Source organism: Vibrio sp. YT-16 (assembly GCF_033337405.1).
Lineage (GTDB): Bacteria > Pseudomonadota > Gammaproteobacteria > Enterobacterales > Vibrionaceae > Vibrio > Vibrio alginolyticus.
This window is the reverse complement of the sequence record NZ_JAWOQQ010000010.1, coordinates 1-115343: the sequence shown is the minus strand read 5'-3', so window position 1 is coordinate 115343 and position 115343 is coordinate 1. Positions and strand designations below refer to the sequence as shown.

Below are 115343 nucleotides of genomic sequence, written 5' to 3'. Positions count from 1 at the left end.
GCTTACAAGTTAATACAAAAGGCAGCGAGAGGCTCATTCGCTGCCTTTTTTCGTGAATATAGGTCAATACGCAAGCGCGAGAATGATCCCCGCCACGATAGAAGTAACGCCAAGCCCTCGGGTGAGATACCATTTCTCAGACAGAAACCAAATCCCCATAAACAATCCAAACACAATGCTGATTTGCCTTAGTGCTACGACCAAACTCACGTTGTCGGTCATGGTCATCGCAAACAGCACCAAGCCGTAGGTGGATGCCATCATTACCCCTGCCATGCTGGCTGTTTTGCGGATCTGCCACGCTGTCTTAATCTCATCTGGCTTGTCCGTAACTAAGCACCACACAAGGGCAGGAATACCAATTGCCCAAAACTGCACGCCCAAATAGAAGATTGCACTGTACTGATCATTCAAGATCTCTGATGCTTGTCCTGTGAGTAAACTCAGCGCTTCTTTATCAACCACGGAGTAACCCGTTGTGCCTATTGCGGCAATTAATGCCCAGAACACACCGACATTCAAATAAGAGCTCAGCGTCATCTGACGAAAGTTCGTCAGTGGTACCAGCATACAACCAAGGGTTATCAGCAAGAATCCAAGCCACTGCTGACTGGATAATTCATGCCCTAATGCCACACTGATTGCGCCGACCATCATCACAGGCAACGCCCGAGCAATTGGATAAACCACCCCCACGTCTGCGTGCTTATAAGCGACAATCAAACCGACTAGATAGACCATTTGTGAAATGCCGCTAATGAACAGCAATCCCCAAAACTCGCTCGGTAATGATGTCCAGCCAATGGTCGCCACATACCAAATCAAATAAGGGGTAAGAATGAAACATGCAGAGAAGCTGGCTGCTATAGTAAACGCGAGTCCAGAGCCTGAATTGCTTTTACCAAGGATATTCCAGCCCGCATGGAGAACAGCAGAAAAAACGACGAGACCAATCGCCAACAAATCCATTTCAATGTTCCTGTCTGAATAAAATAAAGGCCCCGAGATGGAGCCTTAGATGATGAGAAAATCCACTTAACGATTGAGTTCCGCCAGAGATTCAATGCTGATGGCATCGTGTCGCCAATACTCGATATCGCAATCAATCAACTCACCGTGCTGGTTATAGTTGATGCGCTCCACCACCATCGCGGGAGTGCCAGCTGTCGCGCGCAGTGCCTGAGCCATTTCACCCAACAAAGTGCTGGTTGAAATGCGGTAGCGAATCTTTTGATACGTCACGCCATAATGATCGCGGTAAATGTCCGTCAGTGAATTTGATAAATCGTAATCCAGCAGGTTCGGAAACAGCTCTGGACGAATGTAGTTTGTTACGAATACCACAGGTCTGTCTTCAAGGTATCGCACACGGTCGACTCGATACACATCCGAGAAAGGCTGCAAGTCCAGCAAGCGCGCGGCTTGTTTGTTTGCCAACGTTCCTTTTGCTGCAACCAACTCCGTTTTGGGCACACGATTTTGCGCTTTCGCCATGTTCGGGAAGTTTAGCGTTTGGGTTGGGTCGTAACGCAATGGCTCAGGTGAGATAAACCAGCCTCGACGATCTTCGCGATAGATTCGACCTTCCGCTTCTAGCAGTGATAAAGCTTCACGCAGAGTGACGCGTGTAGTATCGAACGACTCCGCCAACTTACGCTCTGCTGGCAGTTTTTGACGCGGCGATAGCATGCCCGCTTCAATCTGTTCAACAATCGAATCTTTAATTTTTACGTATTGCACGAAGTGTCCTTATCTTTTGCGCCAAGCTTGTGTGCGATTTTCTAACAATTTACCCAAAGTCATCTGAACAATCTTCGCAATCGCGGCAGCCATCATGATCATCACAGCCATCGCTGCTGCAGCGCCAGTTTGACCTGCATCGTCCATATTCAGAATCGAGACCGAAGCCGGAATCGTATCAGTTGAGTAAAGGAATACTACCGCAGAAGTGGTGGTCAATGCATTAACAAACAAGTAAGTCGCAATGTCCAAAATCGCAGGTAAACATACAGGTAATGTCACTTTAAAGAACAACTTGTATTGAGGAAGCTTCACCGATGCTGCTGTGGCTTCAATCTCCGATGGCAACTGCTTTAGCGCTGTCAGGGCGGTCATGTGACCCACTGTGTAGTAATGCACTACCGTGTTAATCACCAAGAACGCCATGGTGCCATAAAGCACATTCAGAGGATTATTCGCATCATTGAAGTAAAAGATGTAACCCAAGCCAAGCACCATACCCGGAACCGCCATTGGCACCACGCTAAGCATTTGCATCACCTGACGAATTGGACCAAACGCACGCCCTTTCTCAATGCAGTAAGCACCGACAAAGATAATGGCTGTACCAATAACCGCCGTCCAACCTGCAAGTGTTAGCGAGTTGAAGAATGGGCTCCAACCGTAGGTGCTCATTTCAGCAAAATTGTAGTTGTTTAGCGTCAGCGCTTTGTTCCAAGGCCAGAACGTAACTAACGAGCCATACACCGCCATGCCAAGCACAGCCAGCACTGCGATAGAAATGATGCTGCAGTAAACCAAACAGATGCTGTCGCGCGCTTTATTAGGTTCTGGCTGATAAGGCACCGAGCGAGTGTCGAATAAGCTCTTTTGTTTTTTCTGTACCCAGCGGTCTGCGCCAAACGCCATTACCGCAGGGAATAACAACATAATGCTAGTCACCGCACCCATGGCAAAGTTTTGCTGTCCCACGACTTGCTTGAAGATATCAGTCGCCAGAACGTTGTAGCTACCACCAATCACTTTCGGCACACCAAAGTCCGTGATAACTAGCGTAAAGACGACAATGAGCGTGCTGATCAAACCGTATTTCGCCGCAGGTAACGTCACCATAAAGAAAGTTTTGATGGGAGAGGTTTTAAGTGCACGAGCTGCTTCATACAAACGGGCATCTGAAGTACGCAGCGAAGTGGTCAAAATCATCAATGCATGAGGAAAGGTCCAGAAGATCAAACCCATCGAGATACCAATCACGCCATAAATCGAGTTTCCTAACAGCATCTCTTTAGCAATGCCTTGATTGCCGAAAAGGAAGATCAAACTGATCGCCGGCAACAACGAAGGCGCAAGGATCGGCGCAGTACCTAGAATTTGAAACAAACCTTTAAACGGCATGCATGAACGAGTCAGCGCGTAGGCATAACCAAACGCAAGCACACCGACTACCGAGGTCACAATCACGCCCAAAGTGAAGGTATTACCCACCGACACCCACAAGCTTGAAGAAGAAAAGTACGTCGCAAAGTTTGCCAGACCGACAAATTCGCCATTGGCATTTTGCACACTCTTGGTCAACATTGCCCAAAGCGGCATTAAGATGAACAGCACCATCATGGTCGACAAACCAGCGAGCAAACCGAACAACACAAGGTTGTCGCGGCTAACACGTCCGAGTAAGGATTTTGCTTTGTCTTGTGTGGTCAGGCTATTCATCGTCATTGTCTTCGCATTCATGTTTACACCTACGCCGCTAGCGCTTTATCAACCGAGGGCACGGCGTAACCATGCAGCCCTTCTTCAGCAAACTGGATGTAACGTACATCGCCCGCCTTGATATTGAGTTTTTGAACCGTTTCCACAGGCACATCCACGACGATGGTTTTCGTTGAGCTGTCGTTTTGCAATACGCAATCAATGCGGAAAAACGCCCCCAAAAACTCAGTTGCCGTAACTCGCACTGGTAAAGAGTTGGTGTAGTTTTCAACGAACTTGATGCTTTCAGGACGCACCGCAAGGTCGAAGCGGTCACCACGTTGGATCTTACGATTGGTCAAGCTTGGCGCTGGCATTAGGGTTTCCGCAATGCGCACTTGGGAGTCCGTAGCTACTGAGGTTTCAATAAAGTTCATGCTGCCGACAAACTCAGCGACAAAGCGCGTTGCTGGTTGTTGGTAGATCTCTTGAGGTGTGCCGACTTGCTCAATCACGCCATGGTTCATTACCACGATGCGATCCGCCATCGACAGCGCTTCGTCCTGATCGTGCGTAACCATGATGGTGGTGATGCCCAGCTTGCGTTGCAGCTTACAAATCTCGTCACGTAAGTGAACACGTACTTTTGCATCCAGCGCTGACAGCGGCTCATCAAGTAGCAGTAGACCCGGAGACAACGCTAATGCGCGAGCGAGTGCTACACGCTGCTGTTGACCACCAGAAAGTTGGTTAGGGAATTTCTCGCCAGAGGTTGGAAGACCAATGGTTTCTAACCAGTAATCTACTTTCTCTAGCGCTTCTTTGGTCGACATACCTTGGTTCTTCAAACCCACTGCAATATTCTCTTGCACAGTTAGGTTCGGAAACAAAGCATAAGATTGGAATACGATGCCGAAATCGCGCTTCTCTGGTGGTAGGAATGTGGTCTCTTGACCGTTTTGAAAAATCGCACCAGACGTTGGCAAGTCTAAACCTGCAATGGCACGTAGCAGAGTGGTTTTACCGCAGCCAGAAGGACCAAGAAAACAAACGAACTCGCCCTTTTCAATCGCTAGCGAGATTTTCTTTAATGCAGTGAACTGTCCGAATTGCTTCACTACATTTTCGATATTTAGGTAATGTTGGTTAGTTGACATAACACACGCTCCAAATGGTATATACCAACTTTAGTTTTGGAGTGTTACGTTCCAATGACAAATTTATAGCCAGAAGATGACAAATAGATGAAGGGCGATGAGGTTTGTTCAAGTGGTAATTAGAGATTCCCGACTCGCTCCTTCGTCACTCTCGAGAATGACGTGGTAAGTGTGGATCAAAAATTCTGAATCACACTCATTGCCTAGAATTACGAACTTTGACTTTCGCGCCATAAGCTTAAGATCGTCATTCCGGACGAGCTTAAGCGAGCCATCCGGAATCTCTTACAAGCACTATATTCTGAGATTTCCGACTCGCTCCTTCGTCGTTCTCGAGAATGACGTGGTGAGTGCGGATAGAAAATCCCAACTTTCTTAAGTCCGTCATTCCAGCGAACCTAAGTGAGACTAGGAATCTACTTGCAGCAAACCCTGAAATAATAGGGAAAACAAAAAATCCACCTCAACCGAGGTGGATTTCAATATTCAACTCAAAGCAATTTCAATTAAGACTTTGGTTCTGATTTCGCATCGAACTTCTCAGACCATGCCGTTAGAATCTCTGCACGCTTGCTGCCCATTTGCGCAAAGTCCATCTTCGCCATGTTCTCTTGAACATTAGGGAAGTTAGACACAGTAGCTTTCACTTCTTTATGTGCAACCACTGGGTACATTTCTACGTAAAGCTCGTTTGCTGCTTTAGAGATTGACCAGTCGACAACACGTTTCGCTGCATCCGACTCTTTTACTAGACCAACGGCTTCTGATTCCCAGCCGATGCCTTTTGGTGTGATAACCGCTAGTGGCGCACCTTGTGTTTTCAGCTTCGCGCCGCGGCTCGCCATAGAAATACCGATAGCCACTTCACCCATACCCGCTTGAACACATGGCTTAGAACCAGAGTGCGTGTAGTGTGCAATGTTCTTATCTAGGTCACGCATGTAGTTCCATGCCTGATCTTCACCCATGTTTTGTAGCCACGCAGAAACCTGCATGTAGCCAGTGCCTGAAGACGCTGGGTTAGGCATTGCAATGTGACCTTTGTAAACCGGCTTTGTTAGGTCTTCCCAGGACGTTGGTTTCGGTAGGTTAAGTTGTTTCGCAACCGCTTCGTTGAAACAAACTGCGTTAAAGAACGCATCGTTACCGAACCAAGCTTGGTTTGATTGAGGGTCGTTTAGGTTCGCATGCAGCTCTTCCAAACCTTTTGGTGTGTAAGGCTTAAGAAGACCTTCATCTTTAAGCAGTGCCATTGACGAGCCAGCCAGACCCCAAACCACTTCTGCTTGAGGGTTATTCTTTTCTGCCAGCAATTTCGCCGTCATGATACCTGTTGAATCACGAACCCACTTAATCTTGATATCTGGGTTATCTTTCTCAAACGCAGACTTGTATTTAGCAAGAATGTCAGTTTCGAAAGCGGTGTAAACCGTGACTTCCTGTGCTGCCATTGCATTCGTAGCTAGCAGAGAGACAAGTGCAGCCAGCGATCCTTTCATCAAACGGTTTTTCATCATTTTCTCCAGTTAATTTGGCAAAGTTTTCATTTGGTCTGTACCAGTTGACGATATACACCCTACTGAGCCTTTGTGACGAAATCATGACCATTAAATGGCAGTTTTACGAAAATTTGCGATGAATAATCGTTCAATTGATCCGCCATTTTCTGGATATTAAAGTTTTATGAAATTGGACATTCGCCTATTTACTGCCCTTTTCTTCCTCGCTAGAGTTAACTCGAAACTTGGTGTAGACCAATTAGCCTATTCTAATGGAAATCGAGATGAAAAACGAATACCTACTACTGACTCCAGGTCCTCTATCTACTTCTGAAACAGTACGTGAAGCCATGCTAAAAGACTGGTGTACTTGGGATGATGAATACAACAAAGACATTGTAGAAGTGATCCGCACTAAGCTTGTAAAACTGGCGACGGAGCAAGACGGCTACACCAGCGTACTAATGCAAGGTAGCGGCACCGCATCAGTAGAAGCAACGATTGGCAGTGCCATTGGCAAAGATGGAAAATTGTTGGTTGTCGACAACGGCGCTTACGGTGCGCGTATCGCTCAGATCGCTGATTACCTAAATATTCCATGCCATGTAGTTTCCCCAGGCGAAACATCACAGCCACACTTGAACGAGGTGGAAACTGCATTGGCATCGGATCCAGCTATTACCCACGTTGCAATTGTTCACTGTGAGACAACCACTGGCATGCTTAACCCAATTGAGGCGTTTGCTTCTGCTGCAAAAGCGCACGGTAAAGTGGTGATTCTCGATGCCATGTCGAGCTTTGGTGGCATTCCTATCGATATCGCTGAGCTAGGCATCGATTTTATGATCAGCTCTGCAAACAAATGTATTCAAGGCGTGCCGGGCTTTGGCTTTGTGATTGCGAAACAAACTGAGCTAGAAAAGTGCCAAGGTCAGGCACGTTCTTTGAGCCTTGATCTTTACGACCAGTGGCACTGCATGGAAGTGAACCACGGTAAATGGCGTTTCACGTCTCCAACGCACACGGTTCGCGCTTTCTACCAAGCCTTGTTAGAGCTGGAACAAGAAGGCGGCATTGAAGCTCGTCATAACCGTTACCAAACTAACCAGAAAACACTGGTTGCAGGTATGCGTTCTTTGGGGTTTGAGCCACTACTGAGTGATGACCTTCACTCGCCAATCATCACTTCTTTCTACTCTCCGACGCACAGTGATTACCAGTTCAAAGCGTTCTACACGCGTTTGAAAGAGCAAGGCTTCGTAATTTATCCGGGTAAAGTATCGAACGCAGATTGCTTCCGCATCGGCAACATTGGCGAAGTTTACCCAGCAGATATCGAGCGCTTAATCGGTGCAATTGAAAAAGCAATGTACTGGCAAGTTGCGTAAAGCAGCCTTCTGATTGAGAGAGCGTTATGACTCAGAATATCAAACCGACCCATTTCCGTAGCGAAGGCGATGTCAACACGACACCAGCGCGCCAAGCTTGGAACGCATCGATGGACGACGAGCGCACGCAAGCATTACTGAAGCGTGATTCGGAGGTCTTTCTTCATCAAGCCATGTCAACGCCTTGCTTAGATACCTTGGAAGCGGCAGAAGGCATCTACATCCAAGATGCTACCGGCAAAAAGTACATGGACTTCCATGGCAATAACGTCCATCAGCTGGGCTATGGTCATCCGCATGTGATTAAACGCGTGCAAGAGCAAATTGCCAAACTGCCGTTTTCACCACGTCGTTTTACCAACGAGACCGCAATTGAATGTGCCGAAAAGCTCACCCAAATCTGTGGCGGCGAATTGAACCGCGTGCTGTTTGCTCCAGGTGGCACATCTGCGGTTGGCATGGCACTTAAACTAGCGCGCCACATCACGGGCAACTACAAGGTGGTGTCTCTGTGGGATTCCTTCCACGGCGCATCGTTGGATGCCATCTCAGTAGGTGGCGAAGCGTGTTTCCGACAAGGCATGGGGCCATTAATGGCAGGTGTTGAACGCATTCCACCAGCCGTATCTTACCGTGGCGCTTTCCCAGTTGCGGACAGCAGCGATGTGCATTACGCCGATTACCTTGAATACGTGATTGAGAAAGAAGGCGGCGTGGGCGCGTTTATCGCAGAAGCGGTTCGCAACACAGATGTTCAAGTGCCAAGTAAAGCCTACTGGAAACGCATCCGTGAAATCTGTGACAAACACAATGTCATGCTGATCATCGACGACATCCCTAACGGTATGGGTCGCAGCGGTGAATGGTTTACCTACCAAACCTACGACATCGAGCCAGATATACTCTGCATCGGAAAAGGTTTGGGCGGAGGCTTAGTGCCTATCGCAGCCATGGTAACCAAAGACAAATACAACACCGCCGAGCAAATCTCCATGGGTCATTACACTCATGAGAAAAGTCCTATCGGTTGTGCTGCAGCACTGGCAACCATGGAAGCCATTGAGCAAGACGGCTTGCTAGATAAAGCCAAAGCCGACAGCCAGTTCATGCGTGAAAAGCTGCTAGAGATGAAAGCCAAATACCCAGTGATTGGTGATGTGCGTGGCATCGGCATGTTGTGGGGCATTGAGTTGGTCACTGACCACGAAAGCAAAGCACGCGCGTATGACGAAGCGGAAGCTGTGCTGTACCAATGCCTCAACAACGGAGTGAGTTTCAAGGTATCGCAAGGTAACGTGATTCAACTCAGCCCACCGCTGATCATCACTCGCGAACAACTGACAGAAGCGTTGGCGATCTTCGAAGAAGCCATCGCCAAAGTGTATAAAGACTTTAACTACATTTAGGGTCAATAGACCTCAACAAAAACCAATTTATCCAGAGCGCGGTTCCAATGTGTAGGCAGCGCTCTGGCAAGCAAGAAAAAGGATTGAACATGAGCAACTCACCAATTCAAGCAGTGATCTTTGACTGGGCTGGCACTATCGTCGATTTCGGCTCTTTTGCGCCAACCAGCATCTTTGTGGAAGCGTTCAAACAAGGCTTTGATTTTGAAATCGACCTTGAAGAAGCGCGCGAACCAATGGGGCTTGGTAAGTGGGATCACATCCAAGCGGTGGGTCGCATCCCTGCGGTTGATAAGCGTTGGAATGAGAAGTTTGGTCGCTCAATGACCAGCGAAGACATCGACGCTATCTACGCAGCATTCATGCCGCTGCAAAAAGCAAAAGTGGCTGACCACGCAGAGCCAATCCTTAATGCGATTGAAGTTGTGAACGGTCTGAAAGGCAAAGGCATCAAGATCGGTTCTTGTTCTGGTTACCCTCGTGAAGTGATGGATGTGCTGATTCCTGTGGCTGCGGATTACGGCTACAAACCAGATTACGTAGTAGCAACGGATGACCTGCCGCAAGGTGGTCGCCCAGCACCATTTATGGCACTGAAAAACGTGATTGAGCTGAATGTTACCGACGTTAATGCGTGTATCAAAGTGGATGACGCCGCACCGGGCATCGATGAAGGTCACAACGCCGGTATGTGGACCGTTGGTTTGCTGCTTTCTGGTAACGAAGCAGGTCTAACGTTTGAAGAATACCAAGCCGCGGACGAAGCAACGCTTGATGCCGCTCGTGAAAAAGCGCGTGCAAAACTGCTCAAGAGCTCGCCGCACTACCTTATCGATACGATCGCTGACTTCCCAGAAGTGGTTGCAGATATCGAACGTCGCTTAGCAGCAGGTGAGCGTCCGTAGTAGAGAATCATTATTCTCACACATAAAAAACCTCTCAGCATCGAGAGGTTTTTTGTATCACGTATTAGTTTCTAACCAAATGAGGTTAGTTGATCGCAGTACTCGCTCGGCGTTTTAGCTTAAAGCCCATGTCCGTTGCATGTTCTACAGGCTCACCTTTAATGGCTTGCAGTAACTTGTCTGCGGCTTTCGTCCCCATACGTTCGTAATCGAATTCCGCACAGGTCAAACTTGGGTAGGCGTGCTCACCCATAGAAGAGCCTTCCAAACAGATAATCGCAATGTCAGTCGGGACTTTCAGCACTCGGCGATGACACTCAAACAACGCGCCAATCGCAATCTCTTCATGGCTACATACCAGAGCATTCAAACTTGAATCGCGCAGCAATAACTTTGCCAACCCTTCCGCACCTAATTGTGAAGATGGCGCTTCGTGGGTGGTTAAGAAATGGTCCGGTGCAAGGTAGTTCTCAATCATCGCGCTTTGCCAGCCGTGTAGCTTACGTTGCAAAGTGGAGTGATCCCCACGCGCACCAATGAAGCCCACGTTCTTGAAGCCTTGCTCAATCACATGCTTGGTACAGGCTTTACCCACCTCAAAATGGTCAACACCGATATTGAGGTAACTGGCTTTCGAACTTAACTCAGCAATTTCCAATACTGGCGTGTTCGAGGCTTCCAAAAGCTGATTAGTACGTTGGCTGTGTTCATTACCAAACAGCACGACTCCGGCTGGGCGGCTCTCAAGAAATGTCGAAAGCAGTTTCTCTTCTTGCTCTACCGAGTAGTCGCTGTAGCCAAGCAGTAACTGATAACCCGCTTTGTTCAACGCTTGTTGAAAGCTCGGTAAGAAAAGCGCGCACGCTTTTTCAAACAGGGAAGGAATGATAAGAGCGATGGAGTAACTTTCAGCAGACGCCAAAGCCCCTGCCGCTTTATTCGGGATATAGCCGAGCTCATCAACCACTTGTTGAATCTTTTCTCTCAGCTTGTCAGATACTAGCTCGGGCGTTCGTAATGCTCGCGACACCGTCATGGTGCCTACGCCGGCTTTTTTAGCGACGTCCGCCAAGGTGACATTGCCAGTACTTCTTCGTTTGCGAGGTTCGCTCATTGTTCTTATTTAGTGTTCTCTATTTTCTGCCGCGACATCTTACCACAGCGTTTTAGTGGTTTTGATATTAGCGCATTAGAAGTCGATCACAAGCATATGAAACTCGGATGACTGATAAAAATGGTAGCGCTATCACAATTTATGATAGCGCTATCAGATAGCGCTACCATTTGTGATCATTCTCAGGTTTTTCTGACAAATTGATCGATAAAGTACCCATCAACAAAACAACAAACCGGAAAGATCCAATGCTACGTGAACTGATTACCTCTGATGTGATTCGCATCCATTCTGATGCTACTGACTGGAAAGATGCGGTGAGCAAATCCTGTGAAGCACTGATTGAAAATGGCGCGATTGAGCCAAGCTACGTGGACGCTATTTACCGCTCACACGAAGAGCTCGGTCCTTACTACGTGGTAGGTCCTGGTATGGCAATGCCACACGCTCGCCCTGAAGATGGCGTTAACCGTTTGTCTCTTGCCATCACAGTGATTCAAAACGGCGTGAACTTCGATTCTGAAGGTAACGACCCAGTAAAAATGCTGGTTACGCTAGCCGCGACAGACAGTAACTCGCACGTGGATGCGATTTCTAAACTGGCTGAGTTGTTTATGAATGAAGAGCATGTAGAAGCCATCTGCACCGCTCAAAACACACAAGATGTTCTCGCGATCATCGAAAAATACTAACTCCTGATGTGCCCTTAAAAAATGGGCATACACCCCTATAAAAAGAAAAGGTCTGAATTATGAAAATTATGGTTGTTTGCGGTCACGGTCTTGGTACTAGCCTAATGATGGAAATGAGCATCAAAGGCATCGTGAAAGAATTGAATGTAAACGCAGAAGTGGATCATATCGATCTAGGCTCTGCAAAAGGTACGGATTGTGACATCTTCATCGGTACTAACGACATCGTTGAACAGTTGAACGCGCTTGGCGTTGAACCACGAATCGTTGCGCTTGATAACATGGTCGACAAAGTGGCAATGAAAGAGCGTCTATCTGCAGCACTTCAAGAGCTTGGCGCTCTATAAGGTGGCGTTATGGAATTTTTCAGTTTCTTAATGAACGACGTCCTATCAGAGCCGGCGGTTCTGGTAGGTCTTATCGCCCTAATCGGCTTAATTGCCCAGAAAAAACCAGTCACTGAGTGTATTAAAGGCACGGTAAAAACTATTCTTGGTTTCATCGTGCTTGGTGCGGGTGCGGGTCTGGTTGTAACTTCTCTGGGTGACTTCGCGACGATTTTCCAACACGCGTTCGGCATCACTGGCGTGGTTCCAAACAACGAAGCTATCGTCTCTATCGCACAAGAAGCGTTTGGTAAAGAGATGGCGATGATCATGTTCTTCGGTATGTTAGTGAACATTCTGATCGCTCGCTTCACGCCATGGAAATTCATCTTCCTAACGGGTCACCACACGTTATTTATGTCAATGATGGTAGCGGCGATCCTTGCTTCTAGCGGCATGAAAGGTGTTCCACTGATCGCGCTTGGCTCTCTAGTTGTGGGCTCTGTGATGGTGTTCTTCCCTGCGATTGCTCACAAGTACATGAAGCAAGTAACAGGTTCTGACGACGTTGCGATTGGTCACTTCTCTACCCTTTCTTACGTACTAGCGGGCTTTATTGGCAGCAAGTTCGGTAATAAAGAACACTCTACTGAAGAGATGAACGTACCTAAGAGCTTGTTGTTCCTACGTGATACGCCTGTAGCAATCTCGTTCACCATGGGCATCATCTTTATGGTGACGTGTATCTTCGCTGGCGGTGACTTTGTACGCGAAGTTAGCGGTGGTAAGCACTGGTTCATGTTCGCACTGATGCAATCCATCACATTCGCCGGTGGTGTGTACGTTATCCTTCAAGGTGTACGTATGGTTATCGCAGAAATCGTTCCGGCGTTTAAAGGCATCTCAGACAAACTAGTACCAAACGCGAAACCTGCGCTTGATTGTCCGGTTGTATTCCCATACGCACCAAACGCGGTATTGGTGGGCTTCCTATCGAGCTTTGCGGCGGGTCTTTTGGGTATGTTCCTACTTTACGTGATGGGGCTTACTGTGATTATCCCTGGTGTCGTTCCACACTTCTTTGTAGGTGCAGCGGCAGGTGTATTTGGTAACGCTACAGGTGGTCGTCGCGGTGCAATCTTGGGTGCTTTTGCACAAGGTCTACTGATTACCTTCCTACCAGTATTCCTAATGCCAGTACTGGGTGACCTAGGCTTTGCTAACACGACCTTTAGTGACGCAGACTTCGGCGCTGTTGGTATCCTACTGGGTCTGATTGTTCGCTAAGTAGTTAGTCTGAATATAACTAGCTGATAACTGACTTGATTGATGCGCGAATAGGCTCATCGGCATCAATCTTCAAGAATATCTCGTCATAGCAAACGACGAACTTTAGAAGAAAGCAATCGTAGAAAGAAAACAAACGCCCCTCACGTGAGGGGCGTTTTTCTTTTTGGCACTATCTTAAGAAAGCTTGGCTTATTGAAGCGTAGTTCCGTTAGATAGCAGCTTTCTTGTCGGCTCTTGCTCGGTGTATTCGACCGCATCGTGATCCGCGAGCTTCTCGACTTCCGCCTGTTCACCCACCACAACCAACACGTGTTGTTTCACCAGAGCGTCGACCACTTCAATGTTGTGCTGACGAAGAAGCGCTCTCACTTCGCTCTCTTTTCCTTCATGATACTTAACAAAGTAACGCGCAGGTTGCTGCTCGGCTTGATCTTGGCGTTCATCCACGAGAGGAAATCCTTGATTGTTTGCCAAGCTGCTTGAGCTCAGTCCGATTGCCAATAGTGCGGTAGCGCCTACCACAGACAAAGAAAGTAAGGTCAACTTCTTCATAGTCACTCCTTATTGAAAGGTCAGAGTCCAACTGTTGATGGTGCCTGTGTCTCTTCTGGCACTGTCCACCGCTTTTAGTTCCCATGTACCTTGCGATTCAAAACCAGAAAAATCCGCTTGGAACGTGTTTTTTATATCGTTAGCGCTGCCGCCAGTATTATTGTGAAGTACAACTTCTCCACCAGTCGGTGACGTTAAAGTCACTCGTAAATCACCGATGTAAGTGTGGCTAATATCAAGATCAATACTTACTGTGCCTGAATCACCAGAGCGATCGACTTCTACTGCACTGATTGCGCCAGAAGATTTATTATCTGGAATCGCAACAGGGCTGGTATTTGAGAAGCTAGAGTCCGAAGAGCTACCACCATCAGGTCCATTACAGCCGGCGTCCAAGAACAGCTTCGCCGCTTCAGCATTAACTAGGCCGTGGCCAGTACGGTTGTCTCGACCAGCAACATCAATATCTGTTGCAGTTTTCACTAGGGCATTACGCACTTGCGCTGCTGTACAGGTTGGGTGGTAACTCCACACCAAGCCAGCTACGCCCGTTACGTGCGGTGTCGCCATTGATGTACCATTGTAGTACTCGTAATCTTCACCAGAGGTTGTTGCAACAGTAATTTCCTGACCAACATACCCCAACAGCTCTTGACCAAATGCACGATCAACCGTTACCGAAACCATACGATAAGCGTTGTTTGTGTCTACCAAGAATGGGTTTTGTAAACCAGGTAGTTCAGAGTTGCTGTATACGATTGCAGCTCGCGCACCCGCATTGTAACAAGCCTGAACCGCATCCACTTCTGGGTAGTTACCTGAAGACTGGTTACCAATACGCTCAGTCAAACAAATTTTGCCCGACATATCACCACAGTTAACGTTACCGCCAGATACATCACAGCTATCTAGCGTTGCCGTTACTGAACCCGCGATTGGATCCGGAACATACGAAGAACCGTTATTGATCAAACGATTGTGAGGAACAATCCCACGATCAAACTGACTGACACCATTCAAGGTAATATCAGAAAGTTTACCTTCACCTACCGTAACCGTTGATAAGATCGCCACACCCGGGCCTGAGATCTCAACTTGATTAGTAGATTGTGAGAACGCTGCATGATCATTTTGATTATCAACAGCCGCAACAGACATCACTGAGTCATAAGAAGCTGGATAGCTGTGCGCTGTATTGCCATCATTACCCGCAGCGGCGATCAATAGAACGCCTTGATCGTAAATATTTTGCAGTGCATTTTGCTCAGTTCGGCTTGATTGACTACCACCAAGGCTCATGTTCACAACGTTAGCACCATTATCGGCACAGGTCTGGATTGCTTTAACAAGCCCAGATGAGTAACCCCAACCCGATTCGTTAAATACTTTCACGATGTGCAAATTCACATTCTGGTTTGGCATCACACCCTTTACACCTTCGGTGTTGGCAATCGCAGCAATCGTACCCGCGACGTGAGTACCGTGGGCATTGTTGTTACCCGGATCACTCCATGATCCCGTACCACCATCGTTAGTACCAGCAACGCGGTTACCGCTTAGGTCGTTGTGCGAAATGTCGTACCCTGAATCGATAATACATACAGTGCGATTACCCGCATTGAAGTCAGCTAACAGTTGAGCATTAACCGCTTCATATCCCCATGGGGTCGTTTCGCTGAGCAAATAGCGAGGTGGATCGACTTCCACGTATTCCACATCACTACGATTGCGAAGCGGCTCTAAGTCATCGCCATCCAGTTCAACGCTGTAAATGGCGCGATTGCCCAGTTTTTCCACCTTACGTGCCTTCACCTGTTCTAGAACAGACTCCTGCGCGATTCGTGGCCCCCAGAATGAGTTACCACCCATTGAAGAACGGCTGACTGCATCTTCTTTGAATTTGACGATGTACTTCGTCGGTAACTTAGATTCATCAAATCCCATTGGTGGAGCCGCAAACGCTGACATCGAAGTGGTCAGTGCTATTGCTACGGCAGACAACGAAAATAAGCCTTGTTTTTTACTTGTTGTGTAGTGCATTTGCCCTATTCCTTATTTGAGCTAATTTTTATTCACTATATTCTCATGAAAAGTCATCATCATGATGTTTGCATGAGAGCTTCAGCTATAGTTTACAGAGCAAAAATGCCAAACAATTTGTTTCATGAATATACAAATTTGTACAAGAGATCATTCAATAAACACTTTAAGTTAACATTAAAAATCACCAACAAAACCTTATAAAGCAATTACTTAATTAACAAAAAGTGAATGTTAAATTAATGTTAGTGAGTAATTATTCTAAATACCACCCATTTAATCGATTGCTATGCTGAATGGATTTTTTGACCGTGGTGCCAAAACTGAAATATTGAATATTTAGTTGTTGACTGTCTTGAGCATTTACTCAGAATTAGAAGGTTTAGTGAGAAAAATTCTCATCTAAATACTGTTATAGCCGAGCGTATTCACGCATTCGGAACAATAACCATTACAAGAAGAGTGAATGATGAAAAAAACAATCACACTATTAACTGCATTACTTCCGCTTGCCTCCGCCATTGCAGAGGAGCCAACTTTATCACCAGCAATGGTTTCTGCGGCTGAAGTGGTTAGCGCGCAAGAAAATCAAACTTATACGTACGTTCGATGCTGGTATCGTACGAGCCACTCTAAGGACGATGCGGCTACCGATTGGAAATGGGCAAAAAACCAAGATGGTAGTGACTTCACTATCGATGGTTATTGGTGGAGCTCTGTTTCATTTAAAAACATGTTCTACACCAATACCTCACAAAACGTAATTCGCCAGCGATGTGAAGAAACACTAGATCTAGCGAACGAGAACGCAGACATTACATTTTTTGCTGCCGACAATCGTTATTCTTATAACCACACGATCTGGAGCAATGATGCTGCAATGCAACCAGATCAAATCAACAAGGTAGTGGCTTTGGGCGATAGCTTGTCTGATACAGGCAACATCTTTAACGCGTCCCAATGGCGCTTCCCTAACCCTAATAGCTGGTTCTTGGGTCACTTCTCAAACGGTTTTGTTTGGACGGAATACGTTGCTAAAGCCAAAAACTTACCGCTATACAACTGGGCAGTTGGTGGCGCAGCAGGTGAAAACCAATACATCGCGCTAACTGGTGTCGGCGAACAAGTTTCTTCTTACTTAACCTACACAAAGCTGGCGAAGAACTACAACCCTGCTAACACATTGTTTACGTTAGAGTTTGGTTTAAATGATTTCATGAACTACAACCGTAGCGTGCCGGAAGTAAAAGCGGATTACGCTGAAGCTCTGATTCGTTTAACAGACGCTGGCGCGAAGAACTTCATGTTGATGACACTGCCAGATGCAACCAAAGCACCACAGTTCAAATACTCAACACAGGAAGAAATTGAAACGATTCGTGCGAAAGTATTGAAAATGAACGAGTTCATCAAAGCACAAGCGATGTACTACAAAGCCCAAGGCTACAACATCGCATTGTTTGATACACACGCACTGTTTGAGAAGTTAACCTCGGCACCAGAAGAACACGGTTTCGTAAATGCAAGCGACCCTTGCTTAGACATCAACCGTTCATCCTCTGTTGACTACATGTACACTCACTCATTACGTTCTGAATGTGCAGCATCTGGCGCAGATAAGTTCGTGTTCTGGGATGTGACTCACCCAACCACAGCAACGCATCGTTATGTGGCTGAAAAAATGTTAGAAAGCAGCAATAACTTAGAAGAGTTTCGCTTTTAATAAGCCGTTGTTGTTCATTGCAAGTTAATCTGCATAAAAATGACCACGATGCTTCGTGGTCATTTTTTATCGATATCGAACCCCGATAACGGGTTTATTTGAGCTCGCTTACTTCAAGCCGTTGATTTAGAGACGTTGACTTTGAGCAGTCTCATTCAGCGTTCTGTTTTGGTACGTTACCGCGGAAGCTGTTCACCATAATAGAGATCAACGTCTTTAAGGTTTCATCATCACTGCGGTATGAGTAGGCTCGTATACCCGTAAACTGAACCTGGAACAACTGAGCAAGAAGCAATGTATCCTGGGCTTCAATTTCGCCATTCTCGATTGCTCGCTCAAACAGCTTTGCAAGAAAAGATTCAAATTGGTTTGCTAAGCTGTTTGTTTGATTGCGCAGCGCATTAAAATCCTCAGCAAATTCACTTGCTGATTTGACTAACATGCACACTTCACTGGGATTGGAGTCTCGCTGATTGATAACCACATCAATCGCGAAAGCTTCTATTGCATCTAGAACCGTTGTGTTCTGAGTTAAATGCAACTCAAACAGGGCTTGTAAGTTCGCAACGTACATTTTTAGCGCTTCACAATATAGCCCCTCTTTTGACCCAAACGTCGCATAAATACTTCCAGGACGCAGATTAACGCTATCTTGTAAATCACGTGTAGATGTTGCATGAAAACCTTTCTTCCAGAATAGATCCGAGGCGGCTTTCACCACTTCATCACGTTGGAATTTCTTTGTATTCGCCATGAGCAATTATCAATTTTGAACATATGCTCAATTTTATATTGAGCGACCGCTCAAAATCAACTATCCTGTTCTTGCCTAATCCGCTCATATCCAATTACAGGAGATTTAAACATGGCAGAATTTAAACTGTATACCGCAGAAAACGCACCCGAAGGATCAAAGCACCTGATTGAAAATTCAGTCAAAGCGTTTGGCATGCTACCAAATCTTCATGCTGTTATGGCTGAAGCGCCAACCTTGCTTGAGGGTTATCAAGTTGTGCATGAGCTATTTCAACAAACATCATTTAACGCAGAAGAATTGACCGTCGTATGGCAAACCATCAACGTTGAACATGGTTGTCACTACTGCGTTCCTGCTCATAGTGCGATCGCGGCGTCAATGAAAGTGGATCAGGAGATTGTTGATGCTCTCGTCAACCAAACACCATTGGCAGACGAAAAACTTGAAACACTACGAGAGACAACGCTTCAAATGGTGCGCCAACGTGGTGTAGTGGAAGAGTCTCAGATAGAGAAGTTCTTTGCGGCGGGTTACGGACAGCAGCAACTGCTTGAAATTGTACTTGGTCTAGCGCAAAAAGTGATGAGTAACTACACCAATCACCTAGCTGACACCCCGGTTGATGCACCTTTCAAGAAGTTCGCCAAGTAACTTAAGCTTTTATTACTGGTCCCATTGATGGGACCAGTAATACCTTCAAAAAAGGCTTTGTTGCATGGCGCTTCGCTAGTGTGAGCTGACCCCTAATTACAACGGCGCGACGTCGGTTCCCCCTAAAGACTGGTAAAGCGTAACCTGAGTGAGAAACTGGTTGTAGCGGTTTTCCAACAAAGAAGCTTGCGCGTTTCTGGTATCTTCTTGTGCATTCAAATAGTCCATGATCGATGTCGAGCCATACTGATACCGCGCAGCATAAATGAACTCAGCGGCACTCGCGGCATCATACTGTTCTTGTAAACGCGCCGCCTGATACTTCAATTTCTCGCGTGCCGACAAGGCATTTTCGACATCTTGGAATGCGGCGTACAACACTTGGCGATAACTCACAATAGCCGATTGATAGTCTAAATCGGCAATGGCTTGGCTATTTTTCATCTCATTCCACTGCAAAAACGGTAGCGTCATATCCGCACCTAAGCTGCCAATCGGGTTGGAAAGCAGGTCTTTGAGCGCTTGTGACGATCCACCCAGAGCCCCAGTAAGCGTCAGCTTGGGCAAATAGTCCAAATCTGCTGCGTCTTTATTTGCTAGCGCGGCTTTGACTTCATAAATCGCTGCTTTAATGTCGGGTCTGCGGATCAATAAATCAGACGGAGCACCAACACTCAACGATGGCATATCGCCTTCAGGCAGCATTTGGATGTTTGCACTGATGCTCTTCGGCGGTTGATTGAACAAAATCGCAAAGGCGTTGTTTGCCTCAAGTAAACTCTGTTCAAACTCACTTTGCTGCGCTTGTAAGCTTGCCAACGTACGTTTGGCTTCAAGCACATCTAACTGATCCACAGCGCCAAGTTGGTACTGTTTTTCAATCAATTGTAGCGTTTGAGCTGCGTCTTCCACATTACGCTGACTGAGGTTTAAACGCTGTTTCAGATAGCCGATTTGCCAATATAACGATGCCGTCGTTGCCACCAAACTTTGTGCGGTCGCCTCGCGATCTTGTTGACTTGCCATAGCCGTCCACTTGGCTTGGTCAACGTCCGCCGAGATTTTTCCCCACAAATCCAACTCGTAATTGACGGACAAGTTAGTGCTGTAGCTATCTGCCGATTCCCCGCTATCAAGAGATTTTTGAACTTGTCCTGATGTGGAAGAACTCAACGTAGGGAAAAGGTCATCTTGCGCTAAACCCAGCTGTAAACGCGCTTTCTTTAGCGTTAGCGTTGCCAGCGTCAAATCGTTGTTTTGAGCCAACACCTGAGTAATGTATTGATTAAGCGTTGGGTCGTTAAACGCCAACCACCAAGGATCCATACTGACATCACCCGCAACATGCATCTGTTGCCAATTTGCAGGCACTTGCACCTCAGGAGCTTGATAGTCGCTACGCATAAGCGAACCACAACCTGACAACCACACTGCGCTTAAGGCAGCCGCGACCAATCGAGTTTTGAATTTCATTGTGTTACTCATTTTTAGTCTCTCGCTAGCGCTTCTATCGGATCGAGTTTGGCGGCATTGCGAGCGGGTAAAAAGCCGAAAGCGATGCCAATCAACGTTGAGCAAATAAACGCCCAGATGATCGAGTTCATTGAGTAAATCATTTGGAAGCCGCTACCAGATGTACTGAATGCAAAACCAATCAAAAACGCCAAGCCAATACCAGCAATGCCACCACACAAACACACTAATACCGCTTCAATCAAAAACTGACGCAAAATATCCGCTTGCCGCGCACCCACAGCCATTCGCACACCGATCTCTTTCGTGCGCTCTGTCACCGACACCAACATGATGTTCATTACGCCAATTCCGCCGACAATTAGGGAGATCACCGCAATCGCTGAGATCAGTAACGCCATGGTGGCGGTGGTTTTCTCGATGCTCTGACGAATGGTGTCAGTGTTAATCGTGAAGAAATCTTCTGTACCGTGACGCATTTTTAACAAGTTGATGATGCTCTGTTCTACCGCTGCGCTTGGGGCGTTCTCATCAATCCGTACAGTAATGCCGTTGAGGTAGCGTTGTCCCATCATTCGTCCCGACATGGTGGTGTATGGCACCCAAATTTTCAGCGCGTCGCTGTTGCCAAACGCGTCTTCTTTTTTCTGCGTGACACCCACAATACGCACTGGCAATGAAACAAGAAAAATCACTTCACCAATCGGATTTCTATCCGCAAACATTTCCTTTCTGGTGTTGTCATCAATCACTGCTTCTTGGGCGAGTGAGTTCACGCTCTCTTCATCCCAAAACTGACCTTTGGCAATCTCATAACCGCGCACACGGAAATAATCTTCCCCAACCCCTTCCACAGACGCGGTTGCATCCTGATTGGCGTAACGCACGGTTAAGCTGTTGGATAAAGACGGCGTGACACTGTCGACAAAAGGTAGACTCTCCAACGATTTAGCATCGTCGGCGGTTAGCGTTTTCACTCGTCCGGAGCGGCGGTCACCAAACCCTTTGCCCGGCCTGACATCAATGGTGTTTGTTCCCATGGATGAAATATTCGACAAAATTTGCTGTTGTGAACCATTACCTAGTGCCACCACGGAAACCACCGAGGCTATACCAATAATGATGCCGAGCATGGTCAAAAACGTGCGCATTCTGTGGCTAGACATCGCCAGCAGCGCCATTTTTAGCGCGTCAATAAAACTGTCCCACTTCCACCACTTACTGGCGGCTTGCGCTGGGCGATGAAAAGATGCGCTCGGTGTCTTTGCTGCTTGCTCATTGATTACAACTTGTGCATTTGGCGTATCTGCAATGATTTCACCATCTTTGATTTCAATGATGCGATCCGCAAAGTTCGCCACGTTCATATCATGAGTCACTAAGATGATAGTATGCCCAAGTTGATGCAACTCTTTAAGCAGTGCCATCATCTCTTGCCCACTGTGACTGTCTAATGCGCCAGTGGGCTCATCAGCGAGAATCACCTCACCACCGTTCATCAGTGCACGAGCAACACTCACGCGCTGTTGCTGGCCACCACTCAGTTGGCTGGGCTTGTGAGTCAAACGATCTTCCAGCCCCAAGCGAGCCAATAGTGACTGCGCTCGCTCCGTTCTTTGACGATGAGGAACTCCCGCGTAAACCGCTGGTACTTCCACATTTGCCACCGCGGTTAAATCCCCCAGCAGATGGTAACGCTGAAATATAAAGCCAAAATACTCGCGGCGCAGTTCCGCCAGTTGGTCGGATTCCAACGTCGAGACATCTTGCCCATTAATGAAGTATCGACCGCTGGACGGTTTATCCAAGCAGCCAAGCACATTCATCAGCGTCGATTTACCTGAACCTGATGCACCCACGATCGCGACCATTTCACCGCGTTTTATCTCTAAATTAATGTGGTTCAACACGGTAAGCGACTCGTCGCCAGAGACAAATCGTCGAGTTAAATCCTCAACTTTTAAAAGCACGTCACTCATCTTAGAACCTCATTGGAGGGCGACGACGATCACCTCGGCTTGATGATTCCCCATCCATAGCATTGCCAAGAACAACTTGGTCGCCCTCCTTCAAACCTGAGAGAATTTGTGCGTTCACTTTGTTGTTGATACCCACTGTCACAGGCTTTTTCACCACTTGGCCCTGTTCAAGCACTGGCACGGTATAGTTGCCTTTGCCGCCAGATTTTTGCAGCACTTGTGAAGGGACAATCAAGGTATTTTCCGATTGCTCAAGGACAATCGAAACTTGCGCAGTCATGCCGATACGCAAAATACCTTGCGGGTTCTTCACATCAAATACAGCGTTGTAGTAAATGGCGTCGCTATCTGAAATGCTCAAATCGCTGTCATCGCCATCCATGATGGTTGGCCCCGGCTCAATGGCGCGCAATGTACCTTTAAACTGCTGATTCGGTTTGCCTAAAATGGTGAACAGCGCCGTTTGGCCTGGGTGAACAAAAATCACATCGGCTTCCGAAATTTCGGCTTTCACCGTCATCGTATCTAACTTGGCTAACTCGATAATCGTTGGCGTGGTTTGATTGGCGTTTACGGTTTGGCCTTCTTCCACCGCGGTGTAGACCACCGTGCCATCCATCGGTGCGTTGATGGTGGTGTAACCGAGATCTAACTGCGCATTGTCGACGTTGATTTTGGCTTTCTCGATTTCGGCATCCAGTTGCGCTAACTCGGCTTTGTAGATGGCGAGCGTCGCTTCGGCATTCTCGTAATCAGCTCGTGAGCTCGCTTTCGCTGCCAACATGCCTTTTTGGCGCACGTATTCATAGTTTGCTTGTTTAATCTGCGCTTGCTTAGCCTGGTACTGAGCGTTGAGACTATTAAGAGACGCTTGAGCTTCTTTGAGGCTGTTTTGCTGAGTCAGGCTGTCAATCTGTGCAATCAAATCTCCCTGTTTGATCTCATCCCCTAAGTTCACAGCGAGGCGTTGAATTTGCCCAGATACTTGCGCACCTACATTCACCAATTTGGACGCTTGCAGCATGCCGTTGGCTAATACCGCCTTTTCGATATTGCCTTTGCGAACGACTTCTGTCGCGTAAGGAGAAATGGGTTCTGGACGTTGCAGATAATGATAACCACCAGCACCAATAGCAAGTAGGCCACACAAAACGAGCCATTTTTTATTGAGTTTCATAGCAGGAGTGAAGTAAATAATCGTTTTGATTTTATACTGTTATTTGTCTTAGCCGTACAGGGTACGAGACGTAAAGATAGGTAAATTAACGTCAAGATACTGAAGGAATAACTTCACTAACGTGAAAAATCCGAGATATTATAGTCACTTCAAAACTATATTATTCAATACGTATAGCAAAGATCATTTTTAATATAGAAATTCAAGTTATAAGTATTATAAACAAAATTTTTAAATACCAACAAACCAGTAAAATCTAAACTTATTCAATATGTCATCCATTTAGATTTCATTATGGCCATTTTTTAATTGTTGAATTTCAAGAGGAGTTAAGTGACAAGTTAAATAAAAAATACCCACATAACACAGGTAAGACCGAGAGGAGTGTGTCATGTGGGTTTAAACGATAGTTCTCTTGCTGATTCGAACTACCAACGTTGGGATGCAATGGAAATACAAATGACTCAGAGTTTCCATCACGGACACTTTATCGCTGGATTTCCCTCTATTTGTTAGGGAACAGTCAGTACAATAAAAATAGAGAAGTAATACCGCAAAAATAAAAATAGAAGTTCAGGATTTAATTTACACGTAAAATAACCACTATATTCACGCCATGAAGCATTAATAAATTCAACAATAAATATTTATTAAGTTAAATTTACTTATTGTCAGCACACTGTTAGTTTTACTCTTAAATGCACTGGTCAGATTTGTTTATTTTACTGATTTTCGTTGCAATACAACTTCTAATTAATTCATGAGAAAAACATGCAGCGACAATTAACTCTTTCACCGATTTATTTATTAATCGGGTTAGCCTCCTCGACGGCGTATGCCGGTGGTTTTCAAATTAACGAACATTCTGCGACGGGTCTTGGTCGTGCTTTTGCTGGTGATGCCGTCATTGGTGATAATGCATCTGTAGTCAGCCGCAACGCCGCAGCGATGACGCTGTTTAAACAAAATGCCTTATCGTTCGGTGTCACTTACGTCAAACCTGACGTTACCGTTAAAAATGCGCAATATCATCGAGCTAACATTAATGCAGATGTCAATGTTGGTATGGGCGGTTTTCCTCCGTCCCCTCAAGTTGACATTACCCCGTCCTTCTCTCAAACCGTGACCGACATTGATGACGTCGATGGCGTTGGTCAACCAGCCGTTGTACCCAATTTTTACTTTATTCATCCTATCAACGACGACTGGTATCTAGGCTTATCGGCATATTCCAACTTCGGAACCGACATGGAGTTTAAACCAAACTATGGCGCACCTGTTTTTGGCGGTGTCACCAGCGTAGCGAGTGTCAACCTTGGCGCAAGCTTGGCATACAAGGTGAACGATCGTTTTAGTATCGGTGGTGGTATTGATGTGATTTACGGCTCTGGTGAGCTGTACCGCGATATGGACGTGGGTGTTTGCGTTGGTGGGAACATACTTGGAAACGAACTAGAACAACGCTGTGGATCCGTAAAAGGCAACGCACTTGATGTGGAAGCTGGCGGCATTGGGCTTGGCGCGAACATTGGCATGATGTACGAGTTTAACGAACGTCATCGCTTAGGTTTAAGCTACAAGCACAGCCCTAACATAGATGCCAAGGGCGACATCCACTTTGCTGGCGAATCGTACGACTCGCTTGCTATGCCGCTACCGGATATTGCGGAGTTTTCCGGTTATCACCGCGTCTTACCTAAATTTGCCCTGCACTATTCTGTGCAGTGGATTGGTTGGTCAGCATTTGACAGCTTGAAAGCTGATGATCAGTTGCTAAAAGATTTTCAGTGGCAAGACTCCGCGCACTACTCCATCGGTGCGACTTGGTACGCCAATGAACGTTGGACACTTCGCACGGGTTACATGTTCGACAAAACACCTGTCGATGAGCTGACTTCGCTTTCTATTCCAGATTCGAACCGTCACTGGTTATCTGCGGGGGCCTCTTACCAATGGTCATCAGATACCACGGTTGACATCGGCATGACGTACTTGATTGGTGAAGATGTCAACGTAGAAGAGTACGCGTATGAAGGTGTTCCTGCACCGATGGTGACGGGCGTGACCCATTCAAATGCGTTCCTAATTGGTGCCCAGCTCAGCCACCGTTTCTAATTTGTCAGGCAGTGATCAAACCTCTAGGTCATTGCCTTGTAACAACGCTTATCAAGGCGACCGAACAGAGACATTATTATGAACAAAACACTACTTGCTTTTTCACTCTCACTTCTCACTCTAGGCGCGGCTCAGGCTTCGGAATGGGGCTATGGCAATGACAAACACGGGCCAGAACACTGGGGAGAAATCGCCAAAGACTGCGCAACCACGAAAAACCAAAGCCCAATCAACATCGACAACCCAGCCGACGCAAAACTGGAAGCACTGAACCTTTCGTACACTGGTCAGGTCATTGGTTTAACCAACAATGGTCATACGCTGCAAGCGCAAGTGAACGGACGTAACAGCTTCACCATCGATGGCGAGACGTTCGAGCTGCAACAGTTCCATTTCCACACACCTTCAGAAAACCAAATCAAAGGCCGCCAATATCCACTTGAAGCGCACTTTGTGCACGCCAACGCAGACGGCGAGTTGGCGGTAATTTCGGTGATGTTTGATGCTGGCGATCAAAACGCAGCACTGTCTAAACTGATCAACGCAATCCCACAAGAGAATCAAACCACGTTCTTCAAAGATACGTTTGAGATTAACGACTTACTGCCAAAAACTGCAAACCACTATCGATTTAACGGCTCTTTAACCACACCGCCATGTTCAGAAGGTGTGCGCTGGTTTGTGCTTAAAGACACTCAAACCTTATCCAAAGATCAAGCCGCGAAACTGATGGAAGTCATGGGACAAAACAATCGTCCGCTGCAACAGCTAAATGCGCGCGTTGTACTTTCTAACTAATCGCCACATCCGATAAGGGGCATCGTATTTGCCCCTTATTTTGATTCGCTCTAACCTCACTTCGTTACAGGCCCCCCCAATGAAAACTCCATCTGTTCTGTCACTCTTACTCGCACTCGCCCCGACATTCGCCTTCTCTCATAACCTTTCTGTCGGTCAAACCACCCCTTCCGTCAGCATTGATACCTATGGCGAAATGACGCTGCAAGGAGACGATGTGGCTTATCAACCTTGGGAAACTCAGCAGATGTTAGGCAAAGTCCATGTGATACAAGCCATTGCAGGTCGTAGTAAAGCCAAAGAGATGAACGCGCCGCTGATGTCAGCAATCACTGCCGCTCACTTTCCTGAAGATCAGTATCAGACCACAACCGTGATCAACCAAGAAGACGCCATTTGGGGAACCGGTACATTTGTTAAATCGTCGGCAGAGGACAGCAAAAAGACATTCTCTTGGTCTTCCATGGTGTTAGACAAAAATGGCGTATTAGCAACAACTTGGGATCTGCAGCAAGAAAGTTCTGCGATTATCGTACAAAATAAACAAGGTGAAATTTTATTCGTGAAAGAAGGGGCTTTAACTCAAGACGAAGTCACACACGTCATCGAACTGATTAAACAGAATATCTAAACCTAAGGTAAGGAAAAGTTATGAAACTGTTCAACACCATCGCGCTCTGTCTTTTAGCGGCTGTAGCCTCTTTCCAATCGATTGCTGGAGACAACGATTGGGACAAGATTGCAGATAAAACCGTCAGTTTTAAATCGGAAACCGACACAGTCAATCCACTGTCACCATTTGCTAACGCTCGTTTTAGCCACATCAAAATCAAATGTACGCAAGGTACGGTCGATCTGAAAAGCGTTAAAGTAATCATGAAAGATGCTCAGGAAAAGACGTTCGACAGTTTAGGTGTTCTGACTAAAGGCATGTCATCAAGAAGCTTAAGCCTACCAACAAAAGATAACGCGAAGTTAGACAAAATCGAGTTGAACTATGAATCGGTTGGCAGCACTGCGCTGCAAGTCGCGGGGGTGACCAAAAAAGCGCAAGTGGAAATCTTAGGTAAGAAAATCGACGAGTAAGCGATGGCTCAACGAACTCACCCAAACTAAAAACAGCGGCACTAGGCCGCTGTTTTCATTAAAAAATCGTCATGGATAACTAAATGAATTTCTTCAGCTTCGCCAAACCATAAGCGGCGATGGTGACACAATCTTTGATCGTGCCGTCGATCATCATCTGTTCGAACTCCTCAACAGAAAAAGCGCGAGTGATCAAATCCTCTTCTTCACTGTCGAGTTGATTGCCCACGTCCGTTAAATCACTGGCGAAGTAGACGTGACATGTCTGATTCAAAAAGCCGTATGCGATAAACTGCGCGCCGACATACGCCATAGCGCTCGCCTGCATACCCGTTTCTTCACGCAGTTCGCCTTTGGCAAGCTCAAGATGATCCGCATCTGGGTTTGATTCCCACGCCCCTTGTGGGATCTCCCAACAACGTTGACCTACGGTGTAACGGTACTGCTGAACCAAGTGAATCATCCCGTTATCGATAGCCAGAATCGCAGCACAATCAGGTTTGTCGACCACACCATAGATGCCCTCTGCGCCGCTCGGACGTAAAATTTTGTCCTCACGCACCGTCATCCACTTATTCTGGTAAACGACTTTGCTGTCTAGCTGTTTGATATCTGACATGATTATTCCTTGATTTTTCTGAGGGTTACTACGGAATAATACCCGATTCGGTTACGCCACCAAAATGTTCTTTAGTTCACTCAAAGACTCAACGGTGTAATTTGGTGCGATACGCTCATCGACGCTTGCGCCTGTGGTATTTAACCAGCAAGTTTCAATACCAAAATTATTACCACCCAGAATATCGGAATGCAGGTTGTCACCCACCATCAGTACGCGCGTTTTGCATGGGTTGCCCATTTGCTGCATCGCGTATTCAAAAATACCTAAGTCCGGTTTTGCTACGCCCACTTGTTCAGAGATCACCACTTTATCGAAGTACTCAGTCATCCCTGTGCGCTCAAGGCGAATTGCTTGCAACTCTGTAAAACCGTTGGTGATGATGCCCATTTTGGCTTTGCCTTGCAGCGCTTCCATCAGCTCTTTTGCACCTGGCAACAAGCTGCAAATATCGGCCATTGCTTCTAAAAATGCGCTATTGAGATCTGCTGTTGTGGTATTCAGCTTCTCAGCCCACTCGGTAAAACGCTTTTGTTTTAGCTCATCTGCCGTTACTTTGCCGTCTTGGTAATCCACCCAAAGCGGTTTGTTTACGGTTTGGTAATGAGCAAAATCTTGTTCAGTAAAATCTACGCCTTTGCGAGAAAACATAAGCTGCAAACCTTTGAAAGCATCAAAGTGGAATAAGGTTTCGTCAGCGTCAAACAGGATCCAATCGTACTTCATTTTCTTCTTCCCAAAATCAAGGTCGTAATACTGGTGCATAGTCTAGATTGTTTTCTTCTTGAAGATAATCTCTATAATTGGAAATTAATTGTATCCTTGTGCTCAACAATAAATGCTTCACGATAATAGGAGATTGATGTGAACGCGATTGCCTCCCTGCCCGTTTTTGTTGCTGTTGTCGAATGCGGCAGCTTTTCCCTTGCGGCCAAACAGCTGAATCTGACGAAATCGGCGATCAGCAAACGCATCAACCAACTAGAAGACGATTTGGGCATTCGTCTCCTTAACCGAACTACGCGTAAGCTGAGCCTGACCGAAGCGGGAGAACGCTATTTTGAGTACGCTTCTCAAGCGCTCAATCTGGCCCAGCAAGGCGTAGACGCGGTATCTGAGCTGCAAGGCTCTCCACAAGGTCGGCTCAAAATTACCGTGCCGATGTCTTTCGGTGTGCTGCATATCGCGCCTTTGATCAGCGAGTTTCTCGCTCGTTACCCGAAAATTGAAGTGGATTTAAACCTCGAAGACAAAATGGTCGATTTGGTTAAAGACGGTTTTGATTTGGGGATCCGTATTGGTGAACTCACCTCTTCCAATCTAATCGCAAAACGCCTCGCCCCTTGTAAAAGTGTGCTTTGTGCCTCGCCAGATTACTTAGCGGAGTTTGGAACACCACAAAAACCAAGTGATTTAGTCAGTCACAACTGCCTGCGCTACTCCTATTTCCGTGGCGGCGTCGAATGGATGTTCATCAACAACGGCAGCGAATACAAGGTGCTTCCAAAAGGAAACTTTATCGTCAATAACAGCGAAGCCATTCGCCAGTTGCTGTTAAGAGGTTCGGGCATTGCGCAACTGCCAACATTTATTGCAGGAAGAGACTTTGCCGCAGGAAATCTAAAACCGGTGATGGAAGAGTATTCTCTACCAGAACACGCCATTTATGCGGTTTTTCCTGAGCGCAAGCACATGCCGTTGAAAGTAAGAGCCTTTATCGATTTTATCAGCGAAAAACTCGGCACAGATTTACCTTACTGGGATCGTTACAACAGCCCAGAAAAATAACCATATTGATGATAAGTGAGTGAGATTTCACTACTGACATGTTCTGACATTCCATCCGCGTAACCTTATTTGGAACTCAACAGGCAATCCGCCAAAACCAATAAGGAATCACAATATGGAAACCGTTATCGAAACTGTGCAATTTCGTCTAACCGCAGGCACAACAGAGCAAGACGTGATCGCCGCTGCCAAACAGTCACAAACGTTTGTGAAGAATCTGCCGGGCTTTTTGTATCGCTCACTCAGTCACGAAGCGACGGACGATGTGTGGACAGACATCATTTACTGGCGTTCAATGGACGATGCAAAACAGGCGGGAAAACAGCTCAAGCAAGCCGCTGAATTTCAGCCTCTGTTATCAATGATTGACTGCGAAAGCTTCGAGCTTATACATCACAACTTAAAAATGTGCAGTGAGCTAGAGAAGTAATCAGCCACACTACTACTAACAACCAGTAGGTCTAGATAAGGAACATCATGAGCAAATCAGAACGACTGTTTGAGCTACTGACGCTTTTGCGCGCAAAGCGTTACGCCGTGACAGCGAAAGAGCTCGCAGAAAGAATGGAAGTCAGCGAACGTACGATTTATCGCGATATTCAGTCGTTGCTCAGTTCTGGTGTTCCGATTCAAGGTGAAGCAGGTGTCGGCTACCTGTTGCAAGCAGGCTCTCATCTGCCACCTTTGATGTTCTCAGAAAAGGAGATGATGGCGCTTGAACTGGGTATGCGGATGGTTCGAGCCTGGTCGGACGCCGAACTCGCCGAAGCGTCTCACTCTGCGTCCACCAAAATACTTTCGGTATTGCCAGATAAGCTCAAACAACAAGTGGAAGATTGTCCGCTGATTGTGCCCGATTATCACACCCAATCCGAGACTGCCAAACGAGGGCAGCTTCTGCGCCACGCGATTGATCATCAGTTTAAGGTCAGTTTGGATTACCAAGATGAAAGCGGACAGGTGACCGAGAGAAAAATCCAACCGTTAGGCCAGTTCTTTTGGGGCAAAGTCTGGACGCTGGTCGCCTGGTGCGAATTGCGCGATGACTATCGCCAGTTCCGCCTCGACCGTATCCAAGCACTGCGTATGCACGATGAAGAGTTTCAGAGTGCGGAAACCAAATCTCTCAAACATTATATTGCGCAGTATGAATCGAAAGATTGAGTATTTTTCATCCCTCCATCACAAGGATTCCAAATTGCTCTGCTCAATGCGCGATATTTGGAAAGGCACATTTGGTTAAACTAATGTTTCATTTTTAACGGATGCGCAACCAACCTAAGATCGTTAACTTAAGTAGCACGTCAACCACACCGGAGCGTGAAGCTATGAAAGTACTGATTCAATACACCCAAGCAGGGAAATATCGAGATCAAGCGTGGGAGTCTTTAACTCTTCGATCTAAAGGTGATATGCAGGCAGTTACCCCTTCTTATGCTGCCCAACTTATCGAACAAAGCAAAGCGACACTTGTGATGACAGAAGACGGACAGATCATCTTTCACTCCTAAATTCCATCAATCCTATGACGAAAAAGGCCTGCATTGCTGCAGGCCTTTGTATGAGTGAATTAAGAGTTATTTACTGGAAACTCACTGCAGTTGGTAGGCGATCAAGCATCTTGTAGTAATCGCCAGCCACAGCGCCGATATCACCACGCAAATACGCTTGAATCATATTGAGATCTTTCAGCCAAAGTTCTTTGTCAGCATCTGAAGACGCCATGTACCCTGCGTACACATTGTCGACCGCGAACATCATGTCTTCGGTGTGATCGTTGTAAATCAAAAGCATCGCATCAGTGTAAGCTTCGAACGCTTTCAGCTCATCGTGCGCTTTACCACCTTTGTAGCTCAATGTGCCCGAAGTTGCATCGATGACCAAATCACCCGAAGTCACATTCGCTGTCGTAAAGTTGATGAAAGACTGGCTGAACGACAGCACACCTGCCGCGATATCCGCATCAATGGTTCGCTTCATTGCGTTGACCATTGGTGCATCCAGCAGCAATACAGGATCGTGAAACGCTGGGACAATCGCTGTTCGGAATGGCCCCCAAGCGCTATCGATGCTCTCTGCGACCTTGTTTAGTGTTGCAGGCTCATAGCTATCTAGGTACGTTTTTAGATCGTAACCTTTGGACGTCACCAGTTGATTTGCGTAGTCGTAAGCCAGCTTGTTTGCTTTTGTTGCCACAAACTTCTCGCCGTCGATAACAAACTCAACCTTGTCACCCGCAATAATACCGTAGCGGTCTTGCTGCTTCGTAAACGTATCAAACTGAGATTGACCACGAGTCTTCACTGTGTAGTCGTAAGACTTCATTTGGCGCACACCCATTCTCAAGATGACATCGCCAACACGTCCGCGGCCTTCTGCACCAATATCAAGGAATCTTGCAATACCACGAGGCATTGGTGGTAGGGACTCCATTTGCTCAGTGATGTGTAGGTTCACGGTAACACCTTTTAGATTGGTGTATTCCTTACCGTCTTTACCCACCAATTTAACTGGCGTATTTAACGCATCATTTGCCACGATGTTGCCCATGATGTCTTCGTATTCAGCTTGCACCCCAGGAATATCAAGCAGCGATGCAAAGCTCACCTCATCGGTAAAACGGTTCGAGAATCGACGTGCTAAGAAGTGGCTCGCAAGCGCTTTGTCTGGCCAGTTACCCAACACAGACACCGCATTTGACCAAGGGTAATCCGGGTCAAAGCTACCAATTGAGTTTAGGAAGCGTCCATTCGCAGTTTCCGCAACAGCTATATAGCCCTCATCTGAATCTTCGATAAAGCGTGCTGCCAAATCATCAAAACAGCTGGCTGTTGAAAGATCGTAATCAGCCGGAATTTGGTGTGAGTTGTTGTCTAACAGTTGACCAAAAGAAATCACTTTTTGGTTGCCTGCCGCATTTTCTATCACACATTGATGCTCTGGTGTGCGCAAGATATCAAGGAAGAACGCCGCGGATTTTTTCGCCCCATTCGCGTAATCACAGAACCATGAGTTATCGGCTTTGCCTTCGCTACAGTATTGAGGGTTTGAAGCAATGCGCAATAAGAAATCACCCGGCTTATCCGTTGACGAAGTGTAACCAAGATTGGTGTACAGGTTATCGATGCGCTCAAGATCTTCCATCTTGTCACGGATAGCGCTCATTTCCATATAACGGCGCACTAAGTAACCAGGATAATCGGACGAGAATAATCCCGTCGTCCCATATAACTCCAAGTTGCGTCGATCATAGCTATCGAGATAGTTCTGCCACTCGTAAGAAACAATTTCTTCTAGGTTTGTACCTTCGTCAAAACGGTTACAGTCGCTGTTTAGAGAAACGTTCCCATCGGTACAGAAATCGTAAGACTTACGCTCAATTTCATTCACTTTATCTAGGTAGTAAAGTGCGCCATAACGAGTTTTCGCATTCAGTTCTGGATCATCAGACAACGCGGCGGTATCGAATCGGCTGAAGTCACAGTTGTAGAGTGATTTGCCTTTCTCGTTCCCCGTTAGTGCCTTCACTTCAGAACACACCATCAGCGATGTGTTGTCTGGATTGTTGCCAAACTTGTATGCAAAGCTTTGTTGGTAGGCTTGCTGATCAGCGAGGTAACGAGCGTATGCCGCTTTGTCTTCATCGCTCGCACTGTCTGCCGGTTTCGCAACAGGCGCAGGAGCTGAACCTGAAGAATCTTGAATCGTCTCGACTTTACGACCGTAACCAAACTTAAACGCCGCAATATCGTACAGACCCCAAGTTGGCGTTTCATCCAACATACTTGGTGCGTAGTCCATTGTCGAACTGTAAGCAGGAATGTTGTTCAAACCAAGTTGATGCGCTTGCTCGAGCGTGTAGTAGTTCGCTTTGTCATTTGAGCCTTTAAAGTTATGGCGCAGACCCATGTTATGACCAAGCTCGTGAACAAGCGTATTGCTGTAAGTCGCAACCGTAATCGCATCTGCGGCTTTCACTTGCAACTCTTTTGGTAGGTATTTCCAACGCTTAAGCTGACGCGATACTTCGTGACCGGCGTCATCGAGTTTGATCTCAAAGTAACGCTCGTCATCCAACTTCAAGTTGTCCAACATGGCCTTATTGGTTGAAGAAACCCACGACGCTTCGATTGGATAGACGTTGTTCTCTGCCCAGAAAGACAAACGGTTCTCTTCAGCTTCAACCACCTTTTCAAACTCCATGTCATCATTGAAGTTTTTCATTAGCTGAGTTGGGCTCTTCGTCGCTGCTTTTCCAGAAACGATGTCTTCTTTTGAAACGAGCGGCGCATGAATGTTTTCATCCGATTTCAGGCTCGCCATCGCCGCCATTGTAGAAAGCGCTTCAATTCTATCCGCAACTTCTGTTTTCACAGATTCGCTGCTGGTTGGCAATGGTTCTAAGCCATCTAAGTCCAGTTGATTACGATTATAGAAACGCGCCAAGTTATCCCAATAGAAAGGTACACCCGTTCTTGCAACGCCTGCGTATTGGTTCACGTGGCCTTTGATGATTTCCCCCGTCATCGGGTTAGAAACTGACGGGCCGTAGCCAAGCAGACCGTTCGCTAGAGGCTCGTCAATCAGGTTAATCACGTTGTAACGCAGATCACCTGGGTGAATACCAGCCGCTTTGGTTTTGTTCACAATCTCGATTTCAGGCTTGCCTGCATCCGCCCCAAATACATTCAGCGCTTGGTTCATCTTGTCGATCGATTGCAGCGTTGCATCCAAGAACAACTTGTTCTTCTCTTCAAAGAAATTGTCGCTCAAGTAATATTTGATAGAGCCTTGATCTGGGTTGAAACGATTGAGGTAAACCACATCACGGTCGTATTTATTCGTGACTGGGTTAAGCTTTTTCGTCGACGTGGTGAAGAAACCAATGTCGTTCTCATCACCCACTGGGTACAAGATAGGCTGGTAACCTTCGGTTGCCACTTCACTTTCGTGCACTAACGAGTAGTAGAAGCGAGATTTAAACGCGCCATCCACAAGCGCTTCATCCAAGCTCGCTTTCGTTGCAAAGTTGATGTAGTCAGAAATATTATCTAAATCGATACGGAACGTGCGCTCTAGCTCGAAATTGAGAAGACCGTTTTTAGGGTCAAAGTCCCACGAGATCAATCGTGGTGCGCCAATTTCATCAATGCCCTCGGTAATGCCATACAGATCTTCCATATTGAATTCTGCAATTTCGAGATCTTCAGGACGAGGAGTGAAGTGGGTTTTCTTCTTGTAGTTTAGGCTTGCGTCTTCGTTGGTTTCTTCTTTGTTGGTGCAATCACCATGCGCGTCTTCTTGACAGCGATACGCCGCAAAGTCACCCGGAATCGTCAGCACTTGCGCGAAGTTAACGCCGTCGTCGTCTGCGACAAATTTCTCTTCACCGCAGTAGTTATTAGCATCTTTGCTTAGATGCGCGTCTGGGTAGTTTTTATCGTAACTGCGAACTTCCAGACCTTCTTTGGTAAAACAAAGCTCAACGTAACGAGGTGAACCTTGTAAGAATGGGAATTGGTTAAGAGCAAAGCGTGGAGCGGCACCAGTCGTCGGAACGTAAAACCAACGACCGTCTTTAAGATCTTTTACTGCGACTTCTTTTGCATCTCTTTCGACATAGTCATACGCCTGATCATCTGCGCCACAGCCTGCAAGTGCGGCCGTTATTGCTGACACCAGAGTCAATTTTTTAAACATTATTTGGATATCCTTAATTGTTGTTATTTTCCTAGAAGGAGTAAGTCACTGTCACGATGTAAGACGCTTTCTCTTGGTCCAACAAATCGATGTTGCCCAAGGTGCCTCGCTCTGCATCTTGATAGAAACCCGTTGATGATGCCGCGAGTAGCAATGACCAGCTTTCATCAAACTCGTATGTGCCGTACAACGCCCCCTCATACTGCCAACTGCTTCTGCGCGTACCTTGATAACTGATGCTGTTACCACCTAACGCCGTAATCCCCACTGCGAACGATTCCCACGACTTTTCCGCAACAGCAAACAACGAGTAAGTCCACTCAGTCAGCGAGCGTCCACCCATGGTTTTGTATTCGTGGAAATTTTTTCTCAGTCTTGGCGAAACCGAAAAATCGACGCTCCAAGCTGAAAAAGAGATCGGCACATCTAAACGAACCGCGGTGTGCAGTTCATCTTTACGAGATGTTTCTGAAGTTGGAATGGTGAGCTGACCCGCAACGCCGATTTTCCCTGTATCTCCAAAGCGATATAGGTTCGTGTATTGCAAGCCCAACACCGAATCTGTCGCGTAGGTGCCGACTTCATCTTCTAGGGCACGATAGCCCCCCGTAGAAAAATAGGCTTTTGTGTCGCTCGAAAAGGAATAAACGAGATCGCCTCCCCACGAGAAATTGCGGACAGAACGGTAGTCGTCTTTATCGTAAATGTTTGTATCGTAAGATAGGTAAACGGCCCCACTAAACTTACAAACAATACAGGACGTATCTCCTTCATTTTGTGTAGATTCAGGCGTGCTAGTGCTATCAATTACACTCGTTTCCACCGCGAATGATGGCGCTGAAAACAGCGTACCCAACAACATTGCAAGCGGCGTCATCATCCACTTTGTTGTGTGCTGCATGTATTGAAACTTCCATGAGAATTAAGTTTATTAGAATAAACTTAAAGACAAACAGATTATTGGGATGAAATTCCATAAAAATTCAGATAATCAACCCCAATAAACCTATCAACCATAAAATTACTCTTATGGTTAAATCCTTATTTAATTTTTTAATACTATTTATCTGAGTATTGTCGCGTTCTATTTTGCTTAAAAACGCACTTTAAAATGACTTTTTATAAACAAAGCCACTCACCACAACATTAAAGAAGCAGCAAAGCAACGCCATTAAAACAAAAGTTAAAAGACAATTACTATCAACAACTTAAAATCAACAAAAACAGTTAAAATGAATGAATCAAAATGTATAAGTTAAAATACAATAAAAATATAAGAACATCATTCCGTTTAATTTTAGTCGTTATTTTATTGAGAAAGTTTAATTTTCAATTTCTAAAATTGGTGGGATACACACAAGAGAAATCATCAAAATCATCCGCTGTTAATAATGAATTTCGCATTTAAAACAAAAGATAGAAACAAGATCAAATTCATGTTTTCTAATATATCGATTCAACCTTTCACAAGTTTGAATAGAAAATCAAACCTTTAGTCAATCTAAAAACAACAAAACATTCACCAAGTGAATAATTAAAAGATAAGTCAAAACTAAATAGCACATACGGTCAGCATATTTGTGAATTACTATTCATTAATTATTTTTTTATAAATTAAACATTAATGTGATCAATTTCACACAATTACGCTACATACAACATAAAGCAAACGAAATTTAAGTGTTTACTGACCCAAAACGTGTCGATAGAACAGAGGTTAAACATCGAGCTGAAACACGTATTTCCCACCAAAATTTATTATACATAGCAGTGAGTTACCCGTATCCAAGCGGTTAAAATGCGTACTGATGTGACTCATTTTTGAGAGAGGAACATAAGAAGAGCAAAAGCACTAAAAGAGGATAATGCGATTTGAATAACCAGTGCTTCAAACCGCACTTATGAACTTATGCAGAGAAAGAAAGACTATCCGTTACTGTTGAATGGTTTTATGACCACAGTTTTCGCAGATCAAGTGACGTTCAAATTCATCCATAGAAGCAAGGAAGGCGCCGAACACTACACTTTTGAGAAAGCCAGCGATGAACTCTTTCTTGTTGCGATTTTTATCGCCTTCAAAGCCACTTTTTTTTCTAACTAACACCACGACATGATGCGTTTCTACCCCACATGTAGGGCACATGAGGACTTCTGTCTTGTTCGACATCTTAGACTCCTTGACGAATTATCCCTTTCTGATGGCATGATTCTCATACGCCTGTAAAGCGAGTCATCATGCCATCACTATCGATTCTTACTCTTCTTCGTTGAGACGACGAATCAACTTCGCTGGTGTGCCTCCGTATAGACAATCTGGCGGCACATCATAGTTAACGACTGAATTCGCCGCAATTACTGAGCGAGCGCCAACTGTTACACCTTGGTTGATGACGGAATTTCCGCCAATCCACACATCATCTTCAATCGTGATAGGTTTACAAAACGTTTCCCAACGTCGACGACTTAGGTAATCAACAGAATGAGAAGCGGTATAGAATTGCACGCTCGGTCCAATGAGCACGTGGTTCCCGATGGTAATTTTGGCGCCATCGAGCATGACCACGTTCATGTTGATAAAGGTTTCTTCACCTATTTCGATGGTCTTACCAAATTCACAATGAAAAGGGGACTGGACAATACAACGGCCTACCTTGCCAAATAGCTGCTTTTGCAATTCGTCGCGCTGACTTTCGTCGGTGTTATTATTAAGTGCTCTAAGTGCTTGAAGAGCATGGCTTCTAATGGCGTCAATTTCTTTGTCCATGCCATCAAAGACCTGGCCAGACATCATTTTTTCTAGTTCTGTCACTGGAAGACTCCTACAACCTGCAATTACTGCTTTCAGATTCTTCACAAGGTACGTGAACTGCGAAATAAAAAAAGAGAAAAGCCCGGACTTTTCTCTTTCCTGTTTTTATATTTTGTGGAGTCTGTCAACTTACACAATTTCCCAACTGTGGGTCATCTCAAGACCTTCGCCTAGCATTAAGCAAACCGAGCAGTATTTTTCTAGCGAGTCAGCCGCCACTTTTGCTACGACTTCTGGGTCAAGCTCGTCACCTGACACTTCAAAGTGGATATTCACTTGCGTAAAGATACGCGGTGCGGTTTCACGACGCTCTGTGGTTAGCTTGGCATTAACTGACGAAACCTTTTGGCCTGCTGTTTTCAAACCATCAACAACATCGACAGAGCTACAGCCACCAGCAGCCATTAGTACCATTTCCATTGGGCTTGGTGCGGTTGCACCGCCATTGCCATCCATCACTACGGAGTGGCCCGACTGAGATTGCCCAAGGAATTTAAAATCTTCTATCCATTTAACTTCAGCTTGCATGATTTACCTCATTTAGCATCGCTTATTCAAGGCATCGTTGCCCTTACTAGCGGTGTGTTTCTTGTCGATACTTTAGCTCTATCGCATAAAAGGGCAACGGAATTTTCAACATTACTGTAATTTTTTCGCTCGGTTACCTTTCTCTATACGTAACACTTTTTATTCAAGTAACACTTTCTACAAAAATAACGATGAGGTAGCTATGAAGAATATGTCTAAGTTATTGGCCGGTTTCTCCTTCGCACTTCCAGTCTTGTTTCTACTATTGAGTAAAACAGGTACCGCCGATACGATGGATAAGCTGAAGGCTTCAGAGAATACAAGAATCGCAACGCTAGCTGGCGGTTGTTTCTGGTGTACAGAATCGGATTTAGAGCAACTGCCCGGCGTAATCGATGTTGTGTCAGGTTATTCTGGTGGTCATATTGAAAACCCGACTTACCGCCAAGTCTCTTCTGGTAAATCTGGTCATATTGAAGTGATTGAGGTGAAGTACGATCCTGCTGTCGTGAACTACGAGCAAGTGCTGGACTACTTCTTCCGTCATATCGACCCTACCGACGATAAAGGTTCATTTGTTGACCGTGGCCCTCAATACCGTCCAGCGATCTTCTACCATAATGCGGAGCAAAAGCAGATTGCTAAGCAGTTTATGATGGAAATCGACAAGGCGATGATCTATCCAAAGCCGTTGAAAACAGAGCTGATCGAGTTTGAAAAGTTTTACCCTGCGGAGTCGTACCATCAGGATTACTACAAGAAGAGTAGTCTGAAATACAAATACTACCGCTACGCATCAGGTCGCGATAAATACCTCGACGAAGTGTTTGGTGAAGATCGAAAAGAAAGTCCTAAAACACTTCGACAGTTGATTGGAGAAAAAAAGCTGCTTTCGAAAGTGAAAGCGTACAGTAAGCCTGCTCAGTCTGAAATCAAATCAAACTTAACAGAGCTACAGTATTACGTGACGCAAGAAGAAGGCACGGAGCGTCCGTTTGATAATGAATACTGGGACAACAAAGAAGCGGGAATTTATGTGGATATTGTGACCGGTGAACCGCTATTTTCTTCTACTGATAAATACAAATCTGGCACAGGTTGGCCAAGCTTTACTCGACCAATTAACCCGGGTTACATCGTGGAGAAAACCGATTATAAACTGCTCTACCCTAGAACGGAGATCCGCAGTAAGTTTGGTGATTCACACCTAGGTCATGTGTTTAAAGATGGTCCGAAGCCGACGGGATTACGCTATTGTATGAACTCTGCTGCGATGAAATTTGTACCTGTGAACAAGATGGCGAGTTTAGGCTACGGCGATTACCTGTACCTATTTGATAAGTAGTTTTAACCAAATTAGGAGTGAACATTCAGCGCGATGAAAGGTTTTAAATCCAACCTTCCCATGAAAGTCTGTCCGGTCTGTCAGCGCCCATTTTCTTGGAGAAAGAAGTGGGCGCGAAATTGGGAGGAAATCGTTTATTGTTCTGAGCGTTGCCGAAGAAATAAATCAACGAAAACGTAGGTCACTCCGACCCTCTCTGGAGTATGTTATTTCATTTGTATTAACGTTTGTACGCGTTCTCTTACCAAGGTAATAACGTCCCATCATAAGCCCAAAACGCCCCGCTATCTTGCGGGGTTGCTTTTTCTATCAAGCCTAATAAATCCTTTGCGACTCGCTCTGGTGTGAACAGCTTTCCCTCTGGCACATTGGTTTGAAAAGGTGCCGACAAAGCGGTGTCTGTAGTACCTGGGTGAAGTGACAGCACCGTGCCATGTTTGACCATTCTTTGCCATTCGATCGACATGGTTTTGAGGAACATGTTTAATGCGGCTTTCGATGCTCGATAGCTGTACCAACCACCTAACTGATTATCGCTAATGCTGCCAACTTTGGCTGAAATGGTCGCAAACTTAGGTGCAGTACTGCATTTTAGCTTGGGCGTGAAGTATTTTGCCAACAGTAAACTTGGCAAAGTATTGACCGTGATGGTTTGCTGAAAGAAGTCTGCGTCGAGCGAGCTAAGATTCTTCTCAGGACCTTTCTCTTGGGTGTGCAACATACCAACACAGTTCACCAACCAATCGACGTGTTCAATCTGCTCACTGAACGCTTTTACCTGCTCGTCTTGCGATACATCCACTTGATGCCAAACGACATTTGGGTGTTGCCAATCTGGTTGCTGCTTACGATAAGTGGCATGCACGCGCGCTTGAGGGAACCGAGCTGCGGCTTCTTGAACCATCGCCAAACCAATTCCACCATTGCCACCGACGATGAGTATTTCCATCACAAGTTCTCCACGTTTTCTATGTAGTGCTCTGCGGTATCAAGAATCGCTTGGCGTTGCTGTTCTTCCATGTTGTCCCAAGAGCGGAAAATCATCCCGATTCGTGGATTGGCTGCGAGGCGCTTGTCGTGTTTGTTCATAAAGCGCCAATAAAGGCTGTTAAACGGACACGATCCTTCCCCACTCCTCGCCTTATTGTCGTAATGGCAACCCTTACAGTAGTCGCTCATTTTGTTGATGTAAGAACCACTCGCCGCGTAAGGTTTGGTGCCAACAATGCCGCCATCCGCAAACAATGCCATGCCACGTGTGTTCGGTATTTCAACCCATTCAATTGCATCCACATAGATACCGAGATACCACTCATCCACTTGGTCTGGGTCGATCTCGGTTAGCAAACAAAAGTTACCTGTGACCATCAAACGTTGAATGTGGTGTGCGTAGGCATAATCGAGGGACTGACCAATCGCATTGCGCATACAGGCCATTTTGGTTTCGCCACTCCAAAAGAAGTTTGGCAGCTTTCTTTCTGCGCCCAGCTCGTTCTTTTTCGGGTAATGAGGCATGTTCGCCCAGTAGACGCCTCTGATGTATTCTCGCCATCCCAAGATTTGGCGAATAAACCCTTCGACTTGAGAAATGTCGATATCTGCGTTGGAGTGAAATGCCTTGAGTGATGCATCAATGACTTCTCTCGGGTGCAGCAATTTGCTGTTGAGCGAGAATGAAATTCGGCTGTGATACAAGCTCCACTTAGCATCGTGCTGGCCTGTCATGGCGTCTTGAAAACGGCCGAACAACGGCAAGCAGACTTGGCAGAAATGCGCGAGTAAAGACAAGCTCTGCGCGCGATTGATCGGCCACAACAAGTCTCCTTCAAGATTTCCGATGGTTTCGATGTCATGTTTTGCCAACCGCTCAACGATGCCACGTACGTCGGTACTGAACATCAAAGGTTGTGGCAGTTGTTCAATGTCTTTGGCTTTGAGCTTGTTACGATTATTGGCATCGTAATTCCATTTTCCGCCGACGGGCTTTCCGTCTTGCATCAAGATGTCGAAGCGCTTGCGCATACGGCGGTAAAAGTGCTCCATCATGATGTGTTTACCTTGAGGAAACTGCGATTCTATTTCCTCAAACGGCAACAAAAAATGTTCCGAGTCGACACAACGCGTCACGACCCCATCAAGCTTTAGTTTGGCTAACTGCTCCAGAAGACGGTATTCATCCGGGCGTTGATATTCAAACTTACTTGCACCAACTTCACTCGCGTAGTGTTGCAAGACTTGCTCAAGATCGTCGAAGGATTGTGTGTCATCCAACGTGAGGTGCAGAACTTGGTGACCTTCACTCTGACGCTCTTTCGCAAACTGTTCCATTGCAGAAAAGAACGCACACACTTTCTGAATATGATGCGTGACGTAAGTATTCTCTTGCTTGAGCTCCGCAATCAGGTAAAGCACTTGCTCATCAGGTTGCTGAAACCAAGAGTGCTCACTGTTAAGTTGATCGCCCAAGATCAATCGTACGGTTTCAAATTGCATTACGGTTTCTCCGATGACGAAGCTTTGTCACTGCTGCCCATCACAATCGGCCAATCGACCATGTCTACACTATCCAAATGCGCGCCAGGACAACGACCTTGCCACCTATCGATGAACTCCATGTGCGGATCGTACATTTCGGTTTGCTTTTCGAGGTTGAATTGTCGTGAACCACGCGGATCTGCACCAACGCCCGCTAGGTATTGCCAATTTCCCCAGTTTGATGCCACATCGTAATCAACCAGTTGTGACTCAAAGTACGCCGCGCCATAACGCCAATCGAGGCCAAGTTCATGCACCAAACAACTGGCGACTAACTGTCTGCCACGATTCGACATATAACCGGTTTCATTAAGTTGGTGCATACACGCATTGACGATAGGAAATGGCGTTTCACCTTTCTTCCATTGTTGGAAACGGCGCGCGTAAAAGCTGGTGAGTGGTGCTCGATTTTGGATGCCACCGAATCGGAAGAGCTGTCGCTTGTGTCGACGGGCATACCAATAAAAGTATTCACGCCAAAGCAGCTCGAAATAAATCCAATAGGTTGAATCATTTGCACCATTCGCGGCTTCATAGCGTTTCAACATGGCATAAATGGTTTTCGGAGAAACGCACCCATGAGCTAACCAAGGAGAGAACTTGGTGGAGTAATCCATGCCATCTAAACCGTTGCGTGTTTGTTTGTATTCACTGGCTAGTGTGGAAGCAAAATACTGGCGACAATGTTCAAGCCCGCGGCTTTCTCCACCATGAAACGTAGCTTTTGTGTCAAAGTAATATGCAGTAACGGAAGGCAGATTCACACCTAAAGGAATTGGAGGTAACGAACGGATACTCTCGTGGGGCCGAGAGATGTCTAAATTTTCAACTTGCTTTCTAAACTGCGTGAAAGTCGTAGGCAGTTTGCTCAAGTCAAATGGCAGTTGTTCTTCCCTTAACAGGGTCCGGATTGTTTGCTGTTTTATTTTTACATGAGAAGCGCCTTCAGCTACGCGACCTAACGCTTGTTGCTCATCCGAACCGGGAAAAGCGTCAGCATATATATGTGTGACGCCGAAGCGATTAACAGCATACTTGATTGCTTGATCGGGCGTCAGTTCAACTGCCCATAATCGCTGACCAAGGTGATTCAAAGATTGATTGAGTTCACTAAGCGATGAATCGAGAAACTGCAATTTCGCACGCCCGAAAGAGGCTTCCTGCGCAAAGTGATGCAAGTAAGGCGTCATTGAAGGGTAGCAATACAAGCAAATTAACTCGTCCATTTCTACACTGGCGCTTTTCAACAGTGGGTTGTCGTGCAATCGCAAGTCGTTCGTGAACCAATAAAGTCCTATTTTCTTTTTCAATTCGCACCCTCAGATGTTAATTCTTCGTCTACGAGTTCTTTTCACGGAGACCCTGACGCTAAGCCTTTTGATTTTCTTGCTTTTATACGAAAACGAGAGTTTGACGATCATTAGGTTACTGGCGTTTACACGGAATCCATTTGCTGGATATCTCAAAACACGCAATACCACCAAATGCCTGTACATGTTTCATACTGATATTTTATAAAATTTGAATCCAACGGTATTGATCACGATCTTAATCACTCATTTTCTATATAAACCATGCAAAAGTGATAAAAATTAAAGCGACATTAGTTAATATCCGTTAATCTAAGCCCAATCCCATTTTGCTAGTACCATCGCAGAAATGACCGACGAGTTTAAGAAATCAACCGCTAATTTAAAAAAAGCGGTCCCACTGATGATCAAAAACCATGTTGCTGCCACGCCAGCCAACTACGCGCTTTGGTATACCTACGTTGACAAGACCATTCCAGAACTCAACTTTGAGTTAGACACGGTGTTAGAAAACTACGGTATTTGCCCGCCAGCAACCAATAAACAGCTTTACAACAACTATGTGGCCAGCAAAGCAGAAACCAGCCTTGAAGATCTTAGAACCAATGTAGAAGTTCTGCTACATGAAGTATCCAGTTCAATGAGCGATACAATTTCAGATACTTCCTCCTTTTCTGAGATGGTAGACAAAAGCTTTAATAAACTGGAAAAAGTTGAGGACAATAGCCTAAGCATTGAAGAAGTGATGGTAGTGATTCGTCAACTTGTCGCAGAGTCACACGAAATTCGTCACTCAACAAAGTTTTTGAATAGCCAATTGACTAACGCGAGTGAAGAAATTTCTCGCCTCAAAAACCAACTGGCTGAAGTACAGCAAGATGCGTTGTTCGATGGTTTGTCAAACCTATACAACCGCCGAGCATTTGACAAAGATCTCTCTTCACTTATTGCATCAAATCAGGCAATGACCTTGATCATGCTTGATATCGATCATTTCAAATCATTTAACGACAATTACGGGCACCTTTTTGGCGATACAGTATTAAAAGCCATTGCCCGCCGGCTACAACAAAGTTGTCGAGATGGGATATGTGCGTACCGTTTTGGTGGTGAAGAATTCGCGTTAATTGTACCTAACAAATCTCTGCGAATTGCTCGCCAATATGCAGACACACTACGCCGGATGATAGAAAAACTGCGTATCAGAGATAAGCGCTCAGGCACACAAGTTCACAGCATTACCGCTTCTTTTGGGGTAGCAGAATTTGAGCCGGGTGATACGCCTGAAGCCTTAATCAATAAAGCTGATAAACAGCTTTATGAAGCAAAACAACTCGGTCGTAACCGCGTGATGCCAATTTAAATAAACTGACTAAGCGAAAACGACTTTTACGATGAAAAAGAAAACCCCGCGACGTAAAGTGCGGGGTTTTTATATCCAATCATGAGTATCTTAATCGACGCTGTAGCAGTAACTTAGAATGTAGTCGTCACCATTTTTTGCGGTATATTCTTTATCTTCACTGCATGCCATCGGCTTACCTTTTTTGTCGCCTTTGATTAGACTTATCCAATGGCGCATCGCGGTTGGTGCATTGCCAGTTAGTTCAGGATGAAACGTCGTGCGAGTTTCCAATTGAATATCGTCAATGTCCACTAACTCCACGCAACCAGTGCCTTTGTGACAGCCAAACAGCACTTCTACATGATTGCCCGAATCATCTTTAAACAAAATCGACTTTGGATCTTCCTTTTCACCAGTGTACGCCACAAAATGTTTCGGGCTTTTCAGGCCGCTATGCGTACCGTCTTTGAAGTAAGCCAATACATGGCGATAATCAATTACGTAACTTGATACGTCTTGGTGCGACCCGTTCTCCAATGGGAACATGCGGTCAAGCAGTTGCTTCGCTTTTACTTGTTTCTCACTCTGCTGCTCGGCACTTACCGCTTCGACGGCAAATACGGCTTCAGCGATAAATGGGCGTTGTTGTTGTTGCATCTCTTTTTTATCGAAGTTCAGCATATTCATCGTCATATCCTCGCACTTAAAAACTCGTCCTAGAGTAAAAACTTAAATCCTTTATTTAAGTTTCAGGCAATTCTGTGAAGTGGATGGTTAATTTCCTTGCCTGCTCATTATGTAGACTAGCGAAATATTGACTACAATTTCACAACAAAAATTTTACAATGTGAATTTTACAAAATGTCTGTGTCAAAAAGCCTTATTCGTCAGTCTCATTTTCTTGGTACGAAAATTCGTAATCTAAGAAAAAACAACCATTTAACGATGGAGGATTTATCTGCCCGTTGTGTAAGAATTAATCCAGAGTACGCTCCTTCGGTTTCTTACCTTTCGATGATTGAGCGCGGAAAACGCGTACCGAGTATCGATATGCTCGAAGTGATCGCGGAAGTTTTTCAAAAAGATCCTGCGTGGTTTTTAGATGATGAACCCGAATTAGAAGCCATCACACCCAACAAAGGGAATCGTGGTGGGATTAGTGGCATGGCGCTGGAGCCGAGCTTCCTGTTCTCCAATGATATTCTTCAAATCGCGATACCAGAAATGCTCTCCCAAACAGGTATCACAGGGCGTCAATTCGCCCACTTACTGATCCGCGCACACCAAGAGAACCACCAAAACCATTTCCCAGACTTAGAACGGGCAGCGGAAGAAGTGGGCTTAAAGCGACTTAATCTGTCAGTGGAAGATCTGATCGACATTGCAAAGAGTATGGGGTTGGATATTCGCTGGGTAGACCGAGCGCCACAAGATGTGATTGATGAACTGGGCGTCAGCGCCAAACAGTTGATTACGTCTTTCATGGAGCCACCTGGGACTATTTATCTCAATAAACGAATGCGTGACTATCCAACCCGATTGAAGTATGACTTGGCGGTATATATCGGCCATCGAGTGCTCCATAGCAGCGATGCAATGAATAACGTTTTATCTATCGGGCATCAAAACAATTGGGAGCAAATGGACAGCCCTGTGTCGAACTCTGAACTCAATTCGCAAGATATCCTGCAAGCTTGGCGTGATTTTGAGTCCAGCTTCTTTGCCGGTGCCCTACTCTGCCCCAAAGTACCCTTTCGTCAGTTGCTTGACCGTTCTGGTTACGAGATTGATGTTCACAAAAAGGCGGGGGTTTCTCCTTCCGTTGCAATGCGTCGCATGACGGTGGTCTCGCCTTACCCTCATTGGCACTATTTTGATGCCTATGGCCCTGGCAAGTTAAAAGCCGTGTATCGCGGAAATGGTATTCCATTGCCTTGGGGCAACATGCGCAAAGTGAACGACCCTTGCCAGCACTGGGCCGTATTCCGACGCCTTTCCCAGCCTTTGGATACCAGTTCAGCGCAAATTTCGATTTTAAATGTTGGCGACGAGCCACGTATCTACTGCTGCGAATCGGTCAACGTATTTGATCCTGCGGGGAATAATCGCGTGCTATGTGCCGGTATTGATCTTAACCCTGCCATTTCTGCACAAGGTGGCGATGCCGTTTCCATAGCGGAAGAACTTAAGTCCCTTTGTGTCGCTTCCGGCGGAAGTAGTGTTATTCCTCCCCACATCAAAAAAGACTTAACGACTATCGCTAAGATATTAAACATCAACTGGATAGAGCGCGGGATTCAAACCCAAGCAAGGTTGATCTGCTCCAGAGGGGCGGTTTGTCCAAGACAACCTAGTTGTTACAGCAAGTGCGGAGAAGCTGATGAGACGGGCAACGACGTGAATATCATCGGTCTTTAGAAAGAAAAAACGCCAATCACAATATACGTGATTGGCGGTATATACTTGTGAACAATTTGTATTCACTAACAACGTCAGTTGGCTAGGTGACCCTCGGCTTAATAAGGGTCACTCTAAGTAAAGCACGATGCGTGCCAACTTTAAAAAAGCCGTTTTTTAGTAGATCCAGATGCATATCGTTGCTTTATTAACCATTAATTTCGCAAACTGCATTTGCAAAATGCAACATTATGCAAATATGCCACTTAATGCACTGCTAATAACGACTCTCTCAGCAAAGTGTCTGTGAACATATGAAGTCACATATTCTTGTACCCAAATGATGATGAGATTTCGGGCTCCCAACTTTACCATTCTTCTAACCCCTTATTGAAACTGGGTTCAGGCTCATCCGCCATGCTTTTGTTGATACATTCTCTCATCGGCTAGTTTCATCATTTGCTCAGAAGATGACATTTTCGGGTCAAATATCGCGTACCCAATACTGGCTTTCAAATAGATAAGCGTTTCATCGTAAATGACGGGCGTCGAGCATAGCGCTAATCGAAGTTTTTGTAGAAGGGACTGAACATTTTCTTCCGTTCCTGGGTGATGAACTACAACTAAGAACTCATCACCGCCCATTCTGGCCACGATGTCTGATTTACGCAGAGAGCTTTTTACCCTTTCAGCCGTAGCGATTAAAACTTTGTCACCTGCGTCGTGACCATAGGTGTCGTTAATGTGTTTAAACCTATCTAGGTCAATATTAATTAAGGCGAAGCTATAACGCTTTTTATAACGTTTCGCTATTTCAAACTGCTGCTTGTAAAACTTCATAAAATAGCGACGGTTTGGTAAACGCGTGAGTTCATCGTGTAAAGCTCTGTCATCTGCAATGGTATACAGTCGATAAATGGCGAACAGCGCGAGGCTAAGTGCGAATATAATGGGATAGCCGATTACTCTAGCTAAATGCAACTGATGCCAAGAGATTTGGCGATCAGCTTTGCCTCCAGAGAAAACCACCATACTCCACCCACCATAAGGAAAATGAACCATCTCTTTTGCATATGCCATGCTATTTACACTTTGCGCGCCAAAGAAAGCATCACCAAATGAGCCACCGCTATCGTAACCACGGATCATTAAAGGGTAACGATACGAGAAATCAATTACGCCGGTTTCTCTCATCAGAGCATCGAAATCAATCACCGCACTGATCACTCCCCAGTAGTCCTGATTCATTGGAGGATCAAGAAAAACAGGCACACGCACGATCAAACCTCGGCCACCTTGAATCAAAGTCACTGGCCCTGCGATGAAAATTTCTTGTACATCCTTGGCTTTTTGCACCTGTACCCACTGCTGTGGCACTGCGCGGTAATCAAGGCCGATTAGGCGCTCATTACCTTGGCGTGGAAATACATGACTAATTACATCATTTTTCGCGATACCGATGATTGTAATATGTTTACTTTTATTTAGGATTCGGTGAGCGGCGATACTCAATTCTTCTTCTTGGTTTTTAGGAAGTAACGTAATGAGTGTCGCTAAAGTACTGGCTTTGTAGATATCCGCCATAAGTACCGCTTCCAAATTGGAACGGAGAATGGAAAGTTGTTCTTTGGCCTCAACTTGAACTCGCTCTTTGTGAAGCTCTTGCTGGTTTCGATTTAACAGCTCGATAACCCCAATACACAAAGCGAAAAAGGTGAGGAAGAACAATGCAAAATAGCATCGTTTTCTGGGTAAATAACGCATTTTCTCCCCACAACTCGTATACAACTACGAGATTTTTTATTTATTGTTAAAATTCTTATTATCACAAGAATAACCAATCATAATCAGAAAGGTAACAGTGATTGACAACTTTTATGTTTTAGGTGTGAGATGATGCATCAACAAGGCGATTTATTTGGCGGCGATCTATGGCAAGAAGTAGAAAGAGGAAAACTTTATTATGATCCTCAATTTCTTAACCATCTTGAGGCGGATAATTACTTTGATCAACTTCGAAAGACACTGCCATGGCACCAAGAACACATTACTATGTTCGGCAAGTCAGTACTTCAACCTCGCTTACAAGCGTGGCACGGTGATGCAGCATATACTTACTCAGGCTTAACCATGCAGCCTCACCCTTGGACTCCTGAGTTAACTCAGCTCAAAGTGCGTTGTGAATCAGTTGCTGATGTCACTTTTAATTCTGTTCTCGCTAACTTATATCGACACGGCCAAGACTCAATGGGCTGGCACCAAGATAATGAACCAGAGTTAGGTAGAAACCCTGTTATCGCATCTTTGAACTTAGGTGAAACACGTCGATTTTTGCTTAGAAATTTACATTGTAAAACTGAGATTGAATATGAGCTTTCTCACGGCTCCTTACTGATTATGGCTGGCGAGCTACAGCATCACTGGAAGCACTGCGTACCAAAAACCGCGAAAACCAAAGATGAACGTATCAACCTGACTTTTAGGCAAATTTTTAACTATTGACTCAGCTTTTACATTCTCAATTAATATTGATGGTAGGTTTAGGTTCAGGACTTCATAGGGAATGGATTTATGCGTATTAAACCTCTTAGCTTAGCGGTCTTACTCTCTTGCTCACTTACCTTTGCAGCTCAGGCATCACAGGAAGAGGTACCGCTTCTCGATAATACTCAATCAGCGCAGTTGATTCGTAGTACCTACGAACAGGAACTGTTCACTTTCCCGGCGTTTAAAGAGGGCCATTTTGGCTTACGCATGTACCGCCAAACATTAGATGAGAAATATCACGCTGCCATTTGGACCGACATGGCACAAGTAGCCAGCCGGTTAAACCAATTTGCTAATGAAGTTGTTGAACCAGAAGACATCATTCTCTATTCATCTCAAAGGCTGACCACGTATCAAGAGAAAGAAACCGAACGAGGGCAGCGACGCTATACCGTGACTAAACACCATCCTGAGTACCTTTATCTTGGTGTGGATTTGCTTGGCGCAATGGCAAGAGCAAACGAATACGGCCTAAAGCATAAACAAGACAAAACGCTGAGAAAAATTATTAGGCGCTACGATTTCTCGCGTTACGTTACGGACAAAGAGATGATAGAAGCATGGGCAGCTCAGCTTGCAAACCAAGTCTACTGGCTTCGTCAGTTAGGAGAGCAAGATGTGGTCGAGGAATTCACTCAAACCTTCCGTGACACCTACCCCGACGATAAAGATAAGATGCTTTCAGCTCAGCAGTATTGGAACAAACTCTATGGGATGACGCACATCATCTTTGCCGATTCACAGTATTATCAGGAGCGAGTAAGCGAGAAGAAACACCAGTGGATTTATGATTACTTTCGCAACAATATCGACACTATCCTACTGCGCGCCAAAGAAGACGTGATTGCGGAAGTCGGCATTTCGTTTTTGTTAGCAGGCTTGGACCATGATCCGGTCGTAAAGAAAACCCGCCAAGCCATTCGTCACGCAATCAACGCAGAAAAAGGGATGATTCCGTCGGTCGACGGTAACTTTGATCTCAAGTACGGCGAACACCGTAACGTGCTAGCCATCATGCTGCTCGATTGGAAAGGGGTACATAAAGCGCCAACTTATCAAGAGCACCCAGAGGCTTTTAAATCGATACCTTACGGCTTAATGCCCAAGCCTTAGAAATAACAAAACCCGCCATTTAGGCGGGTTTTTAGTGTGTATCTTCAATCTAAATTAGAGAGAGATAAAAATGCCCGCTAAGCACGCACTCATCAGGTTAGCGAGTGTACCAGCAGCAACCGCTTTTAGGCCTAGACTTGCAACATCTTTGCGGCGCTCAGGTGCCATCACGCCGATAGAACCCAACTGAATCGCAATTGAGCCAATGTTCGCAAAACCACACAACGCAAAAGTGATAATAATTTGAGTATGCTCAGACAGTGTCGCTTTGTGCTGCACAAAATCGATAAACGCAACAAACTCATTCATCACCACTTTCTGACCAATGTATGAACCCGCAGCTAGGATTTCGTGGCTTGGCACACCAATCAACCATGCGAGAGGTGCAAACAAATAACCAAAAATCGCTTGTAGCGTTACGCCAGAGAAACCAAGTATCTCACCCAAGTTTTCTAGCCCCGTGTTCACCATCGCGATAACACTCACGAAAGCGATAAGCATGGTACCAACAGCAACAGCAACTTTCATACCGCCCATAGCACCGCTTGCTAGCGCATCAATTACGTTGCTTTCTTCTGATTTATCTAGCTCAATATTGTTGTAATCGCTTGGCGTTTGACGCTCAGGAACGATAATTTTTGCCATCATCAAACTACCTGGCGCTGCCATAAAGCTTGCCGCGATCAAGTATTTGAGGTCGACACCCAAACCAGCATAACCACCAAGCACACTGCCCGCCACTGAAGCCATACCACCAGCCATCACGGCAAACAGTTCAGAGCGAGTCATGTTAGAAAGAAATGGACGAATAAGAAGTGGTGACTCGCCTTGAGATAAGAAAATGTTCCCTGTTGCAACCAAAGACTCTGCTTTACTCGTACCTAAGAACTTCTGGATAGCGCCGCCAATAAATTGAATCACTTTTTGCATAATGCCCAAATAGTAAAGGGCGGAGATAAGAGCACTGAAGAAGATGATGATAGGAAGGACACGGATAGCGAAGATAAAGCCAGAAGAAGCGAGGTCACCAAAGAGGAATTTAATCCCTTCATCAGCAAAGCTGAGTAGCCCCGCGACACCATTACTTAAACTCGCCAGCGCTGCTTGACCCAACGGGAAATAGAGCACCAAAGCAGCAAACCCCATTTGTAGCATCAAGGCGCGAGATACAGTTTTCCAATTAATGGAAGAACGACCCTCAGAAAGTAGGAAAGCACAACCTAGCAGTGCAACAATACCAAATAGACTAAATAGAACACTCATGAGCTGGACCTACTAAACGTTGAAAAAGAAAAAAGAGCCAAAGGAATTGGCAGAAGAAAGGGACAACGCAGCGAGTGATAACTCACTTTTAGATCCAGAATGTAGACAGAACGAATAGTTCGACATCTTATTTTTACCTTATACAAGCAATTGAACGTAGCTGGTCCGGTCCGTGGGGTCATTCACTGCTGGCGAGCATGTTGCTTGGCCTGCTCCATGTGACGGCTTGTATGGGTAAGGGTCCTGAACAACTAAACCCTAATTCCCGCTTAAACGGGACGCAAGTATAGCCAACAAAAAGAGATATTCATCACATTTATTTACGCAAACGTTCAAGCGTTCAAAATTTAGGCAAAAGTACTCTTTTGTCGTCATACTATTAATAAAAGTAAGGGCATAAGGATAGGCGTTGATGGTAAAAAACATAAAAGTGACCAATAAATATGCAATCAAACTCGAAAGAGCCAAAATTCGTCATTTTGCTCTCGCCAACAGGTGGATTTTGGTTATACAATTCGCGTTGCTTCTTTCGAGGCCTCTGAGTATTCAGAGCATCATGATGCCGAGATGGTGAAATTGGTAGACACGCTAGCATGAGGTGCTAGTGCCTTTGGTGTGAGGGTTCGAGTCCCTCTCTCGGCACCATTATCCTTCTTCCCTAATTTTGTTCGAGTGTAATGCAAAGTTCTAAGCAGGCAAGACAGTCTACAGATGCTAATCAACTTCTGAGTGAGCTTGCGGTTCACGCTTTATTACACCTGCACTTTAAAATTCACGCGTCCTCGCATGGCCTCTCCCTTAAAGAACGTAATGACTTACTTCAGAAATGGCTGAAACCAAAACTGAAGAGTAATCGCTATAAGCTGATTAAAAAGCCGTTAAAATCTTTGACTCAGCAGGCAAAAGGTGAGAACGGAAATCTGGAAGCATTACTCGAGCGCTGCGTCGGTGCAGACAAACCCAGCAACCCTCAACCCGATCTAGATAGCTACTTGCTGCTGATCAACGAGATTGAGAAGAAACTGGGGACTACCGTGTTATTATCTCGACCGGAAGACGTCGACTTATCTCACGACCAACACGGCTGTTTGCTGTGTGTGCTTTCTGAGAACTTAAATCAGCACTTCGATGATAATAACGCCCTAATCGCTCCTATTTCGATGCTGTTCCGCGGACCAATGAGTCAACGTTCACTTTTTCTTGGCAGCATTTACGCCAGTGGTACCTTCAATTATGAAGTGCAGTATCAAGACGACCAGTTCGTTCGCATCACATTAGAGTTGGCGTAAGTGTAACGCTAAGAAATAAACGAATCGAAAAAGGCCGCGAAACTCGCGGCCTTTTGCTTATCTAGATTTAAACTTGAGTTAATCGATCTCTTTAAATCGAGCAGTAAAGTGGCGCAGCACTGGTGGCTCGTACTCGAAAGTGAGCCCTTTTAACTCATGTGCACGATTTTTCAGTTCGATAATCGCATCCGCAATGTAATCCATATGATCGTTTGTGTAGACACGACGTGGAATGGTCAAACGCATCAACTCAAGCTCTGACACTTTTTGTTTACCCGTTTCCGGATCTCGACCAAGCAGCAACGATCCTATCTCTACTGCTCGAATACCCGCTTCCAAGTACAAAGCATTACACAATACCTGCGCAGGAAACTGATCCGCTGGAATATGTGGCAAAATCTTAGCGGCATCCACAAACACCGCATGACCACCCGTTGGGTATTGAATCGGAATACCGCCTTCACGTAAGCGCTCACCTAAGTATTGAACTTGGCTAATTCTATAGTGAAGAAAATCCTCATCCGCGGCTTCATACAAACCGCGAGCGAGCGCTTCCATATCACGCCCAGCCATGCCGCCGTATGTTACAAATCCTTCCATGGGTACGCAGCGCGTCTGCACCGCCTGGAACAACTCCTTATGATCACGAATACAACACATGCCACCAATGTTTACCATCGGGTCTTTCTTAGCTGACATGGTGAGCATATCACCGTACTGGTACATCTCACGGATGATTTCCAGAATCGATTTATTCTCGTAACCCGCTTCACGCTGCTTGATAAAGTAGGCGTTCTCACAGTAACGAGCCGAGTCAATCACCACTGGAATATCGTACTTGGTTGCAATCTCGTACACACTGCGCATGTTTTCCATCGACACAGGCTGACCACCGGAGCTATTACAAGTAATCGTGGTGATAATTGCACAAATGTTATGCGAACCGTGCGCTTCAATTGTTGCCACCAGCTTATCGATATCAAAATTGCCCTTCCAATCATAAGGCGTAGTGGTGTCGAATGCTTCTTCCGTTACCACGTTAATCGCTTTACCGCCATTGAGTTCAATGTGACCCGCTGTGGTATCAAAATGGTAGTTCGAGATAAATACTGGCGTTTCGCCACCACGCACCTGACGCATACGCTCAATCAAAGCTGGGAACAAAATTTGCTCGGCACCACGCCCTTGGTGTGCAGGCACGGTGAGCTTATAACCGAAGAAGTGCTCCACTGCATCACACAGGTTGTAGTAATTTCGACTCCCCGCATAGGATTCATCCCCCATCATGATGCCAGCCCACTGATTATCACTCATGGCACCAGTGCCAGAGTCAGTCAGCAAATCGATATAAACATCATCACTACGAAGAAGAAATGGATTATAGCCCGCTTCTTTTAACGCGACTTCACGGTCTGCCAAAGTCGTCATTTTGATTGGCTCAACCATTTTGATACGGAAAGGTTCTGGAATACGTTTCATTGTTAATTTCCTTATACGCATTGCCCTACGCAGTTTCACGTAAGACTAAAAAACAAATAGATAGAATGCTTTTCAATGCGATTGCATTGAGGAAATCAACGAGAAGAGATTTTACTAAGAAGAGACAAGCAGTAGTCTAGGTTATACCAGAACGACAGCACCAAACGGCTATCGAGAATATCCTTTATTCTCATCGTCTTCGTCCTCCTGATAAAAATAAAAAGTCAGAAACCCCATGTCTCTGACCTTTTCAATATAGTGCAGTTTTCAATCAATTTTCAGTGAGGTCACCCTCATTTTAAGAAGGTCTCGCCCTTTTCATTCTGCGTTTGATATTACTTTCTTTGACTAGGTAATCGAAAAGTGGCGCGAATAAGTTAGCAAATAGAATCGCTAACATGATGCCTTCTGGATAAGCCGGGTTCAGCACTCGGATAAAAATCGTCATCACGCCGATTAATAGTCCGTATGCCCATTTCCCGTTATTGGTAAAAGCTGCCGAGACAGGGTCTGTCGCCATAAAGAAGGTACCAAACGCAACCCCACCAATCACGAAGTGCCAGTAGAACGGCATGGAGAACATGGGGTTAGAGTCTGAACCGATCGCATTCAATAGTAGTGAAGCTCCGATTAAACCGACCAACACGCCCGCAACAATTCTCCACGATGCAATCTTCATAAAGATGAGAACCAAGCCTGTTAGTGCGATCAACAACGTGGAGACTTCACCCATCGAGCCTGGTAAATTACCAACAAAAGCATCTCCCCATGAAATTGTTTGTCCTGTCATATTATTTATCAAAGCACTTTGCCCGCCTTCATACCATTGACTAAGTGGAGTAGCGCCAGAGTAACCATCAGCCGCGACCCACACAGCACCACCGGACATGTTGGCAGGATAGGCAAAGTATAAGAACGCTCGCCCTGCTAAAGCTGGATTTAGGAAGTTTCGTCCAGTACCACCGAAAATCTCCTTCGCCACAACAATACCGAAAGTGATACCTAAAGCCGCTTGCCATAGTGGAATTGTCGGAGGAAGAATCAGCGCAAAGAGTATAGAGCTGACAAAAAAACCTTCATTTACCTCATGCTTTCGCACAATAGCAAACAGAACTTCCCAGAAACCACCAACGATAAACACCGTCGCATAAACCGGGAGAAAGTAAGTAGCACCAAGCCACATTTTACTTCCCCACCCCGCTTGTGAAACCGCATCTAACGAGCCCCATACCCAACTCAGTTGCCATGAAGAAACAAGCGCTTGCTGAGCTGAGGCTTGATCCATTCCATACAACAAGGCATCACTCGCTTGCTGGCCTACGTTGTACATACCCCAGAACATGGCAGGGAAGACCGCCAACCACACCATGATCATAATACGTTTTAAATCGATGCTATCTCGAACGTGAGTCATGCCCTGGTTTACCTTACCAGGCGTGTAAAAAATGGTTTCGACAGCTTCGAAAAGTGGGTAGAACTTGTGATACTTCCCACCTGGACCAAACTTAGGTGTCGCTTTCTCAAAGTAATGTTTAAGGCTCATAACGCTCCTCCTTTATCTAAAAGATGGTACGCACATGTGTAAAAAGCGATCGTTTTTTAATCTCTTCGTCTTCCTTCTTCGTACTTCACCTTGTTCGCCACTCTTCTGTCTCCTCTTTAAATCCGGCGAACAGTTTATCCAACGAAAAAGGGACCGCTCATGGACACACTCGCCATTGACCTAGCTAGATTCCAATTTGCCTTTACTGTCTCTTTCCACATTATTTTTCCAGCTTTTACGATTGGTTTGGCAAGTTATCTCGCTGTATTAGAGGGCTTGTACTTAAAAACGGGCAACAAACAGTACATGCAAATCTATAAGTACTGGCTCAAAATCTTTGCCATCAGTTTTGGTATGGGTGTGGTGAGTGGCATCGTGTTGAGCTATCAATTCGGTACTAACTGGAGCGTGTTTGCCGACAAAACAGGCCCAATCCTAGGCCCGCTAATGGGTTATGAAGTTTTTACTGCGTTTTTCCTCGAAGCTGGGTTTTTAGGCGTGATGCTTTTCGGTATGGATAAGGTAGGTAAGAAGCTTCACTTCGCCGCGACTTGTATTGTTGCATTCGGGACGTTTTTGTCTGCGTTTTGGATACTTTCGGTTAATAGTTGGATGCAAACACCAGCGGGCTACAGTATCAACGAAGCCGGACAGTTTATCCCAGAAGACTGGTGGGCGATTGTCTTCAACCCTTCCTTCCCTTACCGGCTCGTTCATATGTTGCTCGCCGCTTACCTTACTACTGCCTTTGTTGTAGCCGGCGTTGCCGCTTATCACTTACTAAAAGCAAACCATAACCCTCTAGCCAGAATTATGTTCTCGATGGCAATGTGGATGGCTGCCATCGTGACACCAATTCAAATCGTTGCTGGAGACATGCATGGTTTAAACACCCTTGAACATCAACCCGCCAAAGTCGCCGCGATGGAAGGGCACTATGAGTCTCACCAAGGCGCGCCATTGATCCTCTTCGGTATCCCTAACGATGAAGAAAAACGCATGGAATACGCACTGGAAATCCCCAAACTCGGTAGTTTGATTTTAACTCATGACCTCAACGGTGAAGTGAAGGGATTAGATGCTTTTCCAGAGGAGGAACACCCTCCTGTATCTATCGTTTTCTGGTCTTTCCGAGTCATGGTCGCGCTTGGTTTTGGCATGCTTGTTATTGGTTTGTGGAGCCTTTGGCTAAGAAAACGTCGCAAACTTTTTGATTCGAGGGCACTTCAACGTATTTGTGTGCTGTTTGCCCCAGCGGGGTTCATTGCAGTTTTAGCAGGCTGGATAACTACCGAAGTCGGTCGACAGCCTTACACCGTATACGGTCTTTTAACCACAGCCAATTCGGCATCGCCTATTGATGCCGCCGCGGTGAGCGTCTCCCTGACGGCGTTCATCGTGGTTTACTTTGTGGTTTTTGGAGCTGGCTTCTTCTATCTCCTACGTTTGATGCGTAAGTCTCCAACTCGATATGAAGAAGGTCTAGATAGCCGACTTCCTGATGGCACGAAAACCGATGCCATCACACATTCTAACCATCTAACCTAGGAGCTAACTCATGGATTACGCATTAATTTGGTACGCTTTGATTGGGCTCGCCGTTCTGATTTATGTCGTGTTAGATGGCTTTGATCTCGGTATTGGTATCCTATTTCTCAGCGCTAATGACGATGAAGAGCGCGACATGATGATGAACAGCATCGCTCCTGTTTGGGATGGGAATGAAACTTGGCTAGTTCTTGGTGGTGGTGGGCTTTTTGCCGTGTTCCCCCTCGCCTACGCGGTCATTATGCCAGCACTCTATGCTCCTCTGATTTTAATGCTGCTCGGGTTAATTCTGCGTGGGGTTTCTTTTGAATATCGCTTCCGAACACAACGCGGAAAGTTTTTATGGGATAGCGCTTTTTTCATTGGTTCACTCACCGCGGCATTGATGCAAGGCATTATGCTCGGAACCCTGCTCCAAGGTATAGAGGTTAGTGAACGAGCATACGCAGGTGGATGGTTTGATTGGCTTTCGCCATTTAGCGTATTTTGTGGCTTGGCGCTTGTTTGTGCTTATATCCTGCTCGGTTCATGCTGGTTATTAATCAAGCTTCCAGAAGAGCTGATGGGGCGCTATTACGTGGTCGCGCGACGATGGGGACTAGCGATGGTAGCCTGTATATTTATCGCCAGTTTGTGGCTGCCATTGAGCCAAAATATCGTCTTTGAACGTTGGTTCTCATTACCAAACTCACTACTGTTTTTCATATTACCAATTATTGCAGCGGCACTCATTTGGCAGCTATTCAAAGCCTTACTCGACCACAAAGCCGTCCGAGCCTACGTTCTTGCGATCGGCCTGTTTCTTGTGTCCGCGATGGGTTTCGGTGTCAGTACATTCCCTTACTTGGTCCCATTCGCACTCACTTATCAAGACGTCGCCGCGCCAGACAAAAGTTTGGCATTTTTACTTGCCGGCGCGGTGGTATTACTTCCTCTGATCATAGCCTACACGGCTTATTCGTACTGGGTTTTCCGCGGCAAGATGAAACGTGGAGAAGGATATCACTGATGAAACTAAAACCCATTTTGTGGTTCATTGGCATTTGGCTGGTAAGCGTGGTCGCCTTGTTTATCATCAGTTCGTTGATACGAACTGCGATATTGTAGGCCCAGAGTCTACTGCACCACATCTGAAGCCATTGAGGTCTATACTCAAGCAAGAGTAAAACAACGGAGTGTTTTTATGACCTTAAAGCGGTTTCTGGTAACTTTGATTCCTTTGACGGTTCCACTGTTTTCACCAAATGCATTGGCCGTAGACAAGCAGATGTCATCCGCCATTAAAAGTAAAATGCGGTCTATTTGCTCCGCAACAGACGAGCAGGGCCGTTGGCGACTTGCCGAAGCAACTCCTGACGCCAGACGTTCACTTAACATGGTGCTTTATCAAATGAATGCCGATGATAAATTGAAAGCAATTCATGAGGTGAGAACGAAAATGGTCGGCGGCACCCATTATGCGTTTGAGTTCGAGTTGCAAGATGGTCAAGTCTGGAATGCAATTGTATTGCACAGTGCCCGAGGCGATTACATGATAGAAAGACACGCCAAGAAAGGGGAACTCTGCCCTAAATAGCAATAGACACTACGACTCTACAGCCGACACAATAAAGTCGACTGATTCAGTCGCCTTTATTGTTGGTATGTTTAGGTATCGCTTCAAAAGCTTGGGAAAAGTAATAGCTTTCAACCTGAGGCCTAACTAAATCACAAGCTAACCCAAGGTCATCATTTTTTGTGAAAGGTAAATGTTCTGACACTAATTCCTGGGAATCTTTGTCCACGGTCTGGAAAGATTCAACAATTCTAAGTGGCCAGTAAGCTTTATTCTCAGTAACAAGAAAAAAGTAATATTGGAGCTGCTCTCCATGAGTCACGGCATTGTTAATTTCACTTCTAATTTTAACCACTTCGATTTTGCTACCAACACAAGTGAAGTCATATGCATCAGTAATTTCCGCTCCCTTCGCGCCCGGAGTATATACCATATAATCCGATTCAAACTTATTATCAGTCAACAAATAACCATCGTCGACACTAGTTAACTGAAAGGAAAATGCAGGGTAATGTACTATCAAACAAGCTCCAAAAGCCCTACTTAAAAATTTCTTTGAAAATACCTTTTTTATACAGTTCGGTAAATATCTCATGTCGTTGTCCATATGAATCTGTATTTTTATTAATAACCCTAGTAATACTATCAGTCACCGTTCTAGATGCTCCCTTATCGGCTTTTAAATATAGTTTATTCTTCAGCCAAAAAATCATAGCAGTCCTGATGGCATATTTAGGTTGAGCAACTAACTGGGGCGAAGAAGAGAAACTCGTATTTTCATTCCAAATATTTGCGTGTATGCTTTCTGTCGCTAAATAGTTTCCTTTCCCTGTTAACTGTATCATTCCTCTACCGCGATATTTCCATCCATCTCCGGTACTTGCATCACCATTGCCTATTTTCATGGCATAGGCATTATTTGCTATCGCTTCTTGGTTTGCTTTTTGATTGATGGCATTTTTTCTCCCGTGCTTTTCAGCTAACGCCGGCCTATTCCGATAGACTCTGAAAGTGCTTTTCAATCCTTGAACTGAATAATTCAGGTTTTCCTCCATTCTCATTCCAGGACCAACCTCTTTTGCTAATTGAGCGACAAAGTGTGACAGTCTCAGTTCACTGTCTAACTTACATTCAGAGATCTTCATAGAAAGTTCTTTGCTTATAATCACTAAATAGTCTTCTGAAACTTTAGTTTCATTCTTCCATACTTTTCTAAGGTGCTGTTTTGTAATCATAGTCCCTCCATCTGATGAAGATTAAAACTGAAAGAACAAAAAATCACCTATAAAATTTGAAGTTGACATTGTATTACGACACTTTAAAACCATTTCTTACATACTAATTACATTATTGTGCGGCAAATAACATACCAGTCAATATTCTAGAAAAGCATTCTTTTCGCTCATATATTTTAACATGGCTTTTTACTGTTAAACCGTCTCGGTTTTCGCCTCTATCTTCTCATTCACTTTATCGCAAATGTACTCTCCAATCGGCATTGCAGATGTCGCTGCGGGAGAGGGCGCGTTGCAAACGTGTAGGCTTCTGGCGCTCTCGGCAAACAAAAAGTCATGAACCAAGGTTCCGTCGGATAACACCGCTTGTGCGCGAATACCCGCAGGATATGGTTTGAGATCTTCTACCTTGATGCTAGGGCAATATTTGTTGACCAACTTGAGGTAGCCCGGCTTCCACCACGAGTTCTTAAACTCATCCAGTCCGGTTTTTAGATGCTTTTGTGTCACCTTCCAGAAACCGGAGAAACTGAGCATTTGCATGGTATCTTGCAAGCTGAAGTTAACCTTGTCGTACCCTTCCCGCTTCCAGCCTTGAACCGCATTTGGACCAACAGTCACACTGCCATCAATCATGCGAGTCAGGTGGACGCCCAAGAATGGCAAATCAGGGTCTGGAATTGGATAAATAAGATGATTCACCACTCGGTCGTGTTTGCTATCTAAGCGGTAGTATTCACCACGATAAGGGATGATTTGGAAATCGGTCGGAATAGACATCATCTTAGTCATGCGATCCGCCATTAAGCCACTGCAAGTAACCAAGAACTTGGTATTAAGCTGCATCGTTTGACCGTCTGAAATGCAGGTCAGTTGGACTTCTTCATCCTTCTCTTCGGCAGCCACCACTTTGGTTCTCAGGCTGATTTGACCGCCGAGCTTTTTGAACTCTTCCGCCATCTGCTCAGTGACCAAACGATAATCAACAATGCTAGTGGTTTTGACATAAATCGCACCCAAGCCAGTGATGTTTGGCTCAGCCAGTTTGAGTTGAACTTCATCGAGTAGCTTTACGTCGATGCCGTTGACATGGCAGCGCTCATAGAGGGCATTCATGCGTTCGACTTCTTGCTCATTGGTCGCAACCAATAACTTGCCACAGTTCTCCACCGGAATATCGTGCTCAGCACAGAACGAAATGGTTCGCTCTACCCCACGCTTACAAAAATCCGCTTTTAAGCTGCCCGGAGCGTAGTACACCCCAGCATGAATCACGCCGCTATTGTGTCCGGTTTGGTGCTTGGCAAAACCGGACTCTTTCTCAACCAATAAAATGGATTTGTCTGGATGACGTTGCTGCAGTTGCCATGCCGTCGACACACCAACGATACCGCCACCAACAATGATGTAGTCATAGACTGATTTCATACGACCTCTTATAAAACCGATAGTTGAGATTGTTGCAATTTGAACTTGCGACCACTGTAAATGAACACAGCGAAAAATACCGCGCAGCTTGCCACACGAACCAACATTGGGATGTCGTGCCAAACCAGCAATGTACCCACCACTACCAACAAGAGACGCGTTAGAATGTTTAGAGGACCTTCCAAGTAACCTTCAATCGCACCAATCAATGCATAGGTACCGATGATGGCAAAGAAGCCTACAGTAATCACTGACGTTACATCCCAACTTACTAAGCCTGTGTAAGCAATCAACAGCGGTACAAGATACAAACCTTTGGCGATTTTCCACGCCATCAAACCAGTGCGCATTGGGGGTGTTTTCGCGATAGTTGCCGCAGCGAATGCGGTCAAACACACTGGAGGCGTAACGTTACTGTCTTGCGATAACCAGAAAATGATGAGGTGAGCAGCCAGCAATGCCAAGCCTACCGCTTCCATACCCAGGCTTTGCTCCAGTAGAGTTTCCATAAAGTCCGCAGGTACTAGCGCCACCATTTCTTTCGCGGTTTCCAACGCCATTGGTGCATTAAGCAGTTCCAACTTTTCTGGTGCCGCCAACATGAAGATGGCTTTTGCTTGTTCAGGCAATTGACCCGACACCATCAATTCAAGCAATTGGTTTTCCGCAATCAATTTGTAAAGCGCAGGGGCAGACAGTGTGCCCAATACAATATACGCCGCTGTCACAGGTAAACCCATACCCAAAACAAGAGAAGCGAGCGCAATCAGAACGATCATGATGAACAAATCGCCATTCGCCCAACCGTCGATCATCAATGAGAAGGTGTTGCCGATACCCGTTGTGCTGATAACGTTGATCACCAAACCGATACCCACCAGCAATACGGCGGTTGTCGCCATGTTCTTCGCGCCTTGCGAAAGTGCTTCGATGATCGCTTTTGGTCCCATCTTGTGATCTTTCGAGAACCAAGACGCCACCACTACTGAAATGATCGATAGACCAGCAGCGTAAGTTGGTGTAAAGCCTTGAACCAACAGAGTAACCAATACCGCCAGCGGGATAAGGTTGTGCCAACCGCTGATCAGCACTTTCAGTAGAGATTCATCGCTGGTCGTGATTTTTTGAACGCCGCTGCGTTTAGCTTCAATACGCACAAAGAACGCCACAGACAAGAAATAGATAAGAGCAGGAATGAAAGAAACTGCGATGATATCGACATAAGGAATTTGCGTGTAAGACGCCATGATGAAAGCACCCGCCCCCATCACTGGTGGCATCAACTGACCACCTGTCGACGCTGCAGCTTCAACCCCCGCCGCAAAGCGCGAAGGAAAACCTGCTTTTTGCATTAAAGGAATACTGATAACACCGGTGGAAACCGTATTTGCCACACTAGAGCCCGATACTGAGCCCATCAAACCGGAGCCAATCACTGCGATAAAACCCGGACCACCAATGATTTTGCCAGCCGCAGCACGAGCCACATTGATGATGTAATCACCAACACCAGAGCGCACAAGAAACGCACCAAACAGAATGAACATGAATACGAAAGTCCAGCTGATGCGCGAGATAGAGCCAAACATGCCCTCGGAAGAATAGAAGCTACGGTAGAGCAAGGTTTCCATGCTCAAACCCGGGAAGTGGAAAATACCTGTTGCCCACTTACCCCAAAGCACAACGTAGCTCAGACACACCACAATCAGCACTGGAATAAACCAGCCCATGGTGCGTCGAATCAGCTCAATAACAATCAGAATTGCCATGATGGCGAAGACCCAATCGCTGGCCACGAACTTCACGCCACGTTCATACAGCGCATCTTCGGCATAGGGAATGTAGAGTAAACACGCGACCGCGCCCATGGCGATCAACACATCGATGCCGAGTGCAATCTTACTCTGCTTGAGAGAGATATGAGCCGGATACCAAAGCGCACAAATCACCGCAAAGCCAGCAAAGTGGGTAGCGGAAATCCATAACTCTGGTAACGTCGATAAGGTATTAAACCAAATGTGCAAAGCAGACAACAACACGCCAAACACTGTAATTGTGGTGGTTACCCACGGAAAATCAGTGCGCGTGGGCAGCTCAAACTTCTGCAATTCCTTTTCTATTGAGTCGCTCATCTCATACTCCAAGTTCTGGCGGCTTTTTCCATCTTAGAAATCGGTAGGGATAAAATGCCCCGAGCCGAAACTCGGGGCGAAGTTGGCGTTATTTCGCCATTAGATCTGATGGGATTTCGATGCCCATTTCTTTGTAGTAACGCGCTGCGCCTGGGTGAAGAGGCACTGGCAAGCCAGCAATCGCTTTCTCAATCGCCATTGCTTTTGTTGCTTTGTGGATTCCTTGTAGGAAAGGCAGGTTCTCGTAGATCGCTTTGGTTAGCTGGTAAACGTCTTCTTCCGAGATATCTTCACGAACTGCCAAGAAGTTTGGCTGTGCAATGGTGGTGATCGGCTTATCTAAACCCGGGTACGTGTTCGCAGGAATTTCGTACTTCGTCCATAGGTTGTAGTTGCCGTTCGCCTCTTTGATTTGCTCGTCAGTAAACGAGAGAATCGAAATGTCTTTACCCAGCGCAGCAAAAGCTTGGGTTACTGCACCAACTGGCACACCCGCAGGCGTGTTCATGCCGTCAATGGTGCCATTTTGAAGTGCGCTCGCACTGCCGCCGTAGCCCATGTACGCAAGGTTGAATTTATCAGGGTCGACCTTCAGACCTTTCATGATTTGGCGACCAGAGTTCTCAGTACCAGAATTCTTCTTACCGATAGAAAACTTCTTGCCATCTAGGTTGTTCAGGTCTGTCACTGTGCCCGTTTTTGCTAGGTCAGAACGAACAATAAAGTGCTCAACGTTTTGCCACAGCATAGAAACTGAACGCAGTTGTTCTTGACGACCGCTCTTCTCATAAGGACCTTCACCAGACCAAGCCCATGCACCGTAAAGACCTTGTAGAATCGCGAACTGTGCTTCGTTTTCGTTCAGCAGTTTGACGTTTTCACCAGAGCCCGCAGAGCTGATTGCAGAAAGGGAGAAGTGGTGCTTTGGTGCCAATTTCACTTTGCTTAACGTCGCCAACGCTACGCCCACAGGGTAGTAAGTACCACCTGTCGATGCCGTTGCAAGAATGTAGCTACGATCTTCTGCCGCAGCGTTAGCAGCAATACCAAAAGAAGTCACAGCGACAGCCAAAGCTTTTACCAGCTTATTTATTTTCATTATTACTCTCCGTGTAGTCGTTTCACGATTGGGGATTTACATCATGTTAAATCTTTATTAACAACAAATTCCCTAGAGCAATTGAAATGCCAACTTTTAACCCTTTGTATTTATTGAACTAAGTGCTGAAAGACATCAAAAATGAGCAAAATTCTGCTGATTTGATAGCAAAGTAATGAGCAAAACCTTGCTCATTGAAGAGAAGAAGGTTGTGCGCCTAGATCGCAAAAGGTTAATAAAATGTGATCAAGACAAAACAAATGCACGATTCACTAATAAGCAATATTTTGCCGATGCAATTTTGGATTGAACTGCAACTAATGACCGTCTTAACAATAAGAAGAAAAAGCGCATCATTCTAAACTGCTCACTTTATCAGCGGAGATTTATAGCCTAAACGACTACAAATAGCACAAAAATACAGCAAAACAAGCCATGTTACAGAAATGAAAAGTCATTTATTCTGATTTTGAATTTAAAAAGCAGTTCGATCCACCAGTTCAGAAACAAACATTGACCGTATCAACTTATTTTCTACTTCGGGGTTGTGCCAATAGCCCTATGTTCGTTAGGGTAACAACACGCCAAGGCAAACGTATTCCTTGGTATTTTTTCGTCATTAAGGATCACCCATGTCAGCAACTGCGCAATTACAATTCGCTTTAAAACGCCCATCTGGCGTTGCTGATGCGATCCTCCTGCTCTCTCTGAAACTGATTCAGAGCTGACAGGCTATATCTAAACTTTCTGTCAGCTTGAGAAGAAGCTGACGGGAACACCACATACTCCTCCCATTCCTTTCAGTTTCTTCCAAGCGAAACATAAGAGGAATAACAATGTTAAGCGCACGTAATATCGCCGCTTTGGGCTTCATGACTTTCGCCATGTACTTAGGCGCGGGTAACCTGATCTTCCCTCCATTTTTGGGTTACCAAGCAGGTGAAAACTTTCTGAGCGGGATGTCTGGCTTCCTCTTGACGGGTGTAGGTCTGCCTGCAATGGCACTAGTGATGGTGGCTATCGTAAACGGTTCAGACAAATTAACCGCTGCCCTACCTAAACCTTTGGCGACCAGTTTTTGGGTAATGGTATTTATCGTAATTGGCCCTGCGTTCGTGATTCCACGTGCAATTACCGTGGCTTACCAATTCAGCTTTGCGCCAATGTTTGGTGATGCAGCTTTGGTGCCTTTCACTATTGCCTTCTGTGCTATCACCATTCTATTTGCCCTATATCCGGGTAAATTGGTCGACAACCTAGGCAAGATCTTAACGCCTGCCTTGATGGCAATCTTGATCATCATGTCTGTGACGGCTTTGGTTTCTCCTGCAGGTGAGCTAACTGCCGCAACGGGACCATACCTATCTGGTGCATTTGCTGAAGGCTTGACCCAAGGCTACATGACCATGGATGCGCTAGGTTCTATCGGTTTTGGTTGGATTATCTTCCGCGCGATTCGCAGCATGGGTGTGGATTGCCCGAAAGCCACCGCAAAATACACGCTAATCGCAGCTTTGATGTACGCGGTTGCCATGACGTTTGTTTACATCTCATTGGCTTACATTGGCTCGACAAGCTCATACTTGGGTTCTGAGTTCAGCAATGGTGGCGACATTTTAACGGCATTCACCTTCAGCCACTTCGGCGCATTTGGTTCACTATTACTAGGTGCCGTGATGGTATTAGCGTGTTTGACTACTGCTATCGGCGTAACCACCGCAGGCAGTGAGTTTTACGACAACACCTTCAGCAAAGTGAACTACAAAGGCTGCGTTATCACGACCATGGTATTGGCAGGTTTAATCGCCAACGTAGGTCTGGAGCAACTATTGGCTATCACATTACCAGCGGTTGTGGCGCTTCACCCAGTAGCGATTGCGTTGATGATCATGGCACCGGTGCGCAACAAGATGTCGCAAATCATGGTCGTCGCGACGGCGTTCACTGCTCTAACGTTTGGTTGTGTTGATGCGCTGCACATCCTAGGTTACATGCCAAGTTCCACTGATGAGTGGATGGGTAATTACATGCCTCTGTACAATGACTTTGCTAGCTGGATTGTGCCTAGCGTATTTATGATGATTGTTGGTCTGCTGTTTACGACGAAAACCAACCAAACCGAACAATTCGAGCTGGTGAATGAATAGCCGTTTAACATAAGACATCGCTCAATAAGTGCGTTACTATGTAGCTCGCTTATTGATATCAGGCAAAGGAGTTGCCTGAATGAAAGATTGATATGGGTCGCCTATGGATAATCAGTATCTAGACATCAGAACACTGAACTTTATCGTTATTCTGTTCTCTTGCATTTACTCTATTAGTCTGCTTTGTTATCAATACACTCAGGGTAGAGTCAAAGGCTTAAAAACCTTCTCGATATCACTACTGTTTATTGGTTTAGGCCCTTTTTTACTTGGCTTTAGAGGCTCTGCGCCAGACTGGCTGACCATCGTCATAGCCAACACTCTCATATTAGTCGGCTTCTTGCTTACGCTATATAGCGTAAGCATTTTTCGTCAATATCCTTTAAAATTGGCTCACTGTCTTACCTTGTTAACACCTGTTTTCAGTGGTTCATTTTACTATTTCACCTTCCATGACCCTTCTATCAAAAGCCGCATTATTTATCTGAGCATGTATATTTGTATCGTCACCTTCTTTAGTGGTGTCGCCATGCTTAAAGGTACCCAAAAGGACTTAAAGCTCCCTGTTAAAGCAATGGCTTACTCTTTCTTTGGATTTAGTTTTTTTATGGGATTTAGGGCGCTTTGGAGTACTTTTTCAGGTGAGTTACCAAGTTTTATGGTCGCAGGCCTTATCCATCAGCTGACTTTCTTATTTAGCATCTGCCTGATCGTTGCTTTGAGCTTTAGTATGCTGTGGTTAATTAACGGACGCTTGGTGCAATCCATAAATGATCTCTCTCATTTAGATGCACTCACAGGGCTATATAATCGTCGAGCCATGGAAGAAATCGTTCCAAACTTGGTTAGTAAAGCACATAAAAAAAGCCAAGCAATCAGCATTATTATGACTGATGTCGACAAGTTCAAAGCGATTAATGATCACTATGGTCACACGGTTGGCGACTCCGTCATGGCAACGATCTCCACTATTTTTAAAAAGCATCTTCCTGAGTCAGCCTGCATTGTGCGATTTGGTGGTGACGAGTTCATGATTGTTTTGCTCGAAAAAGCACAACAAGCCAAAATTGTCGCAGAGCAAATTCGCCTTGCGGTCGAAACTGAAACCGCTTTGCAATCATTTAAAACTGAAGTGACCATGAGCTTTGGTATCAGTCAGTTATCTGAGGGGCAATCACTTCAAGAGGCGCTTGCTGAAGCAGACGAAGCGCTATATAGCTCTAAACATACTGGAAGGAACCTCGTTACCTTGTTTGGAGAAGGTAAAGACCTAAATTATAAGTTTGTCCCAGCTCCTGCCAAAAGCGCATAACATGTTTGTTATGCCAATGATTTTACATTAGCTAGAAATCGTACTAAGTATAGTCGGAGCGATTCAAACCAAACTTCTGCATCTTTTGGTTAAGGGTTCGACGTGGTAAATCCAACTCCTGCATCACCTCATTGATGCGTCCATGATGCCTGACTAAAGAATCATGTAGCACCTTACGTTCAAAGTTATGTAGCTGAATCGCCAACGGCACGCCCGCATGCGTCTCTTCGGTTGTTGAGGATGGTCGACTAGAGAGAATTTCCATTACGGAGACGGTTTCATCCAATGCAAAACGCATCGCTACATTCCTAAGCTCACGTACGTTACCAGGCCAAGAGTAAGCAAGAATGGCCTTTCTATCGGCTTCACTCAGTGGGCGGCTCTCAGGGTTACTTTTCAGAGCAAAGTGTTCGAACAAGATCAACGCATCATCTTCTCGCTCACGTAGCGGTGGCAAATAGATCTGCGCCACATTAAGACGATAGTACAAATCCTGACGAAACTCGTCATGATCATTGAGATCTTCTTTCGCGGCGGCGATCACTCTCAAATCAACTGAGATCTGTTGGTTGCCCCCAACGCGCTCTACCGTATGTTCCTGTAATGAACGCAACACTTTCACCTGCATGGACAGCGGCATACTCTCGATTTCATCAAAGAATAAAGTGCCTTTATCCGCGTATTCCAACTTACCAATGCGCTTTTTACCCGCTCCGGTAAATGCCCCTGCTTCATGCCCAAACAGCTCACTTTCAAACAGGTTCTCAGGAATAGCGCCACAGTTGATTGGCACAAAATGATAGGATCTGCGTTGGCTTTCATTATGCAAACTGGTCGCCACCAGCTCTTTACCACAACCTGTTTCGCCGTAAATGATCACGTTAGTATCAATGCGTGCTAACTTGGCTACTTGTTCTCTAAGCTGTTGCATCACTCGGCTTCGCCCAATCAACACCTCTTCTAAGCCGCTAACGCTAGATAGGTACTCTTGGCGATCTTGAGTAGACGTTTGTGCGCGATAGCTCTCGACCGCTTCGGTTACTCGTTGGGATAAACGCTCAGGTTGGAAAGGTTTCTCAATAAAATCGAACGCACCGTTTTGTAACGCCCCTACTGCCATATCGACGTCACCATGTCCGGTGATCAAGATAACTGGCGTTGGGATGTGATTAGCAATCAGGCTTTCTAGTATCGACAAGCCGTCGGTGTCCGGCAGGCGAACATCACTGACAATCGCATCAAATTCTTGGCTAAGAATGGCCGCTTTCCCCTCTTCTCCTAAACTGAATGCGGTCACGTCGAACCCCGCCAGTTGCAGCCACTGACTGGTAGCCTGACGAACAATGTCATCGTCTTCGATAAGTGCAATTTTAGGGGTGTCGTCAAAAGCCATGAGTTACTACCGTAGGTGGAATAGAAATCGCTCTTTGCTAACGGTAGCAAAAACCACTGAGGAGAAAAGGAGCTAGATCTCACTTCTTGCTTACAAGTCTTTAACATCCAACCAGTTAGGCGCACTCTTTAATGACTCTCGGTGAGAACGCACTAGCTGAACGGAGTCAGTATGCAGCGCAAAAGGAATGGCAAAACGTGGCTTGTGGTCGTAATTGCAGCAGTGCTGATGTTGTCTTGTTATAGCGCCAGCAGAGAGGTTGCTCGTCAATGGTTGAGCGTACAAACTCAAACCGAAGCTCAACAAAAACTGCTCGACTATATCGGTGAAGTTCGCCGTGCACTCAAACGTTTCTACCACTTACCTTACCTCGTCACCAATAACCCAGAAACCATCGCTTTTGTGAAAGGGAATCTGACTTATTACGAACCGTTGCAAACCCAACTGACTCAACTAGATAAAGCCGCCAATACGGAAGGTTGGCTAATCCTGTCTAACTCTGGCGAAGTATTGGTCTCAAGTTTGATCGAAGAGCGCTTTAGCCTGTCTGACCGAAAAGCCATTGTGGAACAAATTCACAACCAAGGCGGCGGTGTTTCCTTGGTGAACAAAACCAAAGGTTCGAGCCCATTGTATTATCTTGCAGCCCCTATCTACGATGGTCTGGATATCGCTGGCATTGTGGTGGTGCAAATCAACCTTAGCCTATTGACCGAACAGACCATTACTAGCCAAGACATCATTACGTTGCAGAACCGTCAGCAACGCTTTTTCCTATCGAGCAGCTCGCTCTATAACGCAGACTGGTTTAACGAACCGAGCAACACCGTTCAGTTAGAAACGCAACGCTTATACGACAACACCAACATCAGTGTGTGGACGCTCAACCAACAGCGTTATTTTGCACACACCGTTAAATTAGATGATTTGAATTGGTACGTCAGCTACCTCACCCCTTCTAAGCCGATTCAACAAACCATCAATGTGATTGGTTGGAGCGTAGCAGCGCTGCTCTTATTGGTTGTATTGCTCGTCATCATTGGCTTACAACGACGACAAAAGCACATCAATCAACAACGAATTCAAGCTCTGTTGGAAGAGTCCCAACGCCGCTTGAAACAGATGATCAATAAAACCCACGTTGGTTTGCTATTGATTGATGAACAAGGGCAACTGTTCGACCTCAACCCAATGGCGAAACGTTTGTTCTGTTTACCAGAAAGCGTCAATCGACACGCTTTTGCTTGGGAGTTATTCGACGCTGGCAATCCCAATTCCACAACACTTAAGTTACTAAAGGACCTGCCTAAGCATAAAGAGCTCGCAGAGATCAGCACGGTCGAAACCATTGCCAGACGCAGTGACGGTAGCGTCTTCCCTGTCTTGTTCTCACTGACCAGTTTCCCTTGGCATGGCGAGCAGTATTTCCTTGCGACGATCATCGACATCAGCAAGCGGAAAAAAGCCGAGCAATCACTGCAACAGGTCAACCAAGAACTGGCGCAGCGAGTTGAAGAGCGAACTCAAGCGCTAAAAGAAGCACAAAGCCAGTTGATTGAATCGAGCAAAATGGCCGCCTTGGGTCGCATGTCGAGCGCGATTACTCATGAACTCAATCAGCCACTGACTGGTTTGCGTACCCTGCTCACAACAAACGAACTGTTAGCAGAACGTGGCGAAACCGAGATGATGAAAGCCAACAATGTATTGGTGCAGAAGCTGATTGATCGCATGGCAAGCATGACTAGCCAGTTAAAGACGTTCGCCTATAACAAACCAGAAAGCCTACAAGCGATTTCTCTTACCTCCGCACTCGAAGAAACCTTACGCGTTTATCAATCCCAATTAGACAAGGTGGATGTACGTGTTCGAGTTCCTCATGACTTACCTAACATCATGGGTGAAGAACAACGACTGCTTCAGGTGCTCGGTAATCTTGTCTCGAATGCGCTAGACGCAATGAACAATACCACCAACCCGCAGCTCAACTTGATCGTCAATCCAACCGGCAATCGGGTCGAACTGATCGTCAGTGATAATGGCTGCGGCGTGTCGGATGAGATGCTTGAATCCATGTTCGAGCCCTTCCAAACCTCAAAGAAAATTGGTGAAGGCTTAGGGCTGGGTTTAGCAATTACGGCCAACAATATGCGTGATATGAACGGACAAATTACCGTGCATAGGAATGAACAAAATGGGCTGACTTTCACTTTATTGTTCAAATCAGCCTAAGGTGATATTGATTACAAAATCATCATTAGAACTAGGCATCCCCGCTGTTTGAGAAAAACACGATCTCGATACAAGAATCCCTCCTTGACCTACACTATTCTCAAGCAAATAAAACGAATAACTTCCGAACGATAAAGAGTGAGAAACATGATTAAGTTTCCTGAACATTTTCTTTGGGGCGGTGCCATTGCTGCAAACCAAGTAGAAGGGTCGTACAACCTTGGGGGTAAAGGGTTATCGACATCAGACATGCTGCCAAACGGTATTTTGAGTCCGCATCAAACTCGTGAAGAGCGTACGCCGGGTATCAAAGACGTGGCGATCGACTTCTACAATCGCTACCCAGAAGACATTGCGCTATTCAAAGAGATGGGCTTTAACTGTCTGCGCCTGTCTTTAGCGTGGAGCCGCATCTTCCCGAACGGTGACGAGCTAGAACCTAACGAAGAAGGTTTGGCGTTCTACGATAAAATTTTTGACGAACTTGCCGAGCATAACATCCAACCTTTCGTAACTTTATCTCACTACGAAATGCCTTACGCACTGGTTGAAAACTATGGCGGTTGGGGCGATCGTCGCGTCATCGAATTCTTCGAACGTTATGCCCGCACCGTGCTGGAACGCTACAAAGACAAAGTGAAGCTGTGGTTAACGTTCAACGAAATCAACATGTCTCTACACGCACCATTTACTGGTGTTGGTTTGCAAGAAGACGCCAGTGAACAAGAGATTTACCAAGCGATTCACCACCAACTAGTCGCCAACGCAAAAGCGGTAAAACTGTGTCAGCAAATCGTACCCATCGGCAAGATTGGTAACATGCTGCTTGGCGCAATCAACTACCCATACACCTGTAACCCTGATGACGTGCTTGCTGCCATGCATGAAAACAACAAGTGGTTGTTCTTCGGTGATGTACAAACACGTGGTCAGTACCCAGGCTACATGAAGCGTTACTTCCGTGAAAACGGCATCGAAATTCAGATGGAAGCAGGCGACTTAGAAGAAATTGCGTCTGCGAGTGTCGATTTCATCTCATTCAGCTACTACGCAAGCGGCTGTGCAAGTGCGGATCCGAAACAGAAAGAAGTGGGTAACATCGTCGATAGCGTACCAAACCCATACCTTGAAAAGAGCCAATGGGGCTGGCTGATCGATCCAAAAGCCCTGCGTGTTCTGCTGAACTTCCTTCACGACCGCTACCAAAAGCCACTGTTCGTCGTAGAAAACGGCCTAGGTGCGCGTGATGAAATCGATGAAAACGGTGAGATTCAAGATGATTACCGCATCGCTTACTTGAACGACCATCTTGTACAAGCACATGAAGCAATTTTGGATGGCGTTGAGCTGATGGGCTTCACCAGTTGGGGACCAATCGATTTGGTCGCGAACTCAACCGCTGAAATGAGCAAACGTTACGGTTACATCTACGTTGATCGCCACAACGATGGTCAAGGTACGTTAGAACGTAAACGTAAGAAGAGCTTCTTCTGGTATCAAGATGTGATTCGCACTGCGGGCGGCTCGCTGAAAAACTAAGCTTATTATCTAGATACAAGCCTAGATACAAAGTGCATGTGTATTTAGATAGAAAAAACAAAGCCCTGCAAACGCAGGGCTTTTCTTATTCCCGATATTCAGTCGTATGACCTATTGGTTAAACACCAATTTCACCACCGTCTTCACGGCGAATAACCACCGTCGCGGCACGTGGACGCAGTGTCATCCCCGCAGGTGTTTCTTCTGCTGCATTGTCGCTGTAAGGCCAGTTGCCTGGGTGCTGAATGTTCACGAACAGAGACTTGTAGTCTGGGCTAATGGTAAAGCCCGTCACTTCACAGCCGTTAGGGCCAACAAAGAAACGTTTCAACTCAGCTTGGTTTTCTGCACCGATCACTTCTTGTGTGCCGTTTTCATCCGTCAGCTTAGAAGGTACAACCGCAAGCATTTGGTCATTGGTGTAAGACGTCACTTCGTCTGCACCGTTGTCTGTTTGAATCCACAGAATACCGCGAGGGTCAAACGCTAAGCCGTCTGGGCTCGCAAACTGGTTTAACTCATTCAAGCCAGAACGGTTGGTATCTGCATCACCATTTGCTGGCGAACCAAACACAAAGATATCCCAAGTAAAGTCAGTTGCTGAAGCACCTTCATCCCAACGAATAACATGACCAAACTTATTATTCAAACGTGGATTCCCAGGATTGGTTTCATCTGTACGGCGCGTATTGTTCGTCAATGTTAAATATACTGAACCCGTGAATGGATCAACCGTACACCACTCTGGTCGATCCATTGGTGTTGCCCCAACTAAATCCGCCGCACCCGCAGTATTGATGATAATTTCAGCCAGTGAATCAAAGTGATCCGCTAACGTACCACCAGCGGTTGTTACGCTATCAAGCGTTAATGGTAACCAAGTACCTGTGCTGTCTTCATTGAAGCGCGCCACATACAGTGTGCCTTCGTCCATGTACTTGTCACCCATCGCCAAGCGGTTATCAGGGTTAGCATCTGCTGGATCCCACGCTGCCGCAGATTCAAATTTGTATAGGTATTCAAAGCGAGAATCGTGACCAGAATAAAATACCACTGGTTTGCCTTCTTCAAGCTTACCGAAAGTACAGCCCTCGTGACGGAAACGACCTAGCGCAGTGCGTTTCTTCGCACGTGAGTTTTGCGTGTAAGGGTCAATCTCGACAATGTAACCGTGACCATTGGCTTCATTACGGTAATCATCCATCGCACTTGCTCCTGTTGGAGCCACATTAAAGCGAGAGAACTCATCAAGACGCTCTTCTGCATTTCCTGCTAATGTTTCCCACAAGTAGCGTGTGCTTTGGTCATCAACACCAATGCGATCTTGCTCTTCTGTACGAGTCCCGGCGTTAACAAAGTAACCAGGCCAGTTCTCTTCACACGTTAAGTACGTGCCCCACGGCGTGTAGCCGTTGCCACAGTTGTTTAACGTACCACGCGCTTGGCTGCCATCTGGCGAGAAACGAGTGACAGTTAAAGATGTGTGGGCCACCGGGCCAGACAAATCCATGACTGTCGCACCAGTATAACGACGGTTTAGTGGATCGGTATCAACCAACTTCCACATATTGTCTTCCAGTTGAATTCGAACCACTGACACACCGTGCGCGTTAATCTCTTTGCGCACTTCATCTACAATGGTACGTACGCCATTTTCAACCGTCGGACCATTTGGATGCAGTGCTGATGTGTCGATGTACTCGTGGTTAATACATAGCAAGCCATCTGTAGTGCTATCGTTCAATGGGAAAAAATGCATGCCGTCATGGTGCATGCCTAGCGCATTTAACTGATCGGTACTGGTGTTGGTACCATCATTTTGCCATGCGCTGCCTTGCGCATTAAGTGGTGTTCCCCAAGGTACTAGTACTTGTGCGGTGTAGCCTTGTGGAATTGAAACTGCGTCAGTGAGTGAGCCAGGGATAGATTCAAAGTTAAGAACGGCTTTAGATGCGCCCGAACCACTGCTTACTGTACTCCCTGAGTCAGACGAGTTACAACCAGCCAATCCGAAAGCACCAAACGCTGTCATCGCACTGATACCTAAACCACCTTTCAGAATGCTGCGTCGAGATAGGCTCGCTTCTAATACTTCTTCAAATGGTTTGTTTTCACTTTGGTTATAACGCGTCGCGTCAAAGGTTTCCTTGCTCATTTTTACTTTCCCGATCTTATAGTTTAATTAATAAATAAGTGATTAGTTGAACGGCAAGAAGTTTGGATAAGAAAAATGACAAAAGTGCTTAAAACATATGAAACTTGTGTTTCAACAATACTGCAAACCAACCAACACAGCTAACGAAGCAATTAAATTCTGGTCACATAATCACCAACTGTATCGCTTCATTCTGATTTTACTTGGGCTAAAGTGTGATAGAAGGTATAAGGTGTACGAAATCAAATCATCTACGAGAGATAATCATGAAATTAGACAAGATCGATAACAAGAGCCGTCGTATCCGTAAAAAGCTGTTCTTAGGTGAGTTCGCAATCCTAGGTTTCGAGATCAGCTGTGAAACAGACATTAACGACTTCGACCGTTACGATGCATTCGTTGATGACTTTATCGACTACATTGACGAGCTTGGTCTTTGCTTCGGTGGCGGTGGTCTAGAACTGTTTGAAGGCTTCCTATGTTCTACTGACCGTTACGGCAGTGCGACTGAAGAACAGAAAGCGCAAGTTATTAAATGGTTAGAAGCACGTCCAGAAGTGAAAAGCGCGCAAGCGGGCGAACTAGTTGACGCCAACTACCTGTAACTAAAGGGCAACCTGTAATACGCAGAGCTCAGTAAATGGTAGAGAAAGCTGGTCTTAAGACTGGCTTTTTTATTTTTTGAAGAATGCGATAGTAAAAATAGGGGTTTGGGAAGTTGCGCGGAGTGAATGTGATTGTGGTGTTTTTGAGCTGGCAATCAACGGGAAACTGTGTTCCACAGCCAGCTCGTGCCTTTAGGTATAATTAACTATGATTTTTTAGCTGGGGCGTCTTTCGTGTCTTTCCAGTATTGAATACGCACACGATGTAGCTGAGCTCTTCTAGTCTTTTTCATAGTAAAGTCCCTCATCTTATATAAGTAACGCTCCTCATGGAGCTTATTGTCTAAGGTCGTATCCCCTTCAATCTATAAGGGAATCAATCATTTAACCGTGACCAATTTCACAACATAATGATAATTACCGATTTCTTGCAGCCTGTTTTTACTGGCAAACGGCATATTATCTATCTGACACAGTTAACTTACTCACCAGATATGACAGAAAAATGGCAATCAAGTTCCCTACTTATACTGTCATTGAATCTTAATAAGGATTAACAAGGTGGGCATTTCAGATTTACCATACTGTTTATAAAAACCGCAAGATTTTTTATTTCTTTTCAAACAAATCTCTACTCAAGATCAATTCACTTTCATCTTTATCGCCTCCCTTTTAACGCATTGTGATCCAGTTCAATCCACAGAACTCGGAACAAAAAGCGCACATTAATACATTCACCACCAAACCTGTGCGAGATCTCTTACAAGAGTTGTAAGCAAATAGATTAATCACCTCTAAGAGCAATGCCAGAAAAAACATTAAGCATATGATTTAAAAGTAATATTTAAATTCACTTAAAATAATAAGTAAAAATAATTTAGAAAAGTTAATTGAGTCAAATCAGCAAAACATCAATACTCAACTTGTCGACAGGATGTTGGCGGGAACAGGAAAAAAGCCTAAAGGATTGGGTATCTTCAGGATGAAGATTTGATAGCTTAGGATGAGTTGTCAGCAAGGATGTAGTTAAGCTCTAGGATAGAGTTCGCCCGTCAGGATGATAGGCAAGAATGGACACCGCTAGGAAGGCGATGAACAAGGAACTCGGTTAAAGGACTTAGCCACAATCAAGGATAGATGCAGGGAGCACCTATTAGTAGCTGGATTGCTGCGAAAAAGAATAAGCCCCGTCTGGGAAACCAGGCGGGGTTTTATTTTGTCTGTAATGTATTGATAAAGATTCATCTTTATCGTTTAAGTCTTCTCTGTTTTCATAAAACACCGTGCTATCATTTTCTTTACGTCTCCCAACGAAGCTCTCAGAAAATCACACACTATGCTTAATCCTGTTTGGTTACATACATTTAAGACATTGATTGAAGTCGGTCATTTTACGCAAACGGCAGAAAAACTTTTTATGACTCAGCCTGGCGTCAGCCAACACATCAAAAAATTAGAGCAAAGTTGTCAGCATGCCTTGATCAAGCGCGAAAACAAAAGCTTCGAATTAACCGAGCAAGGCAGGATTGTCTACGCATATGCGCTCGAGTTAGAAGATAGAGAGAAGAAGCTGCTCGAAGAGCTCAGTTTTGATGATGCGTTTTCAGGCCACTGTAAACTGGCTTGTTCTGGTGCAATGGCGTTAATGTTGTATGGGCCCATTTTGGAGAAGCAAAAACAGCACCCGAGCTTATCGTTACATTTAGAAGCCGCGCCAAATCAATCTATTCTCAACGCCATAACGCAAGGGCACATCGATATTGGTATCGTGACTGATGTTCCCAACAAAGGTCTGTTTCACAGTGAGCGAATTGGTAAAGAGAGGTTGTGCTTGGTTCTGCCAAAGCATTATCAAAATAAGCAGATAACGCCACAACTCTTGCATGACTGTGGTGTCATTAGCCACCCTGATGCCGAGCATTACATGACGCTGTTTTTTGACCAGTGTGAAGAACCACAGCTCCAAGAAATTAAGATGAGCGATTTACCATTATCCGGCTACGTAAATCAATTGAGCCAAATTTTGCTACCTGTCAGCAAAGGACTTGGCTTCACCGTGCTGCCTCAAAGTGCGGTCGACAATTTTCCACTAAAAGACACGTTATACATTGCTCAACTGAAAAACACTGTATGTGAAGAGCTATTTCTGGTTCGTAAGCGCAGTCGTGCTCTACCTCTGCGCTATCAGACCATCAAAGAAGTGTTATTGGATGTGGTCGGTGGTGCGCATCAATGATGTTAGCCACTCTTCGCTGGTAATGCGTTCCTCTTGGCAATCCACCCAATATGGTTTGCCAGATAACCAACTTTTCGACGCAACTTCTTTTATAAACACATCCACGGAATCAACGTCATCTTTGGCGTAATCCCATTTATTGCGCATGTGTTCTGCCGCTTCTTGATTAGTGTACGCCTTGCCGTTGCGGATAAAGGTGCAAGAGGATTGCTCAACTCGTTTTATCAACGTCGAGATATCTTGCTCTACCCCTGCTAGTGCAAAGGTCGGCAGAATGCTTAATGTAAGTAACAACGTCCACTTTGCTTTCATCGCACCTTTATCCTTATCCCTGACCACGTAACTACTAATAGTAACTACTGATAAGTGACTTAACTATTCTGGTGTTTGGCTGTTTAGCTCAGCAATTATTGCCACCACGCCTTAGCAGGCTGAGGCTCCGCAATCGCCAAGCGTTGACCAATCTCAGGGCTCACTAACGTTACACCGCGCTCTTCACTAATGTCTAACGCGCGTTGCATCGGTTCATTCCAATCGTGCATCGACAGATCAAACGTGCTGTTGTGAATCGGCATCATCACTTTACCCTGCACATCGATGTGTGCTTGAACGCTTTGCTCTGGGAACATGTGAATGTCTGACCAGAGTTCATTGTACGCACCTGTTTCAATCATGGTGAAGTCAAACGGGCCGTACTTTTCGCCAATCTCTTTAAAGCCATTGAAGTAACCAGAGTCACCACTGAAGAACACTTTGTGTTGTTGTGCATTGATAACCCAACTGCCCCACAGCGTCGTATCGCGGTCTGTCAAACCTCGACCAGAGAAATGCTGAGTCGGAGTTAGTGTATATTCAATGCCGTCAACAGAGTGTGACTCCCACCAGTCTAGTTCGATCACTTTCTCTTTGGGTACACCCCAATTCACCAGTAATTGGCCAACTTTTAACGGCACCAAGAAAGTGCCCACCTTGTCGCCTAGCACTTTAATAGAAGCTTTATCTAGGTGATCGTAATGGTCATGACTGATCACCACCACATCGATAGTTGGCAAATCTTCTATCGTGATGGGAGTTTTGTGAAAACGTTTTGGCCCAGCCCATTTCACAGGAGACGCGCGATCACTGAATACAGGGTCGGTCATCACCAGTTTTCCATCGAGCTTCATTAATACGCTTGAGTGACCCAGACGATAGATGACGTCATCTTGCTCTTCTAACAGTTGCCGCGCTGTGATCGCATGCACTGGAATTTCAATCGTTGGTATTGGGTTAAGGCGCTCAGTCGTAAAATACGCTTTCATGATTTCGAACATGTCGCCCAAACCGCTTTTGTATTCCAACTCTGTATTTGCAAATTTGTCCGGGTATGTTGGCGCTTTTTCAGTATCAACATTAGAACAAGAAATCATGGATGTACCCATCGCGAACGCTCCTACTGTGGCTAGCAAAGTTTTTTTCATAAAAAGTTAACCCGAACAAAAGTAAACTACACGGTGCAGTTTACATTCTAATTATCAAAAGTAAACTACTTAGTGTAAAATAGATCAAGAAATGATCTTCTTAACTTAGCAAGCTTATGAATGTAAAAAGAAAAAGTCGTAGCGAAACCAAAAGAGAAGCCATCTTGTGCGCGGCAAGGCAAGCGTTCCAAGAGTTTGGGGTGCAAAACACCAGCATGGATAAGCTCTCTGCAATCGCACAAGTCTCTAAGCGCACGGTCTATAATCACTTCCCTTCTAAGGAAGCGATCGTGACGGAGTTGCTGACTGAGCTTTGGCGTTCGTCAATGATGGAAAGCGATATTAAACGCTTGGCCACTCTGCCACTCAAAGATCAATTGATTGAATTACTCTACAGCGAGATCATTGTGGTAACGGAACCAAACTATATTGAGCTGGCAAAAGTGGCATTTGGGCACTTCTTATTTAAGCCGGAAGATCTCAAAGAACAAGCAGAACAAATGTCGAAACAGGAAACCGCCCTGTACCGCTGGCTTACTGAGAAATCGAACAGTGGCGCTTTGCAAATTGATGATGTACATATAGCAAGCACTCAATTGCACAACTTACTTAAAGGCAGTGCATTCTGGCCGCAGTTAATGGGAATTCGCCCCTCTTTGTCGAATGAAGAATCTAGGCTGTTAGCTACCCAAACGGCGGAACTTTTTTTAAGTCACTATCAAAACAGCTAAAAACAGCGGTCAAATTGGCCGCTTTTTTAAGCGATAATTCGTGACAAAGCGATGAAATTTTTGCTCAATTTTATTTATCTCACCCTTGACAGTCTCATACCGCAAGGCGTGAGCGTTCGATAAAATATTTTTGTCGTGTCGATGATGCTTTTTCGTTTTCATCTCACAAAAAAACGCCCTAAGGTGCGCACCTCTGACGACGTGGTTGTTCAACCACAATTCTAAATCGTTGAAGTAAGTAGGTTATGTCATAACATGATCACCTGCCTACTGCATTCTATGCTCTATACTTATATTTTAATTTGGTACTGACTTACTAAGGAATTGCCATGCGTATTGCTATTCTCTCTCGTAATGAGAATTTATATTCAACCATGCGCCTAAAACAGGCGGGTGAAGAACGTGGGCATCAAATCGATGTGATCGACACGCTTCACTGTTATATGGACATTACGAGCAACAACCCTAAGATCCGCTACAAGGGTGAAGAATTACCGCAATACGATGCTGTTATTCCGCGTATTGGGGCATCTATTACGTTTTACGGCACTGCTGTTGTACGTCAGTTTGAAATGATGGGTACATTTTGTGTCAACGAATCTGTCGCGATCAGCCGCTCTCGTGACAAGTTGCGCTCATTACAACTGCTATCACGTAAAGGCATCGGTTTGCCACGCACTGGCTTTGCTCACCATCCTGACAATATTCAGGACGTGATCAAAAACGTTGGTGGCGCACCTCTAGTGATTAAATTGCTAGAAGGCACTCAAGGCATTGGTGTTGTACTTGCTGAAACAAATAAAGCGGCAGAAAGCGTGATTGAAGCTTTCATGGGTTTGAAAGCTAACATCATGGTGCAAGAATTTATCGAAGAAGCAAAAGGCGCGGACATCCGTTGTTTTGTTGTCGGAAATAAGGTGATTGCCGCAATGAAGCGCCAAGCAAAAGAAGGCGAGTTCCGTTCTAACCTTCACCGTGGTGGCTCTGCACAACTCGTGCGTTTGAGCAAAGAAGAGCGTGCGACCGCTGTAAATGCAGCGAAAGTGATGGGCTTGAACCTTTGTGGTGTGGATATCCTTCAATCTAAAAATGGCCCAGTGGTAATGGAAGTGAACTCTTCCCCTGGTCTAGAAGGCATCGAACTAGCAACGGGTAAAAACATTGCAGGTATGATCTTCGATTTTATCGAGAAAAACGCTAAGCCAAATTCAAACCGTACTCGCGGTAAAGGTTGATTTTTGTTTAACGCACAAGAGAGCCAAAAACCGGCTCTCTTGTTACTCGTCGCTAGGATGACACTATGAATCAGAAAATGATCATTGGGAATGCCGAAGCTATTTGCTTGCCAGAGTTAGGGATTACTCACCTTGAAGCGCGTATTGATACAGGCGCTCAAACCTCTTCATTACATGTAGACAATATTGATTGCTTTGAAAAAGATGGTCAGTCTTATGTTGCATTCGATCTACACCCAGATGTATACCATTTAGAACAAGTGGTTCGCTGCACAGCGAAACTAAAAGCAAACCGTAAGGTTAAATCTTCTAACGGTACTTTTGAGCACCGCTGCGTGATCACAACGATGCTGCGTATGGGCGACCAACAATGGCCAATCGACATTACGTTGACTAACCGTGAAAAAATGACTTACATGATGCTGTTAGGTCGTCAGGGCATGGCAGACAAAGTGCTCGTTGATCCTAGCCAATCTCACTTATTGGCATCTTAACCCCGTAGCTTCAGATGAGTGATCGAACGTTTTTGTTGAGCATCACTCGTCTGGCTTTATCTTCGCCTACTTCCTACGAAATAACGCAAACAACAATCCCTTCGCTTTAACTTTTGTCACTCGCCAGTGCGTCATTGGCTTAGTTGGCGCTGTATTCAAAATGTGCTGATACGCTTTTTCATCCAAAGTCACCTCTCCCCCATGTGCCAAAAGCAAACATTGCGGATTCATCTCAAACACACGCTTTAATGATTGCCGATATTGATTCGGATGAAATATGGGAAACGGCGCAATCAGATGCTTTTTCACCTGCACCATTAAATCCGCCACATACAACACATCTTGTTCAGAATGATAAACCGACAGATCTCGGTCGGTATGCCCAAGCGTTTCTAGCACCTGCCAATCATCAAATCCAGGAATAAACTCTCCATCAATAAGTTCAATATCTGGCTTTAACTTACGGGAATACCACAGGTTTTGCTTTGGTTTACGCATCCGATTCGCCATCCAGCGTGCTAACATCAAATCGATCAAATGCATTAGCCAACCGTCTACACCGCTATACCACTGGCTCTCTCGCTTTGCGGCCAATAGCTTACATCCTGTTAAATCACGTAGTTTGTGCGCACCACCAGCATGGTCTGGATGCATGTGGGTCACAACAACCAATTTTAGATCAGAAAAAGGACGATGGAGTTGATGTTCAATAAAGTCTTTAAGATGAGGAATGTCTGCTCGACTGGCACCATCAAGCAACAATAATCTATCGGGATATTCGGCGAGATACATGGTTTGAATGTACCCCTGAATTCTGTGCAGCTGCAAAATATGTCCTTATTTTAGTGAGATGCTTCATGACCGAATCCTTACTGGTCAGACCAACTATAACAGCAGAATGGACGCTTCGGTAAACAAATATTCACACGTAGCGACGACAACAAATCATAATCGAGATGATAGATTTTAATCATTAGACTCAAGGGCCCTTTTATCCGTTAATGCGCGCACACGGAGTTCGTGTCAGGGTATGAGGTAAATGCCTCATGATTTGCTTTTTTGTACTTTTCCTTCTAATTAATTAAGGAGTTAAGTACATTTTTGTGAGAATCGAGTTGGAAAAAGCAACTAAATTAGACCGCATCCGCGCGGACTACAACGTTCACTACTGGAGCCAAGGTTTCTACGGCATTGATGACCAAGGCGAAGTATATGTATCACCACGTAGTGATCGTGCACATCAAATCCCTTTCAGCGCTATTGTAAATGAGCTAGAAGCGAAGCAGTTAAATCTGCCTGTATTAGTACGCTTCCCGCAAATCGTGCACCAACGTGTGCATGGTATTTGCCACGCATTCAACCAAGCAATTGAAGAATACCAATATCCAAACAAATACTTGTTGGTGTACCCAATTAAAGTAAACCAACAACGTGAAGTGGTGGATGAAATTCTAGCGAGCCAAGCTCAACTAGAAACCAAGCAGCTTGGTCTTGAAGCGGGTAGCAAGCCAGAATTGTTGGCGGTACTTGCATTGGCTCAACAAGGTAGCTCCGTAATCGTGTGTAATGGCTACAAAGACCGTGAGTATGTGCGTCTTGCACTGATCGGTGAAAAGCTGGGTCACAAGGTATTCATCGTACTAGAGAAGCTTTCTGAGCTGGATCTGGTACTAGAAGAAGCGAAAAGTTTGGGCGTAAAACCGCGCCTTGGTTTACGCATTCGCCTCGCCTCTCAAGGCGCAGGGAAATGGCAAGCAAGTGGTGGTGAAAAATCGAAGTTTGGTTTATCAGCATCGCAAGTGCTTAGCGTTATTGAACGTCTTAAACGCGAAGGCAACCTAGACGCGATGCAACTGGTTCACTTCCACCTTGGTTCACAGATGGCAAACATCCGTGATGTACGCAATGGTGTGAACGAGTCTGCACGTTTCTACTGCGAACTACGCGCACTCGGTGCAAACATCGAGTACTTCGATGTGGGCGGCGGCTTGGCAGTGGATTATGACGGCACACGCAGCCAATCATCGAATTCGATGAACTACGGCCTTGCAGAATACGCACGTAATATCGTGAACACAGTGGGCGATGTGTGTCTGCAATACGAACAACCAATGCCAGTGATCATTTCGGAATCGGGTCGCTCGCTAACAGCGCACCACGCTGTATTGATTTCTAACGTAATTGGTACCGAGTCGTACCTACCGGAAGAAGTACATGAGCTTGATGATGACGCTCCGCTTTTGCTACAAAACATGTGGCGAAACTGGGAAAACTTACAAGATGGTACAGACGCTCGTGCGTTAATTGAGATTTATAATGATACCCAAAGTGATTTGGCAGAAGTGCACTCTCAATTTGCTACAGGTGTGCTTAACTTGGAACAACGTGCGTGGGCAGAACAATTGTCACTTCGCATTTACTTCGAATTAAGCCGAAAGATGAGCACTAAGAATCGCTTCCACCGTCCGATTCTGGACGAGTTGAGCGAACGTCTTGCGGATAAGTTCTTCGTGAACTTCTCTCTCTTCCAATCTCTACCAGATGCTTGGGGTATTGATCAGGTGTTCCCTGTTCTGCCACTTTCTGGTCTTGGCGAGGCGGAAGAGCGTCGTGCAGTGATGTTGGACATCACATGTGACTCTGATGGCGCGATCGATCACTACGTTGATGGTCAAGGCATCGAGAGCACGCTACCTGTACCAGCTTGGAGCAAAGACAAACCGTACCTAATGGGCTTTTTCCTAGTAGGCGCATACCAAGAAATCCTTGGTGACATGCACAACCTATTTGGTGATACCCACAGTGCTGTAGTCAATGTTGATGAACATGGTCAATTTGAGATCAGTTACATCAACGAAGGTGATAGTGTAGAAGACATGATGCGCTACGTTCATATCGACGTGGATGCGATTCGTGACAATTATAAACAATTGGTTTCACAGCGAGTTGAAGCCAATGAACAAGCACAAATCCTAGCAGAACTAGAACAAGGTCTAGCAGGATACACCTATTTAGAGGACTTCTGATATGAATGATTTGTTTACTAAAACTGATTATTCGCTTTACTCCAACTCTATGTCGTTTTTACGTCTGCCGTACATTCGTAACCCGGTATCGGCAGACGCAGACGTTGTGGTGTTGGGAGTCCCTCTGGACATGGCAACATCTGGTCGTCCAGGTGCGCGTATGGGTCCAGATGCAATTCGCCGTGCCTCAGTCAACTTGGCATGGGAAGGTAAGAAGTTCCCGTGGAGCTTCAACGTATTGGATAAACTGAAAGTGATCGACGCAGGTGATCTCGTGTTCGATTGCGGTGATGCGGAAGATTTTACTTACCGCCTTGAAGCGGCAACCAGTGAAATTCTAAAAAGTGGTAAAACCATGTTGGGATTGGGCGGTGACCACTTCATCACGCTACCTATCCTACGTGCCTATGCGAAGCATCATGGCCAAATGGCTTTGATTCACTTTGATGCTCATACGGACACCTATGCAAATGGCAGTTCATACGACCACGGTACGATGTTCTACCATGCGCCGAAAGAAGGTTTGATCTCAGCAAAGAACTCAATACAAATTGGCATTCGTACGGAGTACAAACAGCAAGATCACGGCTTCAATGTGATTAATGCGATGCAAGCGAATGACATGTCGGTGAACGAGATCCTAGAAGAAATTCGTCGCACCGTCGCAGACAAGCCAGTATATGTCACTTTTGACATCGACTGCTTAGACCCGGCCTTCGCACCGGGAACTGGTACACCAGTTTGTGGTGGCTTGAACTCAGACAAAGCGCTGAAAATTATTCGTGGTTTAGCCGGCATGAATATCGTGGGTATGGATGTTGTCGAAGTATCGCCTCCATACGACCACAGTGATGTTACCGCACTAGCGGGAGCAACCATCGCACTAGAAATGCTTTACGCATACGCATCTGAGCGCGAATAGACATAATCATTTCTAAGGGAGCTTCGGCTCCCTTTTCTTTCTGATGCCTTCCTCTACCTTTTATTCACTCGTTTCATCTTGAACTCACCTCAACCGATCAGACGCTTTATTTTTGCACTTTAACCATTAAAACCAGTTACCTATAAGGCTCATTCTATTCACGAAAAGCAAAAGATTTAACGTAAATAGACAAAGAAATGCACCTCTTTTTGAAAACAAAATCGGATTAGTTTTTCTAATTGAAATCATAGATTTTTATCTTGCTCGACTTCACACTTTTCGATTGCTAATTATACAAGCAAGCACTATTATCTCGCGCAAATATCCCCGCAACACAAGAAGTCAGTTGGCACTCTATAAAAGAGCGCTAAGGGTTTTTACGTCTTAAACTTTTTGGAGAGATACGCAAATGTCTGCTTCGTTTCCATTAGCGAAACTTACCTTTTTAATCGCTATATTGACTGCCGTGGGTCAAATGACCCAGACAATGTACGTGCCTTCAATCGGTCATATGGCGGGCGAGTTTTTGGTATCTGCGTCATCACTTCAAGCTGTGATGGCTTGTTACCTAATCCCATATGGCTTGTCGCAATTTGCGTATGGCACACTATCGGACCGCTTGGGACGCAAACCGATCATCATCGTCGGGCTGCTTATCTACATCGCGGGTACACTGGTAGCATTATTTGCACATCAATTTGAATGGTTCTTGATTGGTAGCTTTATCCAAGGCTTAGGTATTGGCTGCGGCGGTGCGATGTCACGCACTCTGACTCGCGATTGCTTTGAAGGCTCTGATCTACACAGAGCAAACAGCTTAATTAGCATGTGTGTGATTTTCTCACCATTAATGGCACCAGTATTAGGCGGTTACCTAACAGAAGCTTTCGGATGGCGGTCGAGCTACTTGTTCTTAGCGCTATTTGCTATCGCGGTTGTGATCACCATGATGACAAGCATGATGGAGACGCTACCAAAAGAGAAACGCAAATTCGAACCAGTAGCCAAAAGCTACAAACACGTTTTGTCTGACCGTCGCTTTCAAGGCTTTTTGATTTGCCTGGTTGCAACATTCGCTGGTGTGGGTGTATTCGAAGCAGCGGCTGGGGTGTTGTTGGGTGGGGTATTAGAATTACCTGCAACAACGGTAAGTTTGCTGTTTATATTGCCGATCCCAGGTTACTTGGTGGGCGCAGGCTTATCTAGCTACATCGCAAGACGTCGCTCTGAGCGTCGTGCTTTAAACGTAGGCTTGGTCTCTATTTTTGTAGGCTCTGCTATTGTGCTCATCCCAGGCTTGTTTGGTTTAACCACGGCATTAACGCTAGTTGGAGGCGCAACCGTGTACTTTTTGGGTGCGGGCATTCTCTTCCCAGCAGCAACAACTGGAGCGATTGCGCCATTCCCATACCATGCAGGAACAGCAGGCGCGACATTGGGTGGCATGCAAAACTTGGGGGCAGGTGTCGCAACTTTGCTCGCGTCACTATTTCCAGCGCATAACCAGATGCCTTTGGGCATTTTGATGATGGCAATGTCGGTAATTGCAATGCTTGGGCTAATGTGGGTGAATCGAGCACACAATCACTCAAACGAAGTACCGCAAGTTATCTGATCATTATCAGCTTACTTTCAAAATCCAAAAGGGACACACTCAACAAGTGTGTCCCTTTTTTCATATCACACTATATCGATTTCCCGATGAGAATGATTTAACTTTCGAATTGATATTTGTTAAAAATAACAGCTGCTTACACAATGTGTTTTCAGCTCCCTTCAAATTGAGTATCCAACTCGGAAATATTGAGGATTCTCACTTTTTCGGTATACCCCATAACAAAGAATGGACAACTGAAAACCACTGACAAAATGAAAGCCCAGCCCTCAGGATGAGGCCACTTGGGTGTACAATAAGGATAAAATCAGATGCGTTTCACTTTAGCTACGTTGGCCGTCTCGGTCGCGCTTGTCGCCGGATGCAGCAATCAAGGAATCCCCAGCATGACTCAATACTCCCAAACACAGATCGTTGCTCAACAAACTCAAGCTCCGGTTGCGAAAAAAGTCCCTCACTCGATGACTATTCATGGCGATACCCGCGTTGATAACTACTACTGGATGCGTGACGACGAACGTAAAGACCCTGAAATTTTACAGCACCTAGAGAAAGAAAATCAGTACGCAGAAACCGTTCTAAAGCACACTGAAACACTTCAAGATACGCTATTTGAAGAAATTAAAGGGCGCATCGCAAAAGACGACAACTCAGTACCGGTTCGTAAAGGCAACTACTTCTACTCCAGTGAAGTGACCGGAGATAACGAGTACGAAGTCCATTTGCGAGCTAAAGGCTTTGCAGGCAAAGACAAACAAATCATTTTAGATGTCAATGAACTAGCAAAAGAACATGAATTTTTCAGTATCGGCGGCCTATACGTTAGTCCGAATGAAAACTTATTGGCGTATGGCGAAGACACATTAAGCCGCCGCGTGTACACCCTTAAGATCAAAGACCTGACAACAGGCAATTACCTACAAGATGAAATCGAAGGGGCCTCAAGCGCTGTCGCATGGCAGAACGATAACAACGCCTTTTACTACATCAAAAAAGATCCACAGACCTTATTGGGCTACCAAGTTTATCGTCATGTATTGGGCACACCACAAAGCAGCGATGAGCTGATTTTTGAGGAAACCGACAGCGCCTATTACACCTCACTAAGCAAAAGCAAAGATGGCGAAGATATTTATATCTGGCATTCGAGTACAGAAACCAGTGGGGTCTCTATCATTGATGCGAACAACCCTAAAGCAAAGGCGAAACCGTTCTATCCTCGTGAAGATGGCATTGAATACAGTATTTCTAAGCTAGGCGATTGGTATTACATTTATACTAACTATCAAGCCGTCAACTTCCGTTTGATGAAAGTTCATCAAAATGACATGCATGACCGCTCTAAATGGCAAGATGTGATTGCCGCAGACGACAACACTCAACTTGTCGACTTCGAGTTATTCGATGATCACATCGTCTATGAGCAGCGCTCTAACGGCCTAGCAAGCGTCACTGTACGTCAGCTTTCAACAGGAAAAGAATTCCCCCTCACATTTAATGACGATGCGTTTGCTGCCTATTTGACAGGTAACCTAGAGCTGGATAACGAAAAAGTTCGTATTTATTACAGCAGTTTAACCACTCCAGGAACCTACTACGATTTCGATCTAAAAACGGGCGGGTCAGAAATCATGAAGCAAACACCTGTACTTGGTGATTTTAATCCTGACAATTACCAATCAGAACGCATCATGGTCACAGCCCGTGACGGTAAAGAAGTACCCGTTTCTTTGGTGTATCGTAAAGACTTATTTAAGAAAGATGGTACGAATCCACTCTACCAATATGGTTATGGATCTTATGGCGCAACCATTGAGCCAACTTTCCGCTCGACACGTTTGAGTCTATTGGATCGCGGCTTTGTTTACGCCATTGCTCATATTCGTGGATCTGAAATGCTTGGCCGCCCTTGGTATGAAGACGGTAAAAAACTAACCAAGCAAAACACATTCAACGACTTTATTGATGTGACTAAAGGTTTGGTTGAACAAGGCTATGGCGCGAAAGATAAAGTCTTCGCTGTTGGTGGCTCTGCAGGAGGCCTCTTAATGGGGGCTATCATCAACCAAGCACCAGAACTGTATCGCGGTATCGGCGCTCATGTTCCGTTTGTGGACGTGGTAACCACTATGCTCGATGAATCAATTCCATTGACCACCAACGAGTATGATGAATGGGGTAACCCAAATAACAAAACATACTATGACTATATGTTGAGTTACTCGCCTTACGACAACATCAAGGCGCAAAACTACCCGAACATGTTGGTAACGACTGGCTTGCACGACTCTCAAGTACAGTACTTTGAACCAATGAAGTGGGTCGCCAAACTTCGTGAAATGAAGACAGACGATAACGTCTTGTTGTTCAAAACCGATATGGAAGCCGGACACGGCGGCGCATCTGGTCGATTTAAGCGCTTAAAAGAAGATGCGCTAGAGTATACCTTCTTCCTCGATTTACTCGATAAAAAATAAGCGTATTAATAGAACTGCATCTCTTCTAACAACAAAAATGCCCGCAAGTTGCGGGCATTTTTTATAGACGCACTCTCTAAACAAAGAGTGGGGTTACCTAAGCACAGAATGACTAGCGTCTCTTATAGCCAAAGGATAGCAGAAAGAAAAACGCCTACTCACAACGAGTAGGCGTTAACACAATAAATGTGTTTAGGCAGTAGAAACTGGCCTATTTATTAGAAGTAGTAACGAGCACCTAGAGTCCAGTAGTCGTTCTCTTCATTGTTGTAGTCGTTACCTAGATCAAACTGGTAAGCTGCAAACGTTACGAAAGCAGGAGTTACAGCGTACTCTGCTTGTAGCGCAGTTTCGCTTGAAACTGTCTTATTGTCTTCTTCGTCTTCTACGCCTTCGTAGTTAACGCTGAATGTCCAATCGTTTACGCCGTATGCCAAAAGAGCTTCAAGTTGAGAAGTGTCTTTACGCATTTGGTAGAAGTACTCGTTCATACCGTATACTACCGCTGCGTATAGACCTGAACCGTACTGACCGTAGTTTACAGAGAATAGGTGTGATTCAGCGTTCTTAGTACCTAGAGTCGCGTTTTTAACATCACCACCGCTGTATACGTAGCCTAGACCAAAGCCAGCTACAGAACCGCTCAATGCAACTTGACCACGTTGCTCGTATGTTGTTGCATCTGAAGTTTGCTCACCTTGCCAACCTAGACCTAGGTTGAAAGCAAAACCTTCACCAAATTCAAAACCTTTACGGTAGCTAAGCATTTTATCAGCACGAGCTGAGCCTAGGTTGCCGTGGTTGTCGTACAAAAAGTCGTTCGCAAACGCGATTGGTAGATCCGCAACGCCAGCGACATCGTAGTAAGGTGACCATTGAGTACCTGCTACTAAACGGCCAAACTGCTCATGAGTAGCACCGATGTAACCTAGACGAGTTTTGAACGATTGCTCGCCACCGTTTAGGTAGTTAAGCGCCCATTCACCTTTAGCGTCGATAGTAATACCGTTGCCAATGTCTTTCTTACCCGCAACGTTAATACGTGGAGACACTTGGTGAACTTTTACATCTTCTTCGAAATACTCACCCACGCCAACTGAAACGTGACCGCCGATCGATAAAGATGTACCATCGCTGTTGTAAACTTCTGCTGCGAAGGCCTGTGAACCACATGCTAGTGCCGCCACTGCAACGGCTAGAGTTTTCATTTTCATTGTTAACATCCGTATAGTTGTTTGTACCGGTTCGCTTAGAAACAGATTAAATCCGAATCAATCGCAACGAACACATAACAAAGTAGTAATGAAATAGAAATGAAACAAACACTTTCTTATGCAACCAGTGGTATTAATGTTCACATTTTGAACTGAGTCACAAAAAAATAGGGAACTTTTCATTCCCCATCATAAAATCTGTGGCTTTTTACGTGTCACATCTCCCAACGTGCGAGTGGCTTCTCAGTTTTGATACCCTTACTGCCCCAGCGGTCAATAACATCAATTTGCAGTATACGACTCGGTTTAATAAGCGATGTCAAGGTTTTCGACGGTCGTTTATCCGTCACCAACCATAGCGTTTTATCTTGTTCAAACTGAGCTTTTAAAGATAATTTGTCTTCTTCTGTCCACTCGAGTTCCGGCTTAAATTCGCGCCCAACCACAAACAATTGGTTGCCAGAGGCAAAGTCCTCTAATGACTCACTCATCAGTACCACTGAATCGATGCCTTTATCGAAGATCTCTGCCTGTTGTTGGTTGATCAGTTCACGCACATTGAGCATAAGAGCCTGTTGATTCGTTTGAATCGTCTTTTGGTGTTCAGGATATACACGTTGTAGATCCTCTCCAACAATACCCGCCATTCGGATTAAGTTTGTAGGGTTAAGCCACGCGTACTTCGATGTTGACCCGTTTTCCAATGTCAGTACTGCAACTCCTTGAGCTCTAGGAGAAATGGCCTGCGATGCATCGATTTCAATCAAGTGAATGTTGCCCTGTCGAGCGTAAACATAAGTCGGGTCTTGTTTCCAAATCGCACCAAGAGTAATAGCAACCGTCGCGGCTTGACCCGCTTGCTTAACTTGCTCTGTACCTTTATTTGCGAACCAGTTTTCAAGACGCTCAACGCCGTAACGCTTTGGAGGCAGATACTGAGTCTCTATCCCTGTACCTTTCATGAGTTGCTCAGACAACATGTACGTGACGGGAGTGCTGGTTAAAATGTCTTTGGCGCTTGCCAACGATGGAAGTGTTGTCGCTATAACCAAACCAAAAGTTATCGCTAATTTTTTTATCTTCATGTTCATTACTTTATAAAAAGGGTTACGCTTTTTGGATAATTCGGTAAACCGTTGCTGTTAGGAAAAATGCCGCAGAAACAATGATGATGGATGCGCCTGATGGCACTGGTAGCTCAAGCTCCATCGGCAGTATGGTTCCTACTAAACACGCAATGGTTGCCAATAAAGAAGAAAGGAGAACGAAACTGCTCATGCGTTTAGTCAATAACCTAGCCGTTGCACCAGGAATCAGTAGCAATGCACCAACCAATACCGCGCCAATAATCTTTACCGCGGCGATGGTGACCAAGGTGATCATCATGACAAATAAGTAATCATAAAAGCTGGTATTAAAGCCGCGTACACGTGCAATATCCGGGCTGATACAAGTTAGCAAAATGCGGTTAAACGTTGGAATAAGAAGCAGTAATATGATCAAACAACTGATCGCTAAAATAAGGATATCGTTGTCCGTCACAGTCAAGATCGAGCCAAACAACACGTTCTCCAAGATGTGAATGTTGATCTTGCGAGCAACGTACATTAACAGTGCAGCACCAACCGCTAACGCTAGTGCAAGAAAAACCCCAACCAGTGTGTCGTAAGGTACATTCGTACGATTACGAACAAAGTGAAGCAACAGCGCAAAAATCATACAAAAGCTAAACAATCCGATGATCGGATTCTCTGGCGGCTCACCGAGCAACACACCAATCGCGATTCCGGTAAGCGCAGCGTGCCCAACCGCTTCAGAGAAAAAAGCCAGTCGCTTGGCGATGACTAATGTACCAAGACCACCAAGTAATGGTCCTAATATCAGCGCTGCCACGATTGCGTTCACCATGAAAGCATAAGAAAAGCTATCGCTTAACCATCCAGCTTCAACGCCGCTAACCGCTAACTCTCGCAACCAATCCATTATGCAGCCTCCACTTTTGCTGTGTAGTGCTTGAATAATGTTTCTATACGATCAGGGCTTAGCACATCTGAATGGTGACCTGACGCCACAATTTGACGATTTACAACATGGACCTGCGCATCTAAACGGCGCACTGCGGTCACGTCATGGTGCACTGCCAGTACCGTTTTGCCTTCTCCAACGACTTCATGAATCAAACCTTCAAGATATCGAACACCTTGCTCATCCATACCAGTTGTAGGTTCGTCTAAAACCAATAAATTGGGCTCATCCAGTAAAGCTTGCGCAAACAAAACACGCTGTTGCTCACCGCCAGAGAGTTGCCCCATACGACGATCGCAACGCGTTGCCATACCCACGCGATCCAGCTGGGCCAGGGCATGTTGAGTTTGTTTCGTTTTACGTCGCCAAAATAGAGGGATACGAGTTTGGTTAAGCAGTACAAAATCCATCACGGTTAACGGGAGGCTTGCTTCAAACATCGCTTTTTGTGGCACATACCCTATCTTCCCCGATGCAGCTGATGGTTCTGGCCAATTGAGCGCTATGTTTCCCGAAAATGGCGTGAGTCCAAGTACCGAACGAAGCAAAGAGGTTTTACCACCGCCATTCGGTCCCATAATCACGTGACATTTCGCGTTCTCGAATTCGGCGCTGATGTTCTGCAAAATGATATTGTCGGCGTATTTTAGGCCCACGTTACTTAAGGAAACGGAAGGTCCAGTCATTACGCCTTTTCCCCTGCTCGCTTACTCGCCACAAATTTCATGGCTTCGATTAGTGTTTCCACATTATCTCGCATCTCAACCTCGACTTTATCAGCCTCATACTCACCGTGAGTCATGTGAGAAAAGCGATAAAGCTGCACCCCAGTCGCCTCTTCGATGGTATCAACAAAGCGATTCGGCATATTGAGCTCATAAAACAGCACATCAATGCCCGATTCACGAATTTTCGCTATCGTTTCCTGTAGCTGACTTGCACTTGGTTCTACACCATGAGCAGGCTCAATGACAGCGGCAACGTCAACACCAAACTCCTGAAGGATATATCCGTAAGCATTGTGGGTTGTCGCCACCTTCATACCAGCCGTGTCCAACTCACCAAGAGACAACATTGCATCACGCTTCATCAGGCGAAATGTTTTCGCGTATTTACGAGCATTTTGGCGATAGAACGTAGCATTGTCTGGGTCCAATTGGCTTAGCTCACTCGCGATGGTGTAAACCTTTTGAATGGTTGTTGATAGACCGACAAAGGTGTGAGGGTTCACTGCTCCTTGACCAACAGACTGCCCCATAGCGGGCAATAAAGGCACTTCTTTGTTCGCTTCGATAACCACGAGATCATCACGCTGAGAAGCCTTGATCACTTTCAGTGCAAAATCGTCATGACCAATACCATTGATCACTATTACGTCCATTTCATTTAAGCGCTTAAGATCATTAGGTTGTGGCAAATAGTTGTGAGGATTAAAACCAGCATCAACCAAAGGAATGATGTCCGCCTTCTCACCAACAACGGCTTTAACATAGCTGTAATAAGGTTGTAGCGTAATACCAATACTGAGTTTTTCGGCAGCAAAGCCAGTAGAAGACACCGTCAATAACGCGGTGGCTGTAAGAATACGACGTAAAAGAGAGCGTTTGATCATAGTACTTATCAATTATGTTGTCTTAATGGGCGTGAGAGTGAGAGGAAGAGTCTGACAGAACGATTTGTTTCCACCCGAAATCGTGGCGTTTTGCTAGATCGCTTAGTCCCTCCACATTTAACGAACGGCTAGAATCATTAAACCAAATATCAGCTTGAGAACTGCGGCTATCCAACAGCATGGAAGCAGAGCCTTGGGCACTGGTCTTCACGCCAATGTAGACACCGTCATCAATTCGTTGCCACTGATGAGAACCTTTACGCTTCCAGTTTTGGTCTTTCACGAATGGAGCAATCCAAAGCGCCTCCATATCAGAGATCTCAGGCCAAGTTCCGGTATCTAACTGCAAATCACGAATCTCTTCATGAGCGAGCTTAAGTTCAGCGATCAACCCCAACTCATTTTGATGTAAATCCGTGATTAACACTTGATGAGACTGCATGTCTGGCTTTTCAGTCGCGACCTGATGGTAGGGCATAAGTATGGCTGCTGAACTGAGAATCGCTGCGATTGTCAGTGCGACCCACTTTCCTTCTCGGTTACCATCATCAGGGCGAACTTTCTGAACGCTCATTTCTCTTTCAGCTCAACGATATCCACTTCCACCGGGCTTTCATGTCCGGCATCAAATACCAAATAGAAATCTGTTTCAGGGTGAGTAAATTCTGCGATGGAACGCTTATCTGTTTTTTCTTTGGCGATCAGATTGTCGTCGTAATCGTACATTTCGACATCGTAGTCGACCGCTGTCGATCCATCCGAGTAGCCCGCTTCACAAATCACTTTATCTTGCGCCAAGTGACAGCTCATCAGAGGAAAATGTGCAGCAGCGTGAAAGGACGCAAATCCAGAAAAAAGCAAAACCGCTTTTAGAAGAGAAGTGTTATTCATGATAATTCCAAAATGGCCCAGCAATTGCTGAGCCTAATTCGATTAGTTAAGTTGAGTTTCAAACGTAAGGTGAACATTGGCACTCGCTTTATCCGCCAATGGATTATCTTTCAATTCACCTTTGTAGTTCGCTTTCATTAAGTAGCGCCCGGCGACTTCTGGCGTGAAGATCACTTTGCCATCTTTATCGCTCACCACATCGATTTGTTCTTGATGGTTTCGGTACATAGTACCTTCACGTGTAATCTCAGCAGTAACGCCCTCTTGTGGCTCTCCGTTAAAGAAAAACTGGAAAGTCACAGGCTCACCTTCAATGATGTCCGATGGATGCGTGATCGGTTTCATCTCCAGCATTTTGCCTTCAATCTCCAACGCTTTGTCCGTTGGCATACCAACCGTAATGTAGCTTTCTGCTCGGGTGTAACTTAGTTGAGTAACCACATCACGCGCTTGCTCGGGAAGCACATCACCACGCTCAGCTTTGCTTGCTCGCGCCCATTTCACCGTATCACGACGGCCCGCTTTGTATTGTGTGTAGTAGCTCGGCTGATTATTAATCGCAACTTTGTGCGTGCCTTCTTCTGTAAAAAAGAAATCAAACATAGAGCGACGCTTGCCACGAACAACAAAGTTAGGACGCTCAGAGCGGCCATCCGGCATCACCACAAATGCCTGATCACTACCCGCAGGCTTATCAAAAACAAACGTTCCGTGAGAGGCAGTAACATCAAATGTCAGCCAGTCACCGCCTTCTTTAGAAACCGTAAAGTGAGAGGGCAGAACCCAACGTGGATGTGCTTGCGCGGTGGTGGTTACAGCCAACCCCATTGCCATTACACTCGCCAATGCCACTGCTTTCATTTTGGTTTTCATTGTTGTGTCCTTTAATCACTTAACTTGATAATTGACGGTGATGACACCCGTCTCTTGTGTTGGTTTAAGCTCATAGCGCACGTCACTGTCCGCTAGCGTTATTTTTTGACGTAAGTAGTTTCGCCCACCGTGTTCACGAACGACTTCGACGTACAACGTGTAATTTCCTTGTTCCAAACGCTCCCCTGAGTCATTGGTTCCATCCCAGACAAAGCGGTATTGACCAGCAGGACGTGTTGCAGAAGTCACCGCATCAACAAGTTCACGATCATAACGACCCGTTTTTCTCCACCAGCTGCGTAGATCTTTTAACCATTCGTCTTTCCCTACCCATAACTGAATGGTTTTAACCGGTTTACGCTGATCGTTTTCAACCCAAACCGCCACATAAGGGCGTGCATACATTGAGGTATCTATCTTTGGAAGTTCGAGTTCGAAGTCGACCTTCGCGTTATCTGGTAGAGGCGCCGCGGAAAGAGAGAAAGGAGTAAAAGCCGCGATCAAAGCGGCTTTACAAAAGTGATTACGGCGGAAAAATCTTCCTGTGTTCAACATAAGTGTTCTCTAAAAAGCTGTTATGGAACAGCAACAAAATAAATTACGAGCGACAGTAACGTACCAAAGCTCATCCATTGCATTGACGTTCTGAGCGTCTTCTTCTTAGGCAGTAACAAGCACACGCCTGTAAGAACAAAAAACACCATCAAAAGCGCAGTGACGTCGATAAACCACTTCCAAATCCCACCACTGTTGCGTCCTTTATGTAGATCGTTCAGCAGCGCAACAATACCGTAGTGCGTCGTTTCGACGTCTGCTGCACCAGTAGTCATATCAATAAAGACCGTAGCGTTATAACCCGGGCCTTTAAAATCCATAGAAAGCTCTCCGAGTAACAACTCACCTTGCTCAACTTCGGTATACACATCTAGTGCGGAGGGAGTGCCGCGAAGCTCGGTTTCTTTAGTCAAGAAAGCTACCAGTTCTTCACGATTAGGTTGAAAGGTATCTGAATGTGAGAATAGAACTGAGTGCGGAACCGTCAGAGTATGTTGTTGAATGATAGGTTCACTGCGTTCAAACAATTCGGGGCGATTGAGGGTAATACCAGTTACTGCAAAAAACAGCGTAACTAAGAGAAGAGCCATCGAAATATAGATATGTAGGCGGCGAGCCCAAGTTTGAACACCTTTGCTTTTAAGCAACATAGAAACAATCATCACCAATAAATGTGGGGCATAATTTAGGTGATAATCATTCGTATTGGCATTTAATTTACATTGTTTACTTTTTCAATTCAGCTTGGCTTGCACATGTTTTAGCTATTTGGCCCAATGCGAGTTACCGATTGCCTACCCTCTAGATAATAACCCTATCAATTTTAATGACTCAAAATTTAATGATATTTCCAATACTAAAAAGTGGGATAGACTCCACCAAAATGCGCCTTTATGTATATTTAATGAAAAGCTTAAAAGCTATCCATAAACTAGATAAAAAAGGTAAGCTAAGAAGTTAGTGTAGGGTTAGATAGAGAAGATTTTCTGATGCTAGCCAAACGTTATGGTGTAGTTCAGAAGGAAAAATATGAACAAGAATGTTGGAATAATTCTCTTATCACTTTTCTCAAGTGTCACTTTCGCAAGTGAAAAGTTTGAAGCCAGTTTGTTTAACAACGTAAGCCAATCTATCGATAATTATGGTGCTAAGATAAAGCTGTGCGAATCTATGGCAGACCAGAATACACCTGACAAACAAACCCTAGAGTATTCAAAGAAGCATATAGAAGCATTAACTCCTGTTCTGCCGTTTTTAAGCGAGAAAGCTTTTGAGGCTTGTGTATTAAAAGAGAAGCAAGAGCTAGCATATTATCTATTAATAGCAAAAAATAACGCTTCAAGAACCTCAACATTAAAGCTTGTAGAATCGACTGAAAGCCTAACTTTTCATATCGAACCTACATCGAGAGAAAAGTTTGAAACACTGAGCAAGGTACATCAAGAATATATAGAGAAAAGCCCTTTTTTCTCCCGACCATTTGATGCATTAGCTTTTTATGAAAAGCTCATACAATAAATAGCCTTTATGACTTTAGACAAAAAATACCCGAGACTGAGCTCGGGTATTTAATAAAAATGTTCGCTATGAGTTCTGCGTCGATTCTACTTTGCGTAGCTGTGATAGATACTTAACCCAACTCTTTGCCTGATTCGATGGCTTAATCTCATTCGCTCTTTTGGCATTAGCGAGCGCATCGTCAAACCGCTTAAGTTTGTAGTAAGCGCGAGTTTTGATAAGTGCAACATCCGCTTTACGACCTCTGACCTTATCGAGCGCGGCAATGGCATCTTTATAATGGCCTTCTTGCACCAACAGTTGAGAATAGTTCCAGTAATACTGCCTATCTAGCTGAGCTGCAATACGCCAGCTATCAATAGACTCTTCCCACTCTTTTGCCATTTGCCAATACGTTGCTTGCTGAGCTTTTAGCTTACTATTCGAGTTTACATCCTCTAGCTCGTTCATCACCAACGCAGCTCTCTCAGGAATACCTCGTTTCGCGTACAATTGTGCCAGCAGCTTTAAGTCATCTTGGCTAAGTTGTAACCCTTTCAGTTTTGCCAACGCCAAAGAGTCTAGGGCACGTTTGTTGTCATCAACCCGTAGGTATAGAGCAACAAGCTGACGCCACCATTCAATTCGCTCAGGTTCAATCACGATTAAGCGTTTGATGGTCGAGATTGCCGGCTTCCACTTTTTCAGTTCTAGCTCAGCAGAAAGCTTTATCGACAATGCGCCAAGCTTGTCTGGCTGACCAAACTTCTCATAACGAGCCATTGCTGAAAGCACTTTTTGCCACTGACTCAGTTGATAATGAGATTGGGAAATACGCAGCCATAGTTCATGCGCTTTTTGACCTTTAGGAATGTTTTTGCTCAAGGCATAGTAATGAGGTAAAGCCTTAGAAAAACGTTGCTCGTTCAGCAGTATATCAGCCAACATTTTTCGGGTTTGCCATGCTTGCTCATCTTGTAGCAAACCACTATTGACTGCCAACTCAAGTTGCTTAATCGCCGCTTGAGTTTGCTCGTTCTGCCAGTAAAAAATACCCAACATTCGAGCGACATAAGCTTGGTCATATCCACGAGAAAGCTCCATAGCTTCAAGAGATGAAATCGCTTCTTTTAGTTTCTCCTCTTGAGCCAAGTTGTGTGCTCGTTGAACTCTCGCTGCGGTGTATTGGCTTAACTCACTGGCAATGGTTGAGAGTGCACTCAGGCTTAATACCGTACCGATTAAGAATTTTTTCATCATTTGGCTAACTTGAACTCCACTTTAGCGGTTTGTCCGAACTGCTCAATTGACACACCATCCTCAACTTTTGGCTGATACTTCCATTTTTTAAGCGCACGGATTGCTTCCCTTTCAAACATGCGCTCGGGCTCAGCCTCGATCACTTCAATATCTTTTGGTCGTCCAGTTGCATCGATCGTGAAACGCATAATGACATAACCTTCCACTCTACGTTTCAGCGCCTTACTTGGATAACGAGGATCAACACGATACAACGGCAGTGCTTGCTGGTTGCCCATTGTTCCCTTCAAGTTTGGGGCGCTAATCGCGATGCCTTCAAGGGCTGTGTTTAAACCTAAAGCACTGACTGGCGTCATCTGACTCATTGGTTCCATTTGAGTGTCAGCTTGAGACAGATCCATTGGCTCCGGCGCTTGAGGTGGTTCTGGTTGCTCCGGCACTGAACGTTGACGACGCTGCACGTCTGCTTCATTCTCTACCATCACCATATCAAAACGAACGGCTTCTGAAGCTTCTGGTGCACGCTGGTTGCCTTTATCAACCATCCACGCCATAAAGCTAAACAAGCTCACAGAAATTAACAGTGATGCTGGTAGTGCAAGTAACAGCCTGCCCATTAAGGTTTCTCCGCCGCCAATGCAATGTTCTTCACACCCGCCGCCTTTGCAGCGTCCATCACTTTCACGACAGTGCCATTGTAAGCATGCTCGTCAGCTTGGATAACTAACGAGGCATCAGGTTGATCAAGTAACAGGTGCTCAATAGAGGCCTCAACACGCTCAATATCAACCACTCGTTTGTCAATGTACACATCATTCGCTGCCGTTACTGCGATAAAAATGCCCGCGTCTTTTTGACTTACTACATTAGAAGCCTGGGGGCGATTCACTTCTACACCGGATTCACGTACAAACGAACTGGTCACAATGAAGAAGATCAACATGATGAAGACGATATCAAGCATCGAGGTTAAATCGACTTGAGCTTCATCTTGTTGGTTAGGTCTGCGTCCGAGTCTCACTTTTGACTCCTTAAAGATTGTTCTAACTGGATAGCTTTTCGTTCACACACTTTGCTAAGGCGAGCATGAATAAACATGCCCGCAAGCGCTGCTACCATACCTGCCATGGTTGGCAGCGTAGCAAGTGAGATACCAGAAGCCATCAATTTCGGATTGCTGCTGCCTTGCGATGCCATTACGTCAAACACCGTAATCATGCCTGTCACCGTCCCTAACAACCCTAGCATTGGGCAAACCGCCACAAGTAGCTTAATAGTCGATAGGTTTTGGCGTAGTTCGATTTGCGCTTTTGCAATCCATCCTTCACGGATTTGATGCGCGTACCAAGAGTGGTGCTCTGATCTTGCGTGCCACTGCTCACAAAGCTGTTTTTTTACCCCAGGGAAAACCGTTGTGAGATAAATAACTCGCTCCATAACCAACAGCCAGCACACCGCCACGACGGCGGCCAGCCACCATAGGATTTGACCACCTTGCTGCATAAAGCTCATCAAGGTTGTGGCCCAATCCTCACTGATCAAACCCAATGTGCTGAGTAGGATCTGCTCCATTACGCTGCGTTCTCCGCTAAGGTGTTAGAGTGACTTTTGTTATTCGGCATATCACGCTCAGCTTGTTCTGCAACTAAACCGATGCCTTGTTTTTCTAAGATACTGCGAATATTTTCTGCTTGAGAGCTCAATACGTTGTGCGCTAATAGCAAAGGCATGGCTGAAACAAGGCCAAGTACGGTAGTCACAAGTGCCATCGAAATGCCACCCGCCATTACTTTCGGATCACCATTACCAAATTGAGTGATGACTTGGAAGGTTTCGATCATACCCGTTACCGTGCCTAGTAGGCCAAGCATAGGAGCTAGAGCAGCAAGAAGCTTAAGCATCGACAACCCTTTTTCTAGGTGGGTTTGCTCATCAACAACGGCTTCCAAAAGACGTAGTTCTAACGCTTCTACGCTGCGATGCTTGTCTTTCTGGTATACCGCAAGCACGCGACCCAAAGGGTTGTTTCCTGGCTGCGCTGGGGTTTTCAGTTGCTTCATGATTTTCTGGCGCGAAATCATCAGAGATGCACCACGTACGAGCGCAATCAATAGGCCGATAGCCAATAAACCAAGGATGATTTTGCCGACAACGCCACCCGCATTTAGGCGATCAGCCAAAGTCGGTGAGTTTGCGAGCTGCTCAAGAAGAATGCCACGTGACGGATCTATGACAAGCGCATCAATGTCACCAGAGGAAATAGTATTCGCTGTTGGACCGCTTTCAGGCTGACGAAGATAGTTTACCGCATCTCCGCGTTGACCATTCCACTTAACGTAGCCAGTGTCATCCAGCAGCGCCATAGAACCAAGACGAACACCACTAACCGTTTGTTCACGACCCTCGCCATTTAGCAGTGTGAAAGAGACGTTTGCCATTTCACCGCTTGCTTTGATTTGTTCTTCCATGCTGCGCCACATCGCCTGAAGTTGGGTCAACGTTGGCAGTGATTTAGCCGCAACAATAGCATCGATATCTTTCTGATATGAGTTTGCATCTACACCGGTTACTGAGCTTTTTAGCTCAGACTCTAGCTCTTTTGCGTTCTGGCGAACGACGCCAAATAACTCACCTAGGCTCCCGGTTTCTAGACGCAACTTTTCTTCTAGCTGTGCCAGTTCTGCTTCATTTTCACCGAAGGTAACACTTAATGAGTCCGCCTCTGCTTGAAGAGCAGCACGCTCTGCCACCAATTTATTCTTTATAGCCTGTAGGTCTTGCTCTGTTTGCTTAAAACCTGATTCACGCGCGACATTGTGCGATTGCTGTTGACGATTTTCTTGCTGCGCCTTTTGTAACAACGCATCACTAGCAAAAGTTGTATAAGGCATTAATGCGGCTGTCGAGATTAATGCAACCGATAACCATTTTTTCATCATTTATTTGCCCTCCGCAGCGGTTAACGACACTGGTAGAGTTAACATGCTCGGCGCGATCTGTTTATTCGCCATAGCGAACGCTTTGTCTAGCTCTGATTTTTGCTCAGAACCCACTTGTTGCCATGCTTGTTGTTGCTGTGACCAGCTCCAAAATGTGTCACCAGATAAGCTACGCGCTACCAAAGACAAACGCCCTAAATAGAGAATGTCCGCCTCCACAGCTTCATTGTCACCCAGGTTAATCTTGCCTTGGTAAACGCCAAGCTTGGTGCCGTAATCCATTTCAATTTGGTACGCTTCTAAAATACGACGAAACTTCTCTGCATCCGCAACGTCTGCACGCGTCATCATGGAATCCAGCTTTGCAATTCGCTCCTCACGTTGCGCTTTGCGTATAGGCTTGTCGTTAGCGACGAGCACTTTTAAGCCCTCAAGCATGTGATACATCAAAGGCACGACACCTTGACGAGTTTGAGCAATCTGCTCAATTTGCTCGTTCAAGCTATCAACTTCTTGATTTTGACTTTCAACAAGGCTTGCAAGATGATCGCGATAAATCTTCAAGTTACCGACTTCCTCTTGCAGCTGCTCAATTTCGGCTTCTAGAGTAAGTGATTTTTCTGCGCTTGCATCAATACGTTTTTGGCTTACCGCCGACGACTGGTTTGTTTTACTCTGCACAGCTTGTGCATCGTTTAAGTTCGCCGCGTGAGCGGGAATCAAAACCGATGATATCAACAGAGCGATACTTGATTTCATTAGATTCATACGAGTTATATTTCTGTGTTCCAAAAACGACCAAAGGGGAAGACTACCCTTCCCCTTTAATAATCAAATTGTTATCAGTACTTGAACTGGATTGTTGCCATGTAGTTGCGGCTTTCTCCAACCACAACCCCACTCGCACCTTTTTGCTCGCCATTAGTGCTACCACCACCTGCGAAGTAGTCGGTATCGAATAAGTTTTCGACATTGAATCGAGCAATAATATCCAAGTTTTCATCGTACTTATGTTTGTATGACACGCCCATATCAACGCGAGCGTAGCCATCTTTCTTGAAGGTGTTCTTTGCATCACCGTAGCGATCACCTTCATAAATCAAACCAAGGTTTAAGTTAGTGTTGTCTTGAACCTTGTAGCTAGACCATAGACTTGCCGAGAACTCTGGCACGTCTACAGGGCGGTTACCTTCATATCTTTCTGCCTTCTTAAGCTCTGCATCCAAATACATTGCAGAAGCGGTTAGCGACAACTCTGGGGTCACAAAACCTTGAGCCATTAACTCAGCGCCTTTGTGAACTTGCTCACCACCTTGCGTTTTCTTGTGTAGGAGATTGCCGCCCGCGTCTTTGCCGCTTTCAACATCCAGCGAGATGTTCTCTAACGTGATATCAAACACAGCACCAGATACAAATAAACGCTGATCAAACAGTTCCCACTTCGTACCGATTTCATAAGAGATACCACGCTCAGCGTCGAGTTTCTCACCTTCATTGATGTAGGTACGACTACCGTTGCTGACTTCACCTTGAGGCATGAAGCTTTCAGAATACTGAACGTAAACCGAGCCATTCGTCGATGGGTGGAAAATGACACCAAATTTTGGAGAAACCTGGTTTTCGGTCAGTTCATCATCACGCTTTTCGTCATAACGAACACCTGCAAGCACTTGCCAGTAATCATTAATCGTCATCATATTTTGCGCGTAGATACCCCAAGTATCGTACTCAGCAGTTGGTGATTTCTTCGAACTACGATAGCTAGGCTTAGGCACCGTTTCTCCTGGCGCAATACTCGCCTCATTATGAAATGCCATAAAGCGATCATAACTGTAATCTAAGTAGTTAGCGCCCACTAACAACGTGTTTTCCGTACCGAACAAAGTAAAGTCCGTCGTCACATCTATATATGCAGTATCAAATACCCAATTATCGGAGCGATCGTTGCCTCGATGCTTAATCGTATTTAACTCTTCATACTGATCAAACTTAGGGTAAGACTCTACATCAAAACGCTTAAAGTCTTGGCGGTTGTAACCTGCTTTTACGTTCACGTTATCCGTGACTTGCGCATTAATATCGACACCGTAGTTTTCTACTTCGTTATCAATTTCAGACCACTGCGCATCCCAAATGTACTTATCACCGCGAACCGCTTTGCCATCAACAATGTATGCGCCAGAGTCCACGCTACCATCGTCTTTCGTGCGATCGTAATGAGCCGATACCATAAAGTTGTCTGTGATATCGTACTCAACCACTAGGCCCGCAACCGTACGATCCGTTTCTGGCTCGGTGCCATCACCGTACCTGCGCCAAGAGCCGTAGCTTTCTTTGGCAAAAATTGCGCGCGCTCGCAGTGTCTCTGCATCATTTAGCGCGCCACTCACATCAAGCACAGTGCGTGAGTGATCATTCGAACCTAGATCTTGACTCAAACTTGCTTGTGTTTGAGTTGTTGGTTTTTTCGAAACCATGTTTACCAAGCCACCTGGCTCAGATTTACCGTATAGCAGACCTGATGGACCTTTAAGCACTTCAACACGCTCTAAAAGCTCAATTGGCTGACGGTAGTGTGACCAGTGTTGACGACCATCACGAAGAAAACCGTCTGAACTGCTAAGTTCAAAACCACGTAGAGAGAAACGTTCGCGGTTACGGCTTGTACCACCCGCGCTAACACTTGCATCGTTACGTAGCACTTCACCAAGTGTACTTGCACGCTGCTCATCAATTACCGTTTCATCGATAACCGCTACTTGTCCCGGCGTTTCCAGCTGCGTCATTTCCATGCGCATTGCTGTACTGTTTGTATCTGCCTTGTAGCCGAACTCTCGACCTTCTACAACTACATGTTCGTCTGTTTGAACTTCCGCCACTGCAGGTGTTGCTAACACTGCACCGATCACTAACGCCAAATGGCTCTTAGTAAACATATCCTTTCACTCCGATTATTATTTTTCGGGTCACATACTTGTTGAATGCGATTCCCTCTTAATTATTTCGCGGGTGAATATAAGTGATAAGTATTACCATTTGCATTAAATTTACATTCTTTGCATTTGCAAACTTTTGTAAAGTACTCTCTGATGATGCGCTATGATAATGTGATATTAATCACAAAAATTACGACTTAATCATACTTATTGCTTGAACACTAAAGTAACCCTCAGACCACCTTGCTCACGGTTTTTCGCCGTAACTGCTCCACCCATAATACGCATGGATTCTTTGACAATCGCAAGACCTAAACCGTAGCCACCAAGCTTTTTATCTCTAGAAGCATCTAAGCGCGTAAACGGATCAAAAATATCGACCAGCTTGTTATCTGGAATACCAGGCCCATCATCAGATACTGACATGATGGTGAACTGCTGCCCTTCTTTGACATAATTTTCCAGAGAAACTTCTATCTGAGATGCTTGTCCTGAATATTTAATGGCATTACCAATAAGATTGTTCAAACAACGAATGACGAGCGTTTCTTCACAAAAAGCTTTAGCACATACAGCTTCTGAGCGGAAAGACAACGTCTGTTCTGACTTCAAATCTATTTTGCAACGCTCTACTTGCGGGGAGAGCAAAACTTCTAAATCACAGCGTTTCGTGGCTTTGTCGAAGCGCGCATTTTCCAAGCGACTGAACTCCAATATATCGCTGATCAAATGGTTTAGCTCTTTTGCTTCATCTTCTAGCCTTGTCACTAGGCTTTGCTCACTTTCTCCAACACGCTTTCGCAAAAGATGCAGAACCAAGTTCTGCCTCGCTAACGGCGTTCTCAATTCGTGAGAGACATCTCTTATAAGCAGTCGCTGCTTTTCAGCGAGAGAATGAATCTGTTGCGTCATGTGATCGAAGTCTTGCGCTAACTCGTTAAACTCACGCGTGCTCGACTTCAGCTCTTTCACGACACTGACATTAAAATCGCCATTAGATAGCTTTTTGCTTGCTTCTCTCAATCGATCCAATGGTTGCTGTAAGTTACGTGCCATTAGCAGCGAAAAGAGCGCCAAAATAACCACTGCAATCACGACTTTGAGAATAGAGAAATACAGAATGAAGTCATTTGCAGGGTGCAGTCGATGTGGCAATTGAATCACTAAAGTATTGCCATGAACTAAAGGAATATTGATGATGGGGCGATTCACTTTCCCCTCAAGTTGATCATCAATGCTTCTCTTAAATTGAAGTTTGAACTCGAAGTGCGGATGCATCAGACGGTGCGTAACTGGTTGCTGATGTTCATTCAACACAAATAAATAAAAGTTTTGCGCATTTGCCCAGTCAGCAAGTTCGTCCATGTCTCCGTGCTCAATCAATACATTGGCTTGATGTGCAAGGTCTAGCATTTCTTCTCGCACACTATCGGGCACTTTCAACATGGCTTTCACCAGAGCTTGTTCCGCTAAGGATTGCACGACCAAAATACTAATGACAATTGCGGTCATGCAACTAAATAACTTGAACGCTAAGCTATCTTTACGTTTTGCAATAAAAGGTGGACACCGGAGCTTCATTAACGGTTTACAGCCTCTAAATAACTGTAACCTTTGCCACGGAAGGTTTTGATATGTTGCTTGGAAAGCCCCGCCTCAACTAACTTGCGACGTATGTTACTGATGTGCATATCAAGGTTGCGATCAAAAGGACTCAGCTCTTTCTTTAACACTTCGGTTTGAAGCTCTGCTTTTGAAATCACGACTCCTTGGTTTTTTACCAAGTAGCTCAATAGTTCAGCTTCCGTACTTGTGAGGGGTAAGCTATTAAGCTGGTCGCTGATCGTTTGAACGGTACTACACATCGTCTGACGTTGACGTTCCAAGCCAACACGACGAAGAATCGCTTTGATGCGCATTAGAAGCTCAGCGACATTAAAGGGCTTTCCGATATACTGATCGGCCCCCGCTTGGTAACCATCAAGCATCGAGTTTTCATCGTTGAGAGCGGTAAGCATTAGAATAGGTGTCGCGAAGCGCTGACAGATCCTACGAGCAACTTGCATGCCGTTAAGGTTTGGTAACATGACATCAAGCAATACAAGATCTACAGGCGTTTTTTCCATATATTGCAGCGCACTTTCACCGCAATGCACAGAAGAGACGATGTAGCCCTCCTCTTGCAAAACCGCTTCTAACAGCTCACACAAAGGAACGTCATCATCGACTATCAAAACTCGTGACATTACCACTCACCATTCAAATAAAAATGGTTCGCATTTTATTACTCATTTACTAATTAAACAACTACACACTCTAAGGCTTTAAGTCCACAGGACTCAGTCCAAGAAGCAGCAACGTGCCATTAGAGTTTAATGTTCACTTTTACTAAAGGTTCCTAACAATATGCACCTAGATATATCTTCATAGAAAAAACGAGTACAATCTGGCAACCGCAAAGCAAAAGATAAAGCGAATGGAAACGTTATTAATTGGTCACCGTGGCGTGGCAGGTTCATACCCTGAGAATACAAAAATAAGCATTCAGGCAGCCATTGACCTGGGGTTGAAGTGGGTGGAAGTGGATATACAGCCTACCAAAGATAATGTTTTAGTGGTTTGCCATGATCATACCGTCAATCGATGCAGCAATGGACAAGGCCGTGTTGATGAGCTCACCCTGGAAGAGTTAAAAGCATTAGATTTCGGTAGTTGGTTTAGCACAGACTTTTCAGGCGAGAAGATCGTGACACTAGATGAACTGCTCACTTTAGCTACTGAGAATAAGCTTAACTTGAATATCGAAGTTAAAGTAGACAACCATCCAGCGGAAGAAGTGGCGCAGACTCTCGCCAATGCGTTAGCAAAAAGTCCAATGCCGCAAGAGAATGTACTCCTATCGAGCTTTAGTCATGACGTCATTAGAGCGATGCACAAATACTGCAGTGGCTACCGATTGGGTGTGTTAAGTGAATTCTTTACGAGAAAAGATAAACGCCTTTTGGAAGAAGTTAGTGCCTATAGCTGCAACCTAAACATTAACTGGGTTCGTACTCGCCAGATAAACAAACTCCAACAAGCCGGTTACAAAGTGATGTGCTATACGGTGAACAATCCAAATAAACTGAAATACCTGCCTCAGTTAGACGGTATTTTTAGTGATCATCCACAGCGCTTTATGCCATAGCCTATAAGAGCCAGAACATTAAAGGGGACCTTTTATTACCACTCAATCTGAATTGGTGTCCCCATCTCGACAAGCTGGATAAATTCATCCATCTCCTCGTTGGTAATCGCAATACACCCATTAGTCCAATCAAAACTTTGGATGTAAATCGGCAACTGACTCTCACCGTTTTTTAAGCCATGAATTTTGATGTTCCCTCCAGGGGACACCCCTCGGCGCTTCGCTTCCAACGTATCAATCGCATCAGGGTAACTGATATGCACAGAACGATAAAAAGCAGAGTCCTCTATAACATAATCTAGAGTGTACTCGCCCTCTGGCGTGCGATTGTCTCCCTCTTCTTGTTTATGTCCTTGAGGGTTCGCTCCTAAAGCAATTCGGTATTCTTTTAGCACTGCTCCTTGTTCCATCAAATACATTCGACGCTTAGACTTGTCGACTTTAACAAGGTCAACAGCTGCGTGAGTGCCCGAAGCAAACACACAACACAAGAACATAGAGAACCATTTTACTGACATTGTCGTAACGCCTAAGCTAATAAAGTGAACAAGAAAAGAGCGATAATGCTAGTCAGTTAATGCTCGTAAAGCAAACAGTATCTAATGCGGAACCGTAAGATAGCACTCGCTGAAAGGCGTACTTCTTGTTGTTGTTTGATACAACAAAAGTCAAAGAGAAGATTTCTCTATTCATTGCGGCTAAGTTGCATTACTTTATAAGCATATTTATTTATAAAGTCCGTACTTTTTGAGAGGGAACCATGATTAACATTGCTTTTTTTAGTGCAAAATCCTACGACGAAGCCTCTTTTAATAAAATTAAAAATAACCGCGATTTTGAATTTCACTATCACGACTTCCGACTAACCGAAAAAACAGCCAAGATGGCGCACGGCAGTGATGTTGTATGTGCGTTCGTTAATGATGATCTTTCAGCTCCTGTCCTTAAACAGCTTTCTCTGGGCGGGACCAAACTTATTGCTATGCGCTGCGCGGGATTTGATAAAGTTGATCAACAAGCAGCCAAAGAACTAGGTTTACAAGTGGTTCGAGTTCCTGCTTACTCACCAGAAGCAGTGGCAGAGCACACGGTTGGTTTAATGATGTGCCTAAACCGCCGTCTTCACAAGGCCTACCAACGCACACGTGACGCCAACTTCTCGCTAGAGGGTCTTGTTGGCTTTAACTTTTACGGAAAAACTGTTGGTGTTATTGGTACGGGTAAGATTGGTATCGCGACGATGCGTATCTTCAAAGGGCTTGGCATGGAGCTGCTTTGCTACGACCCCTACGAAAACCCATTAGCGCTAGAAATGGGAGCCCGTTACTGTTCGCTTGAAGAAATCTACGCTAATGCGGATGTTATCTCTCTCCATTGTCCAATGAGTGAAGAAAACTATCACTTATTGAACGAAAAAGCCTTCGCGCAAATGAAAGATGGTGTAATGATCATTAACACCAGTCGAGGCGAGTTGCTAGATTCACTAGCGGCGATAGAAGCGTTGAAACAAGGTAAGATTGGTGCGCTTGGCCTAGACGTGTATGACAATGAAAAAGACTTATTCTTCCAAGATAAATCTAACGATGTCATTGTAGATGATGTTTTCCGCCGTTTATCGGCTTGTCATAACGTGCTGTTTACTGGCCACCAAGCATTCTTGACTCACGAAGCACTTAATAATATTGCCTCTGTGACGCTTGATAACGTCGAAGCCTTTTTCTCTGGTAACGTATCGGGCAATGAACTGATTAACTAAAGCCAGACAATCGAGAAGTATAGTAGAGCGTGTGATCTCAGCTATGCTATACTCCTCGACTATTTAAAATTTGAGTCAAATTACCATGAGCATAAAAACTGATATTCAAAAGCTGCACAACCGTTTAGATACATGCCAACGTAAACTTGATGCGGCACGTTCTCGTGGTGATCACGAAATGATTACAAAGTTCACGGATGAAGTAGAACAGCTTACCAAAAAGCTTAACCAGTTAAAGCACAAGCAAAACTATGAGCTGAACAAAGAACGTAAAAGCTTACTTGATATGCCTTTCTCTCGTGAAATCACCAAAGCAGAACAAGCGGACATCGGCAAACTGAAAAAACGCGTACGCGGCTTAGTAATCGTTCACCCATTAACAAAAGTTGGTAAAGAACTTCGCCTTGATGTGATGACAGGCTTTGCGCCAAAAGAGTTTTAAAACTCGCATTAACATTTATGGAGCCCAAGCATTTGCTTGGGCTTTTTATTTTGTACTGCTTCATTAGATTTCATCGAAATATCAATCCATAAGCTATTAAAAAGGCCAGCGACAAAAGCCACTGACCTATTTCGACCAATATCGTCCGCATTACATCTCCACGTTACGACAGTTGCTGCAACTTGCGCTCCACAACGGGATCATTCGGAACCAGCTGCTGAGCGACTTCCAAAAGCTGTACTGCATCTTGCGGGTTGTCATACTCATGCTTAAGTGCAATATCAACAAGTGGCTGAATATCGATTTGCGCTTGATGCTCCTTCACATGTTCTTTCTTTTCTTCAATTAGTACATTATGAGCGGTACTCAGTAAGTTTAAACGATGCTGTGAGCTCGCATTCGCCTTGTTAAGGCACTGATAGTAATCTTCTTTTAAGCGCAGCGTTTTGGTCTGATGACGAAACTGCGCTATATCTATCTTCTGATAACGTATAAAGTCTACGGCCACTTGCTTATAAAAACCGAATTTATTCAAATACGTCGCGTGGGTACCATGTCCCATCCCGAAGACTCTTAAGTGAGTGAGCTCTGGGTAGCGTTTGGCGTGAAGGCGGTCGATTTCATTAGTTGGATCATAAATGATATAGCCTTTTGCATCGCCAAGGTCGAGGTCGTGATACTTTCCTTCCCAATCAAATTGTTGGGCAAGTTCAGTACTTGGCCTATCATCCCATGGCACCAAAACTTTGTTTTTTGTGCTGACCGGGTGAAACATCAATACTTGATCCAACTTTAATAGATTAGAAAAGGCACCAATAGCAAAACCACCGCGGCTAAGTCCATAGCCTAAACGACATTCAAAGGGCTCAAGTAAAGTCGACAGTTGCTCTAGAAAGAAAATCAAATTACGGCTGCGAAACCAGTTACTTTTCCCAAGATGCTGAAATGAAATAATATTTACTTTTTGTTTCTGGGCTAAGCGATAACCCCAAGGCGCAAAGTCTGAGTGTAAGTCCTGTACTTGTAGATTCGTACCAGCAGGGGAAAAGGTGAACAACAACGGTTTATTGCGGTCGACAAACTCATACTTAACAAATACATCATCAAGTAAGTCCTCCCCGGACATCGGTAGCCTGGTTTGCTGTTCTTCACGAGAAAGAGCCAGCCATTCATCCAACCAGTACAGTAACTTCATTAATCCTCCATCTAAATTGCGCCTAGCAATTGTGTTAAAAATCTAGTTTTTAGTGTGTGATCATCTCCCCCTGGTTACAGGGGACTCTGATATCAGTCCTCTTTTAAAACAAAGCGTGAATTTGCTTATTAAATTGGTCAATATCTAAGGTTTGATGGCGAACAAACTCCTGCGCCACCAGATTAAAAAATTCTAATTTATCTAATTGTGTGGATTGAGTGCCGTGTCCCATACCGACGACTTTTAAATGGGTAAGCTCTGGATAACGTTCAGCATGAAGACGATCAATGCGATTGGATGGGTCATAAATAATATAACCTTTGGCATTGCCCAAATCTCGATCATGGTAGCCGCTTTCCCAAGCAAACTGCTGAGCAAGCTCAGTACTCGGCCGATCATCCCAAGGCACTAACGCTTTATTTTTAGTGCTAACAGGATAAAACAACAAAAGATGTTCTAGTTTCAGCAAGTTAGCGAACGCGCCAATTGCAAAGCCACCTCGACTTTGCCCATAACCCAAACGACATTTGAAGGGATGAAGCAACTCAGATAGCTGCTCCAGAAAGAAAATCAAATTCCGACTACGGAACCAATTACTTTGTCCTAAATGTTGAAAGGCAATAATGTTTACTTGTTGTTGTATTCCGAGCTCGTAGCCCCAAGGAGAAAAATCCGGAGTTAAATCTTGTACCTGCACATCAGTACCGGAAGGAGAAAATGTAAACAACAATGGCTTGTTAAGATCGACGAGTTCATACTTCACAAACACATCATCAAGTAAATCGTAGCCAGAGATAGGTAAAGCCATCTCTTGTTCTTGTTGAGTAAGAGCTTGCCATTCATCTAACCAGTAAAGTAGCTTCATTTTTTCTCCAAGTGCATCCGCAGTATTTAGACTGGAACTCTATCAAAATGCGTTTAAGCATCCCACGTTGAGACTTAAGAAAGCTCTATTTGAAGCCCAAATGAGACGTATGGAAATGTCTTCGATTGAAGGTATTACTGCGTAAACTAAACCCAAAGTAGGTACGCAAAAACTTGGAGAAAGAGCTAGAGAAAAATCAATTAGAAGTTTCGATAACAGCGGTTAAAAAACAGCAGATACAAAAAAACCGCTGTAAGAACAGCGGTTTTTTTTTAAAAGTGGCGGAGAGATAGGGATTTGAACCCTAGATACGCTATTAACGTATGCCGGTTTTCAAGACCGGTGCTTTC

General features: G+C 45.2%; 102 protein-coding genes and 1 tRNA gene. 44 read left to right on the top strand and 59 right to left on the bottom strand.

Features of this window, described 5'->3' with window-relative positions:
* Positions 1-63: 63 nt before the first annotated feature.
* The 5 genes from R7F07_RS16635 to R7F07_RS16615 all read right to left on the bottom strand — a co-directional run bounded on the left by R7F07_RS16635 (position 64) and on the right by R7F07_RS16615 (position 6106).
* On the bottom strand, positions 64-969 hold the full coding sequence (locus tag R7F07_RS16635; RefSeq protein ID WP_149192178.1) for an EamA family transporter: 906 nt from the start codon (positions 967-969) through the stop codon (positions 64-66).
* Between the two features lie 66 nt (positions 970-1035).
* On the bottom strand, positions 1036-1740 hold the full coding sequence (phnR, locus tag R7F07_RS16630) for a phosphonate utilization transcriptional regulator PhnR (RefSeq protein WP_005442366.1): 705 nt from the start codon (positions 1738-1740) through the stop codon (positions 1036-1038).
* A 9-nt stretch (positions 1741-1749) separates the two neighbouring features.
* The gene (locus tag R7F07_RS16625; RefSeq protein ID WP_171342662.1) at positions 1750-3474 is read right to left on the bottom strand and encodes a putative 2-aminoethylphosphonate ABC transporter permease subunit; all 1725 of its coding nucleotides are present in this window, start codon (positions 3472-3474) and stop codon (positions 1750-1752) included.
* 8 nt (positions 3475-3482) lie between these two features.
* The gene (locus tag R7F07_RS16620; protein ID WP_005432488.1) at positions 3483-4589 is read right to left on the bottom strand and encodes a putative 2-aminoethylphosphonate ABC transporter ATP-binding protein; all 1107 of its coding nucleotides are present in this window, start codon (positions 4587-4589) and stop codon (positions 3483-3485) included.
* Between the two features lie 506 nt (positions 4590-5095).
* Positions 5096-6106, bottom strand: coding sequence for a putative 2-aminoethylphosphonate ABC transporter substrate-binding protein (locus tag R7F07_RS16615; RefSeq protein ID WP_171342663.1), 1011 nt, complete (start codon positions 6104-6106; stop codon positions 5096-5098).
* Between the two features lie 266 nt (positions 6107-6372).
* Between R7F07_RS16615 and phnW the strand changes: the two genes are divergently transcribed.
* The 3 genes from phnW (at position 6373) to phnX (ending at position 9787) form a co-directional block, all read left to right on the top strand.
* Positions 6373-7476: a 2-aminoethylphosphonate--pyruvate transaminase gene (gene phnW / locus R7F07_RS16610; RefSeq protein WP_005432490.1), complete on the top strand. Its 1104-nt coding sequence runs from the start codon at positions 6373-6375 to the stop codon at positions 7474-7476.
* Positions 7477-7502: 26 nt separating this feature from the next.
* Positions 7503-8882 carry an aspartate aminotransferase family protein gene (locus R7F07_RS16605; RefSeq protein WP_171342664.1) on the top strand — a complete coding sequence of 460 codons (1380 nt, stop codon included), beginning with the start codon at positions 7503-7505 and terminating at the stop codon, positions 8880-8882.
* An 89-nt stretch (positions 8883-8971) separates the two neighbouring features.
* Positions 8972-9787 (top strand): phosphonoacetaldehyde hydrolase, encoded by an 816-nt coding sequence (phnX, locus tag R7F07_RS16600; RefSeq protein ID WP_171342665.1) that lies wholly within the window; start codon positions 8972-8974, stop codon positions 9785-9787.
* Positions 9788-9872: 85 nt separating this feature from the next.
* Here phnX and R7F07_RS16595 read toward each other — a convergent pair whose 3' ends face one another.
* Positions 9873-10901, bottom strand: a complete 1029-nt coding sequence (locus tag R7F07_RS16595; RefSeq protein ID WP_005442357.1) for a LacI family DNA-binding transcriptional regulator — start codon at positions 10899-10901, stop codon at positions 9873-9875.
* 248 nt (positions 10902-11149) lie between these two features.
* Here R7F07_RS16595 and R7F07_RS16590 point away from each other — a divergent pair, with 248 nt between their 5' ends.
* The 3 genes from R7F07_RS16590 to R7F07_RS16580 are packed head-to-tail and all read left to right on the top strand — an operon-like array spanning position 11150 to position 13206.
* A complete protein-coding gene (locus R7F07_RS16590; RefSeq protein WP_005384357.1) occupies positions 11150-11593 on the top strand; it encodes a PTS sugar transporter subunit IIA in 444 nt (147 codons plus the stop codon).
* A gap of 59 nt (positions 11594-11652) precedes the next feature.
* Entirely contained in the window at positions 11653-11940 is a 288-nt protein-coding gene (locus R7F07_RS16585) for a PTS sugar transporter subunit IIB (RefSeq protein ID WP_171342666.1), read from the top strand.
* 9 nt (positions 11941-11949) lie between these two features.
* On the top strand, positions 11950-13206 hold the full coding sequence (locus R7F07_RS16580; protein ID WP_005384349.1) for a PTS ascorbate transporter subunit IIC: 1257 nt from the start codon (positions 11950-11952) through the stop codon (positions 13204-13206).
* A 192-nt stretch (positions 13207-13398) separates the two neighbouring features.
* Here R7F07_RS16580 and R7F07_RS16575 read toward each other — a convergent pair whose 3' ends face one another.
* Both R7F07_RS16575 and R7F07_RS16570 read right to left on the bottom strand, forming a co-directional pair.
* Positions 13399-13761: an ATPase gene (locus R7F07_RS16575; protein WP_171342667.1), complete on the bottom strand. Its 363-nt coding sequence runs from the start codon at positions 13759-13761 to the stop codon at positions 13399-13401.
* 9 nt (positions 13762-13770) lie between these two features.
* Positions 13771-15801: a S8 family serine peptidase gene (locus R7F07_RS16570; protein WP_171342668.1), complete on the bottom strand. Its 2031-nt coding sequence runs from the start codon at positions 15799-15801 to the stop codon at positions 13771-13773.
* Between the two features lie 466 nt (positions 15802-16267).
* Between R7F07_RS16570 and R7F07_RS16565 the strand changes: the two genes are divergently transcribed.
* The gene (locus R7F07_RS16565) at positions 16268-17524 is read left to right on the top strand and encodes a type 2 secretion system lipase (RefSeq protein ID WP_017819748.1); all 1257 of its coding nucleotides are present in this window, start codon (positions 16268-16270) and stop codon (positions 17522-17524) included.
* Positions 17525-17675: 151 nt separating this feature from the next.
* On the opposite strand, the gene R7F07_RS16560 is transcribed toward R7F07_RS16565, so the two are convergent.
* A complete protein-coding gene (locus R7F07_RS16560) occupies positions 17676-18278 on the bottom strand; it encodes a TetR/AcrR family transcriptional regulator (protein ID WP_171342669.1) in 603 nt (200 codons plus the stop codon).
* A 111-nt stretch (positions 18279-18389) separates the two neighbouring features.
* On the opposite strand from R7F07_RS16560, the gene R7F07_RS16555 reads away from it, so the two are divergent.
* Positions 18390-18932: a carboxymuconolactone decarboxylase family protein gene (locus tag R7F07_RS16555; RefSeq protein ID WP_005374097.1), complete on the top strand. Its 543-nt coding sequence runs from the start codon at positions 18390-18392 to the stop codon at positions 18930-18932.
* Positions 18933-19028: 96 nt separating this feature from the next.
* On the opposite strand, the gene R7F07_RS16550 is transcribed toward R7F07_RS16555, so the two are convergent.
* The 3 genes from R7F07_RS16550 to R7F07_RS16540 are packed head-to-tail and all read right to left on the bottom strand — an operon-like array spanning position 19029 to position 23561.
* On the bottom strand, positions 19029-20405 hold the full coding sequence (locus tag R7F07_RS16550; RefSeq protein ID WP_171342670.1) for an efflux transporter outer membrane subunit: 1377 nt from the start codon (positions 20403-20405) through the stop codon (positions 19029-19031).
* A 14-nt stretch (positions 20406-20419) separates the two neighbouring features.
* Entirely contained in the window at positions 20420-22384 is a 1965-nt protein-coding gene (locus R7F07_RS16545; protein WP_171342671.1) for a MacB family efflux pump subunit, read from the bottom strand.
* 1 nt (position 22385) lies between these two features.
* Positions 22386-23561: an efflux RND transporter periplasmic adaptor subunit gene (locus R7F07_RS16540; protein ID WP_005374101.1), complete on the bottom strand. Its 1176-nt coding sequence runs from the start codon at positions 23559-23561 to the stop codon at positions 22386-22388.
* 771 nt (positions 23562-24332) lie between these two features.
* On the opposite strand from R7F07_RS16540, the gene R7F07_RS16535 reads away from it, so the two are divergent.
* The 4 genes from R7F07_RS16535 (at position 24333) to R7F07_RS16520 (ending at position 27560) form a co-directional block, all read left to right on the top strand.
* Positions 24333-25676, top strand: coding sequence for an OmpP1/FadL family transporter (locus R7F07_RS16535; RefSeq protein ID WP_005497916.1), 1344 nt, complete (start codon positions 24333-24335; stop codon positions 25674-25676).
* Between the two features lie 78 nt (positions 25677-25754).
* Positions 25755-26474 carry a carbonic anhydrase gene (locus R7F07_RS16530; RefSeq protein WP_171342672.1) on the top strand — a complete coding sequence of 240 codons (720 nt, stop codon included), beginning with the start codon at positions 25755-25757 and terminating at the stop codon, positions 26472-26474.
* A 79-nt stretch (positions 26475-26553) separates the two neighbouring features.
* Positions 26554-27105, top strand: a complete 552-nt coding sequence (locus R7F07_RS16525) for a YtfJ family protein (RefSeq protein ID WP_136976319.1) — start codon at positions 26554-26556, stop codon at positions 27103-27105.
* A 20-nt stretch (positions 27106-27125) separates the two neighbouring features.
* The gene (locus R7F07_RS16520; protein ID WP_136976320.1) at positions 27126-27560 is read left to right on the top strand and encodes a hypothetical protein; all 435 of its coding nucleotides are present in this window, start codon (positions 27126-27128) and stop codon (positions 27558-27560) included.
* A gap of 79 nt (positions 27561-27639) precedes the next feature.
* On the opposite strand, the gene R7F07_RS16515 is transcribed toward R7F07_RS16520, so the two are convergent.
* Both R7F07_RS16515 and yjjG read right to left on the bottom strand, forming a co-directional pair.
* On the bottom strand, positions 27640-28179 hold the full coding sequence (locus R7F07_RS16515; protein WP_020834877.1) for an NUDIX domain-containing protein: 540 nt from the start codon (positions 28177-28179) through the stop codon (positions 27640-27642).
* A gap of 51 nt (positions 28180-28230) precedes the next feature.
* Positions 28231-28905 (bottom strand): pyrimidine 5'-nucleotidase, encoded by a 675-nt coding sequence (yjjG, locus tag R7F07_RS16510; RefSeq protein WP_171342673.1) that lies wholly within the window; start codon positions 28903-28905, stop codon positions 28231-28233.
* 138 nt (positions 28906-29043) lie between these two features.
* Here yjjG and R7F07_RS16505 point away from each other — a divergent pair, with 138 nt between their 5' ends.
* From R7F07_RS16505 to R7F07_RS16490, 4 genes are all read left to right on the top strand, one after another.
* Entirely contained in the window at positions 29044-29967 is a 924-nt protein-coding gene (locus tag R7F07_RS16505; protein ID WP_005384329.1) for a LysR family transcriptional regulator, read from the top strand.
* A gap of 115 nt (positions 29968-30082) precedes the next feature.
* A complete protein-coding gene (locus tag R7F07_RS16500) occupies positions 30083-30397 on the top strand; it encodes a hypothetical protein (RefSeq protein ID WP_029795225.1) in 315 nt (104 codons plus the stop codon).
* Positions 30398-30444: 47 nt separating this feature from the next.
* Positions 30445-31131, top strand: a complete 687-nt coding sequence (locus R7F07_RS16495; protein ID WP_005497912.1) for a helix-turn-helix transcriptional regulator — start codon at positions 30445-30447, stop codon at positions 31129-31131.
* A 164-nt stretch (positions 31132-31295) separates the two neighbouring features.
* On the top strand, positions 31296-31478 hold the full coding sequence (locus R7F07_RS16490; protein WP_005393690.1) for a hypothetical protein: 183 nt from the start codon (positions 31296-31298) through the stop codon (positions 31476-31478).
* 70 nt (positions 31479-31548) lie between these two features.
* Here the strand turns inward: R7F07_RS16490 and R7F07_RS16485 are convergent, their stop codons facing one another.
* The 5 genes from R7F07_RS16485 to R7F07_RS16465 all read right to left on the bottom strand — a co-directional run bounded on the left by R7F07_RS16485 (position 31549) and on the right by R7F07_RS16465 (position 39004).
* Positions 31549-35667 carry a M66 family metalloprotease gene (locus R7F07_RS16485; RefSeq protein WP_021484455.1) on the bottom strand — a complete coding sequence of 1373 codons (4119 nt, stop codon included), beginning with the start codon at positions 35665-35667 and terminating at the stop codon, positions 31549-31551.
* A 31-nt stretch (positions 35668-35698) separates the two neighbouring features.
* Entirely contained in the window at positions 35699-36568 is an 870-nt protein-coding gene (locus R7F07_RS16480) for a hypothetical protein (protein WP_005384146.1), read from the bottom strand.
* Positions 36569-37600: 1032 nt separating this feature from the next.
* Positions 37601-37834: a hypothetical protein gene (locus tag R7F07_RS16475; RefSeq protein WP_005393681.1), complete on the bottom strand. Its 234-nt coding sequence runs from the start codon at positions 37832-37834 to the stop codon at positions 37601-37603.
* A gap of 87 nt (positions 37835-37921) precedes the next feature.
* Positions 37922-38476 (bottom strand): sugar O-acetyltransferase, encoded by a 555-nt coding sequence (locus R7F07_RS16470; RefSeq protein WP_171342674.1) that lies wholly within the window; start codon positions 38474-38476, stop codon positions 37922-37924.
* Positions 38477-38605: 129 nt separating this feature from the next.
* Positions 38606-39004, bottom strand: a complete 399-nt coding sequence (locus R7F07_RS16465; RefSeq protein ID WP_171342675.1) for an OsmC family protein — start codon at positions 39002-39004, stop codon at positions 38606-38608.
* Positions 39005-39206: 202 nt separating this feature from the next.
* Here R7F07_RS16465 and msrB point away from each other — a divergent pair, with 202 nt between their 5' ends.
* Positions 39207-40349 carry a peptide-methionine (R)-S-oxide reductase MsrB gene (gene msrB, locus R7F07_RS16460; RefSeq protein WP_171342676.1) on the top strand — a complete coding sequence of 381 codons (1143 nt, stop codon included), beginning with the start codon at positions 39207-39209 and terminating at the stop codon, positions 40347-40349.
* Positions 40350-40382: 33 nt separating this feature from the next.
* Positions 40383-40529, top strand: a complete 147-nt coding sequence (locus R7F07_RS16455; protein WP_005374142.1) for a DUF2256 domain-containing protein — start codon at positions 40383-40385, stop codon at positions 40527-40529.
* Positions 40530-40590: 61 nt separating this feature from the next.
* On the opposite strand, the gene R7F07_RS16450 is transcribed toward R7F07_RS16455, so the two are convergent.
* From R7F07_RS16450 to R7F07_RS16440, 3 genes are read right to left on the bottom strand one after another with little or no spacing between them, the layout of a single operon-like run.
* Entirely contained in the window at positions 40591-41298 is a 708-nt protein-coding gene (locus R7F07_RS16450) for an SDR family oxidoreductase (RefSeq protein WP_005374144.1), read from the bottom strand.
* Positions 41298-42842, bottom strand: a complete 1545-nt coding sequence (locus R7F07_RS16445) for a cryptochrome/photolyase family protein (RefSeq protein WP_318110539.1) — start codon at positions 42840-42842, stop codon at positions 41298-41300. Before R7F07_RS16445 ends, R7F07_RS16450 begins: the two co-directional genes overlap by 1 nt.
* A complete protein-coding gene (locus R7F07_RS16440) occupies positions 42842-44194 on the bottom strand; it encodes a DASH family cryptochrome (protein ID WP_213891567.1) in 1353 nt (450 codons plus the stop codon). Before R7F07_RS16440 ends, R7F07_RS16445 begins: the two co-directional genes overlap by 1 nt.
* 349 nt (positions 44195-44543) lie before the next feature.
* Here R7F07_RS16440 and R7F07_RS16435 point away from each other — a divergent pair, with 349 nt between their 5' ends.
* Positions 44544-45557 (top strand): GGDEF domain-containing protein, encoded by a 1014-nt coding sequence (locus R7F07_RS16435; protein ID WP_005374150.1) that lies wholly within the window; start codon positions 44544-44546, stop codon positions 45555-45557.
* Positions 45558-45647: 90 nt separating this feature from the next.
* Here R7F07_RS16435 and R7F07_RS16430 read toward each other — a convergent pair whose 3' ends face one another.
* Complete coding sequence (locus R7F07_RS16430; RefSeq protein ID WP_005374156.1) at positions 45648-46226, bottom strand: malate synthase; 579 nt, start codon at positions 46224-46226, stop codon at positions 45648-45650.
* Positions 46227-46400: 174 nt separating this feature from the next.
* On the opposite strand from R7F07_RS16430, the gene R7F07_RS16425 reads away from it, so the two are divergent.
* Positions 46401-47957 carry a DUF3612 domain-containing protein gene (locus tag R7F07_RS16425; protein WP_213870224.1) on the top strand — a complete coding sequence of 519 codons (1557 nt, stop codon included), beginning with the start codon at positions 46401-46403 and terminating at the stop codon, positions 47955-47957.
* Between the two features lie 387 nt (positions 47958-48344).
* Here the strand turns inward: R7F07_RS16425 and R7F07_RS16420 are convergent, their stop codons facing one another.
* Positions 48345-49700: a diguanylate cyclase gene (locus R7F07_RS16420; protein WP_054574505.1), complete on the bottom strand. Its 1356-nt coding sequence runs from the start codon at positions 49698-49700 to the stop codon at positions 48345-48347.
* Between the two features lie 132 nt (positions 49701-49832).
* Here R7F07_RS16420 and R7F07_RS16415 point away from each other — a divergent pair, with 132 nt between their 5' ends.
* Together R7F07_RS16415 and R7F07_RS16410 are read left to right on the top strand one after the other, a co-directional pair.
* Positions 49833-50438, top strand: a complete 606-nt coding sequence (locus R7F07_RS16415) for an alpha-ketoglutarate-dependent dioxygenase AlkB family protein (RefSeq protein WP_053349380.1) — start codon at positions 49833-49835, stop codon at positions 50436-50438.
* Between the two features lie 69 nt (positions 50439-50507).
* Positions 50508-51596, top strand: coding sequence for a DUF3541 domain-containing protein (locus R7F07_RS16410; protein WP_005384167.1), 1089 nt, complete (start codon positions 50508-50510; stop codon positions 51594-51596).
* Between the two features lie 54 nt (positions 51597-51650).
* Here R7F07_RS16410 and R7F07_RS16405 read toward each other — a convergent pair whose 3' ends face one another.
* Positions 51651-52859, bottom strand: coding sequence for a NupC/NupG family nucleoside CNT transporter (locus R7F07_RS16405; protein WP_017635515.1), 1209 nt, complete (start codon positions 52857-52859; stop codon positions 51651-51653).
* A 561-nt stretch (positions 52860-53420) separates the two neighbouring features.
* On the opposite strand from R7F07_RS16405, the gene R7F07_RS16400 reads away from it, so the two are divergent.
* Both R7F07_RS16400 and R7F07_RS16395 read left to right on the top strand, forming a co-directional pair.
* A tRNA-Leu gene (locus R7F07_RS16400) sits at positions 53421-53504 on the top strand.
* A gap of 32 nt (positions 53505-53536) precedes the next feature.
* A complete protein-coding gene (locus R7F07_RS16395; protein WP_005374167.1) occupies positions 53537-54148 on the top strand; it encodes a DUF2913 family protein in 612 nt (203 codons plus the stop codon).
* A gap of 78 nt (positions 54149-54226) precedes the next feature.
* On the opposite strand, the gene R7F07_RS16390 is transcribed toward R7F07_RS16395, so the two are convergent.
* Together R7F07_RS16390 and R7F07_RS16385 are read right to left on the bottom strand one after the other, a co-directional pair.
* Positions 54227-55627 (bottom strand): tryptophanase, encoded by a 1401-nt coding sequence (locus R7F07_RS16390; protein ID WP_053307136.1) that lies wholly within the window; start codon positions 55625-55627, stop codon positions 54227-54229.
* A gap of 298 nt (positions 55628-55925) precedes the next feature.
* A complete protein-coding gene (locus tag R7F07_RS16385) occupies positions 55926-57170 on the bottom strand; it encodes an NADH:ubiquinone reductase (Na(+)-transporting) subunit B (protein ID WP_053304661.1) in 1245 nt (414 codons plus the stop codon).
* Positions 57171-57329: 159 nt separating this feature from the next.
* Here R7F07_RS16385 and R7F07_RS16380 point away from each other — a divergent pair, with 159 nt between their 5' ends.
* The 3 genes from R7F07_RS16380 to R7F07_RS16370 all read left to right on the top strand — a co-directional run bounded on the left by R7F07_RS16380 (position 57330) and on the right by R7F07_RS16370 (position 60294).
* A complete protein-coding gene (locus R7F07_RS16380) occupies positions 57330-58718 on the top strand; it encodes a cytochrome ubiquinol oxidase subunit I (protein ID WP_017635517.1) in 1389 nt (462 codons plus the stop codon).
* Between the two features lie 10 nt (positions 58719-58728).
* Positions 58729-59727 carry a cytochrome d ubiquinol oxidase subunit II gene (gene cydB / locus R7F07_RS16375; protein WP_005374173.1) on the top strand — a complete coding sequence of 333 codons (999 nt, stop codon included), beginning with the start codon at positions 58729-58731 and terminating at the stop codon, positions 59725-59727.
* A 174-nt stretch (positions 59728-59901) separates the two neighbouring features.
* Positions 59902-60294 carry a hypothetical protein gene (locus tag R7F07_RS16370; RefSeq protein WP_005374176.1) on the top strand — a complete coding sequence of 131 codons (393 nt, stop codon included), beginning with the start codon at positions 59902-59904 and terminating at the stop codon, positions 60292-60294.
* Between the two features lie 46 nt (positions 60295-60340).
* On the opposite strand, the gene R7F07_RS16365 is transcribed toward R7F07_RS16370, so the two are convergent.
* The 5 genes from R7F07_RS16365 to R7F07_RS16345 all read right to left on the bottom strand — a co-directional run bounded on the left by R7F07_RS16365 (position 60341) and on the right by R7F07_RS16345 (position 66167).
* Positions 60341-60736, bottom strand: a complete 396-nt coding sequence (locus R7F07_RS16365) for a hypothetical protein (RefSeq protein WP_245398218.1) — start codon at positions 60734-60736, stop codon at positions 60341-60343.
* Between the two features lie 76 nt (positions 60737-60812).
* The gene (locus R7F07_RS16360) at positions 60813-61508 is read right to left on the bottom strand and encodes a glycoside hydrolase family 19 protein (protein ID WP_005374179.1); all 696 of its coding nucleotides are present in this window, start codon (positions 61506-61508) and stop codon (positions 60813-60815) included.
* A 195-nt stretch (positions 61509-61703) separates the two neighbouring features.
* Complete coding sequence (lhgO, locus tag R7F07_RS16355; protein WP_169628636.1) at positions 61704-62936, bottom strand: L-2-hydroxyglutarate oxidase; 1233 nt, start codon at positions 62934-62936, stop codon at positions 61704-61706.
* A gap of 8 nt (positions 62937-62944) precedes the next feature.
* Complete coding sequence (locus tag R7F07_RS16350; protein WP_171342679.1) at positions 62945-65068, bottom strand: TRAP transporter permease; 2124 nt, start codon at positions 65066-65068, stop codon at positions 62945-62947.
* A gap of 88 nt (positions 65069-65156) precedes the next feature.
* Complete coding sequence (locus R7F07_RS16345) at positions 65157-66167, bottom strand: TAXI family TRAP transporter solute-binding subunit (RefSeq protein WP_039989602.1); 1011 nt, start codon at positions 66165-66167, stop codon at positions 65157-65159.
* Between the two features lie 836 nt (positions 66168-67003).
* Here R7F07_RS16345 and brnQ point away from each other — a divergent pair.
* Together brnQ and R7F07_RS16335 are read left to right on the top strand one after the other, a co-directional pair.
* Entirely contained in the window at positions 67004-68314 is a 1311-nt protein-coding gene (gene brnQ, locus R7F07_RS16340; RefSeq protein WP_171342680.1) for a branched-chain amino acid transport system II carrier protein, read from the top strand.
* 103 nt (positions 68315-68417) lie between these two features.
* Positions 68418-69626 (top strand): GGDEF domain-containing protein, encoded by a 1209-nt coding sequence (locus tag R7F07_RS16335; protein WP_005374203.1) that lies wholly within the window; start codon positions 68418-68420, stop codon positions 69624-69626.
* A gap of 43 nt (positions 69627-69669) precedes the next feature.
* Here R7F07_RS16335 and R7F07_RS16330 read toward each other — a convergent pair whose 3' ends face one another.
* Positions 69670-71019 (bottom strand): sigma-54-dependent transcriptional regulator, encoded by a 1350-nt coding sequence (locus R7F07_RS16330; RefSeq protein ID WP_005374204.1) that lies wholly within the window; start codon positions 71017-71019, stop codon positions 69670-69672.
* Between the two features lie 171 nt (positions 71020-71190).
* On the opposite strand from R7F07_RS16330, the gene R7F07_RS16325 reads away from it, so the two are divergent.
* Together R7F07_RS16325 and R7F07_RS16320 are read left to right on the top strand one after the other, a co-directional pair.
* A complete protein-coding gene (locus tag R7F07_RS16325) occupies positions 71191-73251 on the top strand; it encodes a sensor histidine kinase (protein ID WP_171342681.1) in 2061 nt (686 codons plus the stop codon).
* Positions 73252-73398: 147 nt separating this feature from the next.
* Entirely contained in the window at positions 73399-74790 is a 1392-nt protein-coding gene (locus R7F07_RS16320) for a glycoside hydrolase family 1 protein (protein WP_318110538.1), read from the top strand.
* A 118-nt stretch (positions 74791-74908) separates the two neighbouring features.
* Here the strand turns inward: R7F07_RS16320 and R7F07_RS16315 are convergent, their stop codons facing one another.
* Entirely contained in the window at positions 74909-76945 is a 2037-nt protein-coding gene (locus tag R7F07_RS16315; RefSeq protein ID WP_318110537.1) for a PhoX family phosphatase, read from the bottom strand.
* Between the two features lie 266 nt (positions 76946-77211).
* On the opposite strand from R7F07_RS16315, the gene R7F07_RS16310 reads away from it, so the two are divergent.
* Complete coding sequence (locus tag R7F07_RS16310; protein WP_005374208.1) at positions 77212-77550, top strand: YggL family protein; 339 nt, start codon at positions 77212-77214, stop codon at positions 77548-77550.
* A 1336-nt stretch (positions 77551-78886) separates the two neighbouring features.
* The gene (locus R7F07_RS16305; RefSeq protein WP_054574492.1) at positions 78887-79786 is read left to right on the top strand and encodes a LysR family transcriptional regulator; all 900 of its coding nucleotides are present in this window, start codon (positions 78887-78889) and stop codon (positions 79784-79786) included.
* On the opposite strand, the gene R7F07_RS16300 is transcribed toward R7F07_RS16305, so the two are convergent.
* Both R7F07_RS16300 and R7F07_RS16295 read right to left on the bottom strand, forming a co-directional pair.
* Positions 79754-80098 carry a DUF5329 family protein gene (locus R7F07_RS16300; protein ID WP_017635527.1) on the bottom strand — a complete coding sequence of 115 codons (345 nt, stop codon included), beginning with the start codon at positions 80096-80098 and terminating at the stop codon, positions 79754-79756. The two genes, R7F07_RS16305 and R7F07_RS16300, sit on opposite strands and share 33 nt — an antisense overlap.
* Positions 80099-80193: 95 nt before the next feature.
* Positions 80194-81207, bottom strand: a complete 1014-nt coding sequence (locus R7F07_RS16295; RefSeq protein ID WP_171342690.1) for an MBL fold metallo-hydrolase — start codon at positions 81205-81207, stop codon at positions 80194-80196.
* Between the two features lie 155 nt (positions 81208-81362).
* Between R7F07_RS16295 and R7F07_RS16290 the strand changes: the two genes are divergently transcribed.
* From R7F07_RS16290 to R7F07_RS16280, 3 genes are all read left to right on the top strand, one after another.
* Positions 81363-81977, top strand: a complete 615-nt coding sequence (locus tag R7F07_RS16290) for a TetR/AcrR family transcriptional regulator (RefSeq protein WP_025768062.1) — start codon at positions 81363-81365, stop codon at positions 81975-81977.
* Between the two features lie 329 nt (positions 81978-82306).
* On the top strand, positions 82307-83212 hold the full coding sequence (gene rimK, locus R7F07_RS16285) for a 30S ribosomal protein S6--L-glutamate ligase (protein WP_005374224.1): 906 nt from the start codon (positions 82307-82309) through the stop codon (positions 83210-83212).
* Positions 83213-83277: 65 nt separating this feature from the next.
* A complete protein-coding gene (locus R7F07_RS16280; protein ID WP_005384193.1) occupies positions 83278-83706 on the top strand; it encodes an ATP-dependent zinc protease in 429 nt (142 codons plus the stop codon).
* A gap of 66 nt (positions 83707-83772) precedes the next feature.
* On the opposite strand, the gene R7F07_RS16275 is transcribed toward R7F07_RS16280, so the two are convergent.
* Complete coding sequence (locus tag R7F07_RS16275) at positions 83773-84498, bottom strand: MBL fold metallo-hydrolase (RefSeq protein WP_171342691.1); 726 nt, start codon at positions 84496-84498, stop codon at positions 83773-83775.
* 323 nt (positions 84499-84821) lie between these two features.
* Between R7F07_RS16275 and speA the strand changes: the two genes are divergently transcribed.
* From speA to R7F07_RS16255, 4 genes are all read left to right on the top strand, one after another.
* Positions 84822-86732: an arginine decarboxylase gene (gene speA / locus R7F07_RS16270; protein WP_033906546.1), complete on the top strand. Its 1911-nt coding sequence runs from the start codon at positions 84822-84824 to the stop codon at positions 86730-86732.
* Between the two features lies 1 nt (position 86733).
* Positions 86734-87654: an agmatinase gene (gene speB, locus R7F07_RS16265; RefSeq protein WP_005374233.1), complete on the top strand. Its 921-nt coding sequence runs from the start codon at positions 86734-86736 to the stop codon at positions 87652-87654.
* Between the two features lie 409 nt (positions 87655-88063).
* Complete coding sequence (gene emrD / locus R7F07_RS16260) at positions 88064-89269, top strand: multidrug efflux MFS transporter EmrD (RefSeq protein WP_005374234.1); 1206 nt, start codon at positions 88064-88066, stop codon at positions 89267-89269.
* Positions 89270-89580: 311 nt separating this feature from the next.
* Positions 89581-91746, top strand: coding sequence for a S9 family peptidase (locus R7F07_RS16255; RefSeq protein WP_025768064.1), 2166 nt, complete (start codon positions 89581-89583; stop codon positions 91744-91746).
* 218 nt (positions 91747-91964) lie between these two features.
* Here the strand turns inward: R7F07_RS16255 and R7F07_RS16250 are convergent, their stop codons facing one another.
* The 10 genes from R7F07_RS16250 to R7F07_RS16205 all read right to left on the bottom strand — a co-directional run bounded on the left by R7F07_RS16250 (position 91965) and on the right by R7F07_RS16205 (position 99566).
* Positions 91965-92960, bottom strand: a complete 996-nt coding sequence (locus R7F07_RS16250; RefSeq protein ID WP_017635534.1) for a porin — start codon at positions 92958-92960, stop codon at positions 91965-91967.
* 215 nt (positions 92961-93175) lie between these two features.
* Entirely contained in the window at positions 93176-94045 is an 870-nt protein-coding gene (locus tag R7F07_RS16245) for a metal ABC transporter solute-binding protein, Zn/Mn family (RefSeq protein ID WP_025768065.1), read from the bottom strand.
* Positions 94046-94067: 22 nt separating this feature from the next.
* Positions 94068-94943, bottom strand: coding sequence for a metal ABC transporter permease (locus R7F07_RS16240; protein ID WP_025768066.1), 876 nt, complete (start codon positions 94941-94943; stop codon positions 94068-94070).
* Positions 94943-95671: a metal ABC transporter ATP-binding protein gene (locus tag R7F07_RS16235; RefSeq protein WP_025768067.1), complete on the bottom strand. Its 729-nt coding sequence runs from the start codon at positions 95669-95671 to the stop codon at positions 94943-94945. The genes R7F07_RS16240 and R7F07_RS16235 overlap by 1 nt, the downstream gene beginning before the upstream one ends.
* Positions 95671-96597, bottom strand: coding sequence for a metal ABC transporter solute-binding protein, Zn/Mn family (locus tag R7F07_RS16230; protein ID WP_042523415.1), 927 nt, complete (start codon positions 96595-96597; stop codon positions 95671-95673). The genes R7F07_RS16235 and R7F07_RS16230 overlap by 1 nt, the downstream gene beginning before the upstream one ends.
* A 22-nt stretch (positions 96598-96619) precedes the next feature.
* Positions 96620-97171, bottom strand: coding sequence for a DUF6162 family protein (locus R7F07_RS16225; protein WP_042523417.1), 552 nt, complete (start codon positions 97169-97171; stop codon positions 96620-96622).
* The gene (locus tag R7F07_RS16220) at positions 97168-97488 is read right to left on the bottom strand and encodes a hypothetical protein (RefSeq protein ID WP_005374251.1); all 321 of its coding nucleotides are present in this window, start codon (positions 97486-97488) and stop codon (positions 97168-97170) included. Before R7F07_RS16220 ends, R7F07_RS16225 begins: the two co-directional genes overlap by 4 nt.
* A gap of 42 nt (positions 97489-97530) precedes the next feature.
* Positions 97531-98361: a DUF4198 domain-containing protein gene (locus tag R7F07_RS16215; RefSeq protein WP_025768070.1), complete on the bottom strand. Its 831-nt coding sequence runs from the start codon at positions 98359-98361 to the stop codon at positions 97531-97533.
* A 15-nt stretch (positions 98362-98376) separates the two neighbouring features.
* Positions 98377-98916, bottom strand: coding sequence for a DUF2271 domain-containing protein (locus tag R7F07_RS16210; protein WP_025768071.1), 540 nt, complete (start codon positions 98914-98916; stop codon positions 98377-98379).
* A gap of 20 nt (positions 98917-98936) precedes the next feature.
* The gene (locus tag R7F07_RS16205; protein ID WP_021035904.1) at positions 98937-99566 is read right to left on the bottom strand and encodes a PepSY-associated TM helix domain-containing protein; all 630 of its coding nucleotides are present in this window, start codon (positions 99564-99566) and stop codon (positions 98937-98939) included.
* Between the two features lie 379 nt (positions 99567-99945).
* On the opposite strand from R7F07_RS16205, the gene R7F07_RS16200 reads away from it, so the two are divergent.
* The gene (locus R7F07_RS16200; protein WP_042523421.1) at positions 99946-100434 is read left to right on the top strand and encodes a hypothetical protein; all 489 of its coding nucleotides are present in this window, start codon (positions 99946-99948) and stop codon (positions 100432-100434) included.
* A gap of 66 nt (positions 100435-100500) precedes the next feature.
* Here the strand turns inward: R7F07_RS16200 and R7F07_RS16195 are convergent, their stop codons facing one another.
* From R7F07_RS16195 to R7F07_RS16155, 9 genes are all read right to left on the bottom strand, one after another.
* Complete coding sequence (locus R7F07_RS16195; RefSeq protein WP_017635539.1) at positions 100501-101673, bottom strand: tetratricopeptide repeat protein; 1173 nt, start codon at positions 101671-101673, stop codon at positions 100501-100503.
* Positions 101670-102290, bottom strand: a complete 621-nt coding sequence (locus tag R7F07_RS16190; RefSeq protein WP_005374256.1) for an energy transducer TonB — start codon at positions 102288-102290, stop codon at positions 101670-101672. The genes R7F07_RS16195 and R7F07_RS16190 overlap by 4 nt, the downstream gene beginning before the upstream one ends.
* Entirely contained in the window at positions 102290-102694 is a 405-nt protein-coding gene (locus R7F07_RS16185) for an ExbD/TolR family protein (protein ID WP_005374257.1), read from the bottom strand. The genes R7F07_RS16190 and R7F07_RS16185 overlap by 1 nt, the downstream gene beginning before the upstream one ends.
* Positions 102691-103245, bottom strand: a complete 555-nt coding sequence (locus R7F07_RS16180; protein ID WP_017819708.1) for a MotA/TolQ/ExbB proton channel family protein — start codon at positions 103243-103245, stop codon at positions 102691-102693. Before R7F07_RS16180 ends, R7F07_RS16185 begins: the two co-directional genes overlap by 4 nt.
* Entirely contained in the window at positions 103245-104612 is a 1368-nt protein-coding gene (locus R7F07_RS16175) for a MotA/TolQ/ExbB proton channel family protein (protein ID WP_042523423.1), read from the bottom strand. Before R7F07_RS16175 ends, R7F07_RS16180 begins: the two co-directional genes overlap by 1 nt.
* Entirely contained in the window at positions 104613-105380 is a 768-nt protein-coding gene (locus R7F07_RS16170; RefSeq protein ID WP_005374260.1) for a DUF3450 domain-containing protein, read from the bottom strand.
* A 74-nt stretch (positions 105381-105454) separates the two neighbouring features.
* Positions 105455-107548 (bottom strand): TonB-dependent siderophore receptor, encoded by a 2094-nt coding sequence (locus R7F07_RS16165; RefSeq protein WP_136976328.1) that lies wholly within the window; start codon positions 107546-107548, stop codon positions 105455-105457.
* A 207-nt stretch (positions 107549-107755) separates the two neighbouring features.
* Complete coding sequence (locus R7F07_RS16160; protein ID WP_005374264.1) at positions 107756-109129, bottom strand: sensor histidine kinase; 1374 nt, start codon at positions 109127-109129, stop codon at positions 107756-107758.
* Positions 109129-109794, bottom strand: a complete 666-nt coding sequence (locus R7F07_RS16155) for a response regulator transcription factor (RefSeq protein WP_005386018.1) — start codon at positions 109792-109794, stop codon at positions 109129-109131. The genes R7F07_RS16160 and R7F07_RS16155 overlap by 1 nt, the downstream gene beginning before the upstream one ends.
* A 230-nt stretch (positions 109795-110024) precedes the next feature.
* Here R7F07_RS16155 and R7F07_RS16150 point away from each other — a divergent pair, with 230 nt between their 5' ends.
* Positions 110025-110735 carry a glycerophosphodiester phosphodiesterase family protein gene (locus R7F07_RS16150; RefSeq protein ID WP_005386019.1) on the top strand — a complete coding sequence of 237 codons (711 nt, stop codon included), beginning with the start codon at positions 110025-110027 and terminating at the stop codon, positions 110733-110735.
* A gap of 35 nt (positions 110736-110770) precedes the next feature.
* Here R7F07_RS16150 and R7F07_RS16145 read toward each other — a convergent pair whose 3' ends face one another.
* Positions 110771-111253 carry a L,D-transpeptidase family protein gene (locus tag R7F07_RS16145; protein ID WP_005374271.1) on the bottom strand — a complete coding sequence of 161 codons (483 nt, stop codon included), beginning with the start codon at positions 111251-111253 and terminating at the stop codon, positions 110771-110773.
* A gap of 242 nt (positions 111254-111495) precedes the next feature.
* Here R7F07_RS16145 and R7F07_RS16140 point away from each other — a divergent pair, with 242 nt between their 5' ends.
* Together R7F07_RS16140 and R7F07_RS16135 are read left to right on the top strand one after the other, a co-directional pair.
* Positions 111496-112491, top strand: a complete 996-nt coding sequence (locus R7F07_RS16140) for a 2-hydroxyacid dehydrogenase (RefSeq protein WP_053350830.1) — start codon at positions 111496-111498, stop codon at positions 112489-112491.
* Positions 112492-112576: 85 nt separating this feature from the next.
* On the top strand, positions 112577-112933 hold the full coding sequence (locus R7F07_RS16135) for a YibL family ribosome-associated protein (protein WP_005374274.1): 357 nt from the start codon (positions 112577-112579) through the stop codon (positions 112931-112933).
* A 163-nt stretch (positions 112934-113096) separates the two neighbouring features.
* On the opposite strand, the gene R7F07_RS16130 is transcribed toward R7F07_RS16135, so the two are convergent.
* Both R7F07_RS16130 and R7F07_RS16125 read right to left on the bottom strand, forming a co-directional pair.
* Positions 113097-114128 carry a cytosolic protein gene (locus R7F07_RS16130; RefSeq protein WP_171342684.1) on the bottom strand — a complete coding sequence of 344 codons (1032 nt, stop codon included), beginning with the start codon at positions 114126-114128 and terminating at the stop codon, positions 113097-113099.
* A 103-nt stretch (positions 114129-114231) separates the two neighbouring features.
* Complete coding sequence (locus R7F07_RS16125; RefSeq protein ID WP_005374276.1) at positions 114232-114993, bottom strand: hypothetical protein; 762 nt, start codon at positions 114991-114993, stop codon at positions 114232-114234.
* Positions 114994-115343: the final 350 nt, after the last annotated feature.

Coding starts and splice junctions, on each gene's coding strand:
- R7F07_RS16635 (WP_149192178.1), bottom strand. CDS start 969: ATGGATTTGTTGGCGATTGGTCTCGTCGTTTTTTCTGCTGTTCTCCAT.
- R7F07_RS16625 (WP_171342662.1), bottom strand. CDS start 3,474: ATGAATGCGAAGACAATGACGATGAATAGCCTGACCACACAAGACAAA.
- R7F07_RS16620 (WP_005432488.1), bottom strand. CDS start 4,589: ATGTCAACTAACCAACATTACCTAAATATCGAAAATGTAGTGAAGCAA.
- R7F07_RS16615 (WP_171342663.1), bottom strand. CDS start 6,106: ATGATGAAAAACCGTTTGATGAAAGGATCGCTGGCTGCACTTGTCTCT.
- phnW (WP_005432490.1), top strand. CDS start 6,373: ATGAAAAACGAATACCTACTACTGACTCCAGGTCCTCTATCTACTTCT.
- R7F07_RS16605 (WP_171342664.1), top strand. CDS start 7,503: ATGACTCAGAATATCAAACCGACCCATTTCCGTAGCGAAGGCGATGTC.
- phnX (WP_171342665.1), top strand. CDS start 8,972: ATGAGCAACTCACCAATTCAAGCAGTGATCTTTGACTGGGCTGGCACT.
- R7F07_RS16595 (WP_005442357.1), bottom strand. CDS start 10,901: ATGAGCGAACCTCGCAAACGAAGAAGTACTGGCAATGTCACCTTGGCG.
- R7F07_RS16590 (WP_005384357.1), top strand. CDS start 11,150: ATGCTACGTGAACTGATTACCTCTGATGTGATTCGCATCCATTCTGAT.
- R7F07_RS16585 (WP_171342666.1), top strand. CDS start 11,653: ATGAAAATTATGGTTGTTTGCGGTCACGGTCTTGGTACTAGCCTAATG.
- R7F07_RS16580 (WP_005384349.1), top strand. CDS start 11,950: ATGGAATTTTTCAGTTTCTTAATGAACGACGTCCTATCAGAGCCGGCG.
- R7F07_RS16575 (WP_171342667.1), bottom strand. CDS start 13,761: ATGAAGAAGTTGACCTTACTTTCTTTGTCTGTGGTAGGCGCTACCGCA.
- R7F07_RS16570 (WP_171342668.1), bottom strand. CDS start 15,801: ATGCACTACACAACAAGTAAAAAACAAGGCTTATTTTCGTTGTCTGCC.
- R7F07_RS16565 (WP_017819748.1), top strand. CDS start 16,268: ATGATGAAAAAAACAATCACACTATTAACTGCATTACTTCCGCTTGCC.
- R7F07_RS16560 (WP_171342669.1), bottom strand. CDS start 18,278: ATGGCGAATACAAAGAAATTCCAACGTGATGAAGTGGTGAAAGCCGCC.
- R7F07_RS16555 (WP_005374097.1), top strand. CDS start 18,390: ATGGCAGAATTTAAACTGTATACCGCAGAAAACGCACCCGAAGGATCA.
- R7F07_RS16550 (WP_171342670.1), bottom strand. CDS start 20,405: ATGAAATTCAAAACTCGATTGGTCGCGGCTGCCTTAAGCGCAGTGTGG.
- R7F07_RS16545 (WP_171342671.1), bottom strand. CDS start 22,384: ATGAGTGACGTGCTTTTAAAAGTTGAGGATTTAACTCGACGATTTGTC.
- R7F07_RS16540 (WP_005374101.1), bottom strand. CDS start 23,561: ATGAAACTCAATAAAAAATGGCTCGTTTTGTGTGGCCTACTTGCTATT.
- R7F07_RS16535 (WP_005497916.1), top strand. CDS start 24,333: ATGCAGCGACAATTAACTCTTTCACCGATTTATTTATTAATCGGGTTA.
- R7F07_RS16530 (WP_171342672.1), top strand. CDS start 25,755: ATGAACAAAACACTACTTGCTTTTTCACTCTCACTTCTCACTCTAGGC.
- R7F07_RS16525 (WP_136976319.1), top strand. CDS start 26,554: ATGAAAACTCCATCTGTTCTGTCACTCTTACTCGCACTCGCCCCGACA.
- R7F07_RS16520 (WP_136976320.1), top strand. CDS start 27,126: ATGAAACTGTTCAACACCATCGCGCTCTGTCTTTTAGCGGCTGTAGCC.
- R7F07_RS16515 (WP_020834877.1), bottom strand. CDS start 28,179: ATGTCAGATATCAAACAGCTAGACAGCAAAGTCGTTTACCAGAATAAG.
- yjjG (WP_171342673.1), bottom strand. CDS start 28,905: ATGAAGTACGATTGGATCCTGTTTGACGCTGACGAAACCTTATTCCAC.
- R7F07_RS16500 (WP_029795225.1), top strand. CDS start 30,083: ATGGAAACCGTTATCGAAACTGTGCAATTTCGTCTAACCGCAGGCACA.
- R7F07_RS16495 (WP_005497912.1), top strand. CDS start 30,445: ATGAGCAAATCAGAACGACTGTTTGAGCTACTGACGCTTTTGCGCGCA.
- R7F07_RS16490 (WP_005393690.1), top strand. CDS start 31,296: ATGAAAGTACTGATTCAATACACCCAAGCAGGGAAATATCGAGATCAA.
- R7F07_RS16485 (WP_021484455.1), bottom strand. CDS start 35,667: ATGTTTAAAAAATTGACTCTGGTGTCAGCAATAACGGCCGCACTTGCA.
- R7F07_RS16480 (WP_005384146.1), bottom strand. CDS start 36,568: ATGCAGCACACAACAAAGTGGATGATGACGCCGCTTGCAATGTTGTTG.
- R7F07_RS16475 (WP_005393681.1), bottom strand. CDS start 37,834: ATGTCGAACAAGACAGAAGTCCTCATGTGCCCTACATGTGGGGTAGAA.
- R7F07_RS16465 (WP_171342675.1), bottom strand. CDS start 39,004: ATGCAAGCTGAAGTTAAATGGATAGAAGATTTTAAATTCCTTGGGCAA.
- msrB (WP_171342676.1), top strand. CDS start 39,207: ATGAAGAATATGTCTAAGTTATTGGCCGGTTTCTCCTTCGCACTTCCA.
- R7F07_RS16455 (WP_005374142.1), top strand. CDS start 40,383: ATGAAAGGTTTTAAATCCAACCTTCCCATGAAAGTCTGTCCGGTCTGT.
- R7F07_RS16450 (WP_005374144.1), bottom strand. CDS start 41,298: ATGGAAATACTCATCGTCGGTGGCAATGGTGGAATTGGTTTGGCGATG.
- R7F07_RS16445 (WP_318110539.1), bottom strand. CDS start 42,842: ATGCAATTTGAAACCGTACGATTGATCTTGGGCGATCAACTTAACAGT.
- R7F07_RS16435 (WP_005374150.1), top strand. CDS start 44,544: ATGACCGACGAGTTTAAGAAATCAACCGCTAATTTAAAAAAAGCGGTC.
- R7F07_RS16430 (WP_005374156.1), bottom strand. CDS start 46,226: ATGAATATGCTGAACTTCGATAAAAAAGAGATGCAACAACAACAACGC.
- R7F07_RS16425 (WP_213870224.1), top strand. CDS start 46,401: ATGTCTGTGTCAAAAAGCCTTATTCGTCAGTCTCATTTTCTTGGTACG.
- R7F07_RS16420 (WP_054574505.1), bottom strand. CDS start 49,700: ATGCGTTATTTACCCAGAAAACGATGCTATTTTGCATTGTTCTTCCTC.
- R7F07_RS16415 (WP_053349380.1), top strand. CDS start 49,833: ATGCATCAACAAGGCGATTTATTTGGCGGCGATCTATGGCAAGAAGTA.
- R7F07_RS16410 (WP_005384167.1), top strand. CDS start 50,508: ATGCGTATTAAACCTCTTAGCTTAGCGGTCTTACTCTCTTGCTCACTT.
- R7F07_RS16405 (WP_017635515.1), bottom strand. CDS start 52,859: ATGAGTGTTCTATTTAGTCTATTTGGTATTGTTGCACTGCTAGGTTGT.
- R7F07_RS16395 (WP_005374167.1), top strand. CDS start 53,537: ATGCAAAGTTCTAAGCAGGCAAGACAGTCTACAGATGCTAATCAACTT.
- R7F07_RS16390 (WP_053307136.1), bottom strand. CDS start 55,627: ATGAAACGTATTCCAGAACCTTTCCGTATCAAAATGGTTGAGCCAATC.
- R7F07_RS16385 (WP_053304661.1), bottom strand. CDS start 57,170: ATGAGCCTTAAACATTACTTTGAGAAAGCGACACCTAAGTTTGGTCCA.
- R7F07_RS16380 (WP_017635517.1), top strand. CDS start 57,330: ATGGACACACTCGCCATTGACCTAGCTAGATTCCAATTTGCCTTTACT.
- cydB (WP_005374173.1), top strand. CDS start 58,729: ATGGATTACGCATTAATTTGGTACGCTTTGATTGGGCTCGCCGTTCTG.
- R7F07_RS16370 (WP_005374176.1), top strand. CDS start 59,902: ATGACCTTAAAGCGGTTTCTGGTAACTTTGATTCCTTTGACGGTTCCA.
- R7F07_RS16360 (WP_005374179.1), bottom strand. CDS start 61,508: ATGATTACAAAACAGCACCTTAGAAAAGTATGGAAGAATGAAACTAAA.
- lhgO (WP_169628636.1), bottom strand. CDS start 62,936: ATGAAATCAGTCTATGACTACATCATTGTTGGTGGCGGTATCGTTGGT.
- R7F07_RS16350 (WP_171342679.1), bottom strand. CDS start 65,068: ATGAGCGACTCAATAGAAAAGGAATTGCAGAAGTTTGAGCTGCCCACG.
- R7F07_RS16345 (WP_039989602.1), bottom strand. CDS start 66,167: ATGAAAATAAATAAGCTGGTAAAAGCTTTGGCTGTCGCTGTGACTTCT.
- brnQ (WP_171342680.1), top strand. CDS start 67,004: ATGTTAAGCGCACGTAATATCGCCGCTTTGGGCTTCATGACTTTCGCC.
- R7F07_RS16335 (WP_005374203.1), top strand. CDS start 68,418: ATGGATAATCAGTATCTAGACATCAGAACACTGAACTTTATCGTTATT.
- R7F07_RS16330 (WP_005374204.1), bottom strand. CDS start 71,019: ATGGCTTTTGACGACACCCCTAAAATTGCACTTATCGAAGACGATGAC.
- R7F07_RS16325 (WP_171342681.1), top strand. CDS start 71,191: ATGCAGCGCAAAAGGAATGGCAAAACGTGGCTTGTGGTCGTAATTGCA.
- R7F07_RS16320 (WP_318110538.1), top strand. CDS start 73,399: ATGATTAAGTTTCCTGAACATTTTCTTTGGGGCGGTGCCATTGCTGCA.
- R7F07_RS16315 (WP_318110537.1), bottom strand. CDS start 76,945: ATGAGCAAGGAAACCTTTGACGCGACGCGTTATAACCAAAGTGAAAAC.
- R7F07_RS16310 (WP_005374208.1), top strand. CDS start 77,212: ATGAAATTAGACAAGATCGATAACAAGAGCCGTCGTATCCGTAAAAAG.
- R7F07_RS16305 (WP_054574492.1), top strand. CDS start 78,887: ATGCTTAATCCTGTTTGGTTACATACATTTAAGACATTGATTGAAGTC.
- R7F07_RS16300 (WP_017635527.1), bottom strand. CDS start 80,098: ATGAAAGCAAAGTGGACGTTGTTACTTACATTAAGCATTCTGCCGACC.
- R7F07_RS16295 (WP_171342690.1), bottom strand. CDS start 81,207: ATGGGTACATCCATGATTTCTTGTTCTAATGTTGATACTGAAAAAGCG.
- R7F07_RS16290 (WP_025768062.1), top strand. CDS start 81,363: ATGAATGTAAAAAGAAAAAGTCGTAGCGAAACCAAAAGAGAAGCCATC.
- rimK (WP_005374224.1), top strand. CDS start 82,307: ATGCGTATTGCTATTCTCTCTCGTAATGAGAATTTATATTCAACCATG.
- R7F07_RS16280 (WP_005384193.1), top strand. CDS start 83,278: ATGAATCAGAAAATGATCATTGGGAATGCCGAAGCTATTTGCTTGCCA.
- R7F07_RS16275 (WP_171342691.1), bottom strand. CDS start 84,498: ATGTATCTCGCCGAATATCCCGATAGATTATTGTTGCTTGATGGTGCC.
- speB (WP_005374233.1), top strand. CDS start 86,734: ATGAATGATTTGTTTACTAAAACTGATTATTCGCTTTACTCCAACTCT.
- emrD (WP_005374234.1), top strand. CDS start 88,064: ATGTCTGCTTCGTTTCCATTAGCGAAACTTACCTTTTTAATCGCTATA.
- R7F07_RS16255 (WP_025768064.1), top strand. CDS start 89,581: ATGCGTTTCACTTTAGCTACGTTGGCCGTCTCGGTCGCGCTTGTCGCC.
- R7F07_RS16250 (WP_017635534.1), bottom strand. CDS start 92,960: ATGAAAATGAAAACTCTAGCCGTTGCAGTGGCGGCACTAGCATGTGGT.
- R7F07_RS16245 (WP_025768065.1), bottom strand. CDS start 94,045: ATGAAGATAAAAAAATTAGCGATAACTTTTGGTTTGGTTATAGCGACA.
- R7F07_RS16240 (WP_025768066.1), bottom strand. CDS start 94,943: ATGGATTGGTTGCGAGAGTTAGCGGTTAGCGGCGTTGAAGCTGGATGG.
- R7F07_RS16235 (WP_025768067.1), bottom strand. CDS start 95,671: ATGACTGGACCTTCCGTTTCCTTAAGTAACGTGGGCCTAAAATACGCC.
- R7F07_RS16230 (WP_042523415.1), bottom strand. CDS start 96,597: ATGATCAAACGCTCTCTTTTACGTCGTATTCTTACAGCCACCGCGTTA.
- R7F07_RS16225 (WP_042523417.1), bottom strand. CDS start 97,171: ATGAGCGTTCAGAAAGTTCGCCCTGATGATGGTAACCGAGAAGGAAAG.
- R7F07_RS16220 (WP_005374251.1), bottom strand. CDS start 97,488: ATGAATAACACTTCTCTTCTAAAAGCGGTTTTGCTTTTTTCTGGATTT.
- R7F07_RS16215 (WP_025768070.1), bottom strand. CDS start 98,361: ATGAAAACCAAAATGAAAGCAGTGGCATTGGCGAGTGTAATGGCAATG.
- R7F07_RS16210 (WP_025768071.1), bottom strand. CDS start 98,916: ATGTTGAACACAGGAAGATTTTTCCGCCGTAATCACTTTTGTAAAGCC.
- R7F07_RS16205 (WP_021035904.1), bottom strand. CDS start 99,566: ATGTTGCTTAAAAGCAAAGGTGTTCAAACTTGGGCTCGCCGCCTACAT.
- R7F07_RS16200 (WP_042523421.1), top strand. CDS start 99,946: ATGAACAAGAATGTTGGAATAATTCTCTTATCACTTTTCTCAAGTGTC.
- R7F07_RS16195 (WP_017635539.1), bottom strand. CDS start 101,673: ATGATGAAAAAATTCTTAATCGGTACGGTATTAAGCCTGAGTGCACTC.
- R7F07_RS16190 (WP_005374256.1), bottom strand. CDS start 102,290: ATGGGCAGGCTGTTACTTGCACTACCAGCATCACTGTTAATTTCTGTG.
- R7F07_RS16180 (WP_017819708.1), bottom strand. CDS start 103,245: ATGGAGCAGATCCTACTCAGCACATTGGGTTTGATCAGTGAGGATTGG.
- R7F07_RS16175 (WP_042523423.1), bottom strand. CDS start 104,612: ATGATGAAAAAATGGTTATCGGTTGCATTAATCTCGACAGCCGCATTA.
- R7F07_RS16170 (WP_005374260.1), bottom strand. CDS start 105,380: ATGAATCTAATGAAATCAAGTATCGCTCTGTTGATATCATCGGTTTTG.
- R7F07_RS16165 (WP_136976328.1), bottom strand. CDS start 107,548: ATGTTTACTAAGAGCCATTTGGCGTTAGTGATCGGTGCAGTGTTAGCA.
- R7F07_RS16160 (WP_005374264.1), bottom strand. CDS start 109,129: ATGAAGCTCCGGTGTCCACCTTTTATTGCAAAACGTAAAGATAGCTTA.
- R7F07_RS16155 (WP_005386018.1), bottom strand. CDS start 109,794: ATGTCACGAGTTTTGATAGTCGATGATGACGTTCCTTTGTGTGAGCTG.
- R7F07_RS16150 (WP_005386019.1), top strand. CDS start 110,025: ATGGAAACGTTATTAATTGGTCACCGTGGCGTGGCAGGTTCATACCCT.
- R7F07_RS16145 (WP_005374271.1), bottom strand. CDS start 111,253: ATGTCAGTAAAATGGTTCTCTATGTTCTTGTGTTGTGTGTTTGCTTCG.
- R7F07_RS16140 (WP_053350830.1), top strand. CDS start 111,496: ATGATTAACATTGCTTTTTTTAGTGCAAAATCCTACGACGAAGCCTCT.
- R7F07_RS16135 (WP_005374274.1), top strand. CDS start 112,577: ATGAGCATAAAAACTGATATTCAAAAGCTGCACAACCGTTTAGATACA.
- R7F07_RS16130 (WP_171342684.1), bottom strand. CDS start 114,128: ATGAAGTTACTGTACTGGTTGGATGAATGGCTGGCTCTTTCTCGTGAA.
- R7F07_RS16125 (WP_005374276.1), bottom strand. CDS start 114,993: ATGAAGCTACTTTACTGGTTAGATGAATGGCAAGCTCTTACTCAACAA.